This window comes from Streptomyces sp. NPDC044064 (assembly GCF_056434245.1).
Genome location: NZ_JBWKFN010000004.1, coordinates 322,678 through 434,712, shown reverse-complemented (window position 1 = coordinate 434,712; position 112,035 = coordinate 322,678). Strand labels below are relative to the sequence as shown.

The following is a 112,035-nucleotide window of genomic DNA, read 5'->3' as shown; positions in this document are numbered from 1 at the left end:
CGGAAGCGCGCAGGTGGGGGATGCCCCAGGCGTCGCGGTAGGTCTCGGTGGTCACCCTGGACACCCCTTCATTTTAGGTTAGCCTTGCCTAAGTTTGTGTCAGGAATCGTACGCGAGGGGTGGAGACGCGATGGGGCAGGGGCGGGGCTGGGAGGGAGCGGTCCTACGACTGCTGCGCGCCAGGGACTTCGTGTGCACGGTCACCGAGGCCGAGGACGTCACCCCGCACTACCGGCGGCTGCGGCTGACCGACGGCGGGCTGCTCGCCGCGACCGGCGTCCACCCCACGATGTGGGTGCGCCTGTGGTTCTCCGACGCCGGCCGCCCGCACCAGCGGGCCTACACCCTGGTCGACCCGGACCCCGCGACCGGCACCTTCGGCCTGGAGTTCGCCCTTCATGACGGATGCGCCGCCGACTGGGCGCGGGCCGCGCGGCCCGGGGACACCATCGAGGCGACCGTCCAGGGCACCGGGTTCCAGCGTCCCGACCCCGCTCCCTCGCACGTCGTCGCCATCGGGGACCCGGCCTCGCTGCCCGCGATCAACTCCCTGCTCGGCGCCCTGCCTTCCGCCCCGGCGACGATCTGGTTCGAGGGCACCCTGGACGGCCTCCCCTGCCACGCCGACCCGGCCCGCCACGAGATCCGCGAGGTGCCCCGCCGCGACGCGGGCGCCCAACTCGCCGACCGGGTCCGCGCCGAGCTGCCCGTCGTGCTCGACGGCACCCGCGACCCGTACGTCTGGATCGCCTGCGACACGGCCACCACCCGCACGCTGGCCACGTACGTGCGCAGGGAACTGGGCCTGCCGAGGCCCCGGGTGCACGCCCAGGGGTACTGGCGCGCGTCCTGACGCGCGAGGCGCGATCATCGACCCATGGACGTCACTCTGCACCTCGCCCAGGACCCCGAGGCCGACGCGCTGCTCGGCCGCAGCCCGCTCGCCGCGCTGACCGGCATGCTGCTCGATCAGCAGGTCCCGATGGAGTGGGCGTTCAAGGGGCCGGCGACCATCGCGCAGCGGATGGGCGCCGAGGACCTGGACGCGCACGAGATCGCCGTCATGGACCCGGAGGCGTTCGCCGCGCTGCTCTCCGAGAAGCCCGCCGTGCACCGCTACCCGGGCTCGATGGCCAAGCGGGTCCAGCAGCTGTGCCAGTACCTCGTCGAGCACTACGACGGAGACGCCGAGCTGGTCTGGAAGGGCGTCACGGACGGGAAGGAGCTGCTGAAGCGGCTCCAGGACCTGCCCGGGTTCGGCAAGCAGAAGGCACAGATCTTCCTCGCGCTGCTCGGCAAGCAGCTGGGCGTCGCACCCACGGGGTGGCGGGAGGCCGCCGGGGCCTACGGCGAGGCGAAGTCCTTCCGGTCCGTCGCCGACATCACCGGGCCCGAGTCGCTGGCCAAGGTGCGCGCGCACAAGCAGGAGATGAAGGCGGCGGCCAAGGCCGCGAAGGCCGCCGGGAAGTAGGGCCCGGCCGGGTGGCGGCGGCGCGCGCGGGCGGGCGGCGGCTCAGCCACCTGGCCCACCCGGGTGGCCGGACACGCCCGGGCGGTCCAAGCATGGAGCATGACCGAGGCACCCAGCGGTGACCCCTCCTGGGGTCGCGAGTACGACGACCGCAACATCCACGCGGGAGGGGCCCCGCAGGCGCACCACGAGCCCGAGCCGCCCTTCGAGGGCCCCCTGCACGCCCTGTCCCGGGCCGCCTGGCAGGTCGTCCTGCTCACCGGCGTCGCCTCGCTGGTCCTCGGCATCCTGGTGCTGATCTGGCCGGGCCCCTCCCTCGTCGCCGTGGGTGTCCTGTTCGGCGTCTACCTCCTCGTCAGCGGCGTCTTCCAGCTGGTCTCCGCCTTCGGCACCCACAAGACGACCTCGCTGCGCGTGCTCGCCTTCATCAGCGGTGCGCTGTCGATCGTGCTGGGCCTGTTCTGCTTCCGCGGGCCGATGCAGTCGATCCTGCTGCTCGCCCTGTGGATCGGCATCAGCTGGGTGATCCGCGGGATCACCCAGACCCTGGCCGCCATCTCCGACAAGCGCATGCCCGCCCGGGGCTGGCAGATCTTCCTCGGGATCGTCACGTTCGCCGCCGGGATCGTGCTGATCGACTCGCCGTTCAGGTCGGTCGCCGTGCTGACCCTGGTCGGCGGGTGGTGGCTGGTGGTCGTCGGCGTCGTGGAGATCGTCACCGGGTTCCGCGTCCGCGGCCGCGCCCGCCAGGTTCCGCGCACGGTCTGACCCCCGTGGCACGACACGGTGCGACCCCTCCGGTAGGCCGAGCGGGCGAATCTCGCGGGCCGCGCGATGCGGTACGGCTGCCGGGCGGGCATGCAACCGCCGTGAGCAGGACCCCGAGCCCCACCCGGAGCCGTACCTGGCTGCGGGTGCTCGTGCTGCTCCTCGCCCTGTGGGTGCCCGGCGCCCATCTGCAGGCCCAGGCGGCGCCCGCCCCGGCCGCGTCCGCCGAGAGCGCCGAGCACGACGTCCTGGACACGCTGCTACGGCCGCCCGCGCGTGCCCTCCACCAGACCGACGCGCCCGAGCGCACCGCACCCGTGCCCGACCCGCCCGCACCGGTCCGCCCGGCGCTGCGCCCGTGCCCCGCCGTACCCCGGCCGCCGAACGCCGTGCCGCTGCTCCGGACGGTGGTCCTGCGCTGCTGACAGTGCCCTGCCCCCCCAGGACAGTCAGCTCGACGCAAGGAACCGACCATGCCCACAGACCCGTACGCGGTCCTGCGCGCCCTGCTGCGCGCCGAGGCCAGACGCAGCGCACCGGCGAAGCCGGAGCGGAAGAGCCCGCAGGCACAGCAGCCTGCGGCGAAGGAGGACGGCCGCTGAGCCCCCGGCGGAGGCGGACCACCGCCTCCGCCGAACCACCGCATGCGCCGGGCCACCACCTGTGCCAAGTCACCGCGCGCGCCGGTTCACCGCCTGCGCCGGGCCGTGCCGAAGAGGGAGCGGGTGATCTCGCGGCCGATCTGGGTGCCGACCGAGCGGGCCAGGGACTTGAACATGCTGCTGCCGACGACCTGCTCGACGAGGGACGGCTCCTCCTTGGGAGCCTGCGCCGCCTTCCCGGCCTTCCCGGCCGCCTCGGCCGCCTCGGCCCGAGGAGCCTGCGGCCGCTCGGCGCTCAGCTTCTCGTACGCCGACTCGCGATCCACAGCCTGTGCATAACGCCCGTGGAGCGCGGACTCCCGCACCGCACGGTCCAGCTCGGCCCCGTCCACCGGGCCCATCAGGGACTCCGGCGCGCGCAGCCGGGTGGCGGCGACCGGGGTGGGTGCGCCCGTCTCGCCGAGCACGGTCACCACGGCCTCGCCCGTGCCCAGTCCGGTGAGGAGTTCCTCCAGGTCGTAGCCGGAGTTCGGGAACGTCCGCACGGTCGCCCGCAGCGCCTTCTGGTCGTCCGGGGTGAAGGCCCTGAGCGCGTGCTGGACCCGGTTGCCGAGCTGGGCGAGGACATCGGACGGTACGTCCTTCGGGGTCTGCGTCACGAAGAAGACGCCGACCCCTTTCGAGCGAATCAGGCGCACGGTCTGCGTGATCGACTCCAGGAACGGCTTGGAGGCGTCGCTGAACAGCAGGTGGGCCTCGTCGAAGAAGAAGACCAGCCCGGGCTTGTCGGCGTCGCCGATCTCGGGCAGGTCGTGGAAGAGGTCGGCCAGCAGCCACATGAGGAACGTCGAGAAGAGCAGCGGCTTGTCCTGGACGGCGGGGAGTTCCAGGACCGAGACGACGCCCCGCCCGTCCGGCGCCCTACGCAGCAGGTCGGCCGTGTCGAACTCCGGCTCGCCGAAGAAGCCGGCCATGCCCTGCGCCTCGAAGGCGGTCAGGGAGCGCAGGATCACCCCGGCCGTGGCGGTGGACAGGCCGCCGATGTTCTTCAGCTCGGCCCTGCCCTCGCCGGAGGTCAGGAACGCGACGACCGCCCTGAGGTCCTTGAGGTCGATCAGCTCCAGGCCCTTGGTGTCGGCGTAGTGGAAGATCAGGCCGAGGGACTGCTCCTGGGTCTGGTTGAGCCGGAGCACCTTCGACAGCAGCACCGGGCCGAAGCTGGTGACCGTGGCCCGCACCGGGATGCCGTGGCCGAGCCCGCCGAGCGCGAGGAACTCCGCCGGAAAGCCGGCCAGCGTCCACTGCTGGCCCACCTCGGCGGCGCGCCCCCGGACCCGCTCGTCCGGCTGCCCCGGCCGGGCGATGCCGGACAGGTCGCCCTTGATGTCCGCGAGGAACACCGGCACGCCCTGGGCCGACAGCTGCTCGGCGATCAGCTGGAGCGTCTTGGTCTTGCCGGTGCCGGTGGCGCCCGCGACCAGACCGTGCCGGTTCAGCACCGGCAGCGGGATGCGGACCGACGCGCCCGGGTGACACTCGCCGTCCCAGAGGAGGGCGCCGAGGTCGAGCGCGGGACCGGAGAAGGCGTACCCCGCCGCGATCTGCCGGGCCTCGGCGGGGAGCGTTTCACTGTCACTCATCTCCGGCCCCTGTTCCCGATAGACCCCGCTATGATCCGTTTCGCCACGGCTTTTCCAGCGTCGCACTCCGTCGCCTTGGCTGCGCCCGGAACGTCTTGACCGGTAGGCTTTCCGTGTGATCTTCAAGCGCATCGGAAACGGCCGGCCGTACCCCGACCACGGCCGGGAAAGCACCCGGCAGTGGGCGGACGTCGCGCCGCGCCCGGTCCGCCTCGATCAGCTCGTGACGACCAAGGGGCAGCTCGACCTGGAGACCCTGCTGGCCGAGGACTCGACGTTCTACGGCGACCTCTTCGCGCACGTCGTGAAGTGGCAGGGCGATCTGTACCTGGAGGACGGCCTCCACCGCGCGGTCCGCGCCGCCCTCCAGCAGCGCCAGGTGCTGCACGCACGCGTGCTCGAACTCGACTGACCGCGGCACGACACGGCGTTGACCCTTTCGGGTTCCGCTGAGCGGCGTCTACTGATCATCTAATAGGCATCGCCGCCCAGGCGCACTACGCTGCGCTCATGAGCATGCTGACTCCCCCCGGCATGGGCGGCCAGTACCGGATCACGGGGGACAAATACCCTCGGATGCGCCCTCCGCGGCGACGCGGCAGGCTCGTGTTCGCCGTAGTGGCGTCCGTCGCCGCGCTCGGCCTGATCGGCTGGGGCACGCTGCAGCTCATCGACGTCTTCACCGGCGGCGACAAAAAGACCTCGGCGTCCGGCACCAAGTCCCACTGCCGCACGAAGGCGAGCACCACCGCCGCCCGGGTGAAGGTGCCGCCCAAGCCCGGTGAGATCACCGTGAACGTCTACAACGCCACCGCGCACACCGGGCTCGCCAAGGACACTGCGGACGAGCTGAAGAAGCGCGGCTTCAAGATCGGTGATGTGGGCAACGCGTCCAAGGAGTTCGACAAGAAGGTCAAGGGCGCCGGGATACTCCTCGGCCCCGCCTCCGCGCTGAACACCTCGCTGCCGGTGCTCGCCACCCAACTGCCCGCCGCCGAGCACCGCACCGACGCGGCCCGCAAGGGCGCCGATCTGGACCTGATCATCGGTGACGGCTTCAAGACCCTCACCCAGCGGGCGGCCGCGGACCGAGCCCTGGCCGAACTGGCCGACCCGGAGCCGGCGGCCGCGACGAAGAAGAGCTGCTGAGGAACGCCTTGAAAGGGCGCGGGGCCGTGTTCGACACGCGGCCCCGCCACGCGGTGCCTACTCGGCCGCGCCGTAGAGCCGGTCCCCCGCGTCCCCGAGCCCGGGCACGATGTACCCGTGCTCGTTGAGGTGGTCGTCGACAGCCGCCGTGACGACCGTCACCGGCGTCCCCGCCAGCTCGCGCTCCATGACCTCGACGCCCTCGGGCGCGGCGAGCAGCACCACCGCGGTCACGTCGTCCGCACCGCGCTTGATCAGCTCCTGGATGGCGGCGACCAGCGTGCCGCCGGTGGCCAGCATCGGGTCCAGCACGTACACCTGGCGGCCCGAGAGGTCCTCGGGCATCCGCGAGGCGTACGTGGAGGCCTGCAGCGTCTCCTCGTTGCGGATCATGCCCAGGAAGCCCACCTCGGCGGTCGGCAGCAGCCGGACCATGCCGTCCAGCATGCCGAGACCGGCGCGCAGGATCGGCACGACCAGCGGACGCGGGCGGGCGAGCTTGACGCCGGTGGTCCGTGCGACCGGCGTCTGGAGGTCGACCTGCTCGGTGCGCACGTCCCGCGTGGCCTCGTAGGCGAGCAGGGTGACCAGTTCGTCGGCGAGTCGCCGGAAGGTCGCGGAGTCGGTGCGCTGGTCGCGCAGCGTGGTGAGCTTGTGGGCGACCAGGGGGTGGTCGACGACGTGGAGACGCATGTCCCTAACAGTAACCGCGCCCGGTGGCCCCTGGCTCTGGCATCAAACCGCCCGTCCGAGGGAAAGTGGGAGGGACGGACCGGGGGTGGTGTGACTGTGCCAGACCTGCCTGACCGCAAGACCGGCGCCGCCGAGGACGCCGTCGGGCCGCAGCAGCCCGAGACGGACGCCCAGCGCCGGCGCCGCCGCGCCCAGTTCCTGCGCGAACTCGCCGAAGCCCGCGCGCTGCGCGAACGCGTCCAGCCCCGACGCGCCAAGGCAGCCCGGCTGCGCCACGCCATGCGTATGCGGACTTTCCGCTGGTAGGCGGAGCCCGGTGAACGGGCGACGTCAAGGTGAGATCCAGGTGAGGAAGATCCTTGCCCGCTCCGGTGTTTGGGCGGTGGGCGTGCGTGGGCGCAGGGAAAAGCCGCGTACGATCCGCAGGTGGCGGCAACGAGTGCGCTGGTGAGTCCTTTTCCCCCGGGATGCGGACACACGATCAAAACAGCCAGACACAGGGAGCCGAAGACGTCCCCTGGACGCCTTGTTTCTGCCACGATTCCGAGTGGGTGGGGCTCGGAGCACAGCTCTCTCCGCCCAGAACCTCCGCCGGGGGGACCCCCAACCGGCACGCCTAAGACCAGTGGGAGAGTCACGGTGTACTTCGCCGCACTGCTCGCGCGCACCGAAGACGGGTGGGAAGCGAGCGACACAGAGCTCGACGATGTGGAGACCCTGTCGGATCTGGCCGACCTGGCCCGGGAAGCCACTGCCGACGAGGACACGGTGTTCGTCCTGATCGAACAGGAGGACTCCTGGTTCGGTCTCGTCCGCGTGGACGGCGAGGAGGACCCTCGCATCTTCGTCTCCGACGCGGCCGCCGCCGCCCGCAGCGCCTACGGTGAGCTGCTGCTCACCGACGAGCTGCTCGGCCGGGAGCCCGGCGCCGACGACGGCACCGACCTGGACTCCCTGGACCTCGACGGCACCGAGGACGGCGAGTCCGAGGACGAGGACCAGGACGACGACGAGACCGCAGCCGGCGGGGTGCCGCACGGCCCGGTGGGCGACGGCAGCATCCTCGACGACCTGGGTGTCAGCGAGAAGGAACTGCGCGGCCTGGACCCGAACGAGGCGCTGGCCGAGATCGCCGAGGCCCTGGGCGCCTCGGAGGTGCTGGAGACCGTCCGCTGAGCGCTTCGCACACGGAAGGCGCACCGGACCCGGTACGCGACCGCTGGCGGGCCGCCATGCGGCTCGCCCTGGACGAGGCCGGGCTGGCCGTCCGGGGCGGGGACGTCCCCGTCGGAGCCGTCGTGCTGTCCCCGGACGGCACGACGGTGCTCGGGGCCGGGCACAACGAGCGCGAGGCCACCGGCGACCCCACGGCCCACGCGGAGGTCCTCGCCATCCGGCGGGCCGCTGCCAGGCTCGGGGAGTGGCGGCTGACCGGCTGCACGCTGGTGGTCACCCTGGAGCCCTGCACGATGTGCGCGGGCGCGCTCGTGCAGTCCCGCGTGGACCGGGTGGTCTACGGCGCCCGCGACGACAAGGCGGGGGCGGCCGGCTCCCTCTGGGACGTCGTACGCGACCGGCGGCTCAACCACCGGCCCGAGGTCATCGAGGGCGTCCTGGCGGAGGACTGCGCCCGGATGCTCACGGAGTTTTTCCGGGGCCGCTGAATACCGATTTCAAACCCTGCCCCACCTTGCTGTAGGGTCTCCCTCGGTAGCGTGTCCGAGCGGCCGAAGGAGCTCGCCTCGAAAGCGAGTGTGGCGCAAGTCACCGAGGGTTCAAATCCCTCCGCTACCGCTGTAGAAGGGCCCCGTCGCGAGACGGGGCCCTTCGTGCATGACCGGACAGGGATCCGGCAAAGAACCTCGACGGGCGGGCCGTTGGCCCCCGCGGGGGGCGTGAAGGTTACACTCGCGGCCGGCAACAGGGGTCCCACGGGGCACACAGGCACAGGGGAGGCCGCGGTGACGGTGAACGCCAAGAAGATCGCCGTGTACGTGCTCGTGGTCTTCGCGCTGTACGTGATCATCACGGATCCGGCGAAGGCGGCCGACTACGTCCAGATAGCCTTCGAGGGCATATCGGACGCGGCCAAGGCCATAGGCGACTTCATGACCTGGATCGCCGACGGAGCAAAGAACTGAGCGGAAAGCCGAGAGAGCTGAGGTACGCCCCATGATCCGCCACCTGGTCCTCTTCAAGCTCAACGAGGGCGTCGAGCGCGACGATCCGCAGGTCGTCGAGGGTGTCGCCGCCTTCCGGGCGCTCGGCGGCCAGATCGAGGAGCTGCGCTTCTGGGAGTGCGCCTGGAACATGAGCGACCGGCCGATCGCCTACGACTTCGCGATCAACTCGGCGGTCGAGGACACGGACGCCCTCAAGCGCTACCTGGAGCACCCGGCCCATCAGGCGGGTGTCGCACTGTGGCGGGAGTTCGCCACGTGGGTGATCGCCGACTACGAGTTCTGAGCCCCTCGCTCCGGGAGCCCTCCGCCGGGAACGGCGGGGGGCTTTCGTGCATCTCGTGACCCAACTTGGCGCTGCCTGACCACAACACGGTGTTATCCGGTGCTTGCACACAGTGCACATGTCTTGTGATGCTATGACCGCTTTTGACGGATGATTGACCGATGAAGAGGTGGCGTTGACCGTGTCGGCCAGTACTGCGCCGCCCCAGGACGAGGCGCCCGCCCCAGCCCCCGCCGCCGCTCCCCCCGGCCCCGCCACGGAACCTCCCGCCCCCGAGAAGCGGCGCGGCGCCGACACCCGCGCCCTGACCCAGGTGCTCTTCGGCGAGCTGAAGGACCTCAGGCCGGGCACCCCGGAGCACAACCGCGTGCGCGGGGCACTCATCGAGGCCAACCTCCCGCTCGTGCGCTACGCGGCCGCCCGCTTCCGCTCGCGCAACGAGCCGATGGAGGACGTCATCCAGGTCGGCACCATCGGCCTGATCAACGCCATCGACCGCTTCGATCCCGACCGGGGCGTCCAGTTCCCGACCTTCGCGATGCCGACCGTCGTCGGCGAGATCAAGCGGTACTTCCGGGACAACGTCCGCACGGTCCACGTACCGCGCCGGCTGCACGAGCTGTGGGTGCAGGTCAACAGCGCCACCGAGGACCTCACCACGGCCTTCGGGCGCCAGCCGTCGACCGCCGAGATCGCCGAGCGCCTGCGGATCGGCGAGGACGAGGTGCTCTCCTGCATCGAGGCCGGGCGGTCGTACCACGCGACCTCCCTGGAGGCCGCACAGGAGGGTGACGGGCTGCCGGGCCTGCTGGACCGCATCGGCTACGAGGACCCGGCCCTGGACGGCGTGGAACACCGCGATCTGGTCCGCCATCTCCTCGTCCAACTCCCCGAACGCGAACAGAGAATCCTTCTTCTGCGCTACTACAGCAATCTCACTCAGTCTCAGATCAGCGCGGAACTCGGTGTGTCCCAGATGCATGTCTCCCGACTACTCGCGCGTAGCTTCCAGCGGCTGCGTTCTGCGAATCGGATCGAGGCATAACCGGCGCACGGGAGCACAGCTCGGAACACACCAGCTCGTACCCGTTCGCAAGCAGGATCGATCGGTAACCGGCGAGAGCGAATCGCTCACCAGGGCGGTTCCCGACAGTTGTGCGCCGAAAAACCGTCAGACCCCTTCTTTCCAGGGCCGATTCACATCTCGCGTGTCGACATGTCACTACAGCGTGTTGCCGACATGTGACATTCTGCGGGAAGCGCGTTTGCCGGACCTCCGGCTCCGGTATTCAGGTGAAGGCTGCGTTGCTCGAAAGGCATCGCCGCCGCGACCGTCCCGCGACCCAAAGGGGGTGGCATGTCCGCACACCAGGGCAGCTCGAAGGTGCTCACGCCCACGAGCGAGGCAGCGCCCAAGCAGCTCGACGCCATCGACGTGCTCGACGACGTCACGCCACTCGAGACTGTGCCGGCCCCGCCCGCCCAGGCTCCCGAGACCGCCCCGGCCGCCCCGGCCACGGCGGACATCGACACCCGCACCCTGTCCCGCTCCCTGTTCCTGCGGCTCGCCGCACTCGACGAGAACAGCCCCGAGCGCGCCTACGTCCGGGACACCCTGATCGAGCTGAACCTCCCGCTCGTGCGTTACGCGGCGGCCCGCTTCCGCTCGCGCAACGAGCCGATGGAGGACATCGTCCAGGTCGGCACCATCGGCCTGATCAAGGCGATCGACCGCTTCGACTGCGAACGGGGCGTGGAGTTCCCGACGTTCGCGATGCCGACGGTCGTGGGCGAGATCAAGCGCTTCTTCCGCGACACCTCGTGGTCGGTGCGCGTCCCGCGCCGGCTCCAGGAGCTGCGGCTGGCCCTCACCAAGGCCAGTGACGAGCTGTCCCAGAAGCTGGACCGCTCCCCGACGGTGACCGAACTGGCCGCGGTCCTCGGAGTCTCCGAGGAGGACGTGGTCGACGGCCTCGCGGTCGGCAACGCCTACACCGCCTCCTCGCTCGACTCCCCGGCCCCCGAGGACGACGGCGGCGAGGGCTCCCTGGCCGACCGCCTCGGCTACGAGGACACCGCGCTGGAGGGTGTGGAGTACCGCGAGTCCCTCAAGCCCCTGCTGGCCAAGCTGCCGCCCCGGGAGCGCCGGATCATCATGCTGCGCTTCTTCGCCAACATGACCCAGTCCCAGATCGGCGAGGAGGTCGGCATCTCCCAGATGCACGTCTCCCGCCTGCTGACCCGGACCCTGGCCCAGCTGCGCGAGGGGCTCATCTCCGACTGAGGGTTCCTATCTGACGGAGCGTCAGTCACCATGGCCGGATGCTTCGCACCCGGACGCTTCGCACGACGACATGGACACAGGGCCGCCGAGGCGCCGTCACGGCAGCGTCGGCGGCCGTCGTGTGCCTGGGTGTGACCCTGGCCGCGTGCGGAGGCGGGAGCCGGGACGGATACGTGGCGGTGGGCGGCGTACCGAGCCCGGCAGGCTCGCCGGGGGCACCGCCGGGAGCGGTACGGATGGTCCCGCTGGACGGGCCGGCCGCGCCCTCCGACTCACCGTCGGGCGAGGCTTCTTCGGATCCGCGCCCCGACCCGACCGGGCCGAGCACCCAGTCGGCCGACGAGAGCACCGCACCCGGCCCCGCGGACGCCTCGCCCAGCACCACCGGCGAGGGTACGACCGCTCCGGAGCAGCCGTCGTCCCCCGCCCCGGCCCCCAGCCGCACCAGGCCTCCCGCACCCGCCGACCTCGGCTGGGGCGCCCCCTCTCGGGGGGACACGGACAAACGCTGGTGCGAGAAGGTGACCGTCGGCTTTCACAACTCCGGCGGGACGTCGGTGCGTTCGGGCACGGTGACGTTCGGCACGCACATCATCGGCGCGCTCGGCATCGACTGGGGGACGGTCGACTCGACCGTGGACCTCCCGGTACCGATCGGACCGGGGGCGCGCACGGACCACACCTGGACGGTGTGCGTCGACGCCTGGCGCGTCCCGCTGGGCATGCACATCGAGACGCGGGACGTGTCCGTCCGGTGGAGCGAATGACCCCGGTCCGGGGTCGCGCCCTTACTTGAGCGCCAGCCAGGCCACCGCCGCGACGACCACCACGGCGACGACGACGCCGATGATCAGACCGATGCGCGGGCCGGAGGAGACGGCCTGCTGCTGCGGGCCCCCCTGCGGAGCCTCGTCGACGAACGCGCGGAACATCTGGGTGCTGCCGGCGGGGTCGTAGTTGCCCTGGGGGCCCTGGGTGTTAGCCATGGCCCGAGACACTAGCGAATCCAGGTGGCCTACCCAAGTGCGGGGCCACCGGGACAGAGGGGGGCAGGCCCCCCGCCCCCACCTGCACGTTTACGGTTGCAATACTTGCCTTTGCCAAGTTTTTGCGTCAGCCCACCCCGATTTGTTTGCCTGCAGCAACCAACAGATCTATGGTTGCCCCAAGCAACGAATACGGGAGGTGTGATGGCCGAGCAGGCGCAGTACGAAGAGCTGGCGCGTCAGCTCAGTGCCGTCGGAGCCGTGAAACGGGACATGGGGCGGATCCTGCCGCCCGAGTGTCCGGCCGGCTCGGCCGCCGTGCTGACCCTGCTCGGTCGCCACGGCGACATGCGCATGAGCAAGCTCGCCGAGCTGCTCGCCGTGGACATGTCGGTCACCAGCCGGCATGTCGCGCACGTCGCCGCGCGCGGCTGGATCGAGCGGTCACCGGACCCCGCGGACAAGCGCTCGCGCATCCTGCGCCTGACGCCCACGGGCCTGGAGCAGCTCGACGAGCTGTCCCGGCGGACCACCCATCTGCTCGCCGACCGTCTGAGCGACTGGACCGACGAGGAGGTCGGCCAGCTCATCCGGCTGATGACGCGCCTGCGCGCCAGCTTCGGCGACTGCCGGTCCGCCCCGCCACGGCTGCCCGCACCCGTAGTCGAAGAGACCACCCGTACACCCGCTCACACGTAAGAAAAGGAAGCCCATGGCAACGACCACACCAGCCGGTGTGCGGGCTCACGCCAAGCACGGGGGAAGCGCGCAAGGCGTCTCCGGGCACGCCCCGATGTCCCACCGGCAGATCATGGAGGCGCTCTCCGGGCTGCTGCTCGGCATGTTCGCCGCCATCCTGTCGTCCACCATCGTCTCCAACGCCCTGCCCGAGATCATCCAGGACCTCGGCGGCGGACAGAGCGCCTACACCTGGGTCGTCACGGCCGCGCTGCTGGCGATGACCGCCTCCACCCCGCTCTGGGGCAAGCTCGCCGACCTGGTCAGCAAGAAGGCGCTCGTCCAGATAGCCCTGGTCATCTACATAGCGGGCTCGGTCGTCGCCGGTCTGGCGCAGAACCCGGGCATGCTGATCGGCGCCCGGGTCATCCAGGGCCTCGGCGCCGGCGGTCTGACCGCGCTGGCCCAGATCATCATGGCCGCGATGATCTCCCCGCGTGAGCGCGGCCGGTACTCCGGCTACCTCGGCGCGACCTTCGCCGTCGCCACCGTCGGCGGCCCGCTCGTCGGCGGTGTCATCACCGACACCGACTGGCTCGGCTGGCGCTACTGCCTGTTCGTCGGTATCCCCTTCGCGCTGATCGCGCTGTTCGTGCTGCAGAAGACGCTGCACCTGCCGGAGACCAAGCGCAAGGTCAAGGTCGACTGGGCCGGCGCCTTCTTCATCACCGCCGCCGTCAGCCTGCTGCTGGTCTGGGTCACCTTCGCCGACGACAAGTACGACTGGCTGTCCTGGCAGACCTACACGATGGTCGGCGGCGCGCTGCTGCTCGCCCTGATCTTCCTCTTCGTCGAGACGAAGGCCAGCGAGCCGATCATCCCGCTGCGCCTCTTCAAGAACCGCACCATCGCGCTGGCCTCGGTCGCCTCCCTCTTCGTCGGCATCGCGATGTTCGCCGGCACGGTGTTCTTCAGCCAGTACTTCCAGCTGGCGCGCGACAAGTCCCCGACGATGTCCGGTGTCATGACGATCCCGATGATCGCCGGTCTGTTCGTCTCCTCCACCGTCTCCGGCCAGGTCATCACCAAGACCGGCAAGTGGAAGGCCTGGCTGGTCACCGGCGGTGTGCTGCTGACCGCCGGTCTGGGTCTGCTCGGCACCATGCGGTACGACACCGACTACTGGAAGATCGCGATCTTCATGGCGGTCATGGGCCTCGGCATCGGCATGATGATGCAGAACCTGGTCCTGTCCACCCAGAACCAGGTCGCCCCGCACGAACTCGGCGCCGCCAGCTCCGTCGTCACCTTCTTCCGCTCCCTCGGCGGCGCGGTGGGCGTCTCGGCACTCGGCTCCGTGATGTCGACCCGGATCACCCACTACGCCAAGGACACCATCGGCCAGCTCACCCCCAAGGAGCAGCTGGCGGCCGCCAAGGCCAGCGGCTCCGGTCAGCTGCCGGACATGGACCTGCTGCCCGCGCACATCCGCGCCTGGCTGGAGGGCGCCTACGGGCACGGCATCGCCGACATCTTCCTGTACATCGCGCCGGTCGCCTTCCTCGCCTTCCTGGTCACCCTGTTCATCAAGGAGGTCCCGCTGCGCACGACGGGCGCCCTGGCCCAGGCCGCCGAGGCCGGCAGGGCCGAGGCTCCGGCCGCCGCCACCGTCGCGCAGACCGCCCCCGCCGAGGAGAACGTGCCCAGCTGGGCCGCCCCGGTCGTGAGCACGCAGGACGGTACGGAGGCCGCCCCCACCGATCAGTTCACCGCCGTCGCCACCCTGCCCGCCCCCGACGAGCACGCCTCCGGCGGCACCCCGGTCCACGGCTTCGTCCGCGGCGCCGAGAGCGCCCCGGTCCCGCAGGCCGCGGTCACCCTGATCTCGCTCGCCGGCCGCCAGCTGGGCCGCGCGGTCGCCCACGCCGACGGCTCCTACGGGCTGAGCGCACCGGGCACGGGCTCGTACGTGCTGATCGCCTCCGCCGACGGCTACCAGCCGCAGGCCTCCACGATCGTGGTGGGCGAGGACCCGCTGTCGTACGACATCCTGCTCAGCGGCACCAGCGGGCTGAGCGGTGTGGTCCGGGCGGCCGGGAGCGCGCTGCCGGTCAAGGACGCGATGGTGATCGTCACCGATGTGCGCGGGGACCTGCTGGCCACCGCGGCCAGCGGTGAGCAGGGCGAGTTCGCCTTCACCGAGCTGGTGCCGGGCGTGGTGACCGTCGCGGTGAACGCGGCCGGGTTCCGTCCGCGCGCCCTGCCGGTCGAGATCGGCGCCACCGGCGTCACCCGGATCGAGCTGAACCTGGACGCCGGCGCCCAGCTGCAGGGTGTCGTCCGGGCCCCGCACGGCCCGCTGGCCGACGCCCGCGTGACCCTCGTGGACGCGGCGGGCAACGTGATCGGCACCGCCACCACCGGGACGGACGGCGCGTACGCCTTCGCCGACCTGGACAACGGCGAGTACACCGTCATCGCGACGGGCTACCCGCCGGCGGCCACCGCCCTGACCGTCTCCGGCACCGGCGTCGACGGCCACGACATCGAACTCGCCCACCCCGGCGAGTAGTTCGGCCCCGGCCCGTGGTGCGCGCACCGCCATGCGCGCGCCACGGGCCGGTTTCATTCGACCAATTTGTAAGCCTTTGTAATTCCTTGCAGGGAGAAAACGGGATGGGACTGACCGCGAGGATCCGCACCCGGGACGGATGGGCCGTGTCGCACGCCGTCGTCACGGTGACCGACATGACCGGTGCGCAGGTGCTGCGGGCCGAGGCGGACGCCGAGGGTGCCGTACGGGACGCCACCGGGCTGGCGCCGGGGGCGTACACGGTGATCGTGACCGCCGTCGGGTACGCGCCCGCCGCCTCCAGCGCGATCGTCACCGCGAGCGGCCGGGCCGAGGTCGGCACCGTGACCCTGGCCCGGCAGGGCGGCACCGAACTGCCGCCACCCGGCCCCTGGACCATCGACCCGGTGCACTCCTCCGTCGCCGCCGTCGCCCAGCACCTGGGCATCTCCAGCGTGCACGGCCGGTTCACGGAGTTCGGCGGAGCCATCGAGATCGCCCCCGACGACGTCACCAAGTCCCGTGTGGAAGCGGTGATCCGGGCGGCTTCCGTCGACACGGGCAACGGGATGCGCGACACCCACCTGCGGTCCGCCGACTTCCTCGACGTCGAGCGGCACCCGGAGATCACCTTCCGCTCCACCGGCCTGGCCCAGGCAGGCCCGGACCGCTGGACGGTCCACGGCGAGCTGGCGATGCACGGCGTCGTACGGCCGGTCGACCTGGACCTGGCCTACCTCGGCACCGGCGCCGACCCGTGGGGCGGCACCCGGGCCGCGTTCCGCGCCACCACCGAACTCCACCGCGAGGACTTCGCGATGAACTACAACCAGGTCCTCCAGGCGGGCATCGCCGCCATCGGCACGACCCTCAAGGTCGAGCTGGACATCCAGGCGGTCCAGGGCGAGGCACTGCCCGCCGCCTGAGGCGCGCCGGTGAGCCTGAGCCCGGCAGGGTCAGGCTCACCGGACCCTGCTCGCCCTAGGCTGCGGCCATGGCACCCCACATCGCGACGAACACCCGAGTCTCGCCGGCCGAACTGCTGGACTTCGTACGCCCCCGCCACCGCGCCATCCTGCTCACCCGCCGCACCGACGGCAGCCCCCAGGGCTCCCCGCTGACCTGCGGCGTGGACGACTCGGGCCGGATCGTGGTCTCCACCTACCCCGAGCGCGCCAAGACCCGCAACGCCTGGGGGCACCTCCCAGGCCGTTAAGGCACTGGGGGAGCGAACCCTGGGTCAGCCTGATCGTCCTGAGCGACGAGTGGAACGGCCCCTGGGTCCAGATCGACGGTACCGCCGAGGTCCTCGACGCCCCCGACTCCGTCGAGCCGCTGGTCGAGTACTACCGCAACATCGCCGGCGAGCACCCCCAATGGGACGAGTACCGGGAGGCGATGATCAAGCAGGGCAAGTCGATCATCCGGATCACTCCACAGCGATGGGGTCCGGTGGCGACCGGCGGCTTCCCGGCACGGCTGGTGGAAGGGGAGTAGTCAGCCGCGCTCGACCATCGCCTCGATCCCGGCCACCAGCAGGTCCAGGGCGAAGGTGAAGTCACGGTCCATCATCTCGGCGACCGTGTCGCCGCCGCGGGCGTCCATGATCTCCTTGGTCTCCTGGAGGTAGTCCGCGGCCTCGGGGTCCTCCCGGGCCGAGCTCATGGCCTGCTGGAAGTAGTCGTCCGGGGGCAGCCCGGAGTCCTCGATCCGGGACTGGAAGTGGCCCTCCAGCGTGCCGTAGCCGTACACGAACTGGAACACGGCCGAGATGGCGCCGGTCACCCGGTGCGCGGGCAGCCCGGTGCGCCGGATGACCCGCTGCACACTGCGCGAGAAGGCGAGCGACTCGGGACCGATGTCGAGGTACCGGCCGGCCAGGGGCGACATCCACGGGTGGCGCACCAGCAGCGCCCGATACTCGGCGGCCAGCGCCCGCAGCTGCTCCCGCCAGTCGGCGCTGTCCTCCGGCGCGGGCAGCCGCAGCTCGCCGTAGGCCGCGTCCAGGGCGAGTTCGAGCAGGTCGTCCTTGGTGTCGACGTACCAGTACAGGGACATCGCGGTGACGTTCAGCTCACCGGCGAGCCGCCGCATGGAGAACTTCGCCAGCCCCTCGGCGTCCAGCAGCCGCACGCTCACGGCGGTGATCCGCTCCCGGTCGAGCCCCGAGGGCTGTGCGCTGCGCCCGCCACGCCGCGTCTTGCCCTCCAGCCACACACTGGCCCGCACCGACCGCGCACCCGCCTTCGCCATCGACGCACCTTTCCGGAGATCCGGCCACTTCCAACGATGCCAGGAGTGCAGCCAACCTGGGGGCGCGGGGAACTGCGCGAACAGCCACGGCGCACCCGCAGCCGCACGCATACCCATCCCCCGGGGCTCTTAGGCGACATTCCGCTCTGCCCGTCGCAAAAGCCGTCCGCCATCGGTCCGCTCAGTCACCGGCCTTCTGGGTGAGGTCGTAGAAGGTGGCCGAACCGACCGTCACCTTCTTGAAGTTGCTCTCGACCCACGAGGTGATCCGGGACGACGTGCCGCTGTTGCTGCCGCCCATGCCACCGCCCATACCGCCGCCGGCGATGAAGTAGTGGATCTTTCCGTCCGCCACGTACTGCTTGAACTGGGCAAGCGTCGGGGACGGGTCGGTGCCGTTGAAGCCGCCGATCGCCATCACCGGGTCACCGGTGGCCAGCTGGTAGCTCGCGGCGTTCTGGGAGCCGATGGAGGCGGCGACCCAGGTGTACTTGTCCGCGTCCTTCTCCAGCAGCTTCCTGGCCGCGGAGCCGACGTTCGCTCCGTTCAGCAGGCCGCCGGCGCCACCGCCGCCGCCCATACGGCCGCCTTCACCCAGCCCGCCGGCACCCGGGAACCCGTTGCCGTTCCGCTGGTTCTGGCCCTGGCCCTGGCCCTGGCTGTTGCCGTTCTGGCCGGGCATGCCCCCGCCGGGGAAGCCCTGGCCCTGGCCGCCCGGCATGCTCCCGTTGCCGTTCTGCTGCCCCTGCCGGCCCTGCTGGCCCGGCATTCCGCCGCCGAAGCCCCCGGGCGCCCCGCCACCGTTGCCGGCGCCCGGACGTCCGCCGCCGAAGCCCATCATGCTCGCGCCCGCCGGACCGGCCGTAGGGATGGAGCCGGTGTGTGCGGAGTTCACCGTGCTGAGGGTGTACGCCGTCGGACCGGCGAGCGCGGCCACCAGGCCCACCGCCGCCGCACCGAGGGCGAGCTGCCGCGAGATACGGCCGGCGAAGACCAGTCCGAACGCGGCCGCGAGCCCACCGATCAGGACCAGCCACTTCAGCCAGGGCAGGTAGGTGGAAGTGCGGTTGAGCAGGACGTAGCCCCAGGCGGCCGCGGCCACCACGGCGGCGGCGAGCGTGAGCGACGCCCAGATCTCCTTCCGCTTGTCCCACAACAGCCCTGCGCCCATGCCGGTGACGGCCGCGATGTAGGGGGCGAGGGCCACCGTGTAGTACTGGTGGAAGATGCCCGCCATGTAGCTGAAGACCACCATGGTGATCAGCAGCGAGCCGCCCCACACCAGGAACGAGGCGCGCGTGACGGACGTACGGCGCGCCTTGCGGGTCGCCCAGAGGCCGGCCGCCAGCAGGATCAGCGCGGCCGGGAGCAGCCAGGAGATCTGGCTGCCGATCTCGGAGCTGAACATCCGGTCCCAACCGGTGGCGCCCCAGCGGCCGGAGCCGTTGCCCCCGCCCCCGCCCCCGACGCTTCCGGTCTCGTCGCCGTTGATCCGGCCGAGGCCGTTGTAGCCGAAGGTCAGCTCCAGGAAGCTGTTGTTCTGCGAGCCGCCGATGTAGGGGCGGGAGGAGGCCGGCCACAGCTCGACGACCGCGACCCACCAGCCGCCGGCCACGACGAGCGCGACGGTCGCCAGGCCCAGCTGCAGCAGCCGCTTGCGCAGCCTCACCGGACCGCAGACCGCGTAGACGACGGCCAGCGGCGGCAGGATCAGGAAGGCCTGCAGGGTCTTGGCGAGGAACGCGAAGCCGATCGCGGCACCCGCCCACACCAGCCACCGGGTCCGCCCGTCCTCGACGGCACGGACGACGAAGTAGCAGGCCGACGCCATCAGCAGGGCCAGCAGCGCATCCGGGTTGTTGAACCGGAACATCAGCGCCGCGACGGGGGTCAGCGCGAGCACCGCGCCCGCGATCAGTCCGGCCGCGGGGCTGAACCGGCGCCGTACACCCGCGTACACGACCGCCACCGTGCCGACGCCCATGAGGACCTCGGGGGTGAGGATCGCCCACGAGTTCAGGCCGAAGATCCGCACCGACAGCTCCATCGGCCACATGAAGGCCGAGGGCTTGTCGACGGTGATGGCGTTGCCCGCGTCCAGCGAACCGAAGAAGAACGCCTTCCAGGACCTGCTGCCCGCCTGGACGGCCGCCGAGTAGAAGGAGTTGGCGTAGCCGGAGGCGCTCAGGTTGTAGAGGTAGGTGACGAGGGTGAGGGCCAGCAGGCCGAGGAAGGCCGGGCGTGCCCAGCGCGGGTCCTCGGGGCGGCCGCGCCACAGTCTCCGTACGAGCGGCTGCCGCACCTCACCGGCCTGCGGGGGAGCGGCCGGCGGCGGTCCCCCGGCGCCGGGAGTGTCCTGCCGGGTGGTCGGCTGGTCGTAGTGCGTGGTCATCGGGGGTCCCCCGGGTCGGTGTCGTGAGGGCGTACGGGCTGCAGCCGCATGGTGGTGTCCCGCCAGGTGCCGTCCGCGGCTTCACCGGCGTGGACCTGGGTGGTCCGGTACGGCTGCCGGTACGGCACCGGGCGCGGCGGGAGCGGTGCGTACGGAGCCGTCGTGGTGCAGGCGGGCGAGGACGGGTGGTGTGTCGCCACCACCGTCGGTTCCGGGCCGGGCTCCCGGCGGTCCGGGAACACCCAGGCGCGGAAGAGCAGGAAGCGCAGGACGGTCGCCGCGAGGTTGGCGGCGATGAGTACCGCCAGCTCGGTGGAGTGCGCCGGGTGGCCGGTGGCCGCGTTCAGGGCGGCCAGGGAGCCGCTGGTCAGGGCGAGCCCGATGCCGAAGACGACCAGGCCCTGCGCCTGGTGCCGGACGGCGCCGCCCCGGCCGCGCACGCCGAAGGTCAGCCGGCGGTTGGCGGCCGTGTTGGCGATCGCCGAGACCAGCAGGGCGAGCGCGTTGGCGACCTGCGCGCCGGAGAACTGCCGGAAGACGCTGTAGAGCACGAGGTAGAAGAGCGTCGACAGGCCGCCGACGACACAGAATCCGACGAGCTGGCGGGCCAGTCCCTTGGGCACGTCCTGGATGTCGCGGTCGCGCGGGTCGTCGCCGAAGGGCCGGGTGAGCCGGTCCAGCGGCAGCGAACCGCCGGCCAGCGCCTTGCCGATGCGCCACACGCCCCTGAGGTCGTCGGTGGCCGTCCTGACGATGTGCACGGTGGAGTCGGGGTCGTCGACCCAGTCGACCGGCACCTCGTGGATCCTGAGCCCCGCCCGCTCGGCGAGCACCAGCATCTCGGTGTCGAAGAACCAGCCGGTGTCCTCCACCAGCGGCAGCAGCACCTGGGCGACATCGCGCCGGATGGCCTTGAAGCCGCACTGCGCGTCCGAGAAGCGGGCCTGCAGCGAGCCGCGCAGGATCATGTTGTAGGCCCGGCTGATGAACTCACGCTTGGGGCCGCGCACGACCCGGGAGGTACGGGCGAGCCGGGAGCCGATCGCCAGGTCCGAGTGGCCCGAGATCAGCGGCGCCACCAGCGGCAGCAGGGCGTTGAGGTCGGTGGACAGGTCGACGTCCATGTACGCGAGGATCGGCGCGTCGGACGCGGACCACACGGTCCGCAGGGCGCGCCCGCGGCCCTTCTGCTCCAGCCGGAAGTTGGCGACCTGCGGGATCTCCGCCTCCAGCCGCGCCGCCACCAGCGGGGTGCTGTCCGTGGACGCGTTGTCCGCGATCGTGATGCGGAAGGCGTACGGGAAGGTGCGCGTGAGGTGATCGTGCAGTCTGAGCACGCACGGCTGGAGGTCCTTCTCCTCGTTGTAGACGGGGATCACTACGTCCAGGACAGGCGTACCGGCGTTTCCGGCCGGGAGGTGCTCCCGCGCCGGCAGGGTGCCGGGAGAAGAGTCGGTTCGCATGGAACCGACTCTCGTCAGGCGCCCTGTTGCACCGATGTGGTGGCACTGTGCTGTGCCTGTGAGTGCTGTTGCCAGCTCATTTCCGGCTGCGGCTGCGGGGCGAGGGCCGGCAGATGCACCGTGAACACGGTCCGCCCGGGCCCGCTGTCCACGGTCACGGCACCGCCGTGCGCGGCCGCGACGGCCTGCACGATGGCGAGTCCGAGCCCGGTGGAGCCGGTGGCGCGGGAGCGCGCGGAGTCCCCGCGCGCGAACCGCTCGAAGACGTGCGGGAGCAGTTCGGGCGGAATCCCCTGCCCGTTGTCCTCGACGTCGATGCACATCCAGGGACCGCGCCGCTGCACGCGCGCGGTGACCGTCGTACCCGGCGGGGTGTGGTTGCGGGCGTTGCCCAGCAGATTGACGAGCACCTGCTGCAGGCGGGCCGCGTCCGCGGACACGAGCGCGGGCTCGTCGGGCAGGTCGAGCCGCCAGTTGTGGTCCATGCCGGCCGCGCGGGCGTCGCTGATGGTGTCCACGACGAGCGGGACGAGGTCGCTCTGCTCGAACTGCAGCGGCCGGCCGGCGTCCAGCCGGGCGAGGAGCAGCAGGTCCTCCACGAGGAGGGTCATCCGTCCGGCCTCGGACTCGATCCGCCCCAGCGCGTGCCGGGTGTCGGGCCCGACCTGCTCCCGCCCGCGCCGGGTCAGCTCGGCATAGCCACGGATGGAGGCGAGCGGAGTGCGCAGCTCGTGGCTGGCGTCGGCGACGAACTGCCGGACCCGCGTCTCGCTCTGCTGGCGGGAGTGCAGGGCGCCGTGGACGTGGTCGAGCATCCGGTTGAGCGCGGCGCCGACCTGGCCGACCTCGGTGTGCGGGTCGCACTCCGACTCCGGGACCCGCTCGCTGAGGTTCACCTCGCCGGTGTGCAGCGGGAGTTCGGAGACCCGGGTGGCGGTGGCGGCGACCCTGCGCAGGGGGCGGGTGGCCACGCCGACGATGACGAAGCCGGCGAGGGAGGCGGCGAGCAGTCCCGCCAGGGTGACGCAGACCTCCACGACGATCAGGGTGTCGATGTTGTCGTCGACGTCCTTGGTGGGCAGGGCGACGTAGTAGGCGTCGCCGCCGTCGGGGCTCACCTTGTACTGGACCCGGTAGTCCCCGAGACCGGGAAGCTCCACCGTGTGCGCGTTGCTGTCCTTCGGCACCGCGGCGAGCGCCCGCTTCTGCGCGGCGGTGAGAGCGACGGCACTCATCTTGCGGAACCGGTTGTAACTGTCGTTCAGCTGCACGGCCTTGCCGGCGCCGGCGATCGAGCCGTTCTGCACGTACGCCGCGACGGTGTTGGGCTGCGTCGGGCCGAAGGTCAGCAGGTGCTCGATGCGTTCGCTCGGCGTGCTGCTGGTCTTGGACGGTGCATCGGGCGCCGTCGGGGCGTCCGGCTGGGCGCCGCCCGGCAGCCGGCCGCCCGCCGCGCGCATGGCGATGTCGCGGACCTTGTCGTCCAGCTGGTCGTAGAGATGGGTACGCAGCGCGAGCGTCGTCACGGTGCCGATCACCGCGCAGACCACGGCGATCAGCACCACGGACGCGACGACGAGCCGCGTCCGCAGGGTGCGCGGTTGTCCCTTCCGCTTCTGCGGACGCGGCCGTCGTCGCCCGCTCATGACGCGGCGGGCTTGATCAGGTAGCCGGCCCCACGCCGGGTGTGGATCATGGGCTCGCGCCCGGCGTCGATCTTCCGCCGCAGATACGAGATGTACAGCTCGACCACGTTGGCCTGCCCGCCGAAGTCGTACGACCACACGCGGTCCAGGATCTGCGCCTTGCTGAGCACCCGCCGCGGATTGCGCATGAGGAAGCGGAGCAGCTCGAACTCCGTGGCGGTGAGGTGGATGGAGTCCCCGGCCCGCGAGACCTCGTGGCTGTCCTCGTCCAGGGTCAGGTCCCCGACGACGAGCACCGAGTCGGACCGCCGGTCGGCGGCCCCGGACCGGCGGATGAGCCCCCGCAGCCGCGCCACGACCTCTTCCAGGCTGAACGGCTTGGTGACGTAGTCGTCGCCGCCGGCGGTGAGGCCGGCGATACGGTCCTCGACGGCGTCCTTGGCGGTGAGGAAGAGGACGGGCACGTCGGGCAGTTCGCGGCGCAGCCGCCCGAGGACGGTCAGCCCGTCCATGTCCGGCAGCATCATGTCCAGCACGACGGCGTCGGGCCGGAACTCACGGGCCGTCTGGACGGCCCCCTGGCCGTCGCCCGCACTCCTGATCTGCCAGCCCTCGTATCGAAGGGCCATGCTCAGCAGTTCGGTGATCGACAGCTCGTCGTCCACCACAAGCACTCGGACGGGGCTCCCGTCCGGCCTCAGCAGTTCGGTGCGCCCCTGGGGCGAGGTCGTGGTCATGGTGGACACCATGTCGGGGTCCTCTGAGAACACGCTTTCACGAATCTGTGATTTCCCTAAGAAACACACAGGCGCCTCTCAGGGAATGCCTGGGAACCGGTCACGCACGCGTGAACCCGTGGCTGCTCTCGACCCGGGCGATGTGGATCGCGTACCGCTCGTACCACCGCTCCCGCCCGTGCCGCTTGGCGTCCAGGTGCTCGGGGTGCCGGCGCCACTCCTCGATCCCGGCGAGGTCCCGGAAGTAGGCGACGGAGATCGCGAGTCCGCCGGGGGTGTGGGCGAAGTCCTCGCCGAGGAAGCCGGGGATGCTCCGGACGAGGCCGGAGAGACGGCGGGCGGTGTCGGTGTAGCCGTCGGGGTCGAGGTCGGTGCGGGCGGAGGTGAACACGACGGCGTAGTAGGGGGGTTCGACGGGAGGGGTGGGGACGGGGGCGGCGACAGGGGCGAGGTGGTTTTCGCTCATGTCGGCCACGATGCCCGCCGGCGGTGCCGGGGGTCCATGGACCTTGCCCGAAGGGATCCGTACGGGATCCAAGTCTTGACCTTCGGCCGCGGGTCAGAAGAGCCCGTCCTGTTGCCGTCTGAACTCCCTTGCCGGGAAGGTGAGAGTGCCGGCCTCCCCCGGCAGCGGTGTCAGCTCCCATCCGGTCATGAGCCGGGTGTCGAGGACGACGACCCCACGCTCGCCGACCGCCAGATGCAGATCGGGTCCGGCGGCAGCGACCAGCTCACCGCTGACGGCCCCGCCGGGGACCAGCGCGACGACGTCACCGATGGCGGTCTGCGGGCGGGAGAGCCCGAAGTGCCGGACGTGATCGACGGGTCGGCACGGCTCACGGGTCAACGACTCGGGCCACCCGCCGAGTACGACGGCACGCGCATGCAACTCCCTCACTTCCCTGGCCCTCTCCCCCTCGGTATCCGGCAGCGCCGTCCGCACCGCACGCTTCTCGGCGTACGGGATCCGGTCCGGGACCTGGAGGGCGGCACGCAGCAGCTCCTCGGTGCGCCGGGCCGCCATCAGCGGACCGGTTCCCAGCCAGCTGAAGCAGACGGCACCCTGCTCGAGCAGCCGCGCCGGACCGCGCTCGACGGCGGTGATGCCGACCTTGACCATGCCGGGCCCGAACCAGGCCAGATAGACGCGGTACGGCCGCGGATCGTCGGCCATCGTGTCGGCGGCCACGGAGTGCGCCCGGTCCAGCCGCGCGCACTCCTCGCACCGGGCCCCCGTACTCCGCCCCGGCACCACGGACCCCACCGGACACACATGCCCCCGCGCCCCCACGCACCGCCGCGCCGAACCCTCGGCGACACCGAACGCGACCCGCTTCCCCCACGGCAGCGCACTGCGCCGCCCGCCGTCCCAGACCAGCACGGGGCCGTCCGGCGTCCAGCGCAGTCCGGAGCATCTCCACATGTGTGCCATCGCTCTCGAGGTTAGAAGAGAGCACCGACATCGCCCCGCGGGCGGCCGGGAGGGTCCTACGACTCGGCGCGCACCTCGCCCTGCGCCACGGCCACAGGCACCGCGTTCACCGCGCTCCGCCCCCGCCCCGCCAGCCGGCACGCCACACAGGCGGCGTGTCCCTCCCGGGCCCGGGTGTCGCGGACCCGCATCCCCCACTGGTCACGTGGCCGCACGCCCGGCGGCTTGCCCCAGCCGGACAGGTGCAGGAGCCAGGTGACCAGGGCGCTCACGGCCACGATCACCAGTCCGCCCACGACGGCCGGCACGGAGGCCGTGCACACCCCCAACCCCACCCCGCTGCCGCCGACCGCAGCGATGGCGACGCCGGTCCAACCGGCGATCGTGTGACCCTCGTCGTACAGACTCATGGAACCGCCTCCGGGGCAAGATCCCTCACGGGCTAAGACATTTACCACCCGAATATCTCACGAGCTAAGGGATTCCGAAAGATGGACGGCACCCCCCGACCGCCCGCCACCCCGGGCCAGGCGCTGTCGGCGATGGACCACCTCATCGCCGCCCACCTGATCGGACAGCAGGAACTGGCCCGGCGGCTGGGACTGAACGTCACCGACCTGACCTGCTTCGCCTTCGTCCTGGAGGCCGGCGAGGACCTCCTCACGGCCGGCGACCTCGCGGCCCGCGCCCACGTGACCACGGGCGCGGTGACCGGCATCCTCAACCGCCTCGAACGCGCCGGCTACGTCACCCGCCGTCCCGACCCCGCGGACCGCCGCCGGGTGCGCGTGGCCGCCGTACCGGCCGCCGTGACCCGCGTCGAGGCCGTGTACGCGGGCCACTACCAGCGCCTCACGGCCCTGTTCACCGACTACTCCCCCACGGAGCTGGCGGTCATCACGGACTGGTTCACCCGGGCGACGGCACTGGCCCACGCGTACCTGGAGAAGCTGAACCGGAACGACCCGGAAGAGGAGTGCTGAGCCCCCGGCTGGGCTGGTGCTCGCCCCGAAGCCGCCATCCACGGTCGGACCGGCGCCGTCGTCGACGTCCGACGCCGGGCTGTGGCCCAGGCTGTTGACCGCCCGCTGCTGCGACTGCACCGAGCGGACCGAGGTCGTACCGCCGGACCCGCCACTGGAGTCGCCGCCGGCGGCGCGGCACGGAGGCGGCCGGGGAGGGGGTGATGAGGGACACCGTAAGAGGGGAGTGTCACGCCCGCGCGGCTGATCGTCCCCGTCACCTACGCGCGATAATCTCCCCGCTCAACTGCACTGACAGTGACCGAAAACTGATCGTGAATGAAACAGGGGGGACAGCAGGTGTCTGGTGATCAGGGGGGTGGCGGCGAGCCGTCCGGCAGAGAGCGGCTCGCCGCCGAGATGCGGCGGCTGAAGCAGGAGTCCGGACTCAGTTTCGGGCGGCTGGCCGACAGGACCCACTACAGCCGTTCGTCCTGGGAACGCTTCCTGAACGGGAAGCAGTTGCCGACCTCGGTCGCCCTGCAGGAGTTCGCGGCCGTCATGGAGGCGGACGCGGAGTACCTGACGGGGCTGCTGGAACAAGCCACGGGGGCAGGGGACTTCGGCGACGAGACGGCGGTGGACGAGAGTCCTCCCGAAGGGGGCCCGCCGGCCGGAACACCGGCGACCGCCACCACCACGGACAACGAGACCTCGCCCGCCGGGACCTCCGCCGACAAGGCCCCGGCGGACGACACCACGGTGGACGGTCCACCAGCGGAACCGGCCTCCGAGCCGGAGTCCGAGCCCGCGCCCGCCGACCGGGACGGGAAAGCCACCACCCGGATCTGGCGGACCAACCTGCGCCGGGCCGGGCTGGTCGCCACCGGGGCCCTCGCGGGCAGCCTGGTCACCGTGGCCGTGCTCACCGGAGTGCAGGCCACCTCCCGCTCGGGCGGCACGGACTCCGCCTCCAGCGGGGAGAACCTCACCCAGCACAGCCCGAAGCCGCCGAGCGCCGGCTGTTCCCACGACACCTGCCTGCGGCGCGACCCCCAGGCCATGGACTGCCAGTGGGACGCGACGACCGCCCGGGAGACCTGGCTGCGCGGCATGCACATAGAGCTGCGCTACAGCCGGGCCTGCGGTTCGGTCTGGGGGCGCATCGAGAACGGCGCGGTGGGCGACTCCGTCACCATCAAGGACAAGTACGACCTCCAGCAGTCCGCCACGATCCGGGTGGACCGCGACACGTACACGAGCATGCTCGCCGTGACCGCCGGGGCACCGCCCACCTCGATCACCATCTGCGGCACGATCCCGAAGTACCACGCGATGGAGTGCTCACCCGAGGGCTCGATCCAGCCCTGACCTCCACGACGGCGTCCTGGGACGCGCGGCGATGGGCCCGGGGGCTCCCCCTCCGGGCCCTTGCCCGTCAGCCCCGGAAGGCTCGTGAGCGGGCAGGTCCGTGCCGGTGCGCGATCACTGGCGCAGCCCGGCCCTACAGCGTGTCGTCGCGTTCCAGGATCAGGCTGATCGAGCCGTCTTCGAGGTCGATGCCGCCGTCGAGGTGCTCGTGGTAGCCGCTGCGGAGCTCGGGACCGGCGAGGCCGATGAGGCGTTCGACCAGGTCCCGCAGTCCTGCGGCGTTGGCTGCGACGGTTATTTCCGTGGCCGAGCCGTACACCTTGATCCGGGCTTCATCCATGCGGTCACGCTACAGCGGCACTTCTTACGCCCACCTGCTCCGGATGGATCAGCAGCGGGGCTGGACGCACCAGGCTCCTGAAACGCCGAAGGCCCCGGATCTCTCCGGGGCCCTCAATCTGTGTGCACTCGGCAGGATTCGAACCTGCAACCTTCTGATCCGTAGTCAGATGCTCTATCCGTTAAGCTACGAGTGCTTATTTTTTGTCTTCGCTCCCGGCCCTTTCGGCCCGCTCGCGGCGACAGGAAGAACATTACATGACTGCCGCCGTCATGTGAAATCCGATTCGCACACCCCTTGTGACCTGCGAAAACGCCGATCGGGCGGGGATGAGGAAGATCCTCGGGCGGTCCGGGACCGGCCACGGAACACCACGGGAACACCGAAGCCCCGGTCCTGGGGACCGGGGCTTCGGGATCGGTGCGGAGGCGGAGGGATTTGAACCCTCGATGGGCTTTGAGGCCCAAACCGCATTAGCAGTGCGGCGCCATAGACCGGACTAGGCGACGCCTCCAGCACAACCACTCACGCGAGCGCGCGATTGGTGCGTGCAGATGATGACACAGTCGAGCGTGCTGTCACCAATCGGGTCCCACGGTACTAGGCGCGGGGGCCGCAGGGCAAAGGGCTTCGCCCGGCGGGGCGGCAGGTCCGGGGCCCGGCGCAACGTCCGGGGGGCGCGAGCGTTGGGCAGGGCATGGTCTCTGTTCTGTCGGTCGTCCCGCGGGGCGCACTGGTGGCGTCCCGCACCGCCGCCGCTGCCGCCGCCTCGGTCTCGCTCTCGGTCCTGTCGCTGGCCGGCCCGGCCGCCGTACCCGCCGTCGCTGCCGCGCACGCCGTGCCCGCCGCTCCCGCCGCTCCCGCCCTGCCCCCACCCGTGCGGCCCGAGGACCGGGCCGGTGATCACCTCACCGTCGTCGTGGAGCACGCCGGCGCGGGGCGGGACGGGACGTGGGAGGTGTCCTGTCATCCCGGGGCCGGGAATCACCCGGACGTGACCGGGGCCTGCCGGGTGCTCGACTCGAACACGCACTGGGGGCGGGACACCTTCGCCCCGGTGGCCCCCGGCAGCAGCTGCACCATGCTCTACGGCGGCCCGGCCACCGCCCACGTCACCGGCACCTGGGCCGGCCGCCCGGTCGACGCCTCGTACGACCGCAGCAACGGGTGCGAGATCGGGCGGTGGGACCGGATGGTGCCCCTGCTGCCGAGGATCGGTTCGGCTTCGGGTTCGCCCTCGGATTCGCTCCAGTAGAGGCTTCGGTGCTTCTCAGGTGTTTCTTGGCGGAATCACCGGCCTCGTAAAGGTCCCGCGAAGGTCCTGGGGAGCCGGAGCCGGAACCGGGGCGCCCACCGGGCATACGGTCACATGTTCGCCGTCACTTCCTCGTGCGACCTCCCTCTCATCCGGCGTCGCGAGCGCAACCCATGCCCTTAGACTCCCTCGCGTGACACGCTGCGGGCCGGTTGGCAAGATGGCCCGAGCGGTCGGAAAGCGGTAACAGGGAGGAAGCGTCTCGTGAGCAGCAGGCCATCCCGAGGCGCTGCTCGCCTCGCAGCCATACTCGACGCGCTGCCCGACGCGTTGGTGCTGGTCAACGCCAACGGAACCGTCGTCAACGCCAACACCATCGCCCTGGAGGCCTTCGAGGCCCCGGGCACCGCCCTCGTCGGGCGGGGGCTGCTCGATCTGCTGCCGCAGTTCGACTCCCGGCTCATCCCCGGCTCCATGCGGCGTCCCGATCACATGGATCCCCAGGGGCGGACCAAGCCCACGCGGATGATCGCGCGGCGGACCGACGGGTCGGAGTTCCCGGTCGAGGTCACGAGCGCGAACCTGGAGAACGGGCAGCAGGCGTACGACGGTTACGGCTACACCGGCGACGAGCTGCTCATGATCGTCGTGCGGGACCTGTCCGGGACCGTGGACACCGAGGCCGAGCTGGCCCGCTCGCAGCGGCAGACCGAGATGATCCTGCGGGCCGCGGCCGAGGGTGTCGTGGGCACCGACACCGACGGGCGGATCGTGCTCGTCAATCCGGCCGCCGCCCAGATACTGGGCTACCGGGCCGGTGAGCTGGGCGGCAAGGAGCTGCACACCCTCGTGCTGCACTCCCGCCCCGACGGCTCCCCCTTCCCTTACGAGGAGTCCCCGCTCGCCGACACCCTGCGCTCCGGGCGCAAGCACCGGGTGCGTGAGCAGGTGCTGTGGTCCAAGGGCGACAAGCAGGTCGCGGTCGATCTGACCACCGCCCCCGTGCGCGACGGCGACCAGCTCGTCGGCGCGGTCATGACCTTCACGGACCGGCGGCCGTACGACGCCCTCGCCGAGGAGAAGGACGCACAGGAGAAGGCGCACACCGAGGAGCTGGAGCGGCTCTCCGAGGAGCACGCCTCCGACCTGACCGCGCTGCGCCAGAAGCACGTCACCGAGGCCGACGAACTGCGCGAGCAGCACGAGGAGGAGCTGGCGGCCGGCGAGGAGCGGTACGCCGCGCTCGCCGAGCGGGAGAAGGACCGGTACGAGGCCCTCTCCGGGCGGCACGAGCAGCTGCTGACGCTGCTCGGGCAGTCCCTGCGCGGACCGCTGGACGAGCTGCGGCGCGAGCTGTCCGCCCTGGCCGCGGACGACGCCGGGCAGCTGTGGCCCGAGGCCAACCAGGTGCTGCACCACCTCTCGGCCGGCTACTCGCGCATCACCACCCTCATCGACAACGTCCTCGGCTACCAGCGGCTGGACGCGGGCACCGAGGACATCAACCGTACGAAGGTGATGCTCGACGCCGTCGTCGCCGCCGGGGTGGACGGGGCCGTCGAGCTGATCGGGCCGGGCCGCGTCCAGTTCGCCGTGCACGCGCCGCCCATCGAGGCCGAGGTCGACCCGCAGCGGCTCGCCACCGCGCTCGCGCATCTCGTCGCGGACGTGGCGGGCGTCGACGCCACCGGCAACACGCCCGTGTCCGCGGGCGGTTACCTGGACAACACCGTGGTGGTCGCGGCCGCGCAGCGCGGTGAGGTCGCGCGTATCGAGGTGCGCGGGCCGTACTCCGGGGGAGACCCGGTGCACGAGCCGATGGTGCGCGGGATCGTCCGGGCGCACGGCGGTGTGCTGCAGACGCACGAGGTGCCGGGCATGAGCGGCAGCGCGTACGTCCTCGAAGTGCCGCTCGGTGGTGGCGCCGGGGCGGTCGCCGCCCAGGCCGCGGACCCCGAGGACTCCGCTGCCGACGCCGCCGGAGCCGCCGAGCAGACCAACGGAGGCGGTCGGCGGCGGGCCCGGCGGGCCTCCACCGACGCCTTCCTGGAGAGCGACACGCCCGCCGAGTCCGCCGAGTCCGGTGACGGCGGGGCAGATGCGCCCGTGCCGACCGGGCGGCGGCGCAGGCGTGCGGCGGCCGCCGTCGAGGCGGCTCCTCCGGTCGCCGACGAGGCTGCGGAGACCGCGTCCGGCGGGACCGGGCGGCGGCGCGGACGGTCCGCCGAGACCGACGCCGATACGGAACAGGACGGCGTGTCCGAGGGTGCCGTGATGACCGCGGCCGAGCATGCCGCGGGCACCGCAGCCACCGGCAACGGACTCGGCGGCGCGGTGCCGCCGCAGGGTGTGCCCGCACCCACGGGCCGCCGGGCCCGGCGGGACTCCGGTGCACCGCAGGCCGCCCTGCCGCCCGCGCTGCCCGCGGCCGGTACCGAGACCGCGCAGCCCGCTGCGGCCGAGGCGGCCGAGGACGAGCAGCAGCCCGGGCGGCGCCGGCGTGCGCTGGCCGCCGCCGCGGAGCGGGCGGCCGCACAGGAGGCGGGAGCCCGTACGGTCTTCGCGCTGCCCCCGGCCGAGGCCGACCGCGCACCCGAATCCGCCGACGCGGCGGCCGGTGCGGGGACGGCCGTGGCCCCGGGCGCGGATGTCCCGGTTCCGGGGCAGGAGCGGGAGGCCGCGCAGCGAGTTCCCGGCGACGACGGCAGGCACGACGCCGTGCCGCTCGACCAGGCCGAGGACCACACCCCGCCCCAGCCGCACCCGACGACCGCACCGACCGGCCGCCGTCGCCGGGCCGTGGCCCATCCGGGCGAGCCCACGGAGACGGCGCCCCCGGCGGCCGCTCCCGGTGCCCCCGGCCAGGCCGTTCCGGCACTCCCGGCTCAGGCGACTCCCGTACCGGCCGCTCCCGGGCAGCCGGTGCGGCCCGGCCAGGTTCCGCAGGCTGCTCAGGTAGCCGCGGGCCAGACCGGCGTCGTCGCTCCGGCCGGCGTCGCAGCGCCCATCGGCGTCGTGGCGCCCACCGGCGTCGTGGCTCAGCCCGGTGTAGCGGTACAGGCCGCCCCCGGGCAGCCGGTGGCCGTGCCCGCGCAGGGCACCGTCGGTCAGGGCGTACCGGTTCCGCCTGGTCAGCCGGTTCCGGCGCAGGTGGTGCCGGGCCGGCCCGTGCCCGCCCAGCCGGCGCAGGCGCAGCAGCTCCTCGCCGCCCCCACCCCGGCGACACAGACCACCCCGGCCGCCGGTACCCCGGCCGCGCCCCAGCCCGGTCAGCCGCTCCCGGCGGAGGCTGTTCCCGGTCAGGTGCCGGCAGGCCAGGGTGCGCCGACGCCGGCCGCAGGCACCCCCGCTGCCGGAGCCGTCCCCGAGCAGCGGCCCGGCGCCGACGACACCTCCGGTGCGGGCGTCCCGGCACCGCAGACCGGCACCCCGGCACCCGGCACCCCGCTCCCGTCCGGGCACGCCGGTGTCCAGCGGGCGGCGGCTCAGCCCCTGCCCGCCGAGGCCGCGGGACCCGCGGTCGACCCCAACTCCACCCAGGGACGGGCGATCAGTGTCCGCACGCTGGGGCAGGGCGTGCCGTTCGCGCGGCAGGCCGCTCAGGTGCAGCAGCCGACGGCGACCCCGCCCCCGCACGCGCCGGGCGGTTCCGGCCGCCGGCGGAAGCTGGGCACGCCGCCCGACCCGGCCGAGCGCCAGGAGCCTCAGCCGGAGCAGGCGGCCCGTCCGCATCCGCCGGCCGAACCGGTGCCCGCGCAGCCCTCGCTCGCGGGGCAGTCCCGGCTCGCCCCGGCCACCGAGGGTGCCGGCCGGTCGTACGCCATAGGCGCTCCGGACGCGAACGCGGCCGAGGGACCCGAGCCGCTGGACGGTCCCGGCGGGGCGGTCGAGATCGCGGACATGCCGCGGCCGCAGCCGATGGACGACGAGCTGCCCCCGGAGCCGCTGGACAACCCGCGTCGGCTGCTGGTGTGGCCCGCGCCGGACGTGACGACCCAGCAGGCGCTGAGCGACCGCGGCTACCGGCCGGTCATCGTGCACTCCCGCGAGGAGGTCGACGCGCAGATCGCGGCTTTCCCGGCCGCACTGTTCGTGGACCCGCTGACCGGGCCGATCACCCGGACCGCGCTGCAGTCGCTGCGCCAGGCGGCGGTCGCCGCCGAGGTGCCGGTGCTGGTCACGGCCGGGCTCGGGCAGGCGACGCGCGAGGCGGCGTACGGCGCCGATCCCGCCGTACTCCTGAAGGCCCTGGCGCCGCGCGACAGCGAGCAGCATCCGCCGCGGGTGCTGCTGATCGAGGAGCACGCGGAGATCGCGCTCGCGCTGACGTCGACGCTGGAGCGGCGCGGCATGCAGGTGGCGCGGGCCGCGAACGACAACGACGCGGTGACGCTGGCGGGGCAGCTCAGGCCCAACCTCGTGGTGATGGACCTGATGCAGGTGCACCGGCGGCAGTCCGGGATCATCGACTGGCTGCGTGCGAACGGTCAGCTCAACCGCACCCCGCTGGTCGTCTACACCGCCGCCGTCGACCCGGCCGACCTGCCGCGGCTGGCCTCGGGCGAGACGGTGCTGTTCCTCGCGGAGCGGTCCACCAGCAACGAGGTGCAGAGCCGGATCGTCGACCTGCTCTCGCGGATCGGGACCAACTAGCCCGTCCCCGTGCGCCGGGGTCAGCGTGCGATCAGCCGCCGGGCCGCTTCTCGGATCGAGGCGCGCAGGCGGTCCCGGTCGGTGTCCTCGGCGCCCACCACGATGCGCCGCATCTGGGGGACGACGGCGGCCCAGTTGGCCAGGGCGATGAGCAGGAAGAGCAGGTCGCGGGCCGGGATCGCGTCGGTGATCACACCCCGGTCCTGGCCGTCCCGCAGCGCGTCGATCTTCTTGCGGTAGTGCTCCCGGCGCCCGCTCTCGTCGGGCAGTTCGGCGTTCGCGCCGTACTCCAGGCCCTCCCAGAAGAGCAGGCGGAGCACCTCGGGGTGGGCGGCGTGGTAGTCGATCACACGGTCGACCCAGCCCTCCATGTCATCAGGGTCGACGGGGACGGCGACGGCCAGATCGAGCATCGACTTCTGCAGGACCTGTGTGAACAGCTCCGCCTTGTTGCCGAAGTAGGCATAGATCAGCTGCTTGTTGGCCTTCGCCTCGGCGGCGATGCGGTCGATGCGGGCGCCCGCGATGCCGTGCCGGGCGAACTCGGCGACCGCCGCGTCGAAGATGCGGGCCCTGGTGGCCTCGGGGTCCCTGACTGCTGCCATGCGGGCAGGGTACCGCTCTTGTAACCAACCGTTTGGTTGACAGGGAATTCCAGGAAGGCGCACTCTGTTGAGGCAACCAACCAACCAGTTAGTTGTTAGAGTCGGCTCGAAGGAGTAGCTCCGCCCATGCCGTCAGCGACCAGCACCACCCACCGGGCACCCGAGGTCCAGGTCCCCGCCCGGGAACAGCCCGCCTCCGGGCGGCTCTTCCTCCTGCTCATCGCCGTCTGCACCGCCGTCACGGCCGCCAACATCTATCTCGCGGCCCCGCTGTTCCCCCTGATCGCCCACGACTTCGGCACGGTTCCCGCGGCCGTCACCTGGATCGCCTCGGTCGCCCAGTTCGGCTACGCGGCCGGCCTGCTCTTCTTCGCCCCGCTCGGGGACCGCGTCAACCGGCGCCCGCTGGTCGCCCTGCTCTCGGTGGCCACCGCCGCCGCGCTGGGGCTCGGAGCGGCCGCGCCCGGCACCACCGCCCTCGCGGTCGCCGTCTTCGTCGCCGCGGCGGCGACCGTCATCCCGCAGCTGCTCGTCCCGCTGGTCGCCGAGCGCGCCCCCGCCCACCACCGCGCCCGCCATGTCGCAGCCGTCATCGCCGGACTGTTCACCGGCATCGTCGGTGCCCGGGTGGTCGGCGGACTCGCCGGGCAGGCCTTCGGCTGGCGCTGGGTGTTCGCCGGGTCCGGCGCGCTGACCCTCGTCCTGGGTCTGGCCACCGCACTGGCCCTGCCGTCGGAGCGGCGACCCCGCACGGGAGCGCTGTTCTCGGGCATCGCCGAGCTGCCCGGGCTCGTCCGCCGCTCGCCGGACCTGTGGCGGGCGTGCATACGCCAGGCCGGCATGTTCGGCGCCTGGAGCGCCCTGTGGACCTCGCTCGGCCTGCTGCTGACCGGCCCGGCGTACGGCCTGTCCACCGCGACCGCCGGTCTGTTCGGTCTCTTCGGCCTCACGGCCACCGCGGTGGCCCCGCTCGCGGGCGGTCTGGTCGACCGCTTCGGCGCCGCGAAGGTCGTACGGTCCGCGTATCTGCTCGCGGCCGTCTCCGTGCCGCTGTTCTGGCTCGGCGGGCAGGTGCTGGCCGCGCTGTTCGTGGCCGCCGTCGCGATCCACGCCGCCCTGGTCGCCTCCCATGTCGCCAACCAGACGCTGGCCCTGACGACCACCTCCGCCCCGGCCACCGCCAACACCGCCTACGTCGTCGCCGGCTTCACCGGGGGCGCCCTCGCCTCGACCCTGGCGGGCCTGGCCTTCAGCCACTGGGGCTGGGGCGGGGTCAGCGCGGTGGCGGGGGTGTGGCTGGTGCTGGGATGGGCGACCACGGCGGTACGGCGCTGAGGCCCGCGCCTGCCGCACGGCCGCCCGTCCCTCGTCCGGTCAGCGGCCGGTGACCTCCTCGGTCAGCGGCCGGTGACGTCCTCGGTCAGCGGCTTCAGAGGCTGGTGACGTCCAGCTCCCCCTCCGCGTACTGCCGGCGCAGCACCTTCTTGTCGAACTTGCCCACGCTCGTCTTCGGCACCGACTCGACGATCGTCCAGCGCTCGGGGAGCTGCCACCTGGCGATCTTCCCCTCCTCGGCGAGGAAGGTGCGGAGGGTCTCGAAGTCGGCGCTGGAGCCCTCCTTGAGGACGACCGTGGCCAGCGGACGCTCGCCCCACTTCTCGTCGGGTACGGCGACCACGGCGGCCTCGGCGACGTCCGGGTGGGCCATCAGCGCGTTCTCCAGCTCGACCGAGGAGATCCACTCGCCGCCGGACTTGATGACGTCCTTGGCGCGGTCGGTGAGCGTCAGGAAGCCCTCGGGGGAGATGGTGCCGACGTCACCGGTCTTCAGCCAGCCGTCCTCGCTGAACTTGTCGGCGGGGCACAGCGGTTCGGCGTCGGGGCCGTTGTAGTAGGCACCCGCGATCCAGGGGCCGCGCACCTCCAGCTCGCCCGCCGCCTCGCCGTCCCAGGGCAGGCGTTCGCCGCCGGGGCCGGTGAGGCGGGCCTCGACGCTCGCCGGGAAGCGGCCCTGGGTGACGCGGTACGCGAACTCCTGCTCGGTGCCGACCGCGTGGGCCGGCGGGCGGGACACCGTGCCGAGCGGGGAGGTCTCCGTCATGCCCCAGGCGTGGCAGACCCGCATGCCGAGCTTGTCGAAGGCCGCCATCAGGGCGGGCGGACAGGCGGCGCCGCCGATGGTGACCTGGCCGAGGGTGGAGACGTCCCGGGGGCGGGCGGTGAGTTCGGCGAGCAGGCCCTGCCAGATGGTGGGGACGGCGGCCGCGTGCGTCGGGCGCTCCCCCTCGATCATCTCGGCGAGCGGGGCGGGCTGCAGGAAGCGGTCGGGCATCAGCAGGTTGACGCCGCTCATGAAGGTGGCGTGCGGCAGGCCCCAGGCGTTGACGTGGAACTGGGGGACCACGACCAGCGAGGTGTCCTGGTCGGTCAGACCCATCGACTCGGTCATGTTCACCTGCATGGAGTGCAGGTAGATCGAACGGTGGCTGTACACCACGCCCTTGGGGTCGCCGGTCGTGCCGGAGGTGTAGCACATCGCGGCGGCCTGGCGTTCGTCCAGCTCCGGCCAGTCGTAGGCGGTGGGACGGCCGGCGATCAGCTCCTCGTACTCGTGCACCCGTGCGGTCGCGCCGTCGAGCGGGGAACGGTCACCGGGGCCCGAGACGACGATGTGCTCCACCGTCGGCAGCTTGCCCAGCAGCGGCGCGATCAGCGGGATCAGTGAGCCGTTGACGATGATCACGCGGTCGGCGGCGTGGTTGACGATCCACGCCAGCTGCTCGGCCGGGAGGCGGAGGTTGAGGGTGTGCAGCACCGCACCCATGGAGGGGATCGCGAAGTAGGCCTCGACGTGCTCGGCGTTGTTCCACATCAGCGTCGCGACCCGGTCGTCGTCCCGGACGCCGAGTTCGTCCCGCAGGGCGTGCGCCAGCTGGGCCGCACGGGCGCCGACCTCGGCATAGGTGCGGCGCTGCGGCTCACCCTCGCCGGTCCAGGTGCTCACCCGCGACGTTCCGTGGACCGCCGCCCCGTGGGTCAGGATCCTCGAGATCAGCAGCGGTACGTCCTGCATGGTGCTCAGCACGGCGTCCTCCATGGCGACATTGCCTACGCGGGAGTAGAGGTTGCGCTGATTCTGCGCACATACCGCGCGGTATGTCACTAGGGGAAGCGAAACTGAGGCCCAGAGGCAGGCGGAATTGCCGGACAGGCCCTCAGCGCACCAGTCCCAGCTCGGGATCCTCGCGCAGCTTGCCCAGGGCCCGGGAGACCGCGGACTTCACCGTGCCCACCGAGACTCCGAGCACCTCGGCCGTCTGGGCCTCGCTGAGGTCCTCGTAGTACCTGAGGACGACCATTGCCCGCTGCCGCGCGGGCAGCTTGGTGATCGCGCGCCACATGGCGTCGTGCAGCGCCTGCCGCTCGGCCGGGTCGTCCTCGCCGGGCGCCGGCTCCGGCTCGGGCAGCTCGTCGCAGACGTACTCGTCCACTCTGCGCTTGCGCCACTGCGAGGTCCGCGTGTTCAGCAGGGCCCGGCGCACATAGCCGTCGAGCGCCCGGTGGTCCTCGATCCGCTCCCACGCCACATAGGTCTTGGCGAGCGCGGTCTGCAGCAGGTCCTCGGCGTCGCTCGGGTTCGCGGTCAGTGAGCGCGCGGTGCGCAGCAGGACCGGCTGGCGGGCCCTCACGTACGAGGAGAACGACGGGTATGCGTGGGTCTGCCGCGCTGGTGCGGCGGCGGCCGAGGCGCTGGTGCAGACGAGTGTGGTCATGGCTCCACGCTAGGAGCGGACCGCACTCCGGCGGATCGGCCCCAGGTCCCGAAGCGGCGTCCCCCTCAGGTTGTAGGGGTGGGGTTGCCTACACCTACTGAAGGTGGACTGCGGGGTGACAGCGTCTGCGGGTTCACCCCTGAGGACGCTCATCCGTCGGCCGCCAGGACCAGCCCCGACGTCGGCACTCCGGTGCCGGCCGTCACCAGGGTCCGGGCCGCCCCCGATATCTGGTTCACCGCCGTGCCCCGCAGCTGACGCACCGCTTCCGCCACACCGTTCATGCCATGCAGGTAGGCCTCCCCGAGCTGGCCCCCGTGTGTGTTGATCGGCAGCCGCTCCTCGGCCACGAGATCAGCCGCCCCCCCCTTCCCGCAGAACCCGAACTCCTCCAGCTGCATCAGCACGAACGGTGTGAAGTGGTCGTACAGGATCGCCACGTCGATGTCGGCCGGGTCCAGTCCCGACGTCCGCCACAGCTGACGGGCCACCACGCCCATCTCCGGCAGGCCGGTCAGGTCGTCGCGGTAGAAGCTGGTCATCTGCTCCTGCGCGCGGCCGGCGCCCTGGGCGGCCGCCGCGATCACGGCGGGCGGATGCGGCAGGTCCCGTGCCCGCTCGACGGACGTCACCACCAGCGCCTGGCCGCCGTCGGTCTCCTGACAGCAGTCCAGCAGCCTGAGCGGCTCCACGATCCAGCGGGAGGCGGTGTGGTCGGCGAGGGTGATGGGGCGGCCGTGGAAGTAGGCCGCCGGGTTCGTCGCCGCGTACTTCCGGTCCACCACGGCCACGTGCCCGAACGCCTCGGGGGTCAGCCCGTGGGCGTGCAGATACCGCTGGGCCGCCATCGCCACCCAGGAGGCCGGGGTGAGCAGCCCGAACGGCAGCACCCAGCCGAGCGCCACGCCCTCCGCCGACGGCTCCCGGTGCTGCACGCCCGCGCCGAATCTGCGGCCCGACCGCTCGTTGAAGGCCCGGTAGCAGACCACCACCTCGGCCACGCCGGTCGCCACCGCGAGCGCCGCCTGCTGGACGGTCGCGCAGGCCGCCCCGCCGCCGTAGTGGACGCGGGAGAAGAAGGACAGCTCGCCCATCCCGCAGGCCTGGGCCACGGTGATCTCCGGGCTGGTGTCCATCGTGAACGTCACCAGACCGTCCACGTCCGCCGGGGTGAGCCCCGCGTCGTCCAGCGCGGCCCCCACCGCCTCCACCGCCAGTCGCAGCTCGCTGCGGCCGGAGTCCTTGGAGAACTCGGTGGCCCCGATGCCGACGATCGCCGCCCGGCCGCCGAGGGAGTCCCGGGTGCGCACGCTCATGACGCGGCCTCCTCGTCCGGCACGAAGGACGGTGCCGGGAGGACGACCGTCACCGTGCCGGTCACATGCCGGCCGATGGCGTTGGCCCCGACCACGCGCACCGTCGCCGTGTCGCCGTCGACCGTCTCGACCCTGCCGGTCAGCACCATCGTGTCCCCCGGATAGTTGGGCGCCCCCAGTCTGATGGCGACCTTGCGGAGCACCGCGCGGGGGCCGAAGTGGTCCGTGATGTATCTGCCGACCAGCCCGTTCGTCGTCAGGATGTTCATGAAGACGTCGGGGGAGCCCTTCTGCCGGGCCAGCTCCGCGTCGTGGTGCACGTCCTGGTAGTCCCGGGAGGCGATCGCCCCGGCGACGATCAGCGTGCGGGTGATCGGGATCTCCAGCGACGGCAGCCGGGCGCCCGCCACCGGCCGCGGTGTCCGCGTCTCACTCGCCATGTGCGATCAGCTCCCCGAGTTCCTGCAGCACTTCGGCCCCGCTTCCCAGGTGGGCGTCCAGCTGCCTGCCCCACAGGAAGTGCCGGTGCACCGGATGGTCCAGGTCGGCCCCGGCCCCGCCGTGCAGATGCTGGCCGGTGTGCACGACCCGCTGTCCCGCCTCGGAGGCCCACCAGGCGGCGGTCAGCGCGTGCGTGGCGTACGGCAGCTCCGCGTCCCGGCGCCAGGCGGCCTCGTACGCCGTCACCCGTATCGCCTCGGTGTCCATGTGGGCGTCGGCCGCCCGGAGTTGGACCGCCTGCCGGGTGGCGAGCGGGCGCCCGAACTGCTCCCTGGTGTTCGTGTGCGCCACCGCCCGCGCCAGCGATCCGGCGCACACCCCTGCCTGAAGCCCGGCGAAGGCGGTGCGGGCGGTGGCGAGGACGTCGGCAAAGGCGTCGGTGCCCGGGCCGCCGAGAGGTTCCGCCGGGGCGCGGTCGAGGGTGAGACGGGCCGCGGACCAGGGCGCCGTCAGCTCCACCGGGGTGAGCGCGGTGCCCTCGCCGAGCGGGGCCAGCCACAGGTGCCGGCCGGCGTCGGCGACCAGGACGTGGGTGGCGTCCCGGAGCCAGGGGACGACGGGGACGGAGCCGGTCAGCTCGCCTCGTGCGGCGGCCCGTACACCGGGTGCCGAGAGCGCTCCGGCGACCACCACCGAGCCGTCCTCGATGCCCGGCAGCAGCCGCTCCCGCTGCTCGGGCGTGCCGTGGGAGGCGACCGCCAGGAGGCCGTGCACGCATGTCGCCGCATAGGGCACCTGGGCCGTCGTACGTCCCTGCTCCTCCAGGAGCAGCACGAGCCCGAGCAGGCCCAGTTCGGTCACGGCGCCGACCAGGCCCGCCGTGCACAGGGCCTTGAACAGCTCGGGGTCGCTGCCGGTGCCGGCGGCCTTCAGCCGCTCGTGGCCGGCGAGGTCGCCGAAGATCCGCGCAGCCAGGTCACGGGCCTCGGCCTGGGCCTCGGTGGGCGTGAAGTCCATGTCATCCCTCGCCTTCGACGACCCGGAAGACCGGCAGGACCAGTGCTCCCTCGTCGTCCTCGCAGGACATGAACTCCGCCCGGACCGGCAGACCGATGCGCACCTTGTCGTACGGCACCCCCACCACGTTGCTCACCATCCGCACGCCCTCGGCGAGTTCGATCAGGCCGACCGCGTAAGGGGGATCGAAGGCCGGGAAGGGCGGGTGGTGCATCACCACGTACGAGTGGACCGTGCCCTCGCCGCTCGCCTCGACCGTGTCCCAGTCCGGGCAGCCGCAGGCGTTGCAGCCCGGCAGCCAGGGGTGGCGCAGGGTGCCGCAGCCCGTGCAGCGCTGGATGAGGAGCCGGTGCCCGGCCACGCCCTGCCAGAAGCCGGCGTTGTCCCGGTTGACCACCGGTCGGGGGCGCCGGGGGCGCTCGGCCGGGGGTGTGCGGCGGGCCGGGGCGTACTTGAGGATGCGGAAGCGGTGGGTGCCGGCGAGCTCGCCGTCCACCCGTACGTCCATGCGGGTCGTGACGAAGTACCCCGTGCCCAGCTTCGTCGTCTTGCGGTCGGAGACCGACTCGATCACCGCGTCGAAGGTGACCTCGTCGCCCGGGCGCAGGGGCCGCAGATACTCCTGCTCGCAGTCGGTGGCCACCACCGACGTACAGCCCGACTCGTCCAGCAGGGCGAGGAGTTCGTCGTAGGCACCGGTGCGGCCCTGGTGGCCCGAGAGGCCGCCCATCGTCCACGCCTGGAGCATGGTGGGCGGGGCGATGGCGTCGGGTCCGCGGTAGGCCGGGCCGGTGTCGCCCATCGCCTCGCACCAGTGCCGGATCATCGGCGCGTTCACCGGGTCCCTGCCCACCCCGGCGACGGCGGCGGGCCGGCCCTCGTAGGCCTTGAGCCGCCTGCCCACCTCGTCCGTCCGCTCGCTCACCTCCGCCCCCTCGTCATCCCGAGCCGCATCGTCGCGACGATCTCCCGCTGCACCTCGCTCACCCCGCCCCCGAACGTGTTGATCTGTGCCGCCCTGTTCAGCCGCTCCAGTTCGCCGCCCTCGAACGCCCCCGGTGATCCCGAGCGGACGAGTCCCGCATCTCCGACGATCTCCTGACACATGCGATACGTCGCGACAGCCGATTCCGTTCCCGCGACCTTCACCGCGCTGGCGTCGCCGGGGGCCGGCCCGCCCGCCCCCACGTCCCCCACCAGACGCCAGTTGAGCAGGCGCGATGCCGCCAGCCGGGCATGCACCTCGGCCAGCCGGGAACGCACCCACGGCTCGTCGATCCGGCGCCTGCCGGTCACCCGATCGGGGGTACGTGCGGCAGCGAGCGCCGCCGCGTAGAACTCCTCGGCCTGCATGCCGATGGCGGCGAGAGCGACCCGTTCGTGGTTGAGCTGGCTGGTGATCAGCGACCAGCCCTCGTTCTCGGCCCCGACCAGGTTCCGGGCGGGGACGCGGACACCGTCGTAGTACGTGGCCGTCGTCGTCTGCCCGCCCACGGTCTCGATCGGTGTCCAGGAGAAACCCGGAGCGTCCGTGGGGACGAGGAGGAGGGAGATGCCGCGGTGCTTGGTCGCGTCCGGGTCGGTGCGGCAGGCGAGCCAGATCCAGTCGGCGTGCTGGGCGCCCGAGGTGAAGATCTTCTGCCCGTCGATCCGCCAGCCGTCGCCCTCCCGTACGGCGCGGGTCCGCAGCGAGGCGAGGTCGGTGCCGGCGGAGGGCTCGGTGTAGCCGATCGCGAAGACCAGGTCACCGGCGAGGATCCGGGGCAGGAAGTGGGCCTTCTGGCGCTCGCTGCCGTACTTCATCAGCGTGGGTCCGACGGTGTTCAGCGTGACCATGGAGACGGGGGCACCGGCCCGGTACGCCTCGTCGAAGAACACGAACTGCTCGTCCGCGCCCCGCCCCTGGCCGCCGTACTCGGCCGGCCAGCCGAGGCCCAGCCAGCCGTCGGCGCCGATGCGGCGCAACAGGGCGCGTCCGTCGGCCGGTTCACCCGCCTCGGGCATCACGGTGCGGAAGTAGGCGCGGAGTTCGGCGCGCAGCCGCTGCTGCCGCTCGGTGGGGGCGAGGTGCACGGCGGGCCCTCCCGGCCTCGCTTGCCTGACGGGGACGGTTTCTGACTGTCCGTCAGACAGTGCTCCCTGTCAAGGTCGCCCACCCGGGACCGCGCACCGGAAAACGCCTGCGCGGCGGCACCGAAGCACCGCCGCGCAGACGCGTTACGACCCCGAAGCACACCCCACGAGGACCCTCAGCGAGAGGGGCCCCGCCCCCGGCTCACCACAGGTTGGTGAAGTGGACGGCGACGTTCTCGTTGCCCTGCTGGAGGGCCGTCCAGGCCGAACCGTTGACCTGTGCGGTGTTGCTCTGGTTCGAGGCGCCGGAGCCGACCGCGTTCTGCTGGGTGGTGGACGAGTTTCCGCTGTTGTCGTGGCCGACACCACTGCCGATGATGCTCGCCACACCGGCGTTCGATCCGTTGTCCGCGAAGGCGCCGTTGTCCGCGGCAGCGACACCGGTGAAGAGGGCGGCTGCGAGCGGAAGAGCGGAGACGGCGGCGAGAACGCGGGCGGTACGGATGCTTGCCATGTTTGTTCCTCCAGAACGGAACACTCTCGGCGCCGAGGCCGAGGATGTGTCAATTGAGGCTTGCACCAAGGCAGTCGGCCGACCGCCTCGGGCTTTCGTGAACGACGTCGCGCATCCAGAGTTGCCCGCCGAATCCCTGGCGAACCACCTCGGAAGACCTGATTCGCACGCAAGCGTGATGACAAGTCGATAAACCCCTATCGCCATCTTTGGTCATCACACGTCACAACACGGCACAGACCAGACCTTCGCCCCTCAAGGACCGCAAGAGGTGAATCGTTCCGGCATGTTTCCGGCCAACCTTTCCGGCCCGGCGCGTCGACGCGGCCCCCTCTTCCCTTTTTCGAACATGAGTACGAACATGGAGCCATGGCCACCACCGACCGGCAGGCCACGACGCTGGCCCTCGCGCACGCCCTGTCAGCCGCCGAACGCGGACTGGCCGTCATCCCCCTGTCCCGGACGAAACTCCCGGCCCTGCGCTCCCCGCACCGCGACGCCCCGGAACCGGTGGGGCCGCCCTGTCACGGCGAGTGCGGCCGCTTCGGCCACGGCGTGTACGACGCCTCCACCGACCCGGTCCGCATCCGCGAGCTGTTCGCCGCCGCGCCCTGGGCCACCGGCTACGGCATCGCCTGCGGGCTGCCCCCGCACCACCTCATCGGCGTCGACCTCGACACCAAGTCCGGCACGGACTCCTCGGCCGCACTGCGCGAACTGGCCCTGCGGCACCTGTTCACGATCCCCGAGACGGTCGTCGTCCTCACCCCGAGCGGCGGCCGCCACCTGTGGCTGACCGGCCCGCCGGACGTCGTCGTCCCCAACTCGGCCGGCCGGCTGGCCCCGGGCATCGACATCCGGGGCGCCGGCGGTTACCTCGTGGGCCCGGGCTCCCGCACCGCCCACGGCGCGTACGCCGCCGCGCCCGGCACCGCGCACCTGGCCCCCGCCGCCTGCCCGCCGGCCCTGCTGCGCCTGCTGCTGCCCCCGCCCCGCGCCACCCACCCGGCGGCCACGACCACCACCGACCACGGCCGCGGCCTGGTCCAGTTCGTCCTGACCGCACACGCGGGCCAGCGCAACACCCGCCTGTTCTGGGCGGCCTGCCGCGCCTACGAGAACGGGCTCGGCCCCGCCCTGCTCGACCCCCTGGTCGAGGCGGCCGTGCACACCGGCCTGTCCGAGCGCGAGGCCCGCGCGACGATCGCGTCGGCGGCCCGGATGACGGGGCGCCGGGCGTGAGGCGGGGCACCGGGGCGGGGGACGGTACGCCTACGGCGTGTAGACCTGCTCCAGCCGGTCGATGGAACCGTCCGCCCCGGTCTCGTACTTGAACACCAGGCCGGAGTCGGGATGCGCCTTGACCCAGTCCATCAGCTCCCCCACGCCGATGCGCTGGTTCGTGCTGCTGCCGGTGACGGGGTTGGTGGCGGTGACGTACGCGGCCTGGTCCATGGCCCAGCGGGCCTCCTCGCCGCTGACGACGAACGGCTTGCCGTCACTGTCCTTGTCGGCGCATCCCCAGGCGCCGTGCTGGATGACGAGGTTCACCTTGCCGGTGCTGCCCGGAAGTTCCTCGATGCGGTACAGGGCGAACTCGTCCGGGTCGTAGTGGTCCGGGTCCGGCGCCTTGGTCACGCAGCCGGCGGCCGGTGCCGCGGTCTTGCCCGATCCGGTGCCTGATCCGGTGCCCGTGCCCGTGCCCTTGCCGGCGGGCGTCGCGGCCGCGGTGGCGCCCGAACCCGCCGTACTTCCGCCGCTCTTGCCCGTACCGGTGCCGGAGCCCTTGCCGCCTCCGGTGCCGGTGCCCTTGCCAGTGCCCCCTGCCGTGCCGGGTGTCGCCGAACCGGCCGTGGCCCCGGCCTTCGGCGCGTCGGAGGCCCCCGCGGCGGTGTCGTCCCCCTGGCATCCGGTGAGTACGGCGGCCAGCGCTACGGCCGTGAGCGCTACGGCAACGGGTCTGAGGCGATGGGCATTCATCCGGGACGTCCCCCCTGATCACGGGCGGCCCGGTCGGCCGCTCCCGATCGGGACCGTAATGCCCTGCCCGTGCTCAGCGCAGCACCGCAGCAGCCCGTGTCACGGACTCGGGACAGTGCCGTCACCACGCCCGGACCATGTGACGTGAACAGGCCAGGACCGGAAAGCCCCTCCCCCGGGGCGACAGCAACGGCCCCGGACCGGTTCGCCCGGTCCAGGGCCGTTCAACTACGCGGTGGGTGTGGGATTTGAACCCACGGTGACTCGCGCCACGACGGTTTTCAAGACCGTTCCCTTAGGCCGCTCGGGCAACCCACCTCGCCTCCGCCCACCCGGGGTCGGAGCGGGTACAGCGTACCGGGAGCGGGGCGGGCCGTGGGGCCTGGTCCGCTCGGGAGGTGCCGCCGGCCGATCCTGCGCCGGACTTTCCCGAGGGGCCGCGCCCCTGCGCGCGTGCGGGTCAGCTGTCGCCCGCCCGGGAGCCGAGGGTGAGGTCCACCGTGTGCTCCTGGCCGCCGCGCGTGTAGGTGATCGTGACCTTGTCGCCGGGCTTGTGGGTCCAGATCTCGCCGATCAGGGTCGGGCCGCTGTCGATCACGTTGTCGTCGAGCTTGGTGATGACGTCGCCGGGCTTGAGACCGGCCTTGTCGGCCGGGCCGCCCGACTCGACCGGGGCTGCACCGCTCGCGCCCTGGTCGGTGATCTTCGCGCCGTTGGTGGACTCCTCCAGGGAGACGGAGGCGCCGATCTTGGCGTACACCGGCTTGCCGTTCTTGATCAGTTGCTGGGCGACGTACTTGGCCTGGTTGATCGGGATCGCGAAGCCGAGGCCGATCGAACCGGACTGGCCGGAGCCGAATCCGCCGCTGCCGGTGGACTGGATCGCCGAGTTGATGCCGATGACCGAGCCGGAGGAGTCCAGCAGCGGGCCACCCGAGTTGCCGGGGTTGATCGACGCGTCGGTCTGCAGGGCGCTCATGTAGGACGCCTTGCTCGACGAGCTGCCGTCGCTGGAGGCCACGGGGCGGTTCTTGGCACTGATGATGCCCGTGGTGACCGTGTTCGACAGCCCGAAGGGGGCGCCGATGGCGATCGTCTCGTCGCCGACGGCCACCTTGTCCGAGTCACCGAGGGTGAGGGGATTCAGGTCGGAGGGGGCGTTCTTGAGCTTGATGACGGCGACGTCGTAGCCCTGCGCGTGGCCGACGATCTCCGCGTCGTACTTCTTGCCGTTCGGGAAGGTGGCCGTGAGCTTGCCGCCGTCCACCGCGTCCGCCACCACGTGGTTGTTGGTGACGATGTGGCCCTGCTTGTCGAAGACGAAACCGGTGCCTGTGCCACCCTCGCCGCTGGTGCTCTCCGCCTCGATGGTGACGGTGCTCGGCAGCGCCCTGGCAGCCACGTTGGCGATCGTGCCGGGCGCGCGCCTGACCTGAGAGGCGCTGCTGTCGGAGGCGGAGACGGTGGTGGAGCCGTTGTCGTTGTCCTTGGCCAGGGTGTAGCCGAGGCCGCCGCCCAGACCGCCCGCGACCAGCGCGGCCACCAGGACCGCGGCGACCAGCCCACCGCGCCCGTTGCGGGGCTTGGGGGCGGGCTGCTGGTACGACGCGCCCCAGACGGTGCCGGAGCCGGCGTCGCTGTAGGCGGGCGCGGCCGGAGGCGGCCAGGAGCCGTCGGGGGCGGGGCCGGGGTAGCCGGCCGGGGGCTGGTGTCCGCCGGACGGACTCTCGTGGGCCGGTGCGGCCTGCGCCGTACCCTGCTCGGGCGCACCCGGTGTGCCCGGGGGCACCGGCGGAAGCTGGGCCGTCGGCGCTCCGTCGGGCACGGGGCCCTGCGGGGAGGCTGCAGGAGATGCCACCGGCACGGGAGGTACGGACGGTGCCGGGGGTACCGCGTTGCCCTCGTTCTCGGTGCTCACAGCTCTTCTCCTCGATCCACGGCTGTTGTCATAGGTCGCACTCGGTCACGCTCGTTCACGCTGTCGTCGGTCCGTTGCGAACAGCTGTGCATGGTCCTGCGTCGTGCTTGTATGCAGTCAGCTTTTCCCACGGGCCGTCAGAGCACCATAAGCGGTGGCTGTGGGTCCAGGGTCATCCTTTACATAGGACCTTTCTGGCAAAAGTTACATAAAAGGGCATGGCGGGTGCCTCCGTTCGCCGCACGGACCCTCCCGCGCCGCACCGCGTACCCTGCGCGGGTGACACCATGACGCGGTGACCCACGCACCACAGCACCCCATCCAGGTCGTCGCCCACCGGGGCGCCTCCGAAGACGCGCCCGAACACACCCTGGCCGCCTACAAGAAGGCGATCGAGGATGGCGCGGACGCCCTGGAGTGCGACGTACGGCTGACCGCCGACGGCCATCTGGTCTGCGTCCACGACCGCCGGGTGAACCGCACCTCGAACGGCCGCGGGGCCGTCTCCGCCCTGGAGCTGGCCGATCTCGCCGCCCTGGACTTCGGCTCCTGGAAGACGCGCGAGGCCTGGCACGGACGCGACGAGGAGCCCGACTGGGAGCACCGTCCGGAGGATCCGGCGGACACCTCCGTACTCACCCTGGAGCGGCTGCTGGAGCTGGTCGCGGACGCCGGGCGACGGGTGGAACTGGCCATCGAGACCAAGCACCCCACCCGCTGGGCCGGACAGGTGGAGGAGCGGCTGCTGCTCCTGCTGAAGCGGTTCGGGCTGGACGCACCGGCCTCGGCCGCCGAGTCGCAGGTGCGGATCATGAGCTTCTCGGCACGCTCGCTGCAGCGCGTGCGGGCCGCGGCACCGACGCTGCCGACGGTGTACCTGGTCCAGTTCCTCTCGCCGCGGCTGCGCGACGGACGGCTGCCGGCGGGCGTGGGGATCGCGGGCCCCTCGATCCGGATCGTGCGCAACCACCCGGCCTACGTGGAGCGGCTGAAGCGCGCCGGCCACCAGGTCCACGTCTGGACCGTGAACGAGCCCGAGGACGTCGACCTCTGTGTGGAGCTGGGCATCGACGCCATCATCACCAACCGCCCGCGCGCGGTACTGAAGCGACTGGGTCGCTGAACGGGGAAGCCGGCCACAAGAGCCGGGTAAGGACCGGTGCACACCCCTTGACCCGGCCGCCCGGCTCGACGATCCTCCATTCTCGGCCACACCACTGAATTCCAGCCACACGATGACAGGCCCGTCACAGGGAGTGCTCCGGCGCATTCGCTCCGTATGCGGTCGTTGCGAATGCGTCACCGGAAGAGGATTGGCCGGTTTCCGGTACAGGCCAATGGGGCATCCACACCGTGGCGTGGGGCAAAGGAGGTCTCGGGGGTGGCGTTGGTGGTGGCACAGGAGGTGCCCACGTCGTCGAGCATGGCCGTACCCCATGGCCCTGCGGGCGTGGGTAGGGCTAGGCACCGGATGCGTGCGCAGTTGCGCAGCGGCGGGGTGTCGGAATCGGTCATCGACGATGCCGTACTGATCCTTTCGGAACTGTTGAGCAACGCCTGCAAACACGGGCGACCGCTGGGCGACGCGCCGCCCGGGGACGGCGACGTACGCGCCGCCTGGCGGGTGGACACGCGCGGGCGGCTCACCGTGGAGGTGACGGACGGCGGCGGCCCGACCCGCCCGGCTCCGGCCACCCCGTCGGTGACCGCGCACGGCGGCCGCGGGCTGAACATCATCACGGCTCTGGCCGACGACTGGGGCGTCCGGGACGACATCCACGGCGAGGTGACGGTCTGGGTCGTGGTCAACGAGGACGTCCATGATCCGGATGCCGGGCACCGCCCCGGCGGTTTCGCTACGCGCGTCACCTCCTCCACGGTCGTGGCCATGGCCGATCTGGACTTCACGGACGCGTTCGACGACCTGGACTGAACGCGCCGGGTACCCGCGGAACCGGACCGCCCGAGCCGCGCGGAGGCAGGGGAGCCGTCCACAGGTTCACCCCGTCGGCGTCGCCCAAGTGTCCGTTGTCCACAGGTTCCCGTCGGCCGTGGCGCGAACGGCTAGGCTCCCGCCCGTACCAGACGAGCCGTAACCGGGAGACCCCACGATGGCCAAGAAGCGACCCCAGACGAAGGCCAAGCCGCAGATCACGGACGGAGAGATCCCGGTTGTCGGCGCCCGCGAACCCTGCCCCTGCGGCAGCGGCCGGCGCTACAAGGCCTGCCACGGCCGGGCCGCCGCGCACGCCGCGACCGAGCTGGTGCAGCGTCCGTTCGAGGGGCTCCCGGGCGAGTGCGACTGGGTGGCGCTGCGCGAGCTGGTGCCGGCTGCCACGGTGGAGCTGACCCTCAAGAGCGGCCTGCCCGAGGGCGTCCCGTCGGTCACGCTCGCCACGGTGCTGCCGATGGCCTGGCCCGCGCTGCGCCGCGACGACGGCTCGGTCCTGCTCGGCCTGCAGAACGACACGCCCTCCGGCGACATCAGCCGCGACCTCGCCGACACGCTCCGGCGTGCGCTGGAAGCCGCGCCCGGCACGCCGGTGGAGGGCCGTCGCGCCCCGGCCGGGGGTCCGCGCCTGCAGGACCTGCTCGAGCCGGAAGGCGCGTTCGAGCCAGTTGTCCACAGCGGCTTCGAGTTCTGGGTGCCGGACGCGGAGAACGCCACCCCGGACGTGGCCGCCTCCCTGGAGCGGGCCAACGCCGCGGCCATCCCGACCGTGAAGCTGTCCGGCGTGGACGCCGCCTACTGGTGCGAGACCCCCGAGAAGAACCACCTGCGCTGGGTCATGCCGCACCCGGAGGAGCAGCTTCTGGACGCTCTCGCCCGGCTGCACGCGGCCGGCCGCTCCAGCCTCGGCGAGGGCACCCGACTGGTGGGCTCCTTCCGTGCTCACGGCCTCACGGTGCCGGTCTGGGACCTGCCGAGCGGGGTCACGGCCGAGGACGTGGAGAAGCCGGCCGCCGAGTTCGCCGAGCGGCTCGCCGCCGCCCTCGCGGTCACCGAGCCGCTCACGGTCGACGAGCGCCGCGCGCGCGGCGGACTGACCAACCGGCAGGTCACCCTCAGCTGACCGCCCCCGGGGCACGTGTCACGGCTGAACGGTCGGTCAGCCGTGACAGCGGCACCCGGAACAGGTGACTCCTGTCACAACTCCCCGTCGGGACAGGGAAATCGTTGTCCGAATAGCCGAGATCGAATTTGCGAACCGCCGATCTCTTGTTACCGTTCCAATAGCCCGGTTGCTGGTGCATCCCCCGTCGCCAGCAACCGGGCCTTTTCATGTCCGCATCCGGTGCACGGCGCGCCGGGTAGCGTCAACTCCCGTTCCTCTACTCGGAGTTGCTGCCCGAGTGCAGCAGCAGCCGCCCGTCGGTGCCGCGCGCCGAGAACTCGGCGACGGCGCTGTAGCCGTCCAGCGAGCCCCGGGTGCGTCCGCGGGGTGTCTCACAGGTGGCGGGCTCGTCGTCGGTGTCCGTGGCGCAGTGCGTCTGCACGGTCCGGCCACCCGGCTGCATCAGGCTCAGCACGGCGTCCACGGCCTCGCCGGTGGTGTTGCGGTAGTAGGTACGCGCCCAGGTGTCCTCGCCCTGGGTCAGCACACAGGTCTGCGCCTCGACGCCCTCGGGGGAGGAGAGCTCCGGCCCGCAGCGGGCGGCGGTGGCCAGGCCCAGGCCGAGCAGCAGCGGGGAGCGCGTGGGATCGACGGAGGGCATCTTCGCGTCACCGTCCGAGGCCTTGGACGACTTGGCAGACGGCGCGTGCGCGCCGGACCGGCCGCCCGCCGCCGGAGGTCCCGCGGCGTCGCCCACCTGCCCCGCGGACGCCACGGCCAGCGGCAGCACGACGGCGGCCACCACGACGCCCGCGAGGGCGAGCAGACGAAGCCTTCGGGGGTCCGGCCCGCCGCGGTGCGGCGAACGAGTGCCCTGGCCCCCAGAAATGCGCAGCATGTAGCGGAAGATAACGACCATGGACGGACATCGGGCGGCGCCCGCGCCCGACACCCCTACAACTCGGGCGCGCTCACACCCGTACGAGTGAGGACGTCGACCACCGCGTCCACCACTGCCTCCACGTCGGGCACCCAGGGCGAGGCCGACCCCGGCAGCGGCGCGCGCTCCCAGCGGACGGCGCCCTGGCCGGTCTCGGAGGGAGGCAGGGCGAGGTAGCCGCCCTCGCCGTGGAAGCGCAGCGATCCGGGCACGAAGTCCTTGGCGTAGAGCAGCTCGCCGAGCTGCTCCATGGAGTACGGCTTGACGAGCACCGACCAGCGGGTCGGTGCGGCGATCACCGGGCCGAGACGCATCCCCCGCCGGTCGAGCAGGTCGAGGGCGTGGGCCGCCGCGGGCGCCGGCAGGCTGACCGCGCACGGCGCGTTGCCGCCGGTGGCGAGGATGATCGGGGCGCCCGGCCGGTTGCTCCACCACCAGCGCACCATGCGCGCGTCGGTGGTGGCGGCGAGCAGGCCGGGGTCGAAGGGGTGCGCACCGGGCACCGTGCACTCCGGGTCGGGGCACGCACAGCGGGCCCGTCCCTGCGGATCCGGGGCCACGCCCGGGAGCACGGGCCACTGCCATTCCGTCGCGAAGGTCAGAGCCGCGCTGATCAGCTCAGGCCTCCCGTCTTTCCGCCTGGACAGGAGCCTGCGTCGCCTTCCGAGGATCTCGCGCATGAGCGCTCGTTCCTTTCCGTTGCACCGCTGGCAACACCGTGGACCACATCACACCATGTGTCGATCACTTCACTGTGCGTACCTGTTGGCGCATCACACCCCTGCGCACAGCAAGGGGAACCCCAAAGGGTCGAGCGTTGGCCGCGTCCTTAGTGCGTCTATCAAAAGCACGGGTGCGGCGCGGGGGTGGCGAAGTCTGGCGTTTTGCCGTCGCGCGTGTTTCTCTCCGCCTCCGCCAGGGAGGATGGGGCTCGGCCGTCGGTGGCTATGACGCCCGGGTCCGTCGCCAGGTTCCGGGTGGCCCCCAACCACCCCTGGCCTTCACCGAGTACGTACCCATCACGACCGCTGTGACGCTCAGTGGAGCAAGGCCAGTCGACCGCAATGGACCGATACCTGAGGCAGTTTTAAGCCAACTTGGCAGTAAGGCAAGGGTTTCGGAAGAAACCCACATCAGACCCATGGACACCAGGAATCCCCGCAGGACAATGCTGGACATCCCCTCACGAGTGCGTGTACATGTGGAGACACTGCTAGCGGCGCAGAATGACATGGGGGTTTGCGATGCTTCTGAGCAATACGCACCGGTCTGAAAGCCGGACGCCATGAGCGCCCCGCACCCTCCGAAAGTGGCTGGAATCGATCCAGCCGTTCCCCCACCCGCACACACTGTCGCGCCCACACCCGCCGCCCCGGGCGCCGGCCCCTCCCCGGACACCACGCCGCCGGTCAGCAGCACCCCGGCGCCCGCCGGCCCCGCCCCCAGCACCCTGCTCCAGGACCGGCTGGCCACCTGGGTCTCGGACCTCACGACCCTCCACGAACTCACCGAACGCCTGTCCCGCACGGACGCACTCGAGCCCGCCCTCGAGGAGCTGCTGCGCGCCGGAGCCGCCCTCGTCGGCGCGCGACGCGGCCTGGTCGTCCTGGAACCCGCCGGCGGACTCGGTCCCCGCACCTCCCTCGGCCTCGGCCTCGGCCGCGCCGACCTCGGCCACCTGGAGACCGTGCCGCGCGGCTCGCAGCCCTACGGCCCCCTCCTCGACACCGGTGCCGGCGCCGGCACCGCCGAGATCGTGCACGCCGACCTGTTCGCCGAGGAGGGCCTCGACCCCCGCCACCGCGAGGTGGCCGCCCGCCTCGGCTACGCCGCCAGCTACGCCCTGCCCCTGACCGCCGAGTCCGCCGGCCGCCTCGGCGCCGCCGCGTGGCTGTACGACGAGCCCGCCGAGCCGGACGAGCACCACCGCCACCTGATCGGCCTGTACGTCCGCCACGCCGCCGAGCACCTCGCCCTGCTGGTGGAGGTGGAGCGCACGCGCGCGCGTGCGGCGACCCTCGCCGAGGAACTGCTCCCCTCCCGGCTGCCGCGGGTGGCCGGCGTCCAGCTCGCCGCCCGGCACCGCACCGGTCCGCGCGGGGGCGGCGACTGGTACGACGCGCTGCCGCTGCCCGACGCCGCCCTCGGCCTCTCCGTCGGCTCGGTCACCGGCTCGGGCCCCAGCGCGGTGGCCGCCATGGGCCGGCTGCGTGCCTCCCTGCGCGCGTACGCCGTGATGGAGGGCGAGGACCCGGTCGCCGTCCTGTCCGACCTGGAACTGCTGCTGCGCCTGACCGAGCCCGCCCGCTCGGCCACCGCCCTGTTCGCCTACTGCGAGCCCGCCCTGCGCAAGATCACCCTGGCCGGCGCCGGGCACAGCCCGCCCCTGCTGATCGGCGAGCGCCGCACCGAGTTCGCCGAGACCTCCGTCTCCGCTCCGCTCGGCATGCTCGCCTGCTGGGAGGCGCCGAGCGTGGAGATCCAGGCCGAAGCAGGAGAAACCGTCCTGCTCTACACCGACGGGCTGCTGCACCGCACCGGCGACCCCATGGACCGTGCCTTCGCCCGGCTGCACGCGGCCGCCGCGAGCATCCCGCGCCCCCTGCGCCGGGACCCGGGGGCCATCGCCGACCACGTGCTGCGCACCGTCCTGCCCAACGGCCTGGACACGGCCGACAGCGAGGAGGACGTGGTCCTGCTGGCGGCCCGCTTCGACTGAGAGCGCTCCCGCACCGCCTCGCATGGGTGGGCATAACAGGTCTTCCGGCCCCGGGGCGCATCGTGTACGACCGTACGATGATGGAGGTCCCCGCTCGGCCACAAGCATGAGCGTCGCGGGCCCGGGGGGAGATCACATGCGTACCGAGGAGGATCACGTGTCCGACGAGCTCAACCCGGCTGTGCCCGATGAAGCTGCTACCGCAGCGGGCCCGGAAGCTGAGTCCGAGGAGGCCATCAAGCAGCGGAAGAACGGCCTGTACCCGGGCGTCTCCGACGAGCTGGCCGAGAACATGAAGTCCGGGTGGGCCGACACCGAGCTGCACGATCTGCAGCCGATCCCGCAGGCAGCCGAGACCGCCCGTCGCCGTGCCGCGCTCTCCGCGCGCTTCCCGGGCGAGCGCCTCGTCGTCCCCGCGGGCAACCTGAAGACCCGCTCCAACGACACCGAGTACGCCTTCCGCGCCTCGGTCGAGTACGCGTACCTCACCGGCAACCAGACCGAGGACGGCGTCCTGGTCCTGGAGCCGACCGCGGAGGGCCACAAGGAGACGATCTACCTCCTGCCCCGCTCCGACCGCGAGAACGGCGAGTTCTGGCTCTCCGGCCAGGGCGAGCTGTGGGTCGGCCGCCGCCACTCCCTGACCGAGTCCGAGGCGCTCTACGGCATCCCGGCCTCCGACGTGCGCGAGCTGTCCGACGCGCTGCGCGAGGCCACCGGCCCGGTGCGGGTCGTCCGCGGTTACGACGCCGGCATCGAGGCCGCCCTGACCGACAAGGTCACCGCCGAGCGCGACGAGGAGCTGCGGGTCTTCCTCTCCGAGGCCCGGCTGGTCAAGGACGAGTTCGAGATCGGCGAGCTGCAGAAGGCCGTCGACTCCACCGTGCGCGGCTTCGAGGACGTCGTGAAGGTCCTCGACAAGGCCGAGGCGACCAGCGAGCGCTACATCGAAGGCACGTTCTTCCTCCGCGCGCGCGTGGAGGGCAACGACGTCGGCTACGGCTCCATCTGCGCGGCCGGCCCGCACGCCTGCACGCTGCACTGGGTCCGCAACGACGGCCCGGTCCGCTCCGGCGACCTGCTCCTGCTGGACGCGGGCGTGGAGACGCACACGCTGTACACCGCCGACGTCACGCGCACGCTGCCGGTCAACGGCACGTACAGCGAGATCCAGAAGAAGATCTACGACGCGGTGTACGAGTCCCAGGAGGCCGGTATCGCGGCCGTGAAGCCGGGCGCCAAGTACCGCGACTTCCACGACGCCGCCCAGCGCGTGCTCGCCGAGAAGCTCGTCGAGTGGGGCCTGGTCGAGGGCCCGGTCGAGCGCGTCCTGGAGCTGGGCCTGCAGCGCCGCTGGACCCTGCACGGCACCGGCCACATGCTCGGCCTGGACGTCCACGACTGCGCGGCCGCGCGGACCGAGACGTACGTCGACGGCACGCTGGAGCCGGGCATGGTGCTCACCGTCGAGCCGGGCCTGTACTTCCAGGCCGACGACCTGACGGTGCCCGAGGAGTACCGGGGCATCGGCGTCCGCATCGAGGACGACATCCTCGTCACCGAGGACGGCAACCGGAACCTCTCGGACGGCCTGCCGCGCCGCTCCGACGAGGTGGAAGCCTGGATGGCGTCCCTCAAGGGCTGATATGACACTGATGGCCGGGCACCCGGAAGGTGCCCGGCCATCGGCGTGTCCGTACGCGTGCGCGGGATTCACGTGCCTAGGGGGAGGGTTTTCGTGGACGACTTCTGGTCCGGTGTGGGTGTGGACCTGCATCTCGAACCCGACGCGGCCGACGGCCGCCGGGTCGGTCTGGAACGGGCGCTCAGGGACGCCGTACGCGACGGGCGGCTCGCACCCGGCACCCGGCTGCCGGCCACCCGGCGGCTCGCGACGGAACTCGGCATCTCGCGCGGCACGGCGAAGTCGGCGTACGACCAGCTCGTCGCCGAGGGCTATCTCACGGCCCGGCAGGGGTCAGGCACCCGGGTCGCCGAGCTGCCGGCCCTGCGGGAGGAGGCGCCGGGAACGGCGCCACACACGCGTGCGCCGCGTTTCGACCTCCGGCCGGGCAGTCCCGACGTGGGCGCGTTCCCGGCCGCGGCCTGGCTGCGCGCGCTGCGCCGGGCCATAGCGACGGCGCCCTCACTGGCGTACGACTACGGTGACCCGCGCGGCCGGATCGAACTGCGTACCGCGCTCTCGGGCTACCTCGGGCGGGCGCGCGGGGTGCTCGCGCCGCCGGAGCGGATCGTGGTCACCTCCGGGTACGTCCAGGGACTCGCACTCCTCACCCGCGTGCTGGACGGCGCCTCGATCGCGATGGAGGACCCGGGGCTGCCCTTCCACCGGGAGGTGGTGCGGCGCAACGGCGGGACCGTGCTGCCGGTGCGGGTGGACGAGCGCGGGGTCCGTCCGGCAGAACTGGGCGAGGCGGCCGCCGTGGTGGTCACCCCGGCCCACCAGTACCCGACCGGTGTGACCCTGCACCCCGAGCGGCGCCGCGCCCTCACCGACTGGGCACGCGCGCGCGGGGGGCTCATCGTCGAGGACGACTACGACGGCGAGTTCCGCTACGACCGCCAGCCGGTGGGCGCGCTGCAGGGCATGGCCCCGGGCCAGGTCGTCTATCTGGGCACCGCGTCCAAGACCCTCGGACCCGCGCTGCGGCTCGGCTGGATGGTGCTGCCGCCGCAGCTGGTCGACGCGGTCGCCGACGCCAAGCTGCACAGCGACCACCACACCGAGACCATCGGGCAGCTGGCACTCGCCGAGCTGATCGACAGCCACGCCTACGACCGGCACGTACGCGCGTGCCGGCTGCGCTACCGGCGCCGCCGGGACCAGCTGCTGGACCGGCTGGGGGCGCGGCGGAACGTGCGCGGCATCGCGGCCGGGCTGCACGCGCTGATCGACGTCCCCGACGAGGCAGAGGCGGTGGCCCGCGCCGAGGCGGAGGGACTCGCCGTCGGCCGTCTGGGCACCCACTGGCAGACCCCCGCCGAAGGCCGGCCGCAGGGCCTGGTCGTCGGCTACGGCACCCCCCGCGAGCGGGCGTATCCGGAGGCGCTGGAGGTGCTGGCGAAGGTCCTGGAGGCCTGAAGTGGACCAGTGAAGCAGCCATGGATTGGGCCTGCTCATGGAGCCAATGAGCGCCTACCGTCATCGGTATGACGAACCGTCCGCAGCGTTTCCTGGCCCTCGCCCAGCTCGCCAACTCTGTCGGGGACGGCGCCTTCTACGTCACCTCGGCGCTGTACTTCACCCGCGTCGTCGGCCTGGCGCCCGCGCGCGTGGGGCTCGGGCTGACGCTCGCCTGGGCGGTCGGCTCGCTGGTCGGGGTGCCGCTCGGGCGGATCGCCGACCGGCGGGGGGCGCGCGGGACGGCGGTGCTGCTGGCGCTGGGAACCGCGGCGGCAGTCGGGGCGTTCCTCCTGGTGCGGGGGTTCGTGCCGTTCGTCCTCGCCGCCTGTGCCTACGCCTCGGCGCAGTCGGGTCTGGCGGCGGCCCGGCAGGCGCTGCTGGCGGGGCTGGTGCCGGCCGGGGAGCGGACGGGGCTGCTGGCGCGGCTGCAGTCGACGCTGAACGCAGGGCTGGCGGTCGGCGCGGCGCTCGGCGGTCTCGCGCTGAACGCCGGTACGGCGGGGGCGTACCGGGCGGTGCTGATGCTCGACGCGGTGTGCTTCGTGGTGTGCGCGCTGATCCTGCTGCGACTGCCGGCGGTTGCTCCGGCGACGGCGGTGGCTACGCCGGTGCCGGGCGGGCGCCGGGAGCAGCGGTTCGCCGTCCTGCGCGACCGGCCGTACGCGCTCCTCGCGCTGCTCAACGCCGTACTGCTGCTGCGTCTGCCGCTGCTGAGCCTCGCGCTGCCGCTGTGGATCACGGAGCGGACCGGGGCCCCGGCCTGGCTGGCCTCGGCGCTGTTCGTCCTCAACACCGGGGTGGTCACGCTGTTCCAGGTGCGGGCGGCCCGTGCCGTCACCGGGCCGGCCACGGCGGTACGGGCGCTGCGCCGGTCCGGGGTGGTGATGTTCCTGTCCTGCGCGGTGTTCGCGCTGTCGGCGGGCCGGTCCGCGTGGCCCGCGGCAGTGATCCTGGTGGCCGGCGCGGTGCTGCAGGTCGTCGCGGAGATGCAGCAGTCGGCGGGCTCGTGGCAGCTGTCCTTCGACCTCGCCCCGGCCGACCGGATGGGTGAGTACCAGGGCTTCTTCGGCACGGGTGTCACGGTGGCCCGCACCCTCGGTCCACTGGTGGTGACCTCGCTGCTGATGGGCTGGGGCACCCCGGGCTGGCTGCTGCTGGGCGCGCTGATGCCGGTGGCGGCCTGTGCGATGGGGCCGGCGGCCCGCCGGGCCGCCGGCCGTGCCGAACGGACCGTCACCGAGCCGGCCCTCGCGGGCTGACCGGCAACGCGTCCAGGAACAGCGCCCCCGCGAGCAGACCCGCGCTGCCCCGGGGGCTCCACGCCCGCGCGTGCAGGTCGGCGTCGAGCGCGGCCAGTGCCCCGGCGCCGGCCGCCGTCGTCGTACCGCCCGCCTCCAGGACGGCGCGGGCACCCGCCTGCACCTGCCGCAGGCCGATCGGGCCCGCGGTGTGCAGCAGTTCGGTGTCCTGCAGGGTGGACATCACGGTGAGCAGGGCGTCCAGCCGGGCCCGCACCTCGTCGGCACCGCACGCGCGCGCCGCGCCCAACGCGTCCAACGCCCTGCGCACATGCGGAAACCCGGCCCGCGCCTCACCCCGCGCACCCGCGGCCCCGAACCTGACGGAGACGGCGGAGCCCCTGGTGGGCCTGGCCGGCGCCCCACGGTCGGGGTGAACGGCGATCTGCCGGGCGAGCGCGGTGATCCGGTGGGCCTGGGCACGGGGGTCCCGGGCGGGTCTGTCGGGCTCGCGGCCGGTCCCGGGCTCACGGACGGCCCCGGAGACACCGGTGGTCCCGGACCGGCGGGCAGCACCGCCGACCCCTCGGCCGCGCGCGCCCGACGCCGAACCACCGGCACCGGCACCGGACCCCCGACCGCCCGCGACCGACACCGAACCACCGGCACCGGACCCGCGACCGCCCGCCCCCGACTCCACCGCCACCGCGGCGACCAGCAGGCCCAGGACCCACAGGGCTCCCCGGTGGCCGCCGCCCGCCAGGCCGACGGTGTGTTCGGTGCAGCGGCCGATCGCGCCGAGTTCCGCGCGCAGTACCGGTGTGGGCTCGGCGGTGCGGCGGGCCGCGGCGGCCATCGCCGCGAGGCCGGGGGTGAGCGCCTTGGCGGACCAGCGCAGGGTGTGGTGGTCCGCGTGGACGGTCCGGGCGTTCAGGTCGCGCGGGTCGGGCAGTCCCGGCTTGGGGGTCAGCGCCAGCTGACCGGTGAGCGCGGCCACCGCGGCCCGCGCCAGCGCCTCGTCCTCGCGGGTGTTCATCGCCCTCCCCGAGCGGTCAGGAGGACGTCGAGGGAGAGGGGGTGCCGGTCGGCGGGGCTCCCGTGGGGGCGCCGCTCGGCGGGGTGCCCCCGCCGCCGCTGCCGGCGCCGGTGTTCTCCGCGTCCGGGTCGATGCCCAGTGTCAGGAAGCCCCTGTACCCCTTGGACGGGTCGCTCTTGTGCACCGGCTCGAGGGTGAGCAGACCGCTGGAGGCGCCTGCTCCGTCATAGACCATGTCGTCGGCCAGGGTGGTGTAGCTGCCCGTGTGCCTGGAGTACGGCTCCAGGGCGAAGATCGCCTCGGCGATGCCGTCGTCGAAGAACAGCTGGCCGGTGTGATTGACCTTGCCGCCCTCGTAGGTGCCGTCGGCCTTCTTGCCGCCGGTGTGCACCTTGACGTGGATGTGGCAGGTGCGCGGGGTGTACCAGCCGGGGAAGATCGTCTCGAACTTCACGACCCCGTTGGCGTTGGCGATCTGATAGCCGCGCAGATACGTGCTGTCGTTCGCGCTGTCGCCCTCCTCGCTCTCGGCCGGGGCCGAGCCGCCCGGGTCGGCGGTGGTGTAGCCGGAGTAGTAGCCCCAGGCGTCGCAGTGCCAGATCTCGACGGCCGCACCGGAGACCGGCGTACAGCCGTCGGTGGCGTCCACGACCGTGAGCCGCAGGGTCAGCGGGACACCGCTCTTGCCCTCGGTGATGTCCTTGCGCACCAAGGCACCATCGAGGTGGTACGGCCCCTCCGTGACGCTCGACGTCAGCTGCATGCAGGTGCCGCTGGTCGAGGTCGCCGAGGCCGTCGCGCTCGCCTCGGCGTCCGTGACCGTGTCGGCGAAGGCCGACTGGTAGCCGGCGGCGGCGAGGCCGCCGGCCGCCACCGTGCCCCCGGTGACCGCGAGGGCCCGGCGCCGGGTGATCGAGGTGTTTCTGTGTTTTCCCGTCATGGCCGAGGAAGTTAGGAAGGCCGCTTGTCAGTCCGATGGGCACGACCTGGGAAACCGCTGTGAAGGAAGGGAAGTACGAGAAGAAAGCAGAAAACTCACCCTTGGGCGAGAAAGTGCCTTACGGGACCGGAGCGTGGTCGTGCAGCACGCGCTGGAAGAGCCGGCAGTCGCACCATTCCCCGTTGATGTGGAGGTAATCGGGCGCAAGTCCGATCGTCTCGAATCCGCATTTCGTCAGAACCCGCTGCGAACCGGTGTTGTCGGTCAGTGTGGACGCCTCGATCCGGTGCAGTCCGATCGTGTCCCGGGCGATGCGGCAGACCTGCTCCACCGCGGAGCTGGCCAGCCCCCTGTTCTGCTGGTCGGCGGCCACCCAGTACCCGAGATAGGAACTGCAGAAGGGGCCGTGCGAAATACCGGACAAAGTGATCGCCCCGACGATCCTGCCGTCCGGAGCCTCGAACACCCAGGGCACCAACGCGCCCTCGGTGAACTGCCGCAGCAGCCCGTCGATACGCTCCGCCTGCCCCTCGGTGGTGAAGAAGGATTCCGGCCTGACCGGCTCCCAGGGTTCCAGGTGTTTACGGTTCTCCGTATAGGCGGAGGCGAGCGCGAAAGCGTCGGCCGCGGCGAGCGGACGCAGGATCACTCCGCCTGCTATTTTCTCGTGCTGCAATTCCAGGTCTCTGCCATGCATGCGCGCACCATAGCCGCGCGGACTCAGGGGAGGGACCGTCATGCCGTAAGCAGGGAAGGATCTTTCTTCCACTTGAGCATCTTGTCGAAGCTCACCACCGTCCCGCCCCGGCCCGGCTTGGCACCGATGTGCACGTGATCGGCGAGTTCCCGGATCAGACAGAGCCCGCGGCCGTGCTCGGCGTCCGCACGGGCGGGCTTGATGTCCTGGGTGCGGGTGAACCCGGGCCCGGCATCGGCCACCTCGATCCGGCACTTCTCGCCGTCGAGGTAGGCGGTCACCCGGTAGGCCTCCGAGGAGCCGTCGCGCGAGCCCCCGCCGTGCTCGACCGCGTTCGCGCAGGCCTCGCTGAGGGCGACGGACAGGTCGTAGGAGACGTCCGGGTCGACACCCGCCGTCTCCATCGTGCCGATCAGCAGCCGCCTGGCGAGCGGGACGCTCGCAGCCTCGCGCCTCAGATGGAGTGACCACCAGATGCTCATGCTCCAGCCTCCTGGACGCGGCTCGACATACCGTTACGTATTGCCGCCCGTGCACGGCCGTAAGCACACCGTTGACGTGACTCCGCCCATACGGTCGATGCATCCCCGGAGGAATCGGTGTATGAGGGCAGGTCCCCGGGCGGAGGATGATCTTCCGTTCTTTTCGGTGATCTTTTTCGCCGAGGCCGGATTCCGCGCCCTGCCGTAGGGACCGGGTAAGGCCAGTGCGATGATGAGGCCGCCATGACTGCCCCTCACCCGCGCACGGCGCGCTCCGGAGCCGGACTCCGGTTCCTGCGGGCCGCGGTGTTCGCCGCGGTCTGTGTCGCGCTGGCCGCGGCCGGGCACACACTGGCCTCCTGCGCGCGCGTGCCGCTGTGGACGCTCGGCGCGGGATTCCTGGGCTCCCTGCTGCTCGTGGCACCGCTCGCCGGACGGCAGCGCTCGCTGCCCGGCATCGCCGCGCTCCTCGCGCTCGGCCAGACCGTGCTGCACACGCTGTTCGGGCTGGGGCAGCACGGGACGACCGGCGCGATGCCGATGAGTTCGGCCGACGGGTCGCTGAGCAGCGGTGTCCTCGTCGAACGGGCCGCCCGGCTCGTGTGCGGGTCCAGCCCCTCGGCGCTCACCCCCGGGCACGCCTACCGGCTCCTGCTCGACGCGCACCTCATCGACCCCTCGGGCCGGGCCGTGGGCGCCACGCCGGCCATGCACCACATGGCCGACGCCACCGGTTTCTCGGCGTCGCTGCTGCCCTCCCTGCCGATGCTGCTCGGCCACGTCCTCGCGGCACTCGCCGCCGGATGGCTGCTGCGCCGCGGCGACCTGGCCGTGCTGCGGCTGATCGCGCTGTCGGCGCACGGAGTCGCAGAGGGGGCGCTCGTACGATCCCTGCGCGGGGCGCTGGCACTGGCGTGCGCCCTGTGCGCCGGGCTGCTGCCCGCGGCCGAGCCGGGCCCGCGGGGCCGTCGTACCGACCGGGACGAGGAACCCGCCCCGCACACCACCGCGCTCCAGCACACGGTGATCCGGCGCGGCCCGCCCGCCGCCGCGTTCCTCCTCGCCGCCTGACACGACGCGACCATCAACTCCACCGGAGCCGGAAACGGAGAACCGGACGGGAGGGGCCGCCGTCGTGCGGCACGCGCGCGTGCGCACATCGGACTCACGGCACCACGAGTGGTACCGCCACGCGCACGCGTACTCCTGATCACCACCGGAACTCACTCGGAGTGGAGTGCTCCCCGCCATGAAGGCTTCTCGTATCGCCGCCGCCGCTGCCGTCGCGGGCACGGCCGTTCTCACGCTGTCCGCCCCCGCCTTCGCGCACGTCAGCGTGCAGCCCGAAGGCACCGCGGCCAAGGGCGGCTACGCGATCGTCGACTTCAAGGTCCCCAACGAGCGGGACGACGCCTCGACCACCAAGCTCGAGGTGACCTTCCCCGCCGACCACCCGCTGGCCTCCGTCATGCCCGAGCCGCTCGCCGGCTGGAACGTCAAGGTCACCAAGTCCAAGCTCGACAAGCCGCTGACCCTGCACGGCGAGAAGATCGACGAGGCCGTCACCAAGGTCACCTGGACCGCCGACGGCAAGGGCGTCGAGCCCGGCTACTTCCAGAAGTTCCCGCTGTCCGTCGGCGCCCTGCCCGAGGACACCGACCAGCTCGTGTTCAAGGCGATCCAGACGTACTCCGACAAGGAGGTCGTGCGCTGGATCGAGGTGCCGCAGGAGGGCCACGCCGAGCCGGAGAACCCGGCCCCGGTGCTGGAGCTGTCCGCCGCCACCGGCGACCACCACGGCACCGCGGCCGCCGAGGACGCCTCCGACAAGTCCGAGGGCAAGGCCGACGGCAAGAACGAGACGACCGCCGCCGACGAGGACGCGAAGGGCGGCAGCGACACCACCGCGCGCGTGCTCGGCGTGGTCGGCATCGTCATCGGTGCCGCGGGCGTGGCCTACGGCGTCCTCGCCGGCCGGCGCCGGACCGCCTGACCCACCGTTCCGCATGCGCACCAGGGGTCGTGCGAGGCTGTCGTACGACCCCGGTGCGCACCGGAGTTCTCACATCTGGGACATTTTTCTATGCGCAAGAAGACCTTCGCCGCGGCCGCGCTGCTCGCCGCCGCCACCCTGACCCTCTCCGCCTGCGGCACCGGTGGTGACGGAAAGTCGCCCGTCGCCGTGGTCTCCGAGGAGACCGACTCGGGCAAGGCCGCGACCGTCCTCGACCAGCCGTTCGAGAAGCCCGATCTGGTCCTCACCGACACGCACGGCAAGAAGTACGACCTGCGTGCCGAGACCAAGGGCCACCCGACCCTGGTCTACTTCGGCTACACGCACTGCCCCGACATCTGCCCGACGACGATGAGCAACATCGCCGTCGCCAAGAAGGCGCTGCCCAAGGCCGCGCAGAACGACCTCAGGGTCGTCTTCGTCACCACCGACCCCGACCGCGACACCCCCGCCGAACTGGGCAAGTGGCTCAAGGGCATCGACACCCAGTTCATCGGCCTGACCGGCGACTTCTCCACCATCCAGGCCGGCGCCCGCTCCCTGGGCATCTCCATCGAGCCGACGAAGAAGGACAAGAACGGCAAGGCGGTCTCGGTGCACGGCACACAGGTCATCGCGTTCTCGCCGAAGACCGACGGGGGTTACGTCCTCTACGGCGAGGACGCCACGGTCGACGACTACACCAAGGACCTGCCGAAGCTCGTCGAGGGAGCCAAGCCGTGAGGCGTGCCGTCCTGACCGCCGCCGCACTCGCGGGCGCCCTCGCACTCGCCGGCTGCGGCACCGGCTCCGACTCCGGCTCGAGCTCCGCCAAGGCCGAGCTGTCGGTGCGGTCGTCCTACATGCCCCAGCCGGTCTCCGCCGACATGGCCGCCGGGTTCCTGACGATCACCAACAGGGGCGGCGCGAAGGACGAGCTGACCTCGGTCACCAGTGACGTCGCCGGCCAGGTCACCATGCACAGCACCGTCGGCGGGGCCATGGCGGAGAAGACCTCCTTCGCCGTCCCGGCGCATGGTCAACTCGTGTTCAAAAGCGGTGGCAACCACCTGATGTTCGAGAAGCTGAAGCGCAGGCCGGAGCAGGGGCAGAAGGTCACCCTGAAGCTCACCTTCGCCAAGTCCGGACCCCTCACCGTCGAGATGCCGGTGGAGTCCGCCACGTACAACCCGTCGACCGGCCACTGAGGGAGGGACCACCTTGACCCGGACCATCACCCCCCGCCTGCGGACCCTGGTGCTGCTGCTTCTCGCCGTCGCCGGCGCGCTGCTCGCGGGCGCCGGACCGGCCTCCGCGCATGCCGCACTGACCGGCAGCGACCCCGCTCAGGGGGTGGTGGTCGACAAGGCGCCCACCCAGGTGTCGCTCACCTTCTCCGAGAAGGTGGCGATGAACGACGACTCGCTGCAGGTCCTCGACCCCAAGGGCAAGAAGGCCCAGGTGGGCGCGCCCGCCAACGTGAGCGGGACGACGTACGCCGTGCAGCTGAAGAGCGGCCTGGCCAAGGGCACCTACACGGTCGCCTACCAGGTCGTCTCGGCGGACAGCCACCCCGTCTCCGGTGCCTTCACCTTCTCCATCGGGGCGCCCTCGCAGACCGTCGTCTCCGGGGTCGGGACCGCGGCGAACGACACGGCCGTCGGCTGGCTCTACGCGTTCGGACGGTACGTCTCGTACGCCGGCTTCATCGTGCTGGCGGGCGGTGCCGCGTTCGTACTGGCCTGCTGGCAGCGCGGCTCGGGCGTACGGGCCCTGCAGCGGCTCGTGGTCGGCGGCTGGCTCGCGCTCACCGCGGCCACCCTGTGGCTGCTGCTCCTGCGCGGCTCCTACACCTCCTCCGGGAAGTTCGGGGACGTCTTCGACCTCGACCTGCTCGGCCAGGTGCTGCAGACCAAGACCGGCGCCGCGCTGGTCTCCCGGCTGCTGCTGCTCGCCGCCGCCGCACTGTTCATCGCCGTCCTCTTCGGCGCCTACAACCGCCGGGAGGAGGCCGAGGAGAAGCGTGACCTGACCTTCGGGCTCGCCATCGGCGGAGTGGTCGTGGCCGCCGGTCTCGCGGCGAGCTGGGCCATGGCCGAGCACGCCTCCACCGGGCTCCAGCCAGGCATCGCCATGCCCGTCGACGTCCTCCACCTGCTGGCCGTCGCCGCCTGGCTGGGCGGTCTGACCGCCCTGCTCGTCGCCCTGTACCGGGCCCCCGCGGACACGCCGGTCGAGACGGCCGCCGTCCACCGGTTCTCCCGCCTCGCGTTCGGCTCCGTCCTCGCCCTGGTCGCCACCGGCACCTATCAGTCCTGGCGCCAGCTCGGCTCCTGGTCCGCGTTCACCGAGACCCGGTACGGACAGCTGCTGCTGGTCAAGATCGGGCTGGTGGCGCTGCTGGTGGGGATCGCGTGGATCTCGCGGCGCTGGACGGGACGTCTGGCCAACGCCACCGACACGGTCACCGCCGCCAGGAAGGCGAAGCGGTCCGGGAAGGAAGGCGCCGGGGAACACGAGAAGGAGCGCGTCTCCGCGTCCAAGGCCACCGCCGGCAAGGGCAGCGACAAGAACACCGGCAAGGGCGCCGTCCCCGGTGACGGCAAGCGCGCCGCCCAGCTCGCCCGGCAGCGGACCGCGGTGGAGACCGCCCGGCAGAAGCGGCTGCGGGACGCCGACGCGAACCGCTTCGGTCTGCGCCGCTCGGTGCTCGCCGAGGCCGGCGTCGCGGTCGTGCTGCTCGCCGTCACCACCTGGCTCACCCAGACCGAGCCGGGCCGCACCGAGCTGGAGGCCAAGGCGGCCACGTCGTCCTCGTCCTCCTCCGCGTCGAGTTCCTCGGGCACGCTGACCCTGGACATGCCCTTCGACACCGGCGGCACCGACGGCAAGGGCCTCGTCCGGGTCGACCTCGACCCCGCCCGCGTGGGCGGCAACGAGATGCACGTCTACGTCCAGCGGCCCAACGGGCGCGCCTTCGACATCCCCGAGGTGAAGGTCGCCTTCACCCTCACGGCGAAGAAGATCGGGCCGCTTCCGGTGACCCCCGACCACATCACCACCGGCCACTGGTCCGCGAGCAGCGTGCAGATCCCCATGGCGGGCGACTGGAAGGTCGCCGTGACCGTGCGGACCTCCGACATCGACCAGGTGACCGTCTCCAAGAACGCGCAGATCGGCTGAACCCCACCATGCCCGACCAGTCCCTTCCCCAGGCCCGTACGCCCGAGTCCGCGGTGCGGGAGCCCGCCGCCGACGGTGGCCACGGCATCACCCGGCGCGCGCTGATCGGCACCGCCGGGGCCACCGGCCTCGTGCTCGGCGCGGCCGGCGGAGCCGTGGGCTACGCGGCCGCGCCCGCCCAGGCCACCCCGCTGACCTCGGTGGGCTCCGATCGGGCGATGTTTCACGGGAAACATCAGGCCGGCATCACCGAGGGACTGCAGGCCCGCGGCCACCTCGTCGCCTTCGACCTGGCGGCGGGCGCGGGCCGCAAGGAGGCGGCGGCCCTGCTGCGCCGCTGGTCGACGACGGCCGAGCGGCTCATGGCGGGCGAGGCGGCACCGCACGACGACACCGATGTGGCCCGGGACGCGGGCCCGTCCGCACTGACGATCACCTTCGGCTTCGGTCACAGCTTCTTCGGCAGGACCGGTCTGGAGAAACAGCGGCCGGGCGCCCTCGACCCGCTGCCCGACTTCTCCTCCGACCAGCTCGACAAGGCGCGCAGCGACGGCGATCTGTGGGTGCAGATCGGCGCCGACGACGCCCTGGTCGCCTTTCACGCGCTGCGCGCGATCCAGAAGGACGCCGGCAGCGCGGCCCGGGTCCGCTGGCAGATGAACGGCTTCAACCGCACCCCCGGCGCCACCGCCCACCCGATGACGGCCCGCAACCTCATGGGCCAGCTCGACGGCACCCGCAACCCCAAGCCGGCCGACGCCGACTTCGACAAGCGGATCTTCGTGCCCGCCTCGGAAGAACCCGCGTGGATGGCGAACGGCTCCTACGCCGTCGTACGCCGTATCCGCATGCTCCTCGACGACTGGGAGAAGCTGTCGCTCACCGCCCAGGAGGCGGTCATCGGGCGCCGCAAGGCCGACGGTGCGCCGCTGTCCGGAGGCCGTGAGACGACCCCGATGGACCTGGAGAAGGCCGACGCCAAGGGCGAGTACGTCGTCCCGGTCAACGCCCACGCCCGGATCACCCGGCCCGACCGCAACGGCGGCGCGGCCATGCTGCGGCGCCCGTTCTCCTACCACGACGGCATCGGCACGGACGGGACGCCGGACGCCGGGCTGCTCTTCGTCTGCTGGCAGGCGGACCCGCTGCGCGGCTTCGTACCGGTGCAGCGCAAGCTCGACCGCGGGGACGCGCTGTCGAAGTACATCCGGCACGAGTCGAGCGGTCTGTTCGCGGTGCCCGGCGGCGCGGCCGAGGGAGAGTACGTGGGACAGCGACTGCTGGAGGGGTGATTCCGGGTTTCAAACCACCCGGTCGAGTGGCGTCGGTGAGACACGAGGGCCGCGCTCCCCGGCGCCCATTAGGGTGAGGACATGCCAGCGAGCTATGCGTATCTCGGTCCCGAAGGCACCTTCACCGAAGTCGCCCTGCGCACGCTTCCGGAGGCGGCCACCCGCGAACTGATCCCGTACGTGTCGGTGCAGTCCGCGCTGGACGCGGTGCGGGCCGGCGAGGCCGAGGCCGCGTTCGTGCCGATCGAGAACTCCGTCGAGGGCGGCATCACCACCACCCTGGACGAGCTGGTGGCGGGCGAGCCGCTGATGATCTACCGCGAGGTGCTGCTGTCGATCACCTTCGCGCTGCTGGTCCGCCCGGGCACCGAGCTGTCCGACATCAAGACGGTCTCGGCGCATCCGGCCGCCCAGCCGCAGGTCCGCAACTGGCTCAAGAAGAACCTCCCGGACGTGCACTGGGAGTCGGCCGCCTCGAACGCGGACGCCGCCCGGCTGGTCCAGGAGGGCCAGTACGACGCCGCGTTCGCGGGTGAGTTCGCCGCCGCCCGGTACGGCCTCGAGGCCCTGGAGACCGGTATCCACGACGCGGAGAACGCGCAGACCCGGTTCGTGCTGGTCGGCCGCCCGGCCCGGCCCGCCGCGCCGACCGGCGCCGACAAGACCTCGGTGGTGCTGTGGCAGCGGGACGACCACCCCGGCGCCCTGCGCGACCTGCTCGGCGAGTTCGCCACCCGCGGCATCAACCTCATGCTGCTGCAGTCCCGGCCGACCGGCGCCGGCATCGGCAACTACTGCTTCTGCATCGACGCCGAGGGCCATATCTCCGACCGGCGGGTGGCCGAGGCGCTGATGGGGCTGAAGCGGATCTGTCTGCAGGTTCGATTCCTCGGTTCCTATCCGCGCGCGGACATCAAGCCGGGCGAGGCCCGGGCCACCCTGCCGGGGACCTCGGACGAGGAGTTCGTCCAGGCCGCGGACTGGGTCGCGCGCTGCCAGGACGGCCGGTTCTAGCCAGTCGTACCTGCATATCTTCGTTATCCACAGAAGTTATCCACAGGTCCGCTTCTCGACCTGGGGACAAGTCGACAAGGCAGTGCCATCCGGTCGACAAATCGCCCTGGAAGTCCCAGATGCGACCACCGCCCGGCAGGTCACCCTTCGTCCACTCGTTTCCTTTGGTTCATCTTTTGGAGCGACCCCTTTCCACCCGAAAGTAGGTGTCACCCCTGTTTGGACCGGGAATTCTTCAGTCCGGCCGGAACTTCCGGAGTGATCAATTCCGAAGTCCACAGACTTTCCGCACAGCCTGTGGATAACTCTTCCCGGAGTGCGGATTCCTGTGGACAACGGCCCAGCCAAGTCCCGCTCGCCACAAGGGAATCCGGTCAACCAGGGGTCGGCCGACTGCCTCGTTCCAGGGAATGAGACGGCCTTTATTGACACGACTCGACACTCTGCGCAATTGACCCATAACGGCACGTAAGGCGCGAGTCGCAATAGTGGGTCGTGGCCCGGGAGCTCGCACCGGTAGCCTTGGCCTCGTGATTGACCTTCGCCTGCTTCGTGAGGACCCCGACCGTGTGCGCGCGTCCCAGCGCGCCCGTGGAGAGGACGTCGCGCTCGTCGACTCCCTCCTGTCTGCCGACGAGCGGCGCAGGTCCTCCGGCGTCCGCTTCGACGAGCTGCGCGCCGAGCAGAGGCAGCTCGGCAAGCTGATCCCCAAGGCCGGCCCCGACGAGAAGGCCGAGCTGCTGGCGCGTGCCGAGAAGCTGAAGGCCGACGTCAAGGCCGCCGACGCCGAGCGCGACGCCGCCGACACCGAGACCCAGCAGCTGCTGCTCCGGCTCGGCAACCTCGTCCACCCCGACGTGCCCGTCGGCGGCGAGGAGGACTTCGTCACGCTGGAGACGCACGGCACGATCCGCGACTTCGGCGCCGAGGGCTTCGAGCCCAAGGACCACCTGGAGCTGGGCCAGCTTCTCGGCGCGATCGACGTCGAGCGCGGCGCCAAGGTCTCCGGCTCCCGCTTCTACTTCCTCACCGGTGTCGGCGCCCTGCTGGAGCTGGCCCTGGTGAACGCGGCGATCGGGCAGGCCACCGAGGCCGGCTTCACCCCGATGCTCACCCCGGCGCTGGTGCGCCCGCAGTCCATGGCCGGCACCGGCTTCCTCGGCCAGGCGGCCCAGGACGTCTACCACCTGGACAAGGACGACCTGTACCTGGTCGGCACCTCCGAGGTCCCGCTGGCGGCGTACCACATGGACGAGATCATCGACGCCGACCGGCTGCCGATGCGCTACGCGGGCTTCTCCCCGTGCTTCCGCCGCGAGGCCGGTTCGCACGGCAAGGACACGCGAGGCATCTTCCGCGTGCACCAGTTCGACAAGGTCGAGATGTTCTCGTACGTCGCTCCCGAGGACTCGCAGGCGGAGCACAAGCGCCTGCTGGAGTGGGAGAAGCAGTGGCTGACCTCGCTGGAGCTGCCGTTCCGCGTCATCGACGTCGCCTCCGCCGACCTCGGCGCCTCGGCCTCCCGCAAGTTCGACTGCGAGGCGTGGATCCCGACCCAGGGCAAGTACCGCGAGCTGACCTCGACCTCGGACTGCACCGAGTTCCAGTCCCGCCGGCTGCAGATCCGGGTCCGTGACGGCAAGCAGATCAAGCCGCTGGCCACGCTCAACGGCACGCTGTGCGCCGTACCGCGCACGATCGTGGCGATCCTGGAGAACCACCAGCAGGCCGACGGCTCCGTGTACGTGCCCAAGGTGCTGCGTCCGTACCTCGGCGGCCGGGAGGTCCTGGAGCCGGTCGCCAAGTGAGCGCCGGCTTCCCGTTCCGACTCATCGCCACCGACCTCGACGGAACGCTCCTGCGCTCCGACGAGTCGGTGTCGCAGCGCACCCGTGAGGCGCTCGCCGCGGCCACCGCGGCGGGCGCGGCGCACATCGTCGTCACCGGCCGGGCGGTCCCCTGGACCCGGCACATCCTCGACGACCTCGGCTACGACGGCCTCGCCGTCTGCGGCCAGGGCGCGCAGGTGTACGACGCCGGGCAGCACCGCCTGCTGACGTCCGTGACCCTGGACCGGCAGCTGGCGGGCGTGGCCCTGGCGAAGATAGAGGCCGAGGTGGGCCCGCTGCACCTGGCGGCGAGCCGGGACGGCCTGGACGGCGATGTGCTGGTGGGGCCGGGTTACGCGGTCACGGGCGCCCTGCCCGCCACCCCCTTCACGGACGCGTCCGACCTCTGGGCCGCCCCGCTGAACAAGATCTACATCCAGCATCCGACGCTGGGCGACGACGAGCTGGCGGAGGCGGCCCGCCGGGCGGCCGGCGGATTCGTCACGGTCGCCATGGCGGGCGAGGGCATCGTGGAGCTGCTGCCCCTCGGCCTGTCCAAGGCCACGGGCCTGTCCCTGGCGGCTCGCCGTCTGGGCCTGAAGGCCGCCGACACCATCGCCTTCGGCGACATGCCCAACGACGTCCCCATGTTCGCCTGGGCATCCCGGGGCGTGGCGATGGCCAACGCCCACGCGGAGCTGAGGGCAGTGGCGGACGAGGTCACGGCCTCCAACGAGGAGGACGGGATCGCGGTGGTGCTGGAGCGGTTGCTCGGCTAGCGGGGCGCTGCGGATGTCGGCCGGGCCGAAGCGCAGCATCTTGCGGAGGATGCACGAATCGAACGTGCGCGGGCTTTCCAACCCGACCATGGCTTAGCAAGCCAGTGCCTTACCTCTCGGCCAATCCTCCGGGTGGGCGGCCCACGCGAGAGACACGTCGCGTGCTCGAAGCGGCCGCCCCGGGCAGCTCCCATGAGCTCTACGGAGAGGTAGGGATCACTCCGGAGCCCGGCTCAGGCTGCCCTGAGGGGAGCTGGACGTACTGCCGTGCATGGACATCGCCCAACTCCTCTCCCAGAACGCGGCGCCGGGGTACTCCCGGCGGACGGGGCACAACCACTGTGCCCCGCCGCCGAGTCGGGCGCCACTGAATTAACCGGGGGCCGCCACTACCGGCGGCGCCACCTGCGCCGGCGCGCCTTGCTGAAGAACCAGCCGGCCGGCGGGTCGTCGGACCGCCACGGCTGTGGCTCCGGCTGCTCGGCGCGCCAGCGGGCGGCGAGCATCCGGGCCCTGGCGGACGGCTCGGAGGTCTCGGCGGCCCGTACGAAGTCCTCGTCCAGTACCAGCTCGTCCCAGACGTCACCGCCGGTCCGCCCTCGTCCCTCGTACTGCGGGATCTCCTCTGCCATCTGCGGCCTCCTAGCCGTGCACCGGCCTCCTAGCCGTACATCCGCTGCGCCCAGTCTGCCCGGGCCGGAGTGAAGCCCCCGTCAAGGCCGTGACCTGTCACTCCTCGCCGGCCAGCGTCAGCGAGCGCAGCCTCTGACCCGCGTACCAGGTGGCGAGCACGGTGACCACGACCAGCAGAACCGTCGCCGTGGGCAGTCCGACGTCCGAGGTCACCAGGTCCCCGCCGGTCACCTTGTGGGCGACGGCGAGCGACCACTGCTGGACGCTCAGGGTGCGGGCGCCGGACACCAGGGAGCCGAACAGGGCCTCCCAGACGAGGGCGTAGACGAGGCCGAACACCACCGCGTGCCGGGACACCGTGCCGAGCAGCAGGAACATCGCCGCGTAGGCGATCGACGCGACCAGTGCGGCCACCGTGTAGGCGACGGCGATCTGCTGGCCGTTGCCGTTGAGGATGAAGCCCGCGACAAGAGTCGGCAGGGCCGAGAACACCATCGTCACGGCGATCGCCACGATCAGCTTGGTGAAGATGATCGTCGGACGCTTCACCGGCTTGGACAGCAGATAGACGACGGAGCCGTCGTCGATCTCCGGGCCGATCGCACCCGTGCCCGCGATGACGCCGATGATCGGCACCATCGTGGCGAGCGCGAGCCCGCCCAGCAGGTTCGCGGCCGTCTGGTCGTCGGCGCCCGCGAGGCCCCGGACGACGACGGAGATCGCGATCAGCAGGAGCGGCAGAGCGCCCAGGATGAGGGCCCGGCGTCGGCCGAGCAGGGCCCGGTAGGTGAGCCGGGCGACTGTGGGGTCGTACATCTTCGGCCTCCTACGCCGCGACCAGGTACGAGAACACGGACTCGAGGGACTCGTCGGACGGCGAGACCGTGAGCAGCCGGATGCCGTGGTCGCGGGCGACCTTGGGCAGCAGGGCGGTGAAGCGGCCGAAGTCGACGGCCTGGATGCGCAGGGCGCCCTCGGTGACATCGACCTCGATGCCGGACGTCGACGGATCGGCGATCAGCGCGGCCGCGAGCGCGCGGTCGTCGCTGGAGCGCACCAGGTAGCGGTGCGGGCGGTCGGTCATCAGCCGGCGGATCTTGCGGAAATCGCCGCTGGCCGCGTGCCGCCCGGCGACGACGACCTCGATGTGCCAGGCGAGCTGCTCGACCTCTTCGAGGATGTGCGACGAGAACAGCACCGTGCGGCCCTCGTCGCCCATGCGCCGCAGCAACTCCATGAGCTGCATGCGCTGGCGCGGGTCCATGCCGTTGAAGGGCTCGTCCAGCAGGAGCAGCGACGGGTCGTGCACCAGGGCGCTGGCCATCTTCACGCGCTGGCGCATGCCCTTGGAGTACGTCGAGATCTTGCGGTCCTGCGCGTACTCCATCTCGACCGTGGCCAGGGCCCGCCCGGCGGCCTTCGCGCCGAGGCCGTGCAACTCGGCGTTGGCGACGACGAACTCGCGGCCGGTGAGGAAGTCGTACATCGCCTCCCGCTCGGGGACGACGCCGATGTGCTTGTAGATGGCCTCGTTGCGCCACACCTGCTGTCCGTCGAGCGTGACGGTGCCGGTGGACGGGGCCAGGAAACCGCCCATCATGTTGATGAGGGTGGACTTTCCGGCGCCGTTCGGGCCGAGCAGGCCGGTGACACCGGGGCCGATGGTCATGGTGATGTCGTTGACGGCGACCACGTTGCCGAACCAGCGGGAGACGTGGTCGATGGAGAGTGTGGTCACAGTCCCACCTTCCGGTAGCGGCGCACGAGAAGGCCGTAGCTGGCGGCGATGAGGCCCAGGACGACGAGTACGTAGACCACGCCCTCCCCGTTGGTGGGTCCGACCGCTCCGGGGAACGACGAACTCGCGCCGAGGAACGCGGACTGCGCTCCGTCGATGAGCGTGACGGGAGAGAAGAGGCCGATCCAGGGGATGGCGCCCGTACTGTTCTGCGCCTCCGCGATGGCCTGGAGCGTGGAGACCGCGCCGTAGGAGATCGTCATGACGGCGATGACGGCCGCGATGCCGAAGCCGCGCCGCGGGGTCACCGAGGCGATGACCAGACCGATACCTGCGAAGAGCAGCGAGAGCAGTGCCACGGAAACGATTCCCTGTGCGAATCCCTTGGTCTGGTCGGCGAAGTCCAGCTTGGCCAGTAGCGCGCCGATGTAGAGCACGAGCAGCGGGGCCGCGGTGAGGACGAACAGCGCCGAGGCCAGCGCTGCGAACTTCGCGCGCACGTAGTCGGCGGTCTCGATGGGCCGCGAGAAGTACAGCGGCACGGTCTTGAAGCGCAGATCGCGCGAGACGGACTGGGGCGCCTGCGAGGCGACGTACAGGCTGATGACGGCCTGCAGGAGGATCGCGTAGCGCGTGTAGTCGACGGGCAGGTCCTTCGCCTTCGTGGCGACCGCGACGGCGACCATGATGGCCGCGGGCACGCACATCACCACGAACAGCAGCATCGGCAGCACCTTGGACTTGACCGAACGGCCGAGGCCGTACGCGCCGCGCAGGGACTGCGAGTAGAGCGAGCGGGTGGCGTAGGAGCGGCCGAGGCGGGGGCCGTCGTAGTTGCGGTAGCCGATGTTGTGGATCCGGGTCTGGTCGCCCGACGGTGCGACGGTTGTCGGCATGGGCTGCTCAACTGCCATGGACGGCCGCCTCCTTCCGCTGTTCTTCCTCGCTCGTGAAGACCTCCGAGATGTGGTGCCGGCGCTGCTCCATGCGCACCAGCCCGAGGCCCAGGTCGGCGACGGTGTCCCGCACCAGGTCGTACGTCTGATCGCCCTGCGCGGTGAGCAGCAGGATGTGCCCGGCGCCGGGGAGGCCGCTGCTGTCGTCGGTGTCCACCCCGCGCGCGAGGAGCGCCTCGCGGACCGCGCGGGTGCCGTCGGGGTGTTCGTCGCTGTCGGTGACCTCGATCGCGAGGGTCGTCGTGGTCTGCGTGAAGTCCGTGGTGGAGCTGGAACGCAGCAGCTTGCCGCCGTCGACGACGACGACGTGGTCGCAGGTGCGCTCGAGTTCGCCCAGCAGGTGGGAGGTGACCAGGACCGAGATGCCGAAGTCGGTGTGGATGCGGCGGATCAGGCCGAGCATCTCGTCACGGCCGACCGGGTCGAGGCCGTTGGTCGGCTCGTCCAGGAAGACCAGCTGCGGGTCGTGGACGAGGGCCTGGGCGAGCTTCACTCGCTGCTTCATGCCGGTGGAGTAACCGCCGATGGGGCGGTAGCGCTCCTCGTACAGGCCCACATGGCGCAGGGTGTCCGCGGTGCGCTCGCGTGCCGCGGTGGGTGGCAGGCCGGACATGCGGGCCATGTGGACGACGAACTCGGTGGCCGAGACGTCGGGCGGCAGGCAGTCGTGCTCCGGCATGTACCCCACGCGCTCGCGGATGTCGCCGCCCTTGGTGGCGACATCCAGGCCGAGCACCTCGGCACGGCCCTCCGTGGCGGGGGACAGACCCAGCAGGATCTTTATCAGGGTGGACTTGCCGGCGCCGTTGGCTCCGACGAGTCCGGTCACACCGGGTCCGATGTCCACGGACAGCCGGTCGAGCGCGGTCACCCGGGGGAACCGCTTGCTCAGGCTTTCGGTCGCGATCACAGTCACGTCATCGAAGGTAGTGATCCGGACCACGCCGGTCGTCAGACCTCAGAGCCGTCTTGGCGTCAGACTCGAGTATTACGGGACCCTGAGGGTTCCCCTGCCTGAGAGCTATCCACGGCAGCTCACCGAGCGTTGTCCACAGCCTCGATCCCGCCTATTGACGCCGCCTCTAACAACTGTCACATTCACCAGTGTCAAGTTACGGACGCGTACCGCAGTCGACGGGACGGGGCGGCATGGCGACGGCAGTGAGCAGCGAACTCTCCGTGGAGTTGCAGGGGTTCAGGCGGGTGCAGCGCCTCGCGTACGAGTGCGCGGAGGCGGTCGCGGCACGCCTGGAGCCGGGTGTGACCGAGCGCGAGGCCGCGCGGATGCAGCGCGAGTGGCTGCGCGAGCGCGGGGTGCGGGACTGGTTCCACCTGCCCTTCGCCTGGTTCGGCGACCGCACGGCGTTCGTGAACTTCCGCATCCCGCTGCAGTTCTTCCCGACCGACCGCGCCCTGGAGCCCGGGATGCCGTTCATCCTGGACATGGCCCCGGTCCACGAGGGATACACGGCCGACATCGGCTACTCCGGATCCCTCGGCGTCAACCCGGTGCAGGACCGGCTGATGACCGACCTGGAGGCGCACCGGGAACTGCTCCTGCGCGAGGTGCGCGAGCGGCGGCCGCTGCGGGAGATCTACGAGGACGTGGACCGCCTCATGGTCCGCCAGGGCTACGCCAACCGGCACCGGGCGTACCCGTTCGGCGTGATCGCCCACAAGGTGGACCGGGTGAAGCAGCGCCGCTGGTCACCCCATCTGTTCGGGTTCGGCACACAGTCCCTGAAGGGCCTGGCCGCCGACGCCCTGCACGGCCACCGCGAGGGCTGGTCGCCCCTGTGGTCGCCGTACCGCTTCTCCGACCACCCGCCGCAGCCGGGCCTGTGGGCGGTCGAACCCCACCTCGGCTTCCGGGGTACGGGCGCGAAGTTCGAGGAGATCCTGGTGGTCACCGACTCCCGGGACCCCGAGCAGAGCGCGTTCTGGCTGGACGACGATCTGCCGCACGTGCGGCGCTGGGCGGAGGCGAAGTGACGCTGAAGGGTGCGCGTGAGCGCCGGGTGCACACCGGCGGGGTCGAGCTGTGCGTGGCCGAGCTGGGTGACCCGGAGCAGCCGACGGTCGTCCTGGTGCACGGCTACCCGGACAGCAAGGAGGTCTGGTCGCAGGTCGCCGGCCGTCTCGCCGGCCACTTCCACGTCGTCCTGTACGACGTCCGGGGCCACGGCCGCTCCACGGCACCGCAGCCCCTGCGCGGCGGCTTCACCCTGGCGAAGCTCACGGACGACTTCCTGGCGGTCGTGGACGCGGTGAGCCCGGACCGCCCGGTGCACGTCGTCGGGCACGACTGGGGCTCTGTGCAGTCCTGGGAGTTCGTCACCGTGGGCCGCACGGAGGGCCGTATCGCCTCCTTCACGTCGATGTCCGGCCCCTCCCTGGACCATTTCGGGCAGTGGATCAACGCGCGCGTGAAGCGACCCACGCCCCGCCGGGTGGGCCAGCTCCTCGGGCAGGGTGCCAAGTCCTGGTACGTCTACATGCTGCACACCCCCGCCCTGCCGGAACTGGCCTGGCGCGGCCCGCTCGGCAAACGCTGGCCGAAGATCCTCCAGCGGACCGAGGGGGTCCCCGCCGGCGACTACCCGGCCCCCTCCCTCCCCTCCGATGCGGCGCACGGCGCCTGGCTGTACCGGGACAACGTCCGCGCCCGGCTGCTGAGGCCCCGCCCGGACGCGTTCGCGCACGCACCCGTGCAGCTCATCACGCCCCAGGGGGACGCGTTCCTGTCGGAGCGCCTGTACGACGACCTGGAGCAGTGGGTGCCGCAGCTGACCCGGCACACGCTCCCGGCCAAGCACTGGATCCCGCGTACGCGTCCCGACCAGGTCGCCGCCTGGATCGAGGAGTTCGTGACCGGCGTCGAGGGCGGCCGCCCGGAGCCCAGGGCCTCCGGCCGCCACGCGGACCGGTTCGGCGGGCAGTTGGTGCTGGTCACCGGGGCGGGCAGCGGCATCGGCCGGGCCACGGCATTCGCCTTCGCGGAGGCGGGCGCGCGCGTGGTGGCCGTCGACCGCGACGCCGAGGCCGCCGCCCGCACCGCCGAGCTGTCCCGGCTCGTCGGCGCACCCGAGGCGTGGGCGGAGACGGCGGACGTCTCCGACGAACAGGCCATGGAGAAGCTCGCCGAGAAGGTGCACCGCGAGTACGGGGTACTGGACGTACTGGTCAACAACGCGGGGATCGGCCTGTCGGGCTCCTTCTTCACCACCACGACCGAGGACTGGCGCAAGGTCCTGGACGTCAACCTCTGGGGTGTGATCCACGGCTGCCGGCTCTTCGGCGCGCGCATGGCCGAGCGCGGCCAGGGCGGCCACATCGTCAACATCGCGTCGGCGGCCGCCTACCAGCCGTCCCGCGCGCTGCCCGCGTACAGCACCTCCAAGGCGGCGGTCCTGATGCTCTCCGAGTGCCTGCGCGCCGAACTCGCCGGACAGGACATCGGAGTCACGGCTATCTGCCCCGGCTTCGTCAACACCAACATCACCTCCACCGCCCGCTTCACCGGAGTCGACGAGGCCGAGCAACGCCGTCGCCAGAAGCGCTCCGCCCGCCTCTACGGCCTGCGCAACTACCCACCGGAGAAGGTCGCCGGGGCCGTCCTGGACGCGGTGACCCACAACAAGGCGGTGGTACCGGTGACACCCGAGGCGAGGGGCGCACACCTTCTGTCGCGGTTCATGCCGGGGGTGTTGAGGGGGATCGCGCGGGTGGAGCCGAAGCTGTGACGCCTCCGGTGCCCCTCCGGGGGACCTCCGCATGACCGGTCCCCCGGCCCAACAGCCCTACCGCATCGAAGACCTGGCCCACCGCAGCCGCACCACCGTCAGAACCATCCGCGCCTACCAGGACAAGGGTCTCCTCCCGCGCCCCGAGCGCCGGGGCCGCGCCAACCTCTACTCCGACGTCCACCTCACCCGTCTCCACCAGATCGCCCACCTCCTCGACCGCGGCTACACCCTCGCCTCGATCAAGGAACTCCTGGACGCCTGGGACACCGGCCGCGGCCTGGGCGGCGTCCTCGGCCTGGTCGCCGAGGTGGAGGGCCCCTGGACCGACGAGGAGCCGGCCCGCATCACCCGCACCGAACTGGACGCCCGCTTCGGCGGCGCCCCCGACGAGGACGCCGTGGCCGAGGCGGTCGAACTCGGCGTACTGGAAGCAGTGGACGGCGACCCCGACACCTTTCTGGTACCGAGCCCCCAAGAGCTTTCCGTCGCAGCCGAGTTGCACGCCGCCGGAGTGCCGCTCTCCGCGATCTCGCGCCACCTCAGGGAGTTGAGAGGCCAGGTGGAGCACATAGCCGCCCGCTTCCTGGAGTTCACCACCGAGTACGTCTTCGCCCGCTACCTCGACGATCCCACCCGTCGCACGGACGCCCACGCCGCGGAAGCGGCCTCGCTGGTGCGCCGTCTCCGCCCCCTCGCCCAGCAGACCGTGGACGCCGAACTGGCGCGGGCCATGCGCGTGTTCGCGATCCAGCACCTGCGCACACGCCTCGGTGCCGAGGACCCGCCTGAACCGCCCGGCCGTACGCGTTCCGTCGACCTGCCCACAGAGACGATCACCGCCGTGGAGGACCTCGTTGGCCGCGCACACACGTCCATGTTCATCGCGCTGGCAGCCGAACGCGAGCTCAGAGCAAGGGCCTTGGACGAACTGGCCTCATCGAAGCGCTCTAGCAGCGAACTTGGCGAATAGCCCTGAATCGCATGCCAGTTGTCCACAACTTCTTCAATTTGCCTGTGGATAACTGCACTTGCTTGTGGATCAAACCCCGGAGAGAAAACAACCTGCGTGATCCGCGTCTCTCCAGCACTCTGGAGGCATGGAAGAAAGACGCACCGTGAAGGTGTCGAAGTACCTCTCGAAACACCTCCGCCACCAGCCCGAGCGCATCGGCCTCGCACTCGACCCGGGCGGCTGGGTCGAGATCGACACACTGATCGCCGCGGCCGCCGCGCACGGGTTCCGGTTCACCCGTGAGGAGCTCGACCACGTGGTGGCCGCCAACGACAAGCAGCGCTTCGCGATCGAGGGCACGAGAATCCGCGCCAGCCAGGGCCACAGCATCGAGATCGACCTCGGCCTGCCCCCGGCGACCCCGCCGCCGTACCTCTACCACGGCACCGTGGCGGGCAGCCTGGACGCGATCCGTGCCGAGGGCCTGCGGCCCATGAGCAGACACGACGTCCATCTCTCGGCCGACCGCGAGACCGCGACCCGGGTCGGCGCCCGCCGCGGCCGCCCCGTCGTGCTCGCCGTGGACGCCGGCGCCATGCACCGCGACGGGCACGTGTTCCACGTCAGCGCGAACGGAGTGTGGCTCACCAAGGCGGTACCACCCCGCTATCTGCGGTTCTCTTGATCGCTTTCGGTCCCTGACAGCGGGCCCCGTACCCTCGGACGCATGAGTCTGCGTCTGAGCACCGTGATCCTGCCGTACCGCCGCTGGAGCGAAGGCGGCCGTTCGGCCTGGGTGCGGGCCGAGCAGCTCGGCTTCCACACCGCGTACACCTACGACCACCTGTCCTGGCGCAGCTTCCGCGACGGCCCGTGGTTCGGCGCCGTTCCGACGCTGACCGCCGCCGCGGCCGCCACCGACCGGCTCCGCCTCGGCACGCTGGTCACCTCGCCGAACTTCCGGCACCCGGTGACCCTCGCCAAGGAACTGATCTCCCTGGACGACATCTCCGGCGGCCGCGTCACCCTCGGCATCGGCGCCGGCGGCACCGGCTTCGACGCGACCGCCCTCGGCCAGGAGCCGTGGACGCCGCGTGAGCGCGCCGACCGGTTCGCCGAGTTCGTGCCGCTGCTCGACCGGCTGCTCACCGAGGACACGGTGACGCACGAGGGCCGGTTCTACTCGGCGCACGAGGCGCGCAACATCCCCGGCTGCGTGCAGCGGCCCCGGCTGCCCTTCGCGGTGGCGGCCACCGGCCCGCGCGGACTCAAGCTCGCCGCACGGCACGGCCAGGCATGGGTGACCACCGGCGACCCGAAGCTGTACGAGAACGGCACGCCGGAGCAGTCGGTCGAGGCGCTGCGCGGACAGCTGGAGAAGCTGTCCGAGACGTGCGCGGCGATCGGCCGGGACGTGACCGAGCTGGAGAAGGTGCTGCTCACCGGCTTCACCCCGGACCGCGGCCGGCCGCTCGAATCCCTGGACGCCTTCGTGGACTTCGCCGGCCGTCACCAGGAGCTGGGCTTCACCGAGATCGTGATCCACTGGCCCATCCAGGACTCGGACTTCGCCGCGGACGAGAAGGTCTTCGAGCGGATCGCCATGGAGGCGCCCGCCCAGCTGGCGTGACCCCGTGACAGACGTCACCTGTCGGCCGTCTTCGATGTGTCTGTGGACTCATCTGTGCGGACTTCCGCACGGGCGTGCTGGCATATGCGCGAGAATGACCCGGTGACCTCAGCGACCAGACAGCCCGGGACCCCGGCCGCCGCTCTTCCGCCGCGGCTGATCGCCACCGACCTCGACGGCACCCTCCTGCGCGACGACAAGTCGGTCTCCCCGAGGACGGTCGCCGCGCTGGCCGCCGCCGAAGCCGCGGGCATCGAGGTCTTCTTCGTCACCGGCCGCCCGGCCCGCTGGATGAACGTCGTCAGCGACCACGTCCACGGCCACGGCCTGGCGATCTGCGGCAACGGTGCCGCCGTGGTCGACCTGCACGGCGGCCCCGGCGCCCACCGCTTCGTGAAGGTGCGCGAACTGGCCCGGGCGAACGCGCTGGACGCCGTGCGAACGCTGCGTGACGCGGCACCCGGCACGGTGTTCGCCGTCGAGCAGACGTACGGCTTCCACCAGGAACCGGCCTATCCCAAGCTGCACATGGAGATACCGGACAACCTCCTGCCCGCCGAGGCCCTACTCGCGGCCGACGGTCCGGACGCCGATCAGCCCGTGCTCAAGATCCTCGCCTACCACCCCGACCTCGACCCGGACGCCTTCCTGGCCCTTGCCCGCCTCGCGGTCGGAGACCGCGCCAACGTCACCCGCTCCAGCCCCAGCGCCCTGCTGGAACTCAGCGGCCCGGACGTCTCCAAGGCCAGCACGCTCGCCCTGTGCTGCGCCGAGCGCGGCATCACGCCCGAGGAGGTCGTCGCCTTCGGCGACATGCCCAACGACGTCGAGATGCTGACCTGGGCCGGCCAGTCGTACGCGATGGGCAACGCCCACCCGGACGTCATCGCCGCCGCCTCGGGCCGCACGGTCGCCAACAACGACGACGGCGTCGCGGTCGTGATCGAGCGAATGATCACCGAACGCGTCTGACGAAGGCACGGACGGCACGGAGCCCGGCGCGGCAGACACACCCGAGCGCGGTCAGTCCATTTGGCCGCGAACGCTCGGGCGAGCCACTCGTGAGTTCGGGCGCGCCGCCCGCGCGCCCGTCACCGCGCTCCCGCCGGCTCCTCCACCGCCGTCTCCCGCCGCACCATGTCCCGCAGCGGCCCGTTTACGGCTGCCAGCTCCGCGAACCGCCCCCGCTGCACCACTTGGCCGGCATCGAGCACGACCACCTCGTCGACCGCGTCGAGCCCGGCCAGCCGGTGGGTGATCAGCAGGGTCGTACGGCCCTGCGTGGCGGCGAGCAGATCCGCGGTGAGCGCGTCCGCCGTAGGCAGGTCCAGGTGCTCGGCGGGCTCGTCCAGGACGAGCACCGGGAAGTCGGCCAGGAGCGCACGGGCCAGCGCGAGGCGCTGCCGCTGCCCTCCGGACAGCCGCGCCCCGTGCTCGCCGACCAGCGTGTCCAGCCCGTCGGGCAGCCCGTCCACCCAGTCCAGCAGCCGGGCCCGGGCCAGCGTGTCGCGCAGGTCGGCCTCGGTGGCGTCCTTCCGGGCCAGCAGCAGGTTCTCGCGCACGCTGCTGTCGAAGAGGTGCGCGTCCTGGGCGCACAGTCCGACGAGCCGTCGCACGTCGTCGTCGGCCAGGGAGTACGCGTCCACACCGGCGAGCGTGTACGAGCCCGCCTGCGGGTCGAGGAACCTGAGGAGCACCTGGGCGAGGGTCGTCTTGCCGGATCCGGAAGGGCCGACCACGGCGATCCGGCAGCCCTGCTCCAGCGTGAGGTCGAGACCGGCGAGCGCGTCCCGGTGCTGCCCCTCGTACCGGGCACCCAGGCCCCTGAGCACGACCGGGAAGGGTGAGGCGGGCACCTGCCTGGGCCGCTCCGGCTCGCGTACGGGCTCCGGGGCGTCCAGCACCTCGAACACACGCTCCGCGCTCCGGCGCACCCGCTGCCGGTAGCGGACGGCGAGCGGCAGCCCCAGTACGGACTCGAAGGCCGCCAGCGGGGTGAGAACCACCACGGCCATCGCCACGCCGCCGAGCCGGCCCGCGGCCACCGCCTGGGCGCCGAGCAGGGCTGCGGCGGCGACGGTCAGCCCGGAGAGCAGGGCAGTGAGCCCGTCACCGAGCGCGGTGACGGCGGCGGAGCGCGAGGCGATCCGGGTGAGCGTGCCGTCGGCCTGCCGGGCCGCGGCCGTACGCGCCGGCAGCGCGCCGGCGACGGTCAGCTCTGCGGTGCCGGTGAGCAGGTCGGTCACCCGGGTCGCGAGCTCTCCGCGAGCAGGCGCCAGCCGCCGCTCGGCCCGGCGGGCCGCGGCCGCGGTGACCAGGGGAACGCCGACACCGGCCGCGAGGAGCCCGGCCGCGAGGGCCGCTCCGGCCTCGGGCAGCAGCCAGGCCGCGAAGGCGACGGAACCGGTCGAGACGGCGACCGCGACACCGGCCGGCAGCAGCCAGCGCAGCCAGTAGTCCTGGAGTGCGTCCACGTCGGCCACCAGCCGCGTGAGCAGATCGCCGCGGCGGGCCGTGCGCAGCCCCGCGGGCGCCAGCCGCTCCAGCCGCCGATATACGGCGACCCGGGTGTCGGCCAGCATCCGCAGCACGGCATCGTGCGACACCAGCCGCTCGGCGTACCGGAAGACGGCCCGCCCGATCCCGAAGGCCCGTGTCGCCGTCACGGCCACCATCAGGTACAGCACCGGCGGCTGCTGCGAGGCCCGCGAGATCAGCCAGCCGGAGGTGGCCATCAGCCCGACGGCACAGCCGAGCGCCAGACTCCCGAGCAGCAGCGCGAGCAGAAGCCGGCCACGTCGGGGCCCCGCGAGGCCTCGAACCCGGGCGAGCGCACCACGCGTGGGTGCCGCGGGCTGCCTGTTCGGGCCACTTGCCAAGTGACCGAGTGCGGAGGCTGGTGCGTCAGGACGGAGATCCAGAGTGCGGGCCCCTCGGGGAAGGCGGCCGTCGGACCGCTGGGCCGAGGACTCCGAACCCTCCAGCCGCACCACCCGGTCCGCCACTTCCAGCAGCGCCGGCCGATGCACGACGAGCAGCACCGTGCGCCCCGCCGCAAGCCGCCGTACCGCCGCCACGACCTCAGCCTCGGTCGCGCCGTCCAGCGCGGCCGTCGGCTCGTCCAGCAGCAGCACGGGCCGGTCCGCGAGGAAGGCCCGGGCCAGCGCGAGCCGCTGCCGCTGCCCTGCGGACAGCCCGGCCCCGTCCTCGCCGAGCACCGTGTCGGACCCCTCGGGCAACGCGTCCACGAACTCCAGCGCGCCCGCGTCCCGCAGCGCCCGGCGTACGGCGGTGTCGTCCGCGTCGGGCCGGGCCAGCCGGATGTTCTCCGCGATGGTCCCTGCGTACAGGTGCGGCCGCTGCGGCACCCACGCGATCCGCGACCGCCACTCCGCCAGATCGATGTCGGCGAGATCGGCTCCCCCGACCCGCACCCGGCCCTCGGCGGGCCGGACAAATCCCATCAGCACGTTCAGCAGCGTCGACTTGCCCGCACCGCTCGGCCCGACCAGCGCCACGGTCTCGCCGGGCGCGACGGTGAACGACACCTCGCTCACGGCGTCCACCGACCGCCCCGGGTGGCGGACCGTCACCCCGTCGAAGGCCAGCGGGCCCTCGGGCACCACCGCGGTGCCGCACGCCGGTACCGGCGTCTCCAGCACGGCGAAGATCTCCTCCGCCGCGGCGAGCCCCTCCGCCGCCGCGTGGTACTGGGCACCCACCTGGCGCAGCGGCAGATATGCCTCGGGCGCCAGCACCAGGATGACCAGGCCGATGTACAGGTCCATGTCGCCGTGCACCAGACGCATGCCGATCGTGACGGCGACCAGCGCGACCGACAGTGTGGCCAGCAGCTCCAGGGCGAAGGAGGAGAGGAACGCGATCCGCAGGGTCCGCATGGTGGCCTGGCGGTACTCGCCGGTGATCCGGCGGATGGACTCGGCCTGCGCCTTGGCCCGGCCGAACACCTTCAGCGTGGGCAGACCGGCGACCACATCCAGGAAGTGGCCCGACAGCCGGGACAGCAGCCGCCACTGGCGGTCCATCCGGGACTGCGTGGCCCAGCCGATCAACATCATGAACAGCGGGATCAGCGGCAGGGTGCCGACGATGATCGCCGCCGACACCCAGTCCTCGGTGACGATCCGCGCCAGCACGGCCACCGGGACGACGACCGCCAGGCCCAACTGCGGGAGATAGCGCGAGAAGTAGTCGTCGAGGGCGTCGACCCCTCGCGTGGCCAGGTTGACCAACGATCCGGTCCGCTGCCCGCTCAGCCACCCGGGGCCCAGCTGGGCCGCGCGATCCAGCAGTCGCCCCCGAAGCTCCGACTTCACGGCCGCGCTCGCGCGGTGTGCCGCGAGTTCGGTGAGCCACGCGACAACCGATCGCCCTGCGGCCACGGCCGCCAACAGCAGCAGGGGCGTGCGCAGTTCAGCGACCGACTGCCCATGCTGGAAGGCGCCGACCACCACCTCGGCGATGAGCATGGCCTGGGCGATCACCAGCCCGGCCCCGACGGCTCCGAGACCGACTACCGCCACCAGGAAGAGACGGGTGGCGCGGGCGTAGTGCAGGAGGCGCGGATCGATTGGTTTCACGTGGAACATGCCCTTCGGTCCAGAGGGTGTGTTTCACGTGAAACACACCCTCGGCGGACTCAGTGTGCGGCAGCGTCAGGAGCGATGTGCTGTGTGCCGATCCGCTTGCGGAACACCCAGTAGGTCCAGCTCTGGTAGAGCAGGACGAGCGGCGTGGCGATGGCCGCGCACCACGTCATGATCTTCAGGGTGTAAGGGCTCGACGAGGCGTTGGTGACCGTCAGGCTCCAGTCCCCATTGAGCGTGGACGGCATGACGTTCGGGAAGAGCGACAGGAAGAGCATCGCCACCGACGCCACGATGGTCACGCCGGACAGCGCGAACGCCCATCCCTCGCGCCCCGTCTGATTGGCCACCAGAGCTGCCGCCAGGGCGGCGACCGCCACGATGAGGGCCACCAGGCTCTTGCCGTCACCGTGGTCGGCCTGCGTCCACAGCAGGAAGGCGAGCGCCAGGGCAGCCGTCACGAGACCGACCCACAGCGCCAGCTTCCGTGCCCGCAGCCGGATGTCCCCGACGGTCTTCAGCGTCGTGAAGACCGCCCCGTGGAAGGTGAAGAGCGTGAGCGTCACCAGGCCGCCGAGCAGCGCATAGGGGTTGAGCAGGTCGCCGACGCTGCCGACGTACTCGAAGTGCTGGTCGATCTTCATCCCCCGCACGATGTTCCCGAAGGCCACGCCCCACAGGAACGCCGGGACGAGCGAGGTCCAGAAGATGGCCGTCTCCCAGTTGCGCTGCCAGTTCTCCTCAGGCCGCTTCGCCCGGTACTCGAAGGCCACACCCCGGACGATCAGGCAGACCAGGATGACCAGCAGTGGCAGATAGAAGCCGGAGAAAAGGGTGGCGTACCAGTCCGGGAAGGCGGCGAAGGTCGCACCGCCCGCCGTGAGCAGCCACACCTCGTTACCGTCCCAGACGGGCCCGATGGTGTTGATCAGTACCCGGCGCTCGGGCCGGTTCCGGGCGAGCAGCTTGGTGAGGATGCCGATCCCGAAGTCGAAGCCCTCCAGGAAGAAGTAGCCGGTCCACAGGACGGCGATGAGAACGAACCAGACGTCGTGAAGTTCCATGACTGTTCCCCCGGCCTAGTACGAGAAGGCCATCGGCTTGTCGGCGTCACGGGTGTCGCCGCCGATCTTCGTGGGCGGGTTGAGGTCGGCCTCGGTCAGCTCGGGCGGGCCGGCCTTGACGTACTTCACCAGCAGCTTGACCTCGACGACGGCGAGGATCGCGTACAGCGTGGTGAAGACGATCATCGAGGTGAGGACCTCACCCTGGGAGACACCGGGGGAGACCGCGTCCCGGGTCTGCAGGACGCCGTACACGACCCACGGCTGACGGCCCATCTCGGTGAAGATCCAGCCCCAGGAGTTGGCGATCAGCGGGAAGGCCAGGGTCCAGATCGCGATGCGCCAGTACCAGGTGGTCAGCGTCGGGCCGAGCGCCTTGTTCCGGAACAGCACCAGGTGTGGCACCTCGTCGTCGCCGACCCGCAGGTGCTGCGGCAGCATGAACTTCTTGCGGGTGAGCCACAGTCCGGCGAGGCCGATGGCGAAGGAGGCCATGCCGAAGCCGATCATCCAGCGGAAGCCCCAGAAGGCCACCGGGATGTTGGGCCGGTAGTCGCCGGGCCCGAACTTCTGCTGCTCGGCCTTGTTGACGTCGTTGATGCCGGGGACGTACGAGGTGAAGTCGTCGTTGGCGAGGAAGGACAGCAGGCCCGGGATCTCTATCGCCACGGTGTTGTGGCTCTTCTCGACGTCCCCGTAGGCGAAGATCGAGAACGGCGCCGGCTTCTGGCCGTCCCACAGCGCCTCGGCGGCGGCCATCTTCATGGGCTGCTGCTTGAACATGACCTTGCCGAGCACGTCACCGCTGGCCGCGGTGAGCAGGCCGGCGATGACCACCGTGATCAGACCCAGCCGCAGCGAGGTCTTCATCTCGCGGATGTGCCGCTTACGGGTCAGGTGGTAGGCGGAGATGCCGACCATGAAGGCGCCGCCGGTCAGGAAGGCCGCGGAGAGGGTGTGGAAGGCCTGGCTGAGCGCGGTGTTCTGGGTCAGGACGTGCCAGAAGTCCGTGAGCTCGGCCCGGCCCTTCACCTTGTTGATCCGGTAGCCGACAGGGTGCTGCATCCAGGAGTTGGCCGCCAGGATGAAGTACGCCGACAGGATCGTGCCGATCGAGACCATCCAGATGCAGGCCAGGTGGATCTTCTTGGGCAGCTTGTCCCAGCCGAAGATCCACAGCCCGATGAAGGTGGACTCGAAGAAGAACGCGATCAGGGCCTCGAAGGCGAGCGGGGCACCGAAGACGTCACCGACGAAGCGTGAGTAGTCCGACCAGTTCATGCCGAACTGGAACTCCTGCACGATGCCGGTGACCACACCCATCGCGATGTTGATCAGGAAGAGCTTGCCCCAGAACTTCGTCGCCCTGAGGTACTTCTCCTTCTCCGTGCGCACCCAGGCCGTCTGGAGCCCGGCCGTGAGGGCGGCCAGGGAGATCGTCAGGGGGACGAACAGGAAGTGGTAGACGGTGGTGATGCCGAACTGCCATCGCGCCAGTGTCTCCGGCGCCAGAGCCAGGTCCACGTCGTCACTCTCCTTACTACGCCGTGGTACTGCGGCGGTTCGCCCCTCTTGTCACACGCATAGAGGAGCAAACGGGATGCGCTTGTGAACGCGTTCACATTCACAAGCCATTATGACCTACTGATTTTCGGCAACCAACGGGGGGTCCCTCCTTCGCCACGGCGTCAAGGTCTTGGCAGGGACTTCAACATCTTGTTGAATTGCGCGCCATGCAGATACGGATCTCCTGGCCCGCGGGCAACATCACCGCGACCCTCGACGACACACCGACCACCCTGGCCCTCGGCAAGGCCCTGCCACTCGCCTCCGCCGCCCACACCTGGGGCGAGGAGGTGTATTTCGACACAGGTGTCACCGTTTCACGTGAAACGGACGCCCGGCAGGTCGTGGAGCCGGGCACGGTGGCCTTCTGGACGGACGGCGACGCTCTCGCACTCCCCTACGGACCCACGCCCATCTCACGAGGCGACGAGTGCCGGCTCGCGAGCCCGTGCAACGTCCTGGGGCGCCTGGACGGGGACGCCGCGGTCCTGGCTACCGTGCGGGACGGCGACCCCGTACGCGTGGAACTGATCCACGAATAGGCGCTGAAAGACGAGTAGGCCCCGCACACGCGAGGCCCACCCGGAACCGCTTCGGCACTCCCTGTGGAGCCCGCTCAGATCTCCTTGTGGAACGCTTCCGCCACCTTCAGGAAGATGTCGTTCGCCTCGGTCTCGCCGATCGTCACCCGCACACCCTCGCCCGGGAACGGCCGGACCACCACACCGTGCTCCTCACAGGCCGCCGCGAACGCGACCGCGCGCTCCCCCAGCCGCAGCCACACGAAGTTGGCCTGGGTCTCCGGGACCGTCCAGCCCTGGGCCCGCAGGGAGTCGACCACGCGCGTGCGCTCGCACACCAGCGAGCCGACCCTGCCCAGCAGCTCGTCCTCGGCCCGCAGCGAGGCGATCGCCGCCTCCTGCGCGAGCTGGCTGACACCGAAGGGCACCGCCGTCTTGCGCAGCGCCGCCGCCACCGGGTCGTGCGCGATCGCAAAACCGACGCGGAGCCCGGCGAGTCCGTAGGCCTTCGAGAACGTGCGCAGGACGCAGACGTTGGGGCGGTTCCGGTACAGCTCGACGCCGTCGGGCACCTCGGGGTCGCGGATGAACTCCCGGTAGGCCTCGTCCAGCACCACCAGCACATCGCCGGGCACCCGGTCGAGGAACCGCTCCAGCTCCGCGCGGCGCACCACCGTGCCGGTCGGGTTGTTGGGATTGCAGACGAAGATCAGACGCGTCCGCTCGGTGATCGCCTCCGCCATCGCGTCCAGGTCGTGCACATCGCCCGGAGTGAGCGGCACCTGCACCGACCGGGCGCCGCTGACCTGCGTGATGATCGGGTACGCCTCGAAGGACCGCCAGGCGTAGATCACCTCGTCGCCGGGGCCGCTGGTGGCCTGGATCAGCTGCTGGGCGACACCCACCGAGCCGGTGCCGGTGGCCAGGTGGGAGAGCGGGACACCGAAGCGCTCCGACAGCTCGTTCATCAGGCCCGTGCAGGCCATGTCCGGGTAACGGTTGAAGCTGGAGGCAGCCGCGGTCACGCTCTCCATCACGCCGGGCAGCGGCGGATACGGGTTCTCGTTGGAGGAGAGCTTGTAGGCGACCGGCCCGCCGGCCGCGGCGGGCTTGCCCGGCTTGTAGGTGGGAATACCCTCCAGCTCGGCGCGCAGCTTCGGGCTCGTCTCGCTCACCGCAGTCCTCCTCGCGACCACCGGCGGACCGTCGACGCCGCCGGCTTTCAATACTCCACACCTTATGAGGATTCGGTCTCCCTGCGAACAGATGCGGGGCACGAAGACGCGAACCTCATCGATCCCACCGGCATCAGGGGCATCGCCAGACGAAGGCGTACGTATCGGGGGGCGCGCCGCACATATATCTACGCGCCGGTGGCTCGCGCCGTGGCGCGCATCACCCGTGCAGGTGAGTTGAGACCTCTTCGAGACATCGAGCACTTGGCAGGCCCATGCGCGTCGACAAGTCAGGTCTTAGCATGAGAGCCCCCAACTTCCTTTCTTTCCAAGGCAGTTGGACCTTCATGACCATGCAGAAACGTACCTGTCAACGCGTGCATATGCGTCCGCACTACCCCACCGCATGAGCCCTACTATCGGCTCGCCATGACAGCAGCAGGGAAGCACCAGGTGAGCCGCGCGGAAACCCCACGTCGAGGCAGTCGGCCGGGCCGGGCGGGCATCAGAGACGTGGCCGCCGCCGCCGGGGTCTCCATCACGACCGTGTCCGACGCCCTCAACGGGAAGGGCCGGCTCCCGGATGCCACCCGGCGCCACGTCCGCGAGGTCGCCGACCGGCTGGGATACCGCCCCTCGGCCGCCGCCCGCACCCTCCGTACCGGCAAGTCGGGTCTGATCGGCCTGACCGTGACGACGTACGGGGATGAACCTTTCACCTTCACGGAGTTCGCGTACTTCGCCGAGATGGCGCGGGCCGCCACCTCGGCCGCGCTCGCCCGCGGCTACGCCCTCGTCATCCTGCCCGCGACCTCCCGCCACGACGTGTGGTCGAACGTGGCCCTGGACGGCACCGTCGTCATCGACCCCTCCGACCAGGACCCGGTGGTCAGCGAACTCGTCCGGCAGGGGCTACCGGTCGTCTCCGACGGCCGTCCGGCCGGCTCGCTCCCGGTCACCGCCTGGGTCGACAACGACCACGAGGCCGCCGTCCTCGGCATCCTGGACCACCTCGCCGACGCGGGCGCCCGCCGGATCGGCCTGCTCACGGGCACGACGACGGACACGTACACGCATCTGTCGACCACGGCCTACCTGAGCTGGTGCGAGCGCGTCGGCCAGGACCCGGTCTACGAGGCCTACCCGGCGCACGACCCATGCGCAGGCGCAGTCGCCGCCGACCGGCTGCTCGCCCGCCCCGACCGCCCGGACGCCGTCTACGGCCTCTTCGACCCCAACGGCACCGATCTGCTCGCCGCCGCCCGCCGCTACGGCCTGCGCGTCCCGGACGACCTGCTGCTGGTGTGCTGCAGCGAGTCCACGGTGTACGCCAACACCGAGCCGCCCATCACCACGCTCTCCCTGAAGCCGCGCCGGATCGGCACCGCGGTGGTCCAACTCCTCATCGACGCCATCGAGGGCGTCGAGTCGGACCATCCCGTCCAGCAGGTGATACCGACAGAGCTGATCGTGCGTACGTCGTCCCAGCGGCGCCCCCCGCGCACGACCGTCAGCCCGCCGCGGACCCCGGAAGAGGGATAGCGGGGGGGGGATCGCAGGCGGGTGGCCACGGTCGGCTCACCCGCTGCGATCGGCTCGGGGGCGGGCAGGCTCGGGGGGCCGGGCAGGTTCCGGGAGGGAGGAGCCGACTCCGGCCCGCCACGCCACGGCGGCCGAGGCGGCCGCGGCCGCCTCGCTGCACGCAGCTCCGCGGCTCCGCGGTCCGAAACGGGTCGGTCGACCGTCCAGCCGTGCGACCGGTGCGGGACCGGCAGCCGGTCGAACCCCTGCCCAAACGGGGCGAAAGCCGCGGCGAACTGGAGTCTTGCTCCGATTCACCACCCCTGGGTCATCACACGGCGCGACGCGCATTCCTATGATGGGCCCACGACACCGCGGGCCGCTGCGACCAGGCAGTCCGAAGCGGTGCAGCTGCGGCGCGATGGTGGAGGGGTCTGATGACTCAGGGGGCCGGTCAGGGACCCGAGGTGGAGCGGACGGCGACGTTGCGCGACTTCCGGGTACCCGCGTACGTCCACGAGACCGGTCCGTACGTCCACGCCCAGTCCGGCGACACCCTCCCGTCCGTGGACGAGGCCTACCCCGAGGGCTACACGCCCACCCAGCGCGACCTGCCCGTCATCAACCGCGGCGACACGCTCCAGGTCCCCGTGGAACCGGCCCCCGCAGCCCCCGCCGCGGAGGCCACGGCCGGCCCCGGCGCGCTGTACGTCGTCGGTGACGTCCACGGCTACCTGGACGAGCTGCTGGCCGCCCTGCAGGAGAAGGGGCTCATCGACGCCTCCGGCCAGTGGTGCGCGGGCACTGCCCGGCTGTGGTTCCTCGGCGACTTCACCGACCGCGGCCCGGACGGCATCGGGGTGATCGACCTGGTGATGCGACTGTCCGCCGAGGCGGCCGCGGCCGGCGGCTACTGCAAGGCCCTCATGGGCAACCACGAGCTGCTGCTGCTCGGCGCCAAGCGGTTCGGCGACACCCCGGTCAACTCCGGCGCGGGCACCGCCACCTTCCAGGCGGCCTGGCTGCTCAACGGCGGCCAGAAGACCGACATGGACCGCCTCCAGGACCACCACCTGCAGTGGATGGCCCGCCTCGACGCCGTCGAGGAGGTCGACGGCCACCTGCTCGTGCACTCCGACACCACCGCCTACCTCGACTACGGCGACTCGATCGAGGCCGTCAACGACACCGTCCGCGAGACGCTCACGCGCAACGACGCGGACGAGTGCTGGGACCTGTTCCGGAAGTTCACCAAGCGCTTCTCCTTCCGCGACGAGGGCGGCGCCGACGCCGTACGCTCCCTGCTCGACACGTACGGCGGCACTCGCATCGTCCACGGCCACAGCCCCATTCCGTATCTGCTCGGCGAGGTCGGGTCCGAGGACGGCGAGGAGAGCGACGACCCCGTCGTCGAAGGACCGCACGTCTACGCCGAGGGACTCGCCATCGCCATGGACGGCGGTGTGACCATGGCCGGAAAACTGCTGGTCCAGCAACTTCCCCTGGACAGCTGAGCGTTCGCGGGGCAGGTGCGCCCCATACCGTATGAGCGCAGGTCGGCACGCAATTTCCGGCAACCCCCTGTCACCGCGTGCCGTCACGGCTCTACCATCGGCTTATCCGTAGCAGGCTCCCCTCCGTTTCTGCCCGACGGCTCGCCGGCGTGCGAGCCACAAGCCCTACGGAGCATCGGGGGATGCACATGAACAGCGTTCCGCAGCACCTGCTGAACGAGGACCGCCAGGAATTCGAGCGGATCCTCGATGAGGCGCTGCGCTCCGCACCAAACCGACCCGAACTGGCCGCTGTCGGACAGCGGCTGAACCCCGAACAGCTGCGCACCATGGCCCTCAACGCCACCGCGCTCATCACGGCGGCCGTGGCGGCCGAGTACCAGCACTACGTGAAGGTCCGCGAGGAACTGCGCCATCCGGCGCCGTCCACCCCCTCGGCCGCCCGCGATTCCGGTTCCGCCGAACCGGGTGCGGACGCGATGGGGCTCGCCACCAGCCTCGGCGAGGCCGCCGAGACGACCGGGGCGGGCGCCATCGCCGTGATCGCGGTGCTGGCCCCCGTCCTCGCCGGAACAGCCGCGGCGATCTTCCTGCTCGTCGGCTACATCCTGAGAATGCTGGCCCCCGGCCAGGCCTTCGCCCAGACCATGCTCACCGCGGGCTGGGTGTTCGGCGCCGTGGCCGCGGCCTCGATCCTCGTCGCCGCGGTCGGACTGCTGCTCACCGCTCTGCGCAACAGCGCCGCGGCGGAAGCAGGGACCCACGACGTGGCGAGCGAGGAGGTGGCCAGGGCCAGAGAGGCCTGGCGGGAGGCCCTGCTGGAGCGCGGCATACTGCCGTTCCTGCAGGACGCGCTCGCCCAGCCCGGCACGGCCGCCCTGCACCCCGCGGCCCCGCCGGCCCCTACCGGCCGCATGCCGCGCCTGGGTTACGGCCGCCCCGGCTTCAGCAGCCCCGACGACGGCTCCGCCTCCGACCGCCCGAGCTTCACCAGCCCGGACTACACGAGCCCCGACTTCGGCGGCCCGGAACACCAGCCGGAGTGAGGCGTGTGCCCCACCCGGGGCACACGCCGGAAGCGGACCGGATCCTGCTACAGCCGTCGGACGATCTGCGCCTCGACGCGTTCGACGGACGTACGGCTGTAGGCGTGCACGAGAGCGAGGTGGAACAACGCGGGCGCCAGCGGCGCCCAGCGGTGGATGCGGTCTTCCCGGGTACTCGTGCGCCTCCAGGGCCACCGTTGGCGACATCGATCCCACCCACGTGGGAGACCTTAGGGATCTTGTGCGCCCCGGGCGGCATCGTGTTCCTTCCGTTAGGGTGCCTGTCCGTTGCCGGGATCCGGCAGCCGGATGACCGCGATGCTTCCCGTCTGAGCAACTGCCAGGCGAGTGCCGTCGGGGTGCAGCGCCGCGACCGGGGTCGGGACATGGGTGACCCCGTAGGCCCCTTCCCGGCGTGCCACAGCCACCTCCGGCCATTGCGCCAGTACGGCGCCGGTGGTGACGTCGATCAGTCGGGGGTGCCCATGCAGCGAGACGACTCTGCCGCCTCCCGCGAGCAGCGTGCCGATCGTGAAATCGACCCTGCTCCGGTGCAACCAGCGACGCTCGGCCAGGGACCAGACACCCAGCTCCCTGGGGCCCAGAGCGGGCAGCTCTTCGTCATCGAGGAATTCCTCGCCGGTCGCGACCACCAGGCGATCGCGGTCGAGCCAGCACGCCGACTCCACCTCGGCGTCGATGCCCGGCTCCATCGGCAGCACTCCGGGCCCGTCCAGTGCGGCCCGGTCCGTCAGCGCGGCTTCCAGATCGAAGACCTCTGCAATGCCATACGGATGCCACACCCAGCCGGCCACGAGCAGATGCCTGCCGTCCCGGCTCACCGACAGCCGGGAGTGGAAGACGTCCCTGTCTCCGCGTGGACCCGAAGTGAGGCACTTGCCCGACTCCGCCTCCTCGATGTGGAGGACGTTGTACTCCTCCGGGCAGTGGACCAGGATCTCTCGCCCGTCCGGCAGAACTCCCAGCGCGACGGGGTAATCGAAGTCTTCGGCGTGGTAGGCGCTGCGCGTCAGCTCACGGACCACGCGCGAACCCTGGACCAGCAGAGCCCTGGTCCCGCGCTCGGCGTAGACGACGCTGTGACGACCGGAGGAGGAGACGACGCTTCTGTCGAACACAGGTCCGTAACCCGTGACCGTCCGGTGCTCCCCGTCGGCCGGGTTCCAGACGCGGCCACCCACCTGGTCAACCAGACTGTCGCCCTGCCAGACCAGCGACTGTGCCGGAGCCGTCGTCTCCAGCAACACCACAGGCCTCATCCCCAACCCCCCTCTCGCCGACCGGCGTCGGCGCCGCTCTCCGGGCATCGGGCCCGAAGAGCAGCGCCCACCCGCGTGCGTCAGTCCGCCAGCGGCAGGTACACCCGGTTGCCCGAGGCCGCGAACTCCTTCGACTTCTGGGCCATGCCCTCTTCGATCTCGGACTTGGTACCGCCGTGTTCGCGGCGGATGTCCTGCGAGATCTTCATGCTGCAGAACTTCGGCCCACACATGGAGCAGAAGTGGGCCGTCTTGGCGGGCTCGGCCGGCAGCGTCTCGTCATGGAACTCCCGTGCCGTGTCCGGGTCCAGGGCGAGGTTGAACTGGTCCTCCCACCGGAACTCGAAGCGGGCGTCGGACAACGCGTCGTCCCACTCCTGCGCGCCGGGGTGCCCCTTGGCGAGGTCGGCCGCGTGGGCGGCGATCTTGTAGGTGATGACGCCGGTCTTGACGTCGTCACGGTTGGGCAGGCCCAGGTGCTCCTTGGGCGTGACGTAGCAGAGCATCGCCGTGCCCCACCAGGCGATCATCGCGGCACCGATGCCGGAGGTGATGTGGTCGTACGCCGGGGCGACGTCCGTGGTCAGCGGGCCGAGCGTATAGAACGGAGCCTCATCGCAGATCTCCTGCTGGAGGTCGATGTTCTCCTTGATCTTGTGCATCGGGACGTGCCCCGGGCCCTCGATCATGGTCTGTACGTTGAAACGCTTGGCGATCCGGTTGAGTTCCCCGAGCGTCCGCAGCTCCGCGAACTGCGCCTCGTCGTTGGCGTCCGCGATCGAGCCCGGCCGGAGGCCGTCGCCGAGCGAGTACGTGACGTCGTAGGCGGCGAGGATCTCGCAGAGCTCCTCGAAGTTCTCGTACAGGAACGACTCCTTGTGGTGCGCGAGGCACCACGCGGCCATGATCGAGCCACCGCGCGAGACGATGCCGGTCTTGCGGTTGGCGGTGAGCGGCACGTACGGCAGGCGCACGCCCGCGTGGACGGTCATGTAGTCCACGCCCTGCTCGGCCTGCTCGATGACCGTGTCCTTGTAGATCTCCCAGGTCAGTTCCTCGGCCCTGCCGTCGACCTTCTCCAGCGCCTGGTAGAGCGGCACCGTGCCGATGGGAACGGGGGAGTTGCGCAGCACCCACTCGCGAGTGGTGTGGATGTTGCGGCCGGTGGAGAGGTCCATGACCGTGTCGGCGCCCCATCGGGTCGCCCAGGTCATCTTCTCGACCTCCTCCTCGATGGAGGACGTGACCGCGGAGTTGCCGATGTTGGCGTTGACCTTCACCAGGAACCGCTTGCCGATGATCATCGGCTCGATCTCCGGGTGGTTGACGTTGGCCGGCAGCACCGCGCGGCCTGCCGCGATCTCCTCGCGGACCACCTCGGGGGAGACGTTCTCCCGGACGGCCACGAACTCCATCTCGGGCGTGATCTCGCCGCGGCGGGCGTACGCGAGCTGCGTGACCGCCGTGCCGTCACGACCCCGGCGCGGCTGACGCGGACGTCCGGGGAAGACCGCGTCCAGGTTGCGCAGTCCGCCACGCGGTGAGGTGTGCTTGATCCCGTCGTCCTCGGGGCGGACGGGACGGCCGGCGTACTCCTCGGTGTCGCCGCGGGCGATGATCCAGTTCTCCCGCAGCGGCGACAGGCCCCTGCGGACGTCGGTGTCGACGAGTGGATCGGTGTACGGGCCTGATGTGTCGTACAGCGTGACCGACTGCCCGTTGGTGAGGTGCACCTGGCGGACCGGCACGCGCAGGTCGGGGCGGGTGCCCTCGACGTACGCCTTGTGCCAGCCGATGGACTTCCCGGCCTCCTGGGACTTCTCGTCCTGAACGGAGGCAGGCGTGCGTGCGTCCTTGTTGGTCATGAGACCTACTCCCTACGCCGGCATTACCCGGTAACAGGTTCGGCGGTCGACGCAGCGATTTCCGTCTGCCGATGTCTCCCGTGAAACCACGTTCCACGTGAAACATCGCGAATACGGAGGTCAGCGCCCTCTCAGCCCGGTGCTCCGAGCTCCCGCGTGTGCAAAGGTGCCTCCACGCTAGCGTCAATTCGGGCGCGGTGAACAGAGGGCCCCTGCCGTTCTTGCGATGATCTGGCGGTGACCACCATGGAGCAGTACCCGTATCCGCCCTCCGAACCGCCGCGCGGCGGCGGCTCCGAACAGGGTGGCGGACACGGCCATGACGGACACGGCCACAGGCACGGGCAGGGACACCAGCACGGCCCGGGCGCCGGCACCGGTCACTCGCACGGGCACAGCCACAGTCACGGACCCGCCGCGCCCGTCTCGAAGCATCTGCGCAAGGTCATCGCTGCGGTCCTGATCCCGTTCGCAGCCGCGGTCGTCGTCGGCCTGGCGGTGCTCTGGCCCGGGGGAGCCCCGGCGCACGAGCGCACGGGCGTCGGCTTCGACCGCCAGACACAGCAGGCCACGGTCGCCAAGGTGGTCGAGGTGAACTGCAAGTCGGTGAACGCCTCCGGGGGTGCCTCGACCGGCGACGCCTCCACCGCCGGGGGCAACTCGGCCCAGCAGCAGGCGAAAGGTACCTGCAGGAAAGCGACGGTCCGCGTCGACACCGGCAACGATCAGGGCCGTACGTTCACCGAGATCGTGCAGCCGGACCAGTCACGGCAGTTGCGCGAGGGCGAGAAGGTCGTGGTCGCCTACGAGCCCTCGGCGCCGAAGGACCTGCAGTACTCCGTCACCGATGTGAACCGTAAGTTCCCGATGGCACTGCTCGCGGGGATCTTCGCGCTCGCGGTCGTGGTGGTGGGCCGGCTGCGCGGTGTCATGGCGCTGGTCGCACTGGCCGTGAGCTTCCTGGTGCTGACGCTCTTCATCCTGCCCGCGATCCTGCAGGGCTCGAATCCGCTGCTGGTGGCCGTCGTCGGGGCCAGCGCGATCATGCTCATCGCGCTCTACATGTGCCATGGACTGTCGGCCCGTACCTCGGTGGCGGTGCTCGGCACACTGGCCTCCCTGCTGCTGATCGGCGTCCTCGGCTCGGAGTTCATCGACTGGGCCGCGCTCACCGGCAACACGGACGACAGCACCGGTCTGATCCACGGCCTGTACCCGTCGATCGACATGAGCGGTCTGCTGCTGGCCGGCGTCATCATCGGTTCGCTGGGTGTCCTGGACGATGTGACGGTGACCCAGACGTCGGCGGTCTGGGAACTGCACGAAGCCAATCCGGCGATGGGCTGGCGCGGGCTGTACCGGGCGGGCATCCGGATCGGACGCGACCACATCGCCTCGGTGGTCAACACCCTCGTCCTCGCCTACGCCGGTGCCGCGCTGCCGCTGCTGCTGTTGTTCTCGATCGCGCAGAGCAGCGTGGGCACGGTCGCCAACAGCGAGCTGGTGGCCGAGGAGATCGTGCGCACCCTGGTGGGTTCGATCGGCCTGGTCGCCTCCGTCCCGGTCACCACAGCGCTCGCCGCCCTGGTGGTGTCGGCCGACCGGCCGGCACCGGAAGCGGCGGCACCCGCCGGGGCACAGCCCGCTCCGGCGCGCGGCGGCGGCAGGGGCCGGCGCCGGAAGCGGTGAAGAGCCCGGCACGGGTCGGAACTCACCGAAGAAGCGTTCCTGCACAGCTGCACGCGGCGTGCCGGAGCGTTGGTCGCCCCGTTGCCGCAACGCCTCAGCCGGCGCTCTGTTCCTCGGCCAGGATGCGGTCCAGGGCCTCATCGAGATGGGCGTCGAAGTCGGCCAGCGCACCCTCCTGCCCGAGCGGCACGAGCTTGTCCGTGCGGTCGAGGAAGGCCACGAGCGGCGGAGCCGAGGAGCGGAACAGGGCCTGGTCGCCGCCGACCTGAAGCCGGATCAGCACCTCGCCCAGCACCTCCGCGTCGACAGGCGCGATGTGCACGTCCCCCTCGCCGCACGGCCGTCCGACTCCGTCGATCAGCAGTTCGCGGCCGAAGGCCCAGGTCACCGGGGCATCACCGGGCAGATGGAAAGTCAGCCGCACCGCGTAGGGATCAAAGGTCTCGTAGCGCAACTCCACCGGAATGCGGAAGGAGAGCTCCTCCGACACGAGAAAGCTCATCATGACTTCTGCTTGTACGGATTCGCGCATCGCCTACCCCGTCACATGACATCGACTGGCCGGGATTGATCCCTCGACCGTACTCAAATCTTGCTGAAAGTACACAACAGATCACAAGGAGTGAGTTTTCAGATACTGATAGAGGGCATCAACGCACCCAGATGGCATCCGATCTCGGCCTGCAACCGCTGTGCGGCGGGCAGGAGACGGTCGGCCTGGTGGGCGGGGAGCGAGATGGCCATCGCGGCCGCCGTGGTGCCGACCGTGATGGGAATCGCCGCGCAGACCGTGCCCAGCGCGTACTCCTGACGCTCCACCACCGGCTCCATCCGCGGCATCCGGGCCAGCCGGCGCAGCAGGGCATGGTTGTCGCGCACGGTGTACGGGGTGATGGACTGCGCCGGATAGCGGGCCAGGTGGTCCCGGCGGGTGTCCTCGTCGAGCTGGGAGAGCAGACACTGGCCGATCGCGTGCGCGTGCCCCGTCTCACGGAAGTCGGCCCACTCCTCGACCGCCGGGGCTTCCCTCGAGTCGGCGACGCACATGACCTCGATCTCGCCGTCCCGGTACATCGCGTAGTACACCGGCACACCGATGGAATCGCGCCAGTGCGCCAGGGTGTCGGCCACCGTGCTGCGACGTTTCTGCTGCGCTCCGCTGCTGCTCAGCCGCTCGGCCGCGTCACCGAGGAAGAACAGCCCTTTCTGGCGGCGCAGATAACCCTCGTGCACCAGGGTGCGCAACAGGTGATAGGTCGTGGGCAGGGCGAGGCCGGTCTCGCGGGCGAGCTGCTTGGCGGGGGCGCCGTACTCGTGCGCCGCGACGGTCTCCAGCAGGCGCATCGCGCGCTGCACGGATCCGATGAGGGTCGCGGCGGACGGTTGCCCCGGAACGTCCGGGGAGTGCGAGGGGCCGGGCAGGGACGCGGCGCGTGGCTGTCCCGGGACGCCCGCCGAGGGCGGCCGCTGCAGCGGGGGTGTGCAGGAGTGCGGCGGGGCGGGGGGTGCGTGGGGTTCTGCCGGTGCGGTGTCAACCGTGGCCAAGGGTCACTCCCGTAGCGCGAGGGTGGGGGCAACCCGTGCGGGGAAGCACGGGTGGGGGTGTACGCCGCCCGCGGGGCCCGGCCCCGCGTGGGGTTCCGGACTCTAATCGCCCGCCACCGCGTGCAGACGGCCTGCCGCGGAAACTTCCCTCGCCCGAGGGAACCGGTGATTTCCGTTACCGGTCACCGGCTCCCGCTTCCCTCACCAGTCGCTGCGCGACGAGGAGTTCGACATGAACTTGCGCACGACGTAGATCAGTCCACCGACCAGGGCGACGAAGATCAGCGCCTTGAAGAGCAGGCCGATCACGAAGCCGACCACGGTCGCGATCAGGCTGCCGAAGACCACCAGGGCGATGACCGGCACCGCGACCCACTTCACCCACCACGGCAGCCCCGCGAAGATCTCTCGCATTGCCCTCGTCCTTTGCGTTCCGGTGCGTCCACGGCGTATTGCGCGCTGTCGTGGACGCAGCTCTCGATGTCTGCACTCGATGCTAGGGCCGCCAGTGGGTCCCGCGGGGGCCTCGCACCCCTTGTCCTCCCCTGACCCTCCCCCTAGGGAACCCCGAGGGCCGGGCTCAGGCCTCAGGCGGAGAGAAGACGACCAGAACCCGCAGATCCTCGCTGATGTGGTGGAACTTGTGGGCGACGCCGGCCGGCACGTAGACCACGCTGCCCCGGGCCACCTGGGTGGTCTCCTCGCCGACGGTGATCGATGCGCGGCCGCTGACGACGAAGTAGACCTCGTCCTGGTTGTGCGGCCGCTGCGGGTCGTGTTCGCCCGCGTTGAGGGCGTACAGGCCGACCGACATGTGACGTTCGCGCAGAAACTGCAGGTAGGCCCCTTCGTTGGCGGCGCGCTCCGCCTCCAGTTCGTCCAGCCGGAATGCCTTCATCGCCGTTTGCCGCCCTCGCCCCACTGCTCGCCGTCGATCTGGTCTGCCACGATCAGACACATGAAGAATTTCGTAGTCAAGACGATCGCCAACGCGGGCGCCCTGGCGGTCGCCGTGTGGCTGCTCGACAAGATCACCCTCACGGGTGACAGCACGGCCAAGAAGGCCGGCACGCTGATCGTGGTCGCGCTGATCTTCGGCCTGGTGAACTTCCTGGTCAAGCCGATCCTGAAGGTGCTCACCTTCCCGCTGTTCATCCTCACCCTCGGGTTGATCACCCTGATCGTCAACGCGCTGATGCTGCTGCTGACCTCCTGGGTGTGCGGCAAGCTCGACCTCAGCTTCCACGTGGAGGGGTTCTGGACGGCCGTGCTCGGCGGCCTGATCATCTCCGTCGTCTCGTGGGCGCTGAACCTCGTCCTGCCCGACGAGGACTGAGCCCGCCATGACCTACCGCGTCTGTTTCGTGTGCACCGGCAACATCTGCCGTTCCCCGATGGCCGAGTCCGTCTTCCGTGCGCGCGTCGACGAGGCCGGCCTCGCGGACCTGGTGGAGATCGAGAGCGCCGGCACCGGCGGCTGGCACGAGGGGGATGCCGCCGACCCGCGCACCGTCTCGGTCCTCGACGAGCACGGCTACGGCACCGAGCACGTCGCACGGCAGTTCCAGCCCTCCTGGTTCGACCGCCTCGACCTGGTGATCGCCCTCGACACCGGTCATCTCAAGGCCCTGCGCCGCCTCGCGCCCACCGAGGAGGACGCCCGCAAGGTACGCCTGCTGCGCGCGTACGCCCCTTCGGACGCCCCTGCCGAATCGGCCGACGAAGACCTCGACGTGCCGGACCCCTACTACGGGGGCCGGGACGGCTTCGAGGAATGCCTGGAGATGGTGGAGGCGGCGAGCACCGGTCTGCTCGCCGCCGCACGGGAGCATCTGGAGGGACGCGCCGCATGAGCGACACCGGCAAGGGCCCGGGCCGCGTCGGCGACGGCACGCGGGCGGTACGGGCCGGACTCCCCGAGCCCGTCAAGCACGAGCCGACGCTGCCCGGACCGGTGTTCGCCGCGCACTTCCACCTGCCGGGCGAGGTGACCGGACCGTACGCCTACGGCCGGGACGACAACCCCACCTGGACCCTGCTGGAGCGCGCCATCGGGGAGCTGGAGGCGCCGGGACAGGACGACGTCGAGACGCTGGTGTTCGCCTCCGGCATGGCCGCGATCTCCTCGGTGCTGTTCTCCCAGCTGCACGCCGGGGACGCGGTCGTCCTGCCCTCCGACGGCTACCAGGCACTGCCGCTGGTCCGCGCCCAGCTGGAGGCCTACGGCATCGAGGTGCGCACCGCGCCCACCGGCGGCGACGCCCAGCTGGAGGTCCTCGACGGCGCGCGGCTGCTGTGGATCGAGTCGCCGTCGAACCCGGGTCTCGACGTGTGTGACATCCGGCGGCTGGCCCGGGCGGCACACGCGAAGGGCGCCCTGGTGGCCGTCGACAACACCCTCGCCACCCCGCTCGGCCAGCGCCCGCTGGAGCTGGGCGCCGACTTCTCCGTGGCCAGCGGCACCAAGCAGCTGACCGGGCACGGTGATCTGCTGCTGGGCTACGTCACCGGTCGCAACGCCGAGGCGATGGCCGCCGTACGCCGATGGCGGAAGATCGTCGGCGCGATCTCCGGGCCCATGGAGGCCTGGCTCGCGCACCGTTCCATCGCCACCCTCCAGCTGCGCGCCGACCGGCAGAACGCGACGGCCCTCGCGGTCGCCGAGGCCCTGCGGCAGCGGCCCGAGATCTCCGGGCTGCGCTATCCGGGGCTGCCCGAAGACCCGGCGCACAAGGTCGCCGCCCAGCAGATGCGCCGCTACGGCTGCGTGGTCTCCTTCACGCTGCCCACACGCGCGCGTGCCGAACGTTTCCTCGAGGCACTGCACCTGGTCGAGGACGCGACGAGCTTCGGCGGTGTGCGCTCCACGGCCGAACGCCGCGGCCGCTGGGGCGGAGACCCCGTCCCTGAGGGCTTCATCCGCATGTCCGTCGGTGCCGAGGATCCCGAGGACCTGGTGGCGGATGTGCTGCGGGCCCTGGACGAGTCCGCCGAGTGACCGGATCAGGGGCCGTCGGGCCTGGTCTGCGGCGGTCCGAGCCTCCCCCCTCGTGGCTCGGACCGCCTTCGGTTCTGCGCGCGAAGAACCGCGCGAACAAGGCTAGTTGACTCTCTGTCAGTGTCCAATCACGGTAGCGACAGAGACCTATCGACTTATTTATAGTTGGTGCCTGCCTCGGGGGCCGGAGAAGGGCAGGGAGAGGGAAGGGCGTGCCATGGACCTGGCCTTGCTGCGCACGTTCGTCACCGTGCACCGGGCCGGTTCCTTCACCCGCGCCGCTGCCCTGCTGGGCCTCTCCCAGCCGGCCGTCACCTCGCAGATCCGCACCCTGGAGCGGCAGTTGGGCCGCCCCCTGTTCCTGCGGCAGGCCCGCGGGGTGACACCGACGACCATCGGCGACGAACTCGCCCACAAGGCCGCGCCGCACCTCGACGCCCTGGTGGAGATAGCGGAGAGCGGCCTGGACGACGAGTCCTCGTTGCGGACGCTGCATCTCGCCGGGCCGCCGGAGTTCACCGCCGAACGCGCGCTTCCTGTCCTGACGGAGCTGACCGGCGACGACGGCCAGGGTTTCGCCCTGCGTGCCTCCTTCGGCACCGCGGAGGAAACGCTGGAGGGGCTGGCCGCCGGACACCATGACCTGGCCATCAGCACGGTCCGGCCGCGCGGCGCCCTCCTGACCGCCACCGCGCTCTGCGACGAGGAGCACACGCTGGTCGCCGCCCCGCGCTGGGCCAAGCAGATCGGCCCCGGAGCACTGCGTCTCAAAGGGGCGCCCGCTCTGGAGAACCTCCCGGTCGTCGAGGTCCACGAGTCTCTGCCGTTCGTCTCGCGCTACTGGGCCTCCGTCTTCGACTCGCGCCCGGCCGCCTCCGGCACGGTCATCGTCCCCGATCTGCGCGCGGTGCTCGCCTGTGCGACCGCGGGCGCCGGACTGGCGGTGCTGCCCCGCTATCTGTGCACCCCCGGCCTCGAGCGAGGGGAGATCGTGACGCTGCACGACCCCGCGGTGCCGCCGCTGCGCACGTACTTCCTGGCGGTGCGCACGGGCACCCTCGCCATGCCGCACGTCGCACGGGCGCACGAGTGGCTTCTGCGGGCAGCCGCGGGCTGGGGCTGAGCCTGCCCCGGGTTTTACACGGTGCGTTCGGATGGTGGCGCTCTGGGATGTTTCACGTGGAACCAGCCGGGCCACATTTCTCCCATGACCGTCCGACCCGTGGTCAAGCGCACCGCCCGTGCCGTTCTTCTGGACGGTGACGACCTGATCCTGATCAAGCGCACCAAGCCCGGTGTCGATCCCTACTGGGTCACTCCCGGTGGCGGGGTCGAGGCCGCGGACCCGACCGTCGTCGACGCCCTGCACCGCGAGGTGTACGAAGAGCTCGGCGCCAAGATCACCGACGTCGTGCCCTGTTTCGTGGACACCGTGGAGCACATCGGTGAGGACGGCGGCGCGACCGGCGTGAAGGTCCAGCACTTCTTCGTCTGCCGGCTGGAGTCCATGGACCCGTCGCTGCGGCACGGTCCCGAAGTGGACGAGCCGGCGGGCGAGTACGAGATCGTCCGTGTCCCGTTCACCCGGGTCGGCATCGCCTCCGTCCACCTCGTACCGCTGTCGCTGCGGCACTATCTGGACGGCAACATCGAGGGCGTCCGCGCCATGCACGCCCCCGACCTCGGATAGCCGGCCGGCGCCGGTCAGTTCCCGACGACGACCAGTTCCTCGACCGAGTCGTGCCGTATGCGGTTCGAGGGAATGCCGATGTCCCGCAGGGCATGGACCCCGCTGCGGATCATGCCGGGCGGACCCGAGACATAGGCGTCGTACTCGTTCCAGGGGCCGTACTCCCGTACGGCGTCGGGCAGCTGGAGATGGGCCAGCTGGTCGATGATCGCCCGTACGGAGAGCCACGGGTGGCTCTGCTGAAGCCTGAGCATGGTGTCGATGTCGTACAGGTCGTGGTCGGTACGGGCGCCGTAGAACACCTCGACCTGTCGACGCCGGCCATGCTCGGCCACTTCCTCGACGAGGGCCTTGATGGGCGCTATACCGGTGCCGCCTCCCAGGCAGAGCAGCCCGCTGTCGGTGGTGTGGTCGACGGTCATCGAGCCGGCCGGCGGGCCCAGACGTATGACGTCTCCCGGCCGGGCGCGGTGCACCAGTGCGTTGGAGACCCAGCCGGCCGGGACGGCCTTCACATGGAACGTGAGCAGGCCGTCCGAGCGGGCTGCCGAGGCGAAGGAGTAGTGCCGCCAGACCCGTGGCCACCACGGCGTCTCCACACTGGTGTACTGCCCGCCGAGGAAGGGGTAGGGCTGGTCCGGGCGGACGGTGAGGACCGCTACATCGGCGGTCCTGAGGTCGTGCGTGACGATCTCGGCCTGCCACCAGGCCGGGGCGCGCAGTTCGTCCGCCGCCGCGGCGTCGATCATCACCTGGGAGATCGTGGTGTAGGCCCGCACCCAGGCAGCCTCGATCTCCGGGTTCCAGATATGGGACGTGTACTTGCTGAGTGCGCCGATGAGGCATTCCCCCACGGCCGGATAGTGCTCGGCGCGCGTGCCGTACTTGCGGTGTCCGCGGCCCAGGTTCTGCAGGTAATCGACGAGGACCGGCTTGTTGTCGATGTGCTCGGCCGCGGTGAGCAATGCCTTCAGCAGCCGGTCCCGCTGGGTGTCCATCGCCGGCGGGAACATCGGACGCAGTTCGGGATACCGAACGAATAGGAGTGCGTAGAAATAGGAGGTGACCTTGTCGGCGACGGGGCCGATCTCGGCCATCGTGCCCCGGATGGCGAGGGCGTCCGGGGATGCCTTCTCGACGACGGGCTGAGCGGAGCGCCGAGGGGGCACGCGCTCCGGCGCGGTCGACGCGGCGGCCGGGCCCGAAGGCTCGAAGGCCGCGGCGTGCTCGGGGATCGGCGGGCTGCTGGGCGGGGCCTGTGCGAGCGGCCGTGCGGGCCGCTCGACGGGAGGGGCAGGAATGGGGTGTGCGGCAGGAGCGTCGGACGCGGGGCGGGCGGGGCCCTCCCGGGTCGGCCGGCCCACCGGGCGCACCACCGCGGGCCTGCGTCCCTCGGCCGTCTCCTGATCACCGCCCGATGGCGGGGTCGAAGGCGTCTGGCGCGGCGTGAACCAGCCGCCTCCGCCCGCTATGCCGTTCTCGCCCGACGTGGTGGTCGGAGCGTCCATGGGTGCCCTCGCCTCGAACATCTCTCGGTCGGTCTGCGCACCTCCTCGGGAGGCGCATGCTTTCCCCCGGCGGGCGGCCAGCCGTAGCACTCTTCGCAGCATCCCATCCTGGCCGGATGCCGCGGCCGTATACCCGGAAACGCGGGTCTTCGATCTTTTCGTCCCGTTAGGCTGCCTGCCCTGCTCTCGGCCCGCACGGGATGCGTGTACTCCATCCCGGACGTGAACCGGAGTCGACCCTACCGGCCGTCGCCATGCACACAAGTCCCCCCTTGCATCGCCATGGAACGAGCAAGGGGCGAACCATGAACTCCCTCAACTACCGGACGTGTACACCAATTCATAGGCATCCCACAGATCACGGCCGGTGTAGGAGTATGTGGCGAGTCCGGCCAGATGCCCGTCCGCGTTGACCGCAACGGAAACCGGTACGACAGCAAATAGTTCCCTGTCCGACAGCGAATCGCCGTACGCGACGCAGTCCGCACGAGTCACACCGAATTCCTGGCAGAGCCGGTCCGCGATCGTCACCTTGGCCGCGGCGTTGAGCACTCCGGCCGGGTCCACGGGCGCGGTGAACGGCACGGCGGGAAAGCGCGATCCATAGGCCGCGTGTGCACCCCACCCCAGGAGGCGTTCCACGAAGAAGGACGGTGAGAGCGACACCACCGCGCAGTAGTCGCCCGTGGCCCTGATCTCCGCCCAGACCTCACGGATCCGGGCCAGCCAGGGAGCCGCTTCGAAGGCCGCACTCACATGCGCCTCGGTCAGCTCCGCCCACAGGTCGTACACCCGGGTCGCATACTCCGGCGGACCTATCCGCCCCTCCGCGATCTCCCGGTCGAGCGCCACCGTCTCCGCCTCCCTGCCCAACTGGCGGGAAATCTCCACGGGAGCGGTGGTGCCATGCAGCAAAGTGCCATCGAGGTCGAAGAGATGAAGTCTCGCCATGGGCTGAGGCTAATGGGAGGCCCCGCCGTGCCCCTCGATGTTTCACGTGAAACACGCACGCCTGTCCACGGCCTGTACGAACGGCCACGACATGGCCAAAAGCACCTGCGTCTACATCGAAACAGGTGGACGTCAGGGGTGCCGGTCGGACAGCCTGACCTGCGTGCCGACTCCTTCCCTCGCTGCTCTGCCCATCCGCCGTCTGACGCTCCGCGATCTCACCGCCTGCGCTGACTTGTCCGAAGATCGGGGGTGGCAACGCGAGGAACACAAGTGGGGATTCCTGCTCACCGCCGGCAAGGGCTACGGCATCGACGACCCCGACGGAGGGCTCGTCGCCGCCTGCGTCGTCACGGAGTACGGCTCTTGGCAGCGGTCGGACCTCGCCGCCATCGGCATGGTCCTGGTGGCCGGGCGGCACGCCCGCCGGGGTGTCGGGCGCCGCCTGATGCAGCATGTCGTCGCGGCCATGGGCACCACGCCGCTGACCCTGCACGCCACGCCCTACGGGCGCCCGCTCTACGAGGAACTGGGCTTCAAGGTCACGGGCCGGGCAGAGATGCTGCTGGGGCACTTCGTACCCGGCGGCCCGGAACACGGGGTGGCGACCCGTGCTGCCACCGCGGAGGACCTGCCCTCGATGCTCCGTCTCGACGAGGAGGTGTTCGGCGTCGACCGCACTCCCCTCATCACCCGCCTGCCCGCCTTCGCCGATCAGCTGCGCGTGGCTGAGGACAGCGGCCGGATCATCGGCTACACGGCCGCATGGCCCAACATGGACACACATGTCGTAGGCCCGCTGATCGCCCGGGACACCGAGACGGCCAAGGCTCTCATCGCCTCGCTGGCGGACCGTACGGACCGCCCACTGCGCACCGACATCGACGTTCGCCATGAGGAGCTGCTGGCCTGGGCCAAGGCACGGGGGCTCGCGTCCGTGGCCTTCAACTCCGTCATGACCTACGGCATCACGGACCTGCCGGGGGACTGGACGCGCCGGTTCGCGCCGCTGACGGTCGCCGCGGGCTGAGCGGTCGCACGGCAGATGCAGGCCTTCACCGCTCCGGGGCGGTGAAGGCCTGCGTTGTCATGCCGCGGGGTGTGCGGTCAGGCGAGCGCCTGAACGGCCGCGGCGGCGAAGCCGTGGTCCTGGTCCGGGGCACCACCGCCGACGCCGATCGCGCCGATCAGCCGGCCGTCCCGATGGACGGGGAGACCGCCCGCGATGAAGAGCAGGGGCCGGTCGAGGGCCGTGGGGAGCGTGTGGAAGAGGCCGCCGGGCTGGACGGCGTCGACGAGGTCCGCGGTGGCCGCGTTCAGCTGGAGCGCGGTGTACGCCTTGCGGGTGCTGGTCTCCCCGGAGATCAGCACGGCCCGGTCGTCCCGGCGGAAGGCGAGCAGATGGCCGCCGGCGTCCAGGACGGTGACGCTGACGGTGACTCCGGCTTCCTCGGCAGCGCGGCGGGCCGTGGCGACGAGCAGCTCGGCTTCCTCGGTGGTGAGAGGGGCGACTGCGGTGGTGCTCATGGAGCGTTCTCCTTGGTGCGGTGTATGCGTGAGGTGAGGGGGTGCCGCACGGGCCGTGGGGCAACCTGTGCCCCAGCGGTCCTGGTGACGGTCGAGTACGGGGGGATGCCTTGCGGTCGGGGCGGGCTCAGTGGTGGACGGGAGTCCGCTGCCCGGCGGGGCTTCCGGAGGCCACCACGGCGCTCCGGCCGCTGTCCCGGCGCTCCAGGGCGGCCGAGAGGACGGCGAGGACCAGGGCGGCCGCGGCAAGGGCGGCGCCGACCCAGTTGGGGGCGGTGTAGCCGAAGCCGGCCGCGATCACCATGCCGCCGAGCCAGGCGGCGAGGGCGTTGCCCAGGTTGAAGGCGCCGATGTTCACGGCCGAGGCGAGCGTCGGGGCACCATGAGCCTGGTCGAGGACGCGCTTCTGCAGGGGCGGGACGGTCGCGAAGCCGAGCGCGCCGATCAGGGCGATGGTCACGGCGGCGGCGATCTTGTTGTGCGCGGTGAGCGTGAACAGCGCGAGGACGGCGGCCAGGGCCCCCAGGGAGACGTACAGCATCGGCATCAGCGCGCGGTCGGCGAACTTGCCGCCGATGAGGTTGCCGCCGACCATGCCGAGGCCGAACAGGACCAGCAGCCAGGTCACGGACCCGTCGGCGAAGCCGGCGATGTGGGTCATCATCGGCGCGATGTAGGTGATGGCCGCGAAGACTCCGCCGAAGCCGAGCACCGTCATCGCCATGGCGAGCAGGACCTGGGCGTTCTTGAAGGCGGCCAGTTCATGGCGCAGGTGCACGCCTTCGGGCCGGGGCATCTCGGGCACAAGCCTGGCGATGCCGGCCAGGCCGACGAGACCGAGGGCGGCGACGATCCCGAAGGTGACGCGCCATCCGACGTGCTGTCCGATGAGCGTGCCCAGCGGGACGCCGACGACGTTGGCGACGGTCAGGCCCGTGAACATCATCGCGATGGCGCCGGCCTTCTTGTCGGGAGCCACCAGCTCGGCCGCGACGACCGAGCCGATGCCGAAGAACGCGCCATGGGCGAGGGAGGCGATCACTCGCCCGATCAGCATGACCGCGAAGGTCGGGGCCACGGCGGAGACCAGGTTTCCGGCGATGAAGAGGCCCATCAGGATCATCAGCATCCGCTTGCGCGAGACCTTGGTGCCGAGCACGGTCATCAGCGGGGCGCCGAGCACCACGCCGAGGGCGTATCCGGTCACGAGCAGGCCCGCTGTGGGGATGGAGATCCCGAAGTCTCCGGCGACCTCGGGCAGCAGACCCATGATCACGAACTCGGTCGTTCCGATTCCGAAGGCCCCGATCGCGAGGGCCAGAAGCGCGAGAGGCATGTGGGGGTACACCTTCCCAGACGATTGCAGGAGCGCTTTACGTGCGTCCACAATAGTTGCAAACGCTGGATAAGCGCAACCGCCGACTATTGCGCGAGTGCTCTACTCTGGATCCAGCCGCTCCGGGACGGAGGAAAACGCCAATGACAGCGACGGACCCCGCGCTCACCGCCCTCGCTCAGGGCTGGTCCGCCCTTGCTCTTCTGCACGGGAGGATCGAGGCGCACATCGAGCGCGCCCTGCAGACCGGGCACGATCTGAGCGTGCGCGAGTACTCCCTACTCGACGTGCTCAGCCGGCAGCACGAAGGCGAGGGCGGCCATCTGCAGATGAAGCAGGTCGCCGACGCGGTCGTGCTCAGCCAGAGCGCCACCACGCGCCTGGTGACCCGCCTGGAGGACCGCGGTCTGCTGGAGCGCTACCTGTGCCCCACCGACCGTCGCGGCATCTACACCAACGTCACCGAGGCGGGTCTGCGGCTGCTCGAGGAGGCACGGCCCACCAATGACGCCGCGCTGCGCGAGGCCCTGGACGAGGCGGCCAGGAACCCCGAGCTGGCGCCGCTGGTACGCGTCGTGGAGTCCCTGAACGTGCCCGCATAGGGTGCGGGTATGGGAGATCTTGAAATACGCCGTGCGGCCGCGGACGATCTGCCGGCGATCGTCGCCATGCTCGCCGACGATCCACTGGGTGCCCAGCGCGAGTCACCCGACGATCTGGCGCCCTACCTCGTGGCGCTGGACCGGCTGAAAGCGGACCCGAACCAGCAGCTCGTCGTGGCGGTGCGGGAAGGCCGAGTCATCGGCACCCTCCAGCTGACGCTCATCCACGGACTCTCCCGCAAGGGAGCGACCCGCTCGATCATCGAGGCCGTCCGCATCCACGCCGACGAGCGCGGCAGCGGCCTGGGCACCCGGCTCATCGAGTGGGCTGTCGAGGAATCCCGGCGCCAGAACTGCCAGTTGGTGCAGCTGACCTCCGACAAGAGCCGCACGGACGCCCACCGTTTCTACGAACGCCTCGGCTTCACCGCCTCGCATGTGGGCTTCAAGCTCCAGCTCTGAAAGAACGGCAGGGGGGGGGGGGGTTGCCGGGGAAAACCCCCCCCCCCCCCCCAACCCCCCCCCCCCCCCCCCCCCCCCCCCCCCCCCCACTCCCCCACACCAATACCCCCGACCCCCCCC

Annotated in this window: 108 protein-coding genes, 5 tRNA genes and 1 pseudogene (1 of these 114 only partly in view); 61 read left to right on the top strand and 53 right to left on the bottom strand. The window is 71.3% G+C overall.

The features are described from left to right. Positions 1-55: the 5' portion of a penicillin acylase family protein gene (locus AC07DS_RS09695; RefSeq protein WP_479143937.1), read on the bottom strand. It extends 2,099 nt beyond the left edge of the window; only the first 55 of its 2,154 coding nucleotides appear in the window; it begins with the start codon at positions 53-55; its stop codon lies beyond the left edge, outside the window. A 75-nt stretch (positions 56-130) separates the two neighbouring features. Between AC07DS_RS09695 and AC07DS_RS09690 the strand changes: the two genes are divergently transcribed. The 5 genes from AC07DS_RS09690 (at position 131) to AC07DS_RS09670 (ending at position 2,841) form a co-directional block, all read left to right on the top strand. Next, the gene (locus tag AC07DS_RS09690; protein WP_479143917.1) at positions 131-853 is read left to right on the top strand and encodes a siderophore-interacting protein; all 723 of its coding nucleotides are present in this window, start codon (positions 131-133) and stop codon (positions 851-853) included. Between the two features lie 24 nt (positions 854-877). Then, positions 878-1,471: an HhH-GPD-type base excision DNA repair protein gene (locus AC07DS_RS09685; RefSeq protein WP_479143916.1), complete on the top strand. Its 594-nt coding sequence runs from the start codon at positions 878-880 to the stop codon at positions 1,469-1,471. Between the two features lie 99 nt (positions 1,472-1,570). Then, complete coding sequence (locus tag AC07DS_RS09680; RefSeq protein ID WP_479143915.1) at positions 1,571-2,239, top strand: HdeD family acid-resistance protein; 669 nt, start codon at positions 1,571-1,573, stop codon at positions 2,237-2,239. A gap of 101 nt (positions 2,240-2,340) precedes the next feature. Continuing rightward, positions 2,341-2,664, top strand: coding sequence for a hypothetical protein (locus tag AC07DS_RS09675; protein WP_479143914.1), 324 nt, complete (start codon positions 2,341-2,343; stop codon positions 2,662-2,664). A 48-nt stretch (positions 2,665-2,712) separates the two neighbouring features. Beyond that, positions 2,713-2,841 (top strand): hypothetical protein, encoded by a 129-nt coding sequence (locus AC07DS_RS09670; protein ID WP_479143913.1) that lies wholly within the window; start codon positions 2,713-2,715, stop codon positions 2,839-2,841. 86 nt (positions 2,842-2,927) lie between these two features. Here the strand turns inward: AC07DS_RS09670 and AC07DS_RS09665 are convergent, their stop codons facing one another. Continuing rightward, positions 2,928-4,481: a helicase HerA-like domain-containing protein gene (locus AC07DS_RS09665; RefSeq protein WP_479143912.1), complete on the bottom strand. Its 1,554-nt coding sequence runs from the start codon at positions 4,479-4,481 to the stop codon at positions 2,928-2,930. Between the two features lie 115 nt (positions 4,482-4,596). Between AC07DS_RS09665 and AC07DS_RS09660 the strand changes: the two genes are divergently transcribed. Both AC07DS_RS09660 and AC07DS_RS09655 read left to right on the top strand, forming a co-directional pair. Then, entirely contained in the window at positions 4,597-4,893 is a 297-nt protein-coding gene (locus AC07DS_RS09660) for a type II toxin-antitoxin system VapB family antitoxin (protein WP_003999914.1), read from the top strand. A 98-nt stretch (positions 4,894-4,991) separates the two neighbouring features. Continuing rightward, positions 4,992-5,630, top strand: a complete 639-nt coding sequence (locus AC07DS_RS09655; RefSeq protein WP_479143911.1) for a LytR C-terminal domain-containing protein — start codon at positions 4,992-4,994, stop codon at positions 5,628-5,630. Positions 5,631-5,687: 57 nt separating this feature from the next. On the opposite strand, the gene upp is transcribed toward AC07DS_RS09655, so the two are convergent. Then, the gene (upp, locus tag AC07DS_RS09650; RefSeq protein WP_479143910.1) at positions 5,688-6,323 is read right to left on the bottom strand and encodes a uracil phosphoribosyltransferase; all 636 of its coding nucleotides are present in this window, start codon (positions 6,321-6,323) and stop codon (positions 5,688-5,690) included. 96 nt (positions 6,324-6,419) lie between these two features. Here upp and AC07DS_RS09645 point away from each other — a divergent pair, with 96 nt between their 5' ends. The 9 genes from AC07DS_RS09645 (at position 6,420) to AC07DS_RS09605 (ending at position 11,840) form a co-directional block, all read left to right on the top strand. Continuing rightward, complete coding sequence (locus AC07DS_RS09645) at positions 6,420-6,629, top strand: hypothetical protein (protein ID WP_479143909.1); 210 nt, start codon at positions 6,420-6,422, stop codon at positions 6,627-6,629. 333 nt (positions 6,630-6,962) lie between these two features. Beyond that, complete coding sequence (locus AC07DS_RS09640; RefSeq protein ID WP_479143908.1) at positions 6,963-7,499, top strand: tRNA adenosine deaminase-associated protein; 537 nt, start codon at positions 6,963-6,965, stop codon at positions 7,497-7,499. 56 nt (positions 7,500-7,555) lie between these two features. Beyond that, positions 7,556-7,987 carry a tRNA adenosine(34) deaminase TadA gene (tadA, locus tag AC07DS_RS09635; RefSeq protein WP_479143907.1) on the top strand — a complete coding sequence of 144 codons (432 nt, stop codon included), beginning with the start codon at positions 7,556-7,558 and terminating at the stop codon, positions 7,985-7,987. 45 nt (positions 7,988-8,032) lie between these two features. Further along, positions 8,033-8,117: transfer RNA gene (locus AC07DS_RS09630), tRNA-Ser, on the top strand. A gap of 167 nt (positions 8,118-8,284) precedes the next feature. Further along, positions 8,285-8,464 carry a hypothetical protein gene (locus AC07DS_RS09625; RefSeq protein WP_145878749.1) on the top strand — a complete coding sequence of 60 codons (180 nt, stop codon included), beginning with the start codon at positions 8,285-8,287 and terminating at the stop codon, positions 8,462-8,464. Between the two features lie 31 nt (positions 8,465-8,495). Next, complete coding sequence (locus AC07DS_RS09620; RefSeq protein WP_479143906.1) at positions 8,496-8,789, top strand: Dabb family protein; 294 nt, start codon at positions 8,496-8,498, stop codon at positions 8,787-8,789. A 175-nt stretch (positions 8,790-8,964) separates the two neighbouring features. Next, the gene (locus tag AC07DS_RS09615) at positions 8,965-9,834 is read left to right on the top strand and encodes an RNA polymerase sigma factor SigF (protein WP_479143936.1); all 870 of its coding nucleotides are present in this window, start codon (positions 8,965-8,967) and stop codon (positions 9,832-9,834) included. 312 nt (positions 9,835-10,146) lie between these two features. Further along, positions 10,147-11,073, top strand: a complete 927-nt coding sequence (locus AC07DS_RS09610; protein WP_479143905.1) for an RNA polymerase sigma factor SigF — start codon at positions 10,147-10,149, stop codon at positions 11,071-11,073. Between the two features lie 38 nt (positions 11,074-11,111). After that, on the top strand, positions 11,112-11,840 hold the full coding sequence (locus tag AC07DS_RS09605) for a hypothetical protein (protein WP_479143904.1): 729 nt from the start codon (positions 11,112-11,114) through the stop codon (positions 11,838-11,840). Positions 11,841-11,861: 21 nt separating this feature from the next. On the opposite strand, the gene AC07DS_RS09600 is transcribed toward AC07DS_RS09605, so the two are convergent. Next, the gene (locus tag AC07DS_RS09600; protein WP_479143903.1) at positions 11,862-12,059 is read right to left on the bottom strand and encodes a hypothetical protein; all 198 of its coding nucleotides are present in this window, start codon (positions 12,057-12,059) and stop codon (positions 11,862-11,864) included. A gap of 204 nt (positions 12,060-12,263) precedes the next feature. Here AC07DS_RS09600 and AC07DS_RS09595 point away from each other — a divergent pair, with 204 nt between their 5' ends. The 4 genes and pseudogenes from AC07DS_RS09595 (at position 12,264) to AC07DS_RS09580 (ending at position 16,806) form a co-directional block, all read left to right on the top strand. Beyond that, positions 12,264-12,758 (top strand): MarR family winged helix-turn-helix transcriptional regulator, encoded by a 495-nt coding sequence (locus AC07DS_RS09595; RefSeq protein ID WP_391339899.1) that lies wholly within the window; start codon positions 12,264-12,266, stop codon positions 12,756-12,758. A 94-nt stretch (positions 12,759-12,852) separates the two neighbouring features. Beyond that, positions 12,853-15,309, top strand: a complete 2,457-nt coding sequence (locus tag AC07DS_RS09590) for an MFS transporter (RefSeq protein WP_479143935.1) — start codon at positions 12,853-12,855, stop codon at positions 15,307-15,309. 104 nt (positions 15,310-15,413) lie between these two features. Next, positions 15,414-16,235, top strand: a complete 822-nt coding sequence (locus AC07DS_RS09585) for a YceI family protein (protein WP_479143902.1) — start codon at positions 15,414-15,416, stop codon at positions 16,233-16,235. Positions 16,236-16,303: 68 nt separating this feature from the next. Next, positions 16,304-16,806: pseudogene (locus tag AC07DS_RS09580) on the top strand (PPOX class F420-dependent oxidoreductase). Here AC07DS_RS09580 and AC07DS_RS09575 read toward each other — a convergent pair. The 8 genes from AC07DS_RS09575 to AC07DS_RS09540 form a co-directional block, all read right to left on the bottom strand. Next, the gene (locus AC07DS_RS09575; RefSeq protein ID WP_479143901.1) at positions 16,807-17,562 is read right to left on the bottom strand and encodes a TetR/AcrR family transcriptional regulator; all 756 of its coding nucleotides are present in this window, start codon (positions 17,560-17,562) and stop codon (positions 16,807-16,809) included. Between the two features lie 181 nt (positions 17,563-17,743). Continuing rightward, on the bottom strand, positions 17,744-19,954 hold the full coding sequence (locus tag AC07DS_RS09570; RefSeq protein ID WP_479143900.1) for an ArnT family glycosyltransferase: 2,211 nt from the start codon (positions 19,952-19,954) through the stop codon (positions 17,744-17,746). Further along, positions 19,951-21,417, bottom strand: a complete 1,467-nt coding sequence (locus tag AC07DS_RS09565) for a bifunctional glycosyltransferase family 2/GtrA family protein (protein WP_479143899.1) — start codon at positions 21,415-21,417, stop codon at positions 19,951-19,953. Before AC07DS_RS09565 ends, AC07DS_RS09570 begins: the two co-directional genes overlap by 4 nt. A 14-nt stretch (positions 21,418-21,431) precedes the next feature. After that, entirely contained in the window at positions 21,432-23,063 is a 1,632-nt protein-coding gene (locus AC07DS_RS09560) for an ATP-binding protein (protein ID WP_479143898.1), read from the bottom strand. Next, on the bottom strand, positions 23,060-23,800 hold the full coding sequence (locus tag AC07DS_RS09555) for a response regulator transcription factor (RefSeq protein ID WP_186581467.1): 741 nt from the start codon (positions 23,798-23,800) through the stop codon (positions 23,060-23,062). The genes AC07DS_RS09560 and AC07DS_RS09555 overlap by 4 nt, the downstream gene beginning before the upstream one ends. 100 nt (positions 23,801-23,900) lie before the next feature. Further along, complete coding sequence (locus tag AC07DS_RS09550; RefSeq protein WP_479143897.1) at positions 23,901-24,266, bottom strand: antibiotic biosynthesis monooxygenase family protein; 366 nt, start codon at positions 24,264-24,266, stop codon at positions 23,901-23,903. 93 nt (positions 24,267-24,359) lie between these two features. Continuing rightward, complete coding sequence (locus AC07DS_RS09545) at positions 24,360-25,232, bottom strand: DUF2797 domain-containing protein (protein WP_479143896.1); 873 nt, start codon at positions 25,230-25,232, stop codon at positions 24,360-24,362. Between the two features lie 56 nt (positions 25,233-25,288). Next, positions 25,289-25,642, bottom strand: coding sequence for an HGxxPAAW family protein (locus AC07DS_RS09540; RefSeq protein WP_479143895.1), 354 nt, complete (start codon positions 25,640-25,642; stop codon positions 25,289-25,291). Between the two features lie 81 nt (positions 25,643-25,723). On the opposite strand from AC07DS_RS09540, the gene AC07DS_RS09535 reads away from it, so the two are divergent. Both AC07DS_RS09535 and AC07DS_RS09530 read left to right on the top strand, forming a co-directional pair. Continuing rightward, positions 25,724-26,215 carry a MarR family transcriptional regulator gene (locus AC07DS_RS09535; protein WP_479143894.1) on the top strand — a complete coding sequence of 164 codons (492 nt, stop codon included), beginning with the start codon at positions 25,724-25,726 and terminating at the stop codon, positions 26,213-26,215. A gap of 339 nt (positions 26,216-26,554) precedes the next feature. Then, positions 26,555-27,565 carry a helix-turn-helix domain-containing protein gene (locus AC07DS_RS09530; RefSeq protein WP_479143893.1) on the top strand — a complete coding sequence of 337 codons (1,011 nt, stop codon included), beginning with the start codon at positions 26,555-26,557 and terminating at the stop codon, positions 27,563-27,565. 133 nt (positions 27,566-27,698) lie between these two features. Here the strand turns inward: AC07DS_RS09530 and AC07DS_RS09525 are convergent, their stop codons facing one another. The 3 genes from AC07DS_RS09525 to AC07DS_RS09515 all read right to left on the bottom strand — a co-directional run bounded on the left by AC07DS_RS09525 (position 27,699) and on the right by AC07DS_RS09515 (position 28,419). Next, entirely contained in the window at positions 27,699-27,905 is a 207-nt protein-coding gene (locus tag AC07DS_RS09525) for an Imm32 family immunity protein (protein ID WP_479143892.1), read from the bottom strand. Between the two features lie 123 nt (positions 27,906-28,028). Continuing rightward, positions 28,029-28,101: transfer RNA gene (locus AC07DS_RS09520), tRNA-Arg, on the bottom strand. A 227-nt stretch (positions 28,102-28,328) separates the two neighbouring features. Further along, a tRNA-Ser gene (locus tag AC07DS_RS09515) sits at positions 28,329-28,419 on the bottom strand. A 183-nt stretch (positions 28,420-28,602) separates the two neighbouring features. On the opposite strand from AC07DS_RS09515, the gene AC07DS_RS09510 reads away from it, so the two are divergent. Together AC07DS_RS09510 and AC07DS_RS09505 are read left to right on the top strand one after the other, a co-directional pair. After that, the gene (locus AC07DS_RS09510) at positions 28,603-29,160 is read left to right on the top strand and encodes an SSI family serine proteinase inhibitor (RefSeq protein WP_479143891.1); all 558 of its coding nucleotides are present in this window, start codon (positions 28,603-28,605) and stop codon (positions 29,158-29,160) included. 264 nt (positions 29,161-29,424) lie between these two features. Then, a complete protein-coding gene (locus tag AC07DS_RS09505; protein WP_479143890.1) occupies positions 29,425-33,813 on the top strand; it encodes a hybrid sensor histidine kinase/response regulator in 4,389 nt (1,462 codons plus the stop codon). Between the two features lie 20 nt (positions 33,814-33,833). Here AC07DS_RS09505 and AC07DS_RS09500 read toward each other — a convergent pair whose 3' ends face one another. Next, positions 33,834-34,418, bottom strand: a complete 585-nt coding sequence (locus tag AC07DS_RS09500) for a TetR/AcrR family transcriptional regulator (RefSeq protein WP_479143889.1) — start codon at positions 34,416-34,418, stop codon at positions 33,834-33,836. A 126-nt stretch (positions 34,419-34,544) separates the two neighbouring features. Here AC07DS_RS09500 and AC07DS_RS09495 point away from each other — a divergent pair, with 126 nt between their 5' ends. Then, positions 34,545-35,753 carry an MFS transporter gene (locus AC07DS_RS09495; protein WP_479143888.1) on the top strand — a complete coding sequence of 403 codons (1,209 nt, stop codon included), beginning with the start codon at positions 34,545-34,547 and terminating at the stop codon, positions 35,751-35,753. Positions 35,754-35,847: 94 nt separating this feature from the next. On the opposite strand, the gene AC07DS_RS09490 is transcribed toward AC07DS_RS09495, so the two are convergent. The 8 genes from AC07DS_RS09490 to AC07DS_RS09455 form a co-directional block, all read right to left on the bottom strand. Beyond that, on the bottom strand, positions 35,848-37,503 hold the full coding sequence (locus AC07DS_RS09490; RefSeq protein ID WP_479143934.1) for a long-chain fatty acid--CoA ligase: 1,656 nt from the start codon (positions 37,501-37,503) through the stop codon (positions 35,848-35,850). A 130-nt stretch (positions 37,504-37,633) separates the two neighbouring features. After that, positions 37,634-38,191 carry a SigE family RNA polymerase sigma factor gene (locus tag AC07DS_RS09485; RefSeq protein WP_479143887.1) on the bottom strand — a complete coding sequence of 186 codons (558 nt, stop codon included), beginning with the start codon at positions 38,189-38,191 and terminating at the stop codon, positions 37,634-37,636. A 149-nt stretch (positions 38,192-38,340) separates the two neighbouring features. Beyond that, the gene (locus AC07DS_RS09480) at positions 38,341-39,507 is read right to left on the bottom strand and encodes a lipid-transfer protein (protein ID WP_479143886.1); all 1,167 of its coding nucleotides are present in this window, start codon (positions 39,505-39,507) and stop codon (positions 38,341-38,343) included. After that, positions 39,504-39,947: a MaoC family dehydratase gene (locus AC07DS_RS09475; protein ID WP_479143885.1), complete on the bottom strand. Its 444-nt coding sequence runs from the start codon at positions 39,945-39,947 to the stop codon at positions 39,504-39,506. Before AC07DS_RS09475 ends, AC07DS_RS09480 begins: the two co-directional genes overlap by 4 nt. Then, a complete protein-coding gene (locus AC07DS_RS09470) occupies positions 39,937-40,965 on the bottom strand; it encodes an acyl-CoA dehydrogenase family protein (protein WP_479143884.1) in 1,029 nt (342 codons plus the stop codon). The genes AC07DS_RS09475 and AC07DS_RS09470 overlap by 11 nt, the downstream gene beginning before the upstream one ends. Before the next feature lies 1 nt (position 40,966). Next, entirely contained in the window at positions 40,967-41,890 is a 924-nt protein-coding gene (locus tag AC07DS_RS09465) for a bifunctional MaoC family dehydratase N-terminal/OB-fold nucleic acid binding domain-containing protein (protein WP_479143883.1), read from the bottom strand. Then, a complete protein-coding gene (locus AC07DS_RS09460; protein WP_479143882.1) occupies positions 41,887-43,038 on the bottom strand; it encodes an acyl-CoA dehydrogenase family protein in 1,152 nt (383 codons plus the stop codon). The genes AC07DS_RS09465 and AC07DS_RS09460 overlap by 4 nt, the downstream gene beginning before the upstream one ends. Before the next feature lie 202 nt (positions 43,039-43,240). Continuing rightward, positions 43,241-43,552, bottom strand: a complete 312-nt coding sequence (locus AC07DS_RS09455; RefSeq protein ID WP_479143881.1) for a hypothetical protein — start codon at positions 43,550-43,552, stop codon at positions 43,241-43,243. A 369-nt stretch (positions 43,553-43,921) separates the two neighbouring features. Between AC07DS_RS09455 and AC07DS_RS09450 the strand changes: the two genes are divergently transcribed. After that, on the top strand, positions 43,922-44,794 hold the full coding sequence (locus AC07DS_RS09450) for a bifunctional DNA primase/polymerase (protein WP_479143880.1): 873 nt from the start codon (positions 43,922-43,924) through the stop codon (positions 44,792-44,794). Between the two features lie 30 nt (positions 44,795-44,824). Here the strand turns inward: AC07DS_RS09450 and AC07DS_RS09445 are convergent, their stop codons facing one another. The 3 genes from AC07DS_RS09445 to AC07DS_RS09435 form a co-directional block, all read right to left on the bottom strand. Beyond that, entirely contained in the window at positions 44,825-45,532 is a 708-nt protein-coding gene (locus AC07DS_RS09445) for a hypothetical protein (RefSeq protein ID WP_479143879.1), read from the bottom strand. A 233-nt stretch (positions 45,533-45,765) separates the two neighbouring features. Further along, positions 45,766-45,850: transfer RNA gene (locus AC07DS_RS09440), tRNA-Ser, on the bottom strand. 142 nt (positions 45,851-45,992) lie between these two features. Continuing rightward, complete coding sequence (locus tag AC07DS_RS09435) at positions 45,993-47,450, bottom strand: S1C family serine protease (protein WP_479143878.1); 1,458 nt, start codon at positions 47,448-47,450, stop codon at positions 45,993-45,995. Between the two features lie 295 nt (positions 47,451-47,745). On the opposite strand from AC07DS_RS09435, the gene AC07DS_RS09430 reads away from it, so the two are divergent. From AC07DS_RS09430 to AC07DS_RS09420, 3 genes are all read left to right on the top strand, one after another. After that, positions 47,746-48,573 (top strand): glycerophosphodiester phosphodiesterase, encoded by an 828-nt coding sequence (locus tag AC07DS_RS09430; RefSeq protein WP_479143877.1) that lies wholly within the window; start codon positions 47,746-47,748, stop codon positions 48,571-48,573. Positions 48,574-48,744: 171 nt separating this feature from the next. Continuing rightward, complete coding sequence (locus AC07DS_RS09425; RefSeq protein WP_479143876.1) at positions 48,745-49,383, top strand: ATP-binding protein; 639 nt, start codon at positions 48,745-48,747, stop codon at positions 49,381-49,383. Positions 49,384-49,561: 178 nt separating this feature from the next. Beyond that, entirely contained in the window at positions 49,562-50,524 is a 963-nt protein-coding gene (locus tag AC07DS_RS09420; RefSeq protein WP_479143875.1) for a DUF5926 family protein, read from the top strand. A gap of 259 nt (positions 50,525-50,783) precedes the next feature. On the opposite strand, the gene AC07DS_RS09415 is transcribed toward AC07DS_RS09420, so the two are convergent. Together AC07DS_RS09415 and AC07DS_RS09410 are read right to left on the bottom strand one after the other, a co-directional pair. Beyond that, positions 50,784-51,404 carry a hypothetical protein gene (locus AC07DS_RS09415; protein WP_479143874.1) on the bottom strand — a complete coding sequence of 207 codons (621 nt, stop codon included), beginning with the start codon at positions 51,402-51,404 and terminating at the stop codon, positions 50,784-50,786. Between the two features lie 56 nt (positions 51,405-51,460). Continuing rightward, the gene (locus AC07DS_RS09410) at positions 51,461-52,126 is read right to left on the bottom strand and encodes a bifunctional DNA primase/polymerase (protein WP_479143873.1); all 666 of its coding nucleotides are present in this window, start codon (positions 52,124-52,126) and stop codon (positions 51,461-51,463) included. A gap of 605 nt (positions 52,127-52,731) precedes the next feature. Here AC07DS_RS09410 and AC07DS_RS09405 point away from each other — a divergent pair. The 4 genes from AC07DS_RS09405 (at position 52,732) to AC07DS_RS09390 (ending at position 58,569) form a co-directional block, all read left to right on the top strand. Beyond that, complete coding sequence (locus tag AC07DS_RS09405; RefSeq protein WP_479143872.1) at positions 52,732-54,165, top strand: PP2C family protein-serine/threonine phosphatase; 1,434 nt, start codon at positions 52,732-52,734, stop codon at positions 54,163-54,165. Positions 54,166-54,301: 136 nt separating this feature from the next. Further along, a complete protein-coding gene (locus AC07DS_RS09400) occupies positions 54,302-55,810 on the top strand; it encodes an aminopeptidase P family protein (protein WP_479143871.1) in 1,509 nt (502 codons plus the stop codon). 93 nt (positions 55,811-55,903) lie between these two features. Continuing rightward, positions 55,904-57,268, top strand: coding sequence for a MocR-like pyridoxine biosynthesis transcription factor PdxR (pdxR, locus tag AC07DS_RS09395; protein WP_336116388.1), 1,365 nt, complete (start codon positions 55,904-55,906; stop codon positions 57,266-57,268). A gap of 68 nt (positions 57,269-57,336) precedes the next feature. Further along, a complete protein-coding gene (locus tag AC07DS_RS09390) occupies positions 57,337-58,569 on the top strand; it encodes an MFS transporter (protein WP_479143870.1) in 1,233 nt (410 codons plus the stop codon). Here the strand turns inward: AC07DS_RS09390 and AC07DS_RS09385 are convergent. The 4 genes from AC07DS_RS09385 to AC07DS_RS09370 all read right to left on the bottom strand — a co-directional run bounded on the left by AC07DS_RS09385 (position 58,544) and on the right by AC07DS_RS09370 (position 61,703). After that, a complete protein-coding gene (locus AC07DS_RS09385; protein ID WP_479143869.1) occupies positions 58,544-59,584 on the bottom strand; it encodes a triphosphoribosyl-dephospho-CoA synthase in 1,041 nt (346 codons plus the stop codon). The two genes, AC07DS_RS09390 and AC07DS_RS09385, sit on opposite strands and share 26 nt — an antisense overlap. A gap of 16 nt (positions 59,585-59,600) precedes the next feature. After that, on the bottom strand, positions 59,601-60,524 hold the full coding sequence (locus tag AC07DS_RS09380) for an intradiol ring-cleavage dioxygenase (protein WP_479143868.1): 924 nt from the start codon (positions 60,522-60,524) through the stop codon (positions 59,601-59,603). 118 nt (positions 60,525-60,642) lie between these two features. Beyond that, positions 60,643-61,221 carry a GNAT family N-acetyltransferase gene (locus tag AC07DS_RS09375; RefSeq protein WP_479143867.1) on the bottom strand — a complete coding sequence of 193 codons (579 nt, stop codon included), beginning with the start codon at positions 61,219-61,221 and terminating at the stop codon, positions 60,643-60,645. Between the two features lie 38 nt (positions 61,222-61,259). Then, complete coding sequence (locus AC07DS_RS09370; protein ID WP_479143866.1) at positions 61,260-61,703, bottom strand: ATP-binding protein; 444 nt, start codon at positions 61,701-61,703, stop codon at positions 61,260-61,262. Between the two features lie 243 nt (positions 61,704-61,946). Here AC07DS_RS09370 and AC07DS_RS09365 point away from each other — a divergent pair, with 243 nt between their 5' ends. The 9 genes from AC07DS_RS09365 to AC07DS_RS09325 all read left to right on the top strand — a co-directional run bounded on the left by AC07DS_RS09365 (position 61,947) and on the right by AC07DS_RS09325 (position 71,793). Beyond that, positions 61,947-62,774, top strand: a complete 828-nt coding sequence (locus AC07DS_RS09365; RefSeq protein WP_479143865.1) for a hypothetical protein — start codon at positions 61,947-61,949, stop codon at positions 62,772-62,774. Positions 62,775-62,952: 178 nt separating this feature from the next. Beyond that, positions 62,953-63,696, top strand: a complete 744-nt coding sequence (locus tag AC07DS_RS09360) for a YcnI family copper-binding membrane protein (protein ID WP_479143864.1) — start codon at positions 62,953-62,955, stop codon at positions 63,694-63,696. 90 nt (positions 63,697-63,786) lie between these two features. Continuing rightward, positions 63,787-64,440: an SCO family protein gene (locus tag AC07DS_RS09355; RefSeq protein ID WP_479143863.1), complete on the top strand. Its 654-nt coding sequence runs from the start codon at positions 63,787-63,789 to the stop codon at positions 64,438-64,440. Further along, positions 64,437-64,904 carry a copper chaperone PCu(A)C gene (locus AC07DS_RS09350; RefSeq protein ID WP_479143862.1) on the top strand — a complete coding sequence of 156 codons (468 nt, stop codon included), beginning with the start codon at positions 64,437-64,439 and terminating at the stop codon, positions 64,902-64,904. The genes AC07DS_RS09355 and AC07DS_RS09350 overlap by 4 nt, the downstream gene beginning before the upstream one ends. Positions 64,905-64,917: 13 nt before the next feature. Then, complete coding sequence (locus AC07DS_RS09345; RefSeq protein ID WP_479143861.1) at positions 64,918-66,879, top strand: copper resistance CopC/CopD family protein; 1,962 nt, start codon at positions 64,918-64,920, stop codon at positions 66,877-66,879. An 8-nt stretch (positions 66,880-66,887) separates the two neighbouring features. After that, on the top strand, positions 66,888-68,171 hold the full coding sequence (gene efeB, locus AC07DS_RS09340) for an iron uptake transporter deferrochelatase/peroxidase subunit (RefSeq protein WP_479143860.1): 1,284 nt from the start codon (positions 66,888-66,890) through the stop codon (positions 68,169-68,171). A gap of 81 nt (positions 68,172-68,252) precedes the next feature. Further along, a complete protein-coding gene (pheA, locus tag AC07DS_RS09335; protein WP_403952809.1) occupies positions 68,253-69,185 on the top strand; it encodes a prephenate dehydratase in 933 nt (310 codons plus the stop codon). Positions 69,186-69,715: 530 nt separating this feature from the next. Beyond that, positions 69,716-70,993, top strand: a complete 1,278-nt coding sequence (gene serS, locus AC07DS_RS09330) for a serine--tRNA ligase (protein ID WP_479143859.1) — start codon at positions 69,716-69,718, stop codon at positions 70,991-70,993. After that, complete coding sequence (locus AC07DS_RS09325) at positions 70,990-71,793, top strand: HAD family hydrolase (RefSeq protein WP_479143858.1); 804 nt, start codon at positions 70,990-70,992, stop codon at positions 71,791-71,793. The genes serS and AC07DS_RS09325 overlap by 4 nt, the downstream gene beginning before the upstream one ends. A 43-nt stretch (positions 71,794-71,836) precedes the next feature. On the opposite strand, the gene AC07DS_RS09320 is transcribed toward AC07DS_RS09325, so the two are convergent. The 6 genes from AC07DS_RS09320 to AC07DS_RS09295 all read right to left on the bottom strand — a co-directional run bounded on the left by AC07DS_RS09320 (position 71,837) and on the right by AC07DS_RS09295 (position 76,030). Further along, positions 71,837-71,923 (bottom strand) — tRNA-Ser (locus tag AC07DS_RS09320). A gap of 259 nt (positions 71,924-72,182) precedes the next feature. Then, positions 72,183-72,425: an SGM_3592 family protein gene (locus tag AC07DS_RS09315; RefSeq protein ID WP_479143857.1), complete on the bottom strand. Its 243-nt coding sequence runs from the start codon at positions 72,423-72,425 to the stop codon at positions 72,183-72,185. 97 nt (positions 72,426-72,522) lie between these two features. Then, a complete protein-coding gene (locus tag AC07DS_RS09310; protein ID WP_479143856.1) occupies positions 72,523-73,242 on the bottom strand; it encodes an ABC transporter permease subunit in 720 nt (239 codons plus the stop codon). A 10-nt stretch (positions 73,243-73,252) separates the two neighbouring features. Then, positions 73,253-74,164 carry an ABC transporter ATP-binding protein gene (locus tag AC07DS_RS09305; protein WP_479143855.1) on the bottom strand — a complete coding sequence of 304 codons (912 nt, stop codon included), beginning with the start codon at positions 74,162-74,164 and terminating at the stop codon, positions 73,253-73,255. After that, a complete protein-coding gene (locus AC07DS_RS09300; RefSeq protein WP_479143854.1) occupies positions 74,161-75,078 on the bottom strand; it encodes an ABC transporter permease in 918 nt (305 codons plus the stop codon). Before AC07DS_RS09300 ends, AC07DS_RS09305 begins: the two co-directional genes overlap by 4 nt. Continuing rightward, on the bottom strand, positions 75,068-76,030 hold the full coding sequence (locus AC07DS_RS09295) for an ABC transporter ATP-binding protein (RefSeq protein ID WP_336116396.1): 963 nt from the start codon (positions 76,028-76,030) through the stop codon (positions 75,068-75,070). The genes AC07DS_RS09300 and AC07DS_RS09295 overlap by 11 nt, the downstream gene beginning before the upstream one ends. 239 nt (positions 76,031-76,269) lie before the next feature. Here AC07DS_RS09295 and AC07DS_RS09290 point away from each other — a divergent pair, with 239 nt between their 5' ends. The 6 genes from AC07DS_RS09290 to AC07DS_RS09265 all read left to right on the top strand — a co-directional run bounded on the left by AC07DS_RS09290 (position 76,270) and on the right by AC07DS_RS09265 (position 82,420). Next, on the top strand, positions 76,270-77,112 hold the full coding sequence (locus AC07DS_RS09290) for a M24 family metallopeptidase (protein ID WP_479143853.1): 843 nt from the start codon (positions 76,270-76,272) through the stop codon (positions 77,110-77,112). Next, positions 77,109-78,863 (top strand): SDR family oxidoreductase, encoded by a 1,755-nt coding sequence (locus tag AC07DS_RS09285; RefSeq protein ID WP_479143852.1) that lies wholly within the window; start codon positions 77,109-77,111, stop codon positions 78,861-78,863. The genes AC07DS_RS09290 and AC07DS_RS09285 overlap by 4 nt, the downstream gene beginning before the upstream one ends. Before the next feature lie 31 nt (positions 78,864-78,894). Continuing rightward, complete coding sequence (locus AC07DS_RS09280; protein ID WP_479143851.1) at positions 78,895-79,836, top strand: MerR family transcriptional regulator; 942 nt, start codon at positions 78,895-78,897, stop codon at positions 79,834-79,836. A 127-nt stretch (positions 79,837-79,963) separates the two neighbouring features. Further along, entirely contained in the window at positions 79,964-80,503 is a 540-nt protein-coding gene (locus tag AC07DS_RS09275) for an RNA 2'-phosphotransferase (protein ID WP_479143850.1), read from the top strand. A gap of 42 nt (positions 80,504-80,545) precedes the next feature. After that, the gene (locus tag AC07DS_RS09270) at positions 80,546-81,448 is read left to right on the top strand and encodes an LLM class flavin-dependent oxidoreductase (RefSeq protein WP_479143849.1); all 903 of its coding nucleotides are present in this window, start codon (positions 80,546-80,548) and stop codon (positions 81,446-81,448) included. Between the two features lie 84 nt (positions 81,449-81,532). Further along, entirely contained in the window at positions 81,533-82,420 is an 888-nt protein-coding gene (locus AC07DS_RS09265) for a Cof-type HAD-IIB family hydrolase (RefSeq protein WP_479143848.1), read from the top strand. Positions 82,421-82,539: 119 nt separating this feature from the next. Here the strand turns inward: AC07DS_RS09265 and cydD are convergent, their stop codons facing one another. Genes cydD through AC07DS_RS09250 form a run of 3 tightly spaced genes read right to left on the bottom strand, consistent with a single transcriptional unit; the run spans position 82,540 to position 88,643 of the window. Then, on the bottom strand, positions 82,540-86,049 hold the full coding sequence (gene cydD / locus AC07DS_RS09260; protein ID WP_479143847.1) for a thiol reductant ABC exporter subunit CydD: 3,510 nt from the start codon (positions 86,047-86,049) through the stop codon (positions 82,540-82,542). A gap of 59 nt (positions 86,050-86,108) precedes the next feature. Next, positions 86,109-87,119, bottom strand: a complete 1,011-nt coding sequence (cydB, locus tag AC07DS_RS09255) for a cytochrome d ubiquinol oxidase subunit II (protein WP_479143846.1) — start codon at positions 87,117-87,119, stop codon at positions 86,109-86,111. A 15-nt stretch (positions 87,120-87,134) separates the two neighbouring features. Next, positions 87,135-88,643: a cytochrome ubiquinol oxidase subunit I gene (locus AC07DS_RS09250; protein WP_479143845.1), complete on the bottom strand. Its 1,509-nt coding sequence runs from the start codon at positions 88,641-88,643 to the stop codon at positions 87,135-87,137. A 209-nt stretch (positions 88,644-88,852) separates the two neighbouring features. On the opposite strand from AC07DS_RS09250, the gene AC07DS_RS09245 reads away from it, so the two are divergent. Beyond that, on the top strand, positions 88,853-89,227 hold the full coding sequence (locus AC07DS_RS09245) for a cyclophilin-like fold protein (RefSeq protein WP_479143844.1): 375 nt from the start codon (positions 88,853-88,855) through the stop codon (positions 89,225-89,227). Positions 89,228-89,301: 74 nt separating this feature from the next. Here AC07DS_RS09245 and hisC read toward each other — a convergent pair whose 3' ends face one another. Then, a complete protein-coding gene (hisC, locus tag AC07DS_RS09240) occupies positions 89,302-90,381 on the bottom strand; it encodes a histidinol-phosphate transaminase (protein ID WP_479143843.1) in 1,080 nt (359 codons plus the stop codon). 429 nt (positions 90,382-90,810) lie between these two features. On the opposite strand from hisC, the gene AC07DS_RS09235 reads away from it, so the two are divergent. From AC07DS_RS09235 to AC07DS_RS09225, 3 genes are all read left to right on the top strand, one after another. Continuing rightward, positions 90,811-91,923 (top strand): LacI family DNA-binding transcriptional regulator, encoded by a 1,113-nt coding sequence (locus AC07DS_RS09235; protein ID WP_479143842.1) that lies wholly within the window; start codon positions 90,811-90,813, stop codon positions 91,921-91,923. 416 nt (positions 91,924-92,339) lie between these two features. Next, the gene (locus AC07DS_RS09230) at positions 92,340-93,416 is read left to right on the top strand and encodes a metallophosphoesterase (protein WP_479143841.1); all 1,077 of its coding nucleotides are present in this window, start codon (positions 92,340-92,342) and stop codon (positions 93,414-93,416) included. Between the two features lie 182 nt (positions 93,417-93,598). After that, positions 93,599-94,462, top strand: a complete 864-nt coding sequence (locus AC07DS_RS09225) for a hypothetical protein (protein ID WP_479143840.1) — start codon at positions 93,599-93,601, stop codon at positions 94,460-94,462. Between the two features lie 272 nt (positions 94,463-94,734). Here AC07DS_RS09225 and AC07DS_RS09220 read toward each other — a convergent pair whose 3' ends face one another. Both AC07DS_RS09220 and thiC read right to left on the bottom strand, forming a co-directional pair. After that, positions 94,735-95,742 (bottom strand): hypothetical protein, encoded by a 1,008-nt coding sequence (locus AC07DS_RS09220; protein WP_479143839.1) that lies wholly within the window; start codon positions 95,740-95,742, stop codon positions 94,735-94,737. Positions 95,743-95,822: 80 nt separating this feature from the next. Further along, positions 95,823-97,607 carry a phosphomethylpyrimidine synthase ThiC gene (gene thiC / locus AC07DS_RS09215; protein WP_479143838.1) on the bottom strand — a complete coding sequence of 595 codons (1,785 nt, stop codon included), beginning with the start codon at positions 97,605-97,607 and terminating at the stop codon, positions 95,823-95,825. Between the two features lie 237 nt (positions 97,608-97,844). On the opposite strand from thiC, the gene AC07DS_RS09210 reads away from it, so the two are divergent. Next, on the top strand, positions 97,845-99,296 hold the full coding sequence (locus AC07DS_RS09210) for a YibE/F family protein (protein ID WP_479143837.1): 1,452 nt from the start codon (positions 97,845-97,847) through the stop codon (positions 99,294-99,296). Between the two features lie 94 nt (positions 99,297-99,390). Here the strand turns inward: AC07DS_RS09210 and AC07DS_RS09205 are convergent, their stop codons facing one another. The 4 genes from AC07DS_RS09205 to AC07DS_RS09190 form a co-directional block, all read right to left on the bottom strand. Next, entirely contained in the window at positions 99,391-99,828 is a 438-nt protein-coding gene (locus AC07DS_RS09205) for an SsgA family sporulation/cell division regulator (RefSeq protein ID WP_403952755.1), read from the bottom strand. A gap of 98 nt (positions 99,829-99,926) precedes the next feature. Further along, positions 99,927-100,841, bottom strand: a complete 915-nt coding sequence (locus tag AC07DS_RS09200; protein ID WP_479143836.1) for an IclR family transcriptional regulator — start codon at positions 100,839-100,841, stop codon at positions 99,927-99,929. A 201-nt stretch (positions 100,842-101,042) separates the two neighbouring features. Then, the gene (locus tag AC07DS_RS09195) at positions 101,043-101,255 is read right to left on the bottom strand and encodes a DUF5326 family protein (protein ID WP_145878899.1); all 213 of its coding nucleotides are present in this window, start codon (positions 101,253-101,255) and stop codon (positions 101,043-101,045) included. Between the two features lie 166 nt (positions 101,256-101,421). Then, on the bottom strand, positions 101,422-101,739 hold the full coding sequence (locus AC07DS_RS09190) for a cupin domain-containing protein (protein WP_094218692.1): 318 nt from the start codon (positions 101,737-101,739) through the stop codon (positions 101,422-101,424). A 60-nt stretch (positions 101,740-101,799) separates the two neighbouring features. Between AC07DS_RS09190 and AC07DS_RS09185 the strand changes: the two genes are divergently transcribed. From AC07DS_RS09185 to AC07DS_RS09165, 5 genes are all read left to right on the top strand, one after another. Next, positions 101,800-102,177 carry a phage holin family protein gene (locus AC07DS_RS09185; protein WP_479143835.1) on the top strand — a complete coding sequence of 126 codons (378 nt, stop codon included), beginning with the start codon at positions 101,800-101,802 and terminating at the stop codon, positions 102,175-102,177. Positions 102,178-102,184: 7 nt separating this feature from the next. Then, a complete protein-coding gene (locus tag AC07DS_RS09180) occupies positions 102,185-102,694 on the top strand; it encodes a low molecular weight protein-tyrosine-phosphatase (RefSeq protein ID WP_479143834.1) in 510 nt (169 codons plus the stop codon). Then, the gene (locus AC07DS_RS09175; RefSeq protein WP_479143833.1) at positions 102,691-103,839 is read left to right on the top strand and encodes a cystathionine gamma-lyase; all 1,149 of its coding nucleotides are present in this window, start codon (positions 102,691-102,693) and stop codon (positions 103,837-103,839) included. The genes AC07DS_RS09180 and AC07DS_RS09175 overlap by 4 nt, the downstream gene beginning before the upstream one ends. Positions 103,840-104,056: 217 nt before the next feature. After that, complete coding sequence (locus tag AC07DS_RS09170) at positions 104,057-104,962, top strand: LysR family transcriptional regulator (protein WP_479143832.1); 906 nt, start codon at positions 104,057-104,059, stop codon at positions 104,960-104,962. 84 nt (positions 104,963-105,046) lie between these two features. Continuing rightward, complete coding sequence (locus AC07DS_RS09165) at positions 105,047-105,529, top strand: NUDIX domain-containing protein (RefSeq protein ID WP_393474651.1); 483 nt, start codon at positions 105,047-105,049, stop codon at positions 105,527-105,529. Between the two features lie 14 nt (positions 105,530-105,543). Here AC07DS_RS09165 and AC07DS_RS09160 read toward each other — a convergent pair whose 3' ends face one another. Both AC07DS_RS09160 and AC07DS_RS09155 read right to left on the bottom strand, forming a co-directional pair. Next, positions 105,544-107,058: a globin domain-containing protein gene (locus AC07DS_RS09160; protein WP_479143831.1), complete on the bottom strand. Its 1,515-nt coding sequence runs from the start codon at positions 107,056-107,058 to the stop codon at positions 105,544-105,546. 294 nt (positions 107,059-107,352) lie between these two features. Next, complete coding sequence (locus AC07DS_RS09155) at positions 107,353-107,988, bottom strand: HAD family hydrolase (RefSeq protein ID WP_479143830.1); 636 nt, start codon at positions 107,986-107,988, stop codon at positions 107,353-107,355. Between the two features lie 163 nt (positions 107,989-108,151). Here AC07DS_RS09155 and AC07DS_RS09150 point away from each other — a divergent pair, with 163 nt between their 5' ends. Then, positions 108,152-109,018 (top strand): GNAT family N-acetyltransferase, encoded by an 867-nt coding sequence (locus tag AC07DS_RS09150; protein WP_479143829.1) that lies wholly within the window; start codon positions 108,152-108,154, stop codon positions 109,016-109,018. A 77-nt stretch (positions 109,019-109,095) separates the two neighbouring features. On the opposite strand, the gene AC07DS_RS09145 is transcribed toward AC07DS_RS09150, so the two are convergent. Next, positions 109,096-109,515: a GlcG/HbpS family heme-binding protein gene (locus AC07DS_RS09145; RefSeq protein ID WP_479143828.1), complete on the bottom strand. Its 420-nt coding sequence runs from the start codon at positions 109,513-109,515 to the stop codon at positions 109,096-109,098. 127 nt (positions 109,516-109,642) lie between these two features. Next, complete coding sequence (locus AC07DS_RS09140) at positions 109,643-110,851, bottom strand: MFS transporter (RefSeq protein WP_479143827.1); 1,209 nt, start codon at positions 110,849-110,851, stop codon at positions 109,643-109,645. A 143-nt stretch (positions 110,852-110,994) separates the two neighbouring features. Between AC07DS_RS09140 and AC07DS_RS09135 the strand changes: the two genes are divergently transcribed. Both AC07DS_RS09135 and AC07DS_RS09130 read left to right on the top strand, forming a co-directional pair. Continuing rightward, on the top strand, positions 110,995-111,453 hold the full coding sequence (locus tag AC07DS_RS09135; RefSeq protein ID WP_145878917.1) for a MarR family winged helix-turn-helix transcriptional regulator: 459 nt from the start codon (positions 110,995-110,997) through the stop codon (positions 111,451-111,453). A gap of 9 nt (positions 111,454-111,462) precedes the next feature. Next, complete coding sequence (locus AC07DS_RS09130) at positions 111,463-111,915, top strand: N-acetyltransferase family protein (protein ID WP_479143826.1); 453 nt, start codon at positions 111,463-111,465, stop codon at positions 111,913-111,915. The last annotated feature ends 120 nt before the right edge of the window (positions 111,916-112,035 follow it).

Excerpts from the sequence above, each read along its gene's own strand:
- AC07DS_RS09555 (WP_186581467.1), bottom strand. The coding sequence starts at position 23,800 with ATGACCACGACCTCGCCCCAGGGGCGCACCGAACTGCTGAGGCCGGAC.
- AC07DS_RS09145 (WP_479143828.1), bottom strand. The coding sequence starts at position 109,515 with ATGAGCACCACCGCAGTCGCCCCTCTCACCACCGAGGAAGCCGAGCTG.
- AC07DS_RS09685 (WP_479143916.1), top strand. The coding sequence starts at position 878 with ATGGACGTCACTCTGCACCTCGCCCAGGACCCCGAGGCCGACGCGCTG.
- AC07DS_RS09405 (WP_479143872.1), top strand. The coding sequence starts at position 52,732 with ATGAGCGCCCCGCACCCTCCGAAAGTGGCTGGAATCGATCCAGCCGTT.
- AC07DS_RS09470 (WP_479143884.1), bottom strand. The coding sequence starts at position 40,965 with ATGGACTTCACGCCCACCGAGGCCCAGGCCGAGGCCCGTGACCTGGCT.
- AC07DS_RS09455 (WP_479143881.1), bottom strand. The coding sequence starts at position 43,552 with ATGGCAAGCATCCGTACCGCCCGCGTTCTCGCCGCCGTCTCCGCTCTT.
- AC07DS_RS09375 (WP_479143867.1), bottom strand. The coding sequence starts at position 61,221 with ATGCATGGCAGAGACCTGGAATTGCAGCACGAGAAAATAGCAGGCGGA.
- AC07DS_RS09570 (WP_479143900.1), bottom strand. The coding sequence starts at position 19,954 with ATGACCACGCACTACGACCAGCCGACCACCCGGCAGGACACTCCCGGC.
- AC07DS_RS09485 (WP_479143887.1), bottom strand. The coding sequence starts at position 38,191 with ATGACCACACTCGTCTGCACCAGCGCCTCGGCCGCCGCCGCACCAGCG.
- AC07DS_RS09190 (WP_094218692.1), bottom strand. The coding sequence starts at position 101,739 with ATGAAGGCATTCCGGCTGGACGAACTGGAGGCGGAGCGCGCCGCCAAC.
- AC07DS_RS09565 (WP_479143899.1), bottom strand. The coding sequence starts at position 21,417 with ATGCGAACCGACTCTTCTCCCGGCACCCTGCCGGCGCGGGAGCACCTC.
- upp (WP_479143910.1), bottom strand. The coding sequence starts at position 6,323 with ATGCGTCTCCACGTCGTCGACCACCCCCTGGTCGCCCACAAGCTCACC.
- AC07DS_RS09560 (WP_479143898.1), bottom strand. The coding sequence starts at position 23,063 with ATGAGCGGGCGACGACGGCCGCGTCCGCAGAAGCGGAAGGGACAACCG.
- AC07DS_RS09535 (WP_479143894.1), top strand. The coding sequence starts at position 25,724 with ATGGACGGCACCCCCCGACCGCCCGCCACCCCGGGCCAGGCGCTGTCG.
- AC07DS_RS09270 (WP_479143849.1), top strand. The coding sequence starts at position 80,546 with ATGAGTCTGCGTCTGAGCACCGTGATCCTGCCGTACCGCCGCTGGAGC.
- AC07DS_RS09425 (WP_479143876.1), top strand. The coding sequence starts at position 48,745 with ATGCGTCACCGGAAGAGGATTGGCCGGTTTCCGGTACAGGCCAATGGG.
- AC07DS_RS09160 (WP_479143831.1), bottom strand. The coding sequence starts at position 107,058 with ATGTTCGAGGCGAGGGCACCCATGGACGCTCCGACCACCACGTCGGGC.
- AC07DS_RS09590 (WP_479143935.1), top strand. The coding sequence starts at position 12,853 with ATGTCCCACCGGCAGATCATGGAGGCGCTCTCCGGGCTGCTGCTCGGC.
- AC07DS_RS09540 (WP_479143895.1), bottom strand. The coding sequence starts at position 25,642 with ATGAGTCTGTACGACGAGGGTCACACGATCGCCGGTTGGACCGGCGTC.
- AC07DS_RS09670 (WP_479143913.1), top strand. The coding sequence starts at position 2,713 with ATGCCCACAGACCCGTACGCGGTCCTGCGCGCCCTGCTGCGCGCCGAG.
- pheA (WP_403952809.1), top strand. The coding sequence starts at position 68,253 with ATGCCAGCGAGCTATGCGTATCTCGGTCCCGAAGGCACCTTCACCGAA.
- AC07DS_RS09445 (WP_479143879.1), bottom strand. The coding sequence starts at position 45,532 with ATGAATGCCCATCGCCTCAGACCCGTTGCCGTAGCGCTCACGGCCGTA.
- AC07DS_RS09655 (WP_479143911.1), top strand. The coding sequence starts at position 4,992 with ATGAGCATGCTGACTCCCCCCGGCATGGGCGGCCAGTACCGGATCACG.
- AC07DS_RS09495 (WP_479143888.1), top strand. The coding sequence starts at position 34,545 with ATGCCGTCAGCGACCAGCACCACCCACCGGGCACCCGAGGTCCAGGTC.
- AC07DS_RS09130 (WP_479143826.1), top strand. The coding sequence starts at position 111,463 with ATGGGAGATCTTGAAATACGCCGTGCGGCCGCGGACGATCTGCCGGCG.
- AC07DS_RS09310 (WP_479143856.1), bottom strand. The coding sequence starts at position 73,242 with ATGTACGACCCCACAGTCGCCCGGCTCACCTACCGGGCCCTGCTCGGC.
- AC07DS_RS09355 (WP_479143863.1), top strand. The coding sequence starts at position 63,787 with ATGCGCAAGAAGACCTTCGCCGCGGCCGCGCTGCTCGCCGCCGCCACC.
- AC07DS_RS09620 (WP_479143906.1), top strand. The coding sequence starts at position 8,496 with ATGATCCGCCACCTGGTCCTCTTCAAGCTCAACGAGGGCGTCGAGCGC.
- AC07DS_RS09420 (WP_479143875.1), top strand. The coding sequence starts at position 49,562 with ATGGCCAAGAAGCGACCCCAGACGAAGGCCAAGCCGCAGATCACGGAC.
- AC07DS_RS09170 (WP_479143832.1), top strand. The coding sequence starts at position 104,057 with ATGGACCTGGCCTTGCTGCGCACGTTCGTCACCGTGCACCGGGCCGGT.
- AC07DS_RS09415 (WP_479143874.1), bottom strand. The coding sequence starts at position 51,404 with ATGCTGCGCATTTCTGGGGGCCAGGGCACTCGTTCGCCGCACCGCGGC.
- AC07DS_RS09605 (WP_479143904.1), top strand. The coding sequence starts at position 11,112 with ATGCTTCGCACCCGGACGCTTCGCACGACGACATGGACACAGGGCCGC.
- AC07DS_RS09155 (WP_479143830.1), bottom strand. The coding sequence starts at position 107,988 with ATGGCGAGACTTCATCTCTTCGACCTCGATGGCACTTTGCTGCATGGC.
- AC07DS_RS09225 (WP_479143840.1), top strand. The coding sequence starts at position 93,599 with ATGCACATGAACAGCGTTCCGCAGCACCTGCTGAACGAGGACCGCCAG.
- AC07DS_RS09165 (WP_393474651.1), top strand. The coding sequence starts at position 105,047 with ATGACCGTCCGACCCGTGGTCAAGCGCACCGCCCGTGCCGTTCTTCTG.
- AC07DS_RS09275 (WP_479143850.1), top strand. The coding sequence starts at position 79,964 with ATGGAAGAAAGACGCACCGTGAAGGTGTCGAAGTACCTCTCGAAACAC.
- AC07DS_RS09385 (WP_479143869.1), bottom strand. The coding sequence starts at position 59,584 with ATGAACACCCGCGAGGACGAGGCGCTGGCGCGGGCCGCGGTGGCCGCG.
- thiC (WP_479143838.1), bottom strand. The coding sequence starts at position 97,607 with ATGACCAACAAGGACGCACGCACGCCTGCCTCCGTTCAGGACGAGAAG.
- AC07DS_RS09360 (WP_479143864.1), top strand. The coding sequence starts at position 62,953 with ATGAAGGCTTCTCGTATCGCCGCCGCCGCTGCCGTCGCGGGCACGGCC.
- AC07DS_RS09500 (WP_479143889.1), bottom strand. The coding sequence starts at position 34,418 with ATGGCAGCAGTCAGGGACCCCGAGGCCACCAGGGCCCGCATCTTCGAC.
- AC07DS_RS09370 (WP_479143866.1), bottom strand. The coding sequence starts at position 61,703 with ATGAGCATCTGGTGGTCACTCCATCTGAGGCGCGAGGCTGCGAGCGTC.
- AC07DS_RS09140 (WP_479143827.1), bottom strand. The coding sequence starts at position 110,851 with ATGCCTCTCGCGCTTCTGGCCCTCGCGATCGGGGCCTTCGGAATCGGA.
- AC07DS_RS09180 (WP_479143834.1), top strand. The coding sequence starts at position 102,185 with ATGACCTACCGCGTCTGTTTCGTGTGCACCGGCAACATCTGCCGTTCC.
- AC07DS_RS09265 (WP_479143848.1), top strand. The coding sequence starts at position 81,533 with ATGCGCGAGAATGACCCGGTGACCTCAGCGACCAGACAGCCCGGGACC.
- AC07DS_RS09365 (WP_479143865.1), top strand. The coding sequence starts at position 61,947 with ATGACTGCCCCTCACCCGCGCACGGCGCGCTCCGGAGCCGGACTCCGG.
- tadA (WP_479143907.1), top strand. The coding sequence starts at position 7,556 with ATGCGGCTCGCCCTGGACGAGGCCGGGCTGGCCGTCCGGGGCGGGGAC.
- AC07DS_RS09280 (WP_479143851.1), top strand. The coding sequence starts at position 78,895 with ATGACCGGTCCCCCGGCCCAACAGCCCTACCGCATCGAAGACCTGGCC.
- AC07DS_RS09195 (WP_145878899.1), bottom strand. The coding sequence starts at position 101,255 with ATGCGAGAGATCTTCGCGGGGCTGCCGTGGTGGGTGAAGTGGGTCGCG.
- AC07DS_RS09410 (WP_479143873.1), bottom strand. The coding sequence starts at position 52,126 with ATGCGCGAGATCCTCGGAAGGCGACGCAGGCTCCTGTCCAGGCGGAAA.
- AC07DS_RS09185 (WP_479143835.1), top strand. The coding sequence starts at position 101,800 with ATGAAGAATTTCGTAGTCAAGACGATCGCCAACGCGGGCGCCCTGGCG.
- AC07DS_RS09245 (WP_479143844.1), top strand. The coding sequence starts at position 88,853 with ATGCAGATACGGATCTCCTGGCCCGCGGGCAACATCACCGCGACCCTC.
- AC07DS_RS09290 (WP_479143853.1), top strand. The coding sequence starts at position 76,270 with ATGGCGACGGCAGTGAGCAGCGAACTCTCCGTGGAGTTGCAGGGGTTC.
- AC07DS_RS09525 (WP_479143892.1), bottom strand. The coding sequence starts at position 27,905 with ATGGATGAAGCCCGGATCAAGGTGTACGGCTCGGCCACGGAAATAACC.
- cydB (WP_479143846.1), bottom strand. The coding sequence starts at position 87,119 with ATGGAACTTCACGACGTCTGGTTCGTTCTCATCGCCGTCCTGTGGACC.
- AC07DS_RS09235 (WP_479143842.1), top strand. The coding sequence starts at position 90,811 with ATGACAGCAGCAGGGAAGCACCAGGTGAGCCGCGCGGAAACCCCACGT.
- AC07DS_RS09400 (WP_479143871.1), top strand. The coding sequence starts at position 54,302 with ATGCGTACCGAGGAGGATCACGTGTCCGACGAGCTCAACCCGGCTGTG.
- AC07DS_RS09175 (WP_479143833.1), top strand. The coding sequence starts at position 102,691 with ATGAGCGACACCGGCAAGGGCCCGGGCCGCGTCGGCGACGGCACGCGG.
- AC07DS_RS09390 (WP_479143870.1), top strand. The coding sequence starts at position 57,337 with ATGACGAACCGTCCGCAGCGTTTCCTGGCCCTCGCCCAGCTCGCCAAC.
- AC07DS_RS09450 (WP_479143880.1), top strand. The coding sequence starts at position 43,922 with ATGGCCACCACCGACCGGCAGGCCACGACGCTGGCCCTCGCGCACGCC.
- AC07DS_RS09595 (WP_391339899.1), top strand. The coding sequence starts at position 12,264 with ATGGCCGAGCAGGCGCAGTACGAAGAGCTGGCGCGTCAGCTCAGTGCC.
- AC07DS_RS09610 (WP_479143905.1), top strand. The coding sequence starts at position 10,147 with ATGTCCGCACACCAGGGCAGCTCGAAGGTGCTCACGCCCACGAGCGAG.
- AC07DS_RS09690 (WP_479143917.1), top strand. The coding sequence starts at position 131 with ATGGGGCAGGGGCGGGGCTGGGAGGGAGCGGTCCTACGACTGCTGCGC.
- AC07DS_RS09575 (WP_479143901.1), bottom strand. The coding sequence starts at position 17,562 with ATGGCGAAGGCGGGTGCGCGGTCGGTGCGGGCCAGTGTGTGGCTGGAG.
- AC07DS_RS09600 (WP_479143903.1), bottom strand. The coding sequence starts at position 12,059 with ATGGCTAACACCCAGGGCCCCCAGGGCAACTACGACCCCGCCGGCAGC.
- AC07DS_RS09585 (WP_479143902.1), top strand. The coding sequence starts at position 15,414 with ATGGGACTGACCGCGAGGATCCGCACCCGGGACGGATGGGCCGTGTCG.
- efeB (WP_479143860.1), top strand. The coding sequence starts at position 66,888 with ATGCCCGACCAGTCCCTTCCCCAGGCCCGTACGCCCGAGTCCGCGGTG.
- AC07DS_RS09315 (WP_479143857.1), bottom strand. The coding sequence starts at position 72,425 with ATGGCAGAGGAGATCCCGCAGTACGAGGGACGAGGGCGGACCGGCGGT.
- AC07DS_RS09550 (WP_479143897.1), bottom strand. The coding sequence starts at position 24,266 with ATGAGCGAAAACCACCTCGCCCCTGTCGCCGCCCCCGTCCCCACCCCT.
- AC07DS_RS09300 (WP_479143854.1), bottom strand. The coding sequence starts at position 75,078 with ATGGCAGTTGAGCAGCCCATGCCGACAACCGTCGCACCGTCGGGCGAC.
- AC07DS_RS09510 (WP_479143891.1), top strand. The coding sequence starts at position 28,603 with ATGGTCTCTGTTCTGTCGGTCGTCCCGCGGGGCGCACTGGTGGCGTCC.
- AC07DS_RS09480 (WP_479143886.1), bottom strand. The coding sequence starts at position 39,507 with ATGAGCGTGCGCACCCGGGACTCCCTCGGCGGCCGGGCGGCGATCGTC.
- AC07DS_RS09220 (WP_479143839.1), bottom strand. The coding sequence starts at position 95,742 with ATGAGGCCTGTGGTGTTGCTGGAGACGACGGCTCCGGCACAGTCGCTG.
- AC07DS_RS09135 (WP_145878917.1), top strand. The coding sequence starts at position 110,995 with ATGACAGCGACGGACCCCGCGCTCACCGCCCTCGCTCAGGGCTGGTCC.
- AC07DS_RS09230 (WP_479143841.1), top strand. The coding sequence starts at position 92,340 with ATGACTCAGGGGGCCGGTCAGGGACCCGAGGTGGAGCGGACGGCGACG.
- AC07DS_RS09680 (WP_479143915.1), top strand. The coding sequence starts at position 1,571 with ATGACCGAGGCACCCAGCGGTGACCCCTCCTGGGGTCGCGAGTACGAC.
- AC07DS_RS09545 (WP_479143896.1), bottom strand. The coding sequence starts at position 25,232 with ATGGCACACATGTGGAGATGCTCCGGACTGCGCTGGACGCCGGACGGC.
- AC07DS_RS09205 (WP_403952755.1), bottom strand. The coding sequence starts at position 99,828 with ATGCGCGAATCCGTACAAGCAGAAGTCATGATGAGCTTTCTCGTGTCG.
- AC07DS_RS09475 (WP_479143885.1), bottom strand. The coding sequence starts at position 39,947 with ATGGCGAGTGAGACGCGGACACCGCGGCCGGTGGCGGGCGCCCGGCTG.
- AC07DS_RS09380 (WP_479143868.1), bottom strand. The coding sequence starts at position 60,524 with ATGACGGGAAAACACAGAAACACCTCGATCACCCGGCGCCGGGCCCTC.
- AC07DS_RS09665 (WP_479143912.1), bottom strand. The coding sequence starts at position 4,481 with ATGAGTGACAGTGAAACGCTCCCCGCCGAGGCCCGGCAGATCGCGGCG.